Origin of the sequence: Candidatus Acetatifactor stercoripullorum, from assembly GCF_944382095.1 — a bacterium.
Lineage (GTDB): Bacteria > Bacillota > Clostridia > Lachnospirales > Lachnospiraceae > Acetatifactor > Acetatifactor stercoripullorum.
Window position 1 is genome coordinate 1 of the sequence record NZ_CALWMU010000003.1, and the last position, 115,343, is coordinate 115,343.

Below are 115,343 nucleotides of genomic sequence, written 5' to 3' on the forward strand. Positions count from 1 at the left end.
GACACAATGCGCAAGTGCCGGATAGGAACGGCAAAATTTTTTACACTTCTATTACTTCTTTATCGCACATAAGCAAATTCAGCCCGCGTCCATTCTCAAAGCTGCGCCTGGGATTCAGCCATTGCAATAGCCTCTTCTATCCTTCTTTTCACCTCAGCCCCGATTTCTGTTGTTTTCATGCCTGCATATTCTTCATAATACAGGGGCGGCAGATAGATCAGCTTCACTGTCACCGGCCGGATGGAATTCTCGTCAAAGGGCTTGAAAGAATCAATTAAAGCGCACGGCACAATGGGACATTTTGCTTTTACCGCGCTCTTAAAGGTTCCTCCTTTGAATGGAAGAAGCCTGTTTCCCATTTTGCTTCTGGTTCCCTCTGCAAAAATCAGAAAATTTCTTCCTTTTTTCACCTCTTGTGTTACCTGGTTAATCACCTGCATGGACTGTCTTATATCTTCTCTGTCAATAGGGATTGCCCTTAACGCAGCCACCACCTGTTTTAGCAAAATCACATTGCTTGCTTCCTTCTTTATCACAAAGGAAAAAGGCACCGGGCAGGAATCCAAAAACACCAGCACATCAAACAGACCCTGATGGTTGGGAAAAAATACAAACCCGTTCTCCCTGGGAATATTTTCCAATCCATATGCCTCAATTTTTACCCTTCCCGCATGATTTGCTGCTTTTGTAACCTTTTTTACCCGTGCATAGGCTTCATCCAGGGTAATGCTCTCATCCTTTCCGCATTTCCAGATCAGGTAAAAATAATAGGGCACTTTCCAAAGAAGCCGCAGTACCATCAAAATAATACGTTTCATCTATGCTCTCCTGCTTTCAAGCAAATTATTCTCTGCAATACTCCTCTATTGCGGCCTCGTATAAATCATTTCCCTGAGAGTCAATCACTACAATCGCAGGAAAATCTTTGATCTCCAGCCGACGAATGGCCTCCGTACCCAAATCATCATACGCTACCACCTCTGATTTGGTGACAGCACGGGACAGCAGCGCTCCAGCCCCTCCCACAGCGGCAAAGTAAACGGCGCCATTTCTCACAATAGCCTCTTTCACCTCCGGCGTCCTCTTCCCCTTTCCTATCATTCCCTTTAGACCAAGGTCCAAAAGTGAGGGTGTATATCTATCCATCCTGCCTGCCGTCGTTGGACCTGCAGACCCTATAGGACGCCCCTCTCTCGCAGGCGAAGGCCCCATATAATAGATCACACTGTTCTTCAATTCTATGGGAAGCGCTTCTCCTCTCTGCAGCGCCTCATACATTCTTTTATGAGCTGCATCTCTTGCCGTATAAATGATCCCCGTTAAATACACATAGTCTCCAGCACGCAGCTTAGCCGCATCCGCATCACTTAACGGTACACTAATGTACTTGTTCATACTTTCCATTCCTTCCGTCCCCGTTCCCTCGTCAAAGTGCTCTTGTTACATGACGGTTTACATGACAGCAAATATTCACTGCCACAGGCAGCCCCGCAATATGAGTAGCATAGGTTTCCACGTTAACCGCCAATGCCGTTATGCTTCCTCCAAGTCCTCCAGGGCCGATTCCCAGGCTATTGATCTTCTCAAGTATTTCCTCCTCCAGCTCACGAACATAAGGTATCTCGGAACGCTTTTTTACGGAACGGGTAAGCGCCTTTTTTGCCAGCAGTGCGCACTTCTCAAAGGTGCCTCCAATTCCCACTCCCACCACCATGGGAGGACAGGCATTGGGCCCCGCTTCCTTCACCGCCGTCAGAACAGCCTGCTTGATTCCCTCTATTCCATCCGCCGGCTTCAGCATAAACACCCTGCTCATGTTTTCACTGCCGAATCCTTTTGGGGCCACTGTAATCTTTACCCCGTCTCCCCGCACAATTTCATAATGCACCACCGCCGGTGTGTTATCCTTTGTATTTTCCCGCAAAATGGGGTCACGCACTACAGATTTGCGCAGAAATCCTTCTGCGTAGCCCTGGCGCACTCCTTCATTGACGGCATCTTCCAGAAACCCTCCTTCAAAATGCACATCCTGGCCAATTTCCATAAAAATCACTGCCATTCCTGTATCCTGGCAGATGGGAATCCAATCTTCCCCCGCAATGTCCATGTTTTCCTGCAGCTGCCCTAATATTTTTCTTCCAAGAGGCGCTTTCTCGGTATCCGCCGCTCTTTTCATAGCTTCCTTCATGTCCTCTGAAAGGAAATAATTGGCCTCAATACACATTTCTTTGATGTTGCGGGTCACTTCACTTACGTCCACTGTTCTCATGGTATTCCATTACTCCAAAATCTGCTTTCTAACCGCTTCCAGTTCCTCCTGAGAAGGTTTCCCGGGCACCCAGTTAATATTCTGTCCGTCCCCTTTATACCGGGGAATTAAATGAATATGAAAATGTTCTACCGTCTGTCCTGCAGCCTCCCCATTGTTCTGTACCAGATTGATGCCGTCACAGTTTAACTTCTCAGTCAAAAGACTCGCCATCTTCTTTGCAAGGATCATCGCATCCCCCGCCAGCTTTTCGGGAAGTTCATATAAATTTGCAGCATGATCTTTGGGCAGAATGAGGGAATGCCCCTTGGCTGCCGGTCCAAGATCAAGAATCACTCGAAACTTTTCGTCCTCATACAAAGACTTTGATGGAATCTCCCCATTTGCAATTTTACAAAAAATACAATCTTCTTTTCTCATCTTTTCCTCCTTTTCCAGGAAACGTCCTTACACTGTCTGTTTATACACTCTTTCTCTCCTCAAAGGGAAACAGCACATCCAGCATCCGAAGGGTTCTGAAATCGCCCTTTACCTTCATCGCCCCTGACATAAATGCCCTCTGAAAGGTCATTCTTCCGTTCACAATATCCTCCAACGTGATTTTGTCGGTCTGAATTTCCACCTCCGGCTGCTTAGGTGCTCCGTAAACACACTCCATATGAGGCCCCTTTACAGTCAGAATCAATTTGTCCTTTTTATCGTCTATGCCGATGGCATATTCCGCTTCAAAGCCAGCCTGAGGCCGAAAGCATTTTTCAAAGTTCTGCCGGTATTCCTCCTCCTTTTCCGTTCCTTCATTAAAGAGCATATCCCGAAACAAACTCGTCAGTTCCTGAATATCCTCCTTTTGTTTTTGTACATAACCATCATCAGAGACATATCGGGACAGCTGCTCCGTCTCCTGAGGCGTCAGGTCAATGGCCTGGGAAATGGATACCTTCTGCCGTACGGCCTGATTGCTCGCCGGGAAACTGGCCATTTTCTGGTTGATTGTCCGGTACATATTCTCTGCCTTTTTTTCTATAATGCGAACATACTCCTGATTCATTTCCAGTGTTACCGTATTATCAATATAACCACAGATACCGCTGCAGGGAAGACCTCCCAGGATTTCCCATGCAGTGGAAAGATTCAGCTTGGCTTCTCTTTCTCCGTATGTAGTTGACATCACAATAGGGCACATATATATTTGAGAAATTTTCTCTTTGTCCCCAAACAGCCAGCAGGCATCCAGAAACTGCTGCATATATCCGCCAATCCCATACCATTCCACCGTAGTCGCAAGGATAATGCCGTCAGCATCTTTTAATGTCTGCGGCAGGGTAGGTATGGTATTTTTGCATTCATACAGATTGTAGCGTGTTACATTCACACGCAGTTCCTCTAAAATTTCCTGCATCTTATTGATTACAAACAGGGTAGGATCATCAATAATGCCTCTCCCCCCATAGTAAATATTAATGTTCAAAGCTGCACCTCTCTAACCACGCGTTCTTTTTGTTCTCCGTTCAATCAGGCACATAAGCGTTCCTCCCAAAAAGCCGGTCAAAAGGCCACCTATATGCGCGGCATTGTCAACGTTATACCCGGTAAACCCACTGTACAGGGAATAAGCAATCATAAGTATCACTCTTGCGGGCGTCACATTTTTCATAGGCCTTGGCGAAAACAAAACCATCGCCAGCAGCACTCCATCCAATCCGAATACCGCCCCGCTTGCACCGATAGACCCGGAAAAATCATTTGTCCTTAGTTTGCCAAACAGCGACAGCAGATTTCCTCCGATCCCTGAGAGAAAATAGAGAATGCCATAGCGCACATGTCCTGTTTCTCTTTCGATCATTGCTCCTAGGAAGAAAAGAATAAACATATTATTGAAAATATGGCTCACTGAGCTGTGCAGAAACATTGACCAGATAATCCTGCCGTATTCTCTCTCCACCATCACGCCCCATATGTTCAGGCTCCCTCTTTCATATAACAGGCTGCCAGTAAAAGTACATATCACATATACAATTACATTCACCGCCACCAAAGCCCCGCTGACAATGGGCCAGTTTCTCCATCTCTGTAACACAGCATACTTCCTCTCAAAGATATCTCTTTACAATGTACCACTGTTTGCCCCTGTCCGTCAACCAAAGCATTTTCTGATTTCTTTTTTCTATCGATATATCATTACGGTTCTCCCAATTTTTATTTCATCCTCTTCCTCCAGCTTCTTCTTTTCATAAGGCTGCATTCTCAGTCCATTTTTAAAGGTACCGTTGGTGGAATTCATGTCCTCCAGATACATCCCCTCCTTTTCTTTACATATTCTGGCATGAACCCTGCTGACGGCCACATCCTCCAGCACCAGGTCGGACTCGCTTTTCTTTTTGCCAATTGAAAACACGGTTTTGTCAAGCCTTGCCAGGAGCCGCCCTTCCCGCGTGTAAAGTCCATGCGTTCTCTCCCGCTCCTCCTGTTTCGTCTCTATATAAATGGTTTTTCCCAGCTCCGGTTCCTCATAAGCCGTATCCTCCGCAACTGCGTAACCGCTCATAGCCTGCCGCATTTCCTGTTCATACAGATTCCGTATTTCTCTGTTTTTTCTTTTTTTCCCATCCCAAAAATGCAAAAATCCCTTTTTATCCTTTATTTCCTCCTGCAGCATGCTTTCCATCTTCTGCATTGTCTCCGGCTCTTTGTCTTTTTTCAGCTCTTCCTCCTGAGGCTGATTTTCTTCCCAGACGTTTTTATCCTCCCGTTGTTCCAGCGCCTTTGCATCTTCAAATATTTGAGCCTGCAGATACGCCTCGCCGCTGTGTGTAAATCGATCATACATTTTATAGACACATTCCACGAGTGCCTCGTCCTCGTAATCAATGCGCTCCACCCAAAAGTCCAAAAGTTCCAGAAACCCGCCTTCTCCTTCATAGTATGGAACATAGACAAAAGAAAACATATTATTTTCCAAATCCTGAAAAATCTGACCGGGCTGCCAGAGAATATTGCGGTAATCCAGCAGAAACCTTTCCAGCTCCCCCATGATCTGCCCAAGCCCCCACATAAAATCCTTCATCCACTGCCTTGTCAGGAAACGGCTGCTGTAAAGCTGCGCAATGCTCTGGCGCGAGGTAATATCATAATATAAATAGGCCGATCCGTTGATATAGCGCAGGCTGCAGGAAAGTAGTCCCCTGATTCCCCCTCTGCTTAAAATGCAGTACTGATATTTTCTTTCTTCCGGCTTTTGGTCCAGCAATATTCTCTCGTAATTGTGATTTAGGCTCCGTACAAATTCTGTCTCCAACATTTATTCTCCCTCCACTATCCTGCGGTAATTTCTCACAAACAAAGCAGGGTCAATCCTATGATTTTCATACCGGGCCTGAGCCCTCCAAACTGCATTCCCCCAAAAATCCATGCCTGCAAAGGGAAATTCCAGCTCTCCGCTTCCTCTCACGGCAATGGTATCCTTTTCCAGCTTGATTTCCACCTCTTTTTGATTCCACAAAACAAATTTGTCCCTGGAAATGCGGCTCTGCCAGTCTTTCATCTGCTCTGCCGCCTCTGTCTTGTCCTCAGCATTCACAGCGCTCCCCTTAAGCGCCAGGGCCCCCATATCCTGTTCTAACAGGCAGCGGTCATATTGAAAAAACCAAAGGCCGATTATAAACAGAATAACGCTGATAACCACCGGGATGATCATAGCGGCTTCCACGGTAAAATATGCCTGTACTTTTCTTTTCATATTTTCTCTCATTCTGCCGCGTGAGCGGCTTTGTAATCAGAAGGAACTTTGTGCGGCAGCACAAATTCCGGATTGAAAATTTTAATTTTCAATCTTTTCTCCTCTTGCTTGTTTCATAATATAAAGCAAGAAGCCAGCAAAAAGGGCAGATACGGTACTCTGCTGTTTTTATGTACTCTGCGGAACAAAAACATGACCACGCAAAATGCAAACACAAGCAGTATACTCACCCAAAATAAGAGTACGCACGCCGGATACTCCATAAGCATACTCAGCTGCAGTAAAACCATTCCATCCGCGCTTCCCACCTTTCCGGTTATCCTTGCTGCTATCAGCAGAATGAATCCGGGCAAAAGTGCAGGCAGCAGCCGGAATGCTTCTCCGGGCCAGCTCCATGTATTCCAGGGTTTTTTTGTGACCACACTATAAAGCACAATTCCCCAGCCCGCTAAAAGAATCAACAAGGGTACCTTTTTTTCTTTGATGTCCCATACGCTTAAGACACCCAGATAAGACAATAGAAAAATCTTCCGTATCATAACAATCTCCATTCCGACACTAATCCGCTTCTTTATTTTGTGCAACGGCTGCAGGGGGCAAATTCCTTTTGCGCCTCCGTCTTAATCAAGGAAAATATGGTTCTTTTAAGTCCCGGGCAGTCCTGCCTGCAATGATAGCGGCTGCCCTCACTTGTAATAAACACCGCATCACCTCCTTTGTCCGTGCCACACCTTTCGCAGAGGCTGTATCTGCCGCCATTTTCGTTTCTTAATTTCAGCACCTCTGCCGGCGAAGTCTCTGTCACTGACAGGGTCAGATGACTGCATCCAATGCTTTCATGATACACTCTGCCGTTTTCCGCTACATATACCGTCTGCGCTTTTTCTTCTCCGGAAGCACCCGGTATTTCATACCCCGTCCAAAAATGCCCGTAATATCTATTTCCCATCCGAAATGGGAGAAATCCCGCCAAGTCCGACCACGGCGATACCAAATAAGTGACATTGATTTCGAATTCCCCATCGTCTCCAAGCGCTTTGCTCTCCCAAAACTGCAGTCCCTCTGCGCCATATGCCAAGGGAGAAGCATCCAGATAATCCTCTCCTGCATACTTTGTCATTTCTTCCTTTACATATCCATAGGACAGCACAATCCCCGCCACGTTTTCCTGCAGGTCTGCCTCCTTAAAAGCATATCCGTACACAGAAAGCCTGTTTCCCACGTCCTGCAGCGCAAGCTGCAGGTTGCCATGCAGGCGGATCATTTCCATCGCGCAGCTCAAGTTTAAAAAGAATAACAGAAAAATGGGCAAGACTACTGCTGCCTCCACTGTCATGCCGGCCTGCCTTTTTCTTTCAAAAAAGGTGGACAGCGATATCCCCTTTATGGAGTGCTTTATCAGTAAAAAGGGGGTTAAGGAGTATAAGCCTCGGGCAAGGCTTTGAAATTTTGTTGTCTGCTTCGGAGAAGGTCTCTTGAAAATTAGTTTACTTTGTTCTGTTTTTTCTTTTCTCCATAAAGGGGACATCGCCATTCACCTTCCTTCTCTTTAGTAGCTTTTTTGTCTTGTCAATTCAAATTGATAGCCATAAGCGCTTTCCACACAAATATACGCTTCTATTCTGTCAAAGCATCCGTCCAGACGAAAATCCGCGTTTCCGGCGGTCAGCCGGATATCTGCCTCCACCAGGTTCATTGCCCGGCCTGTAAGCTTGTCTGTGTCCGTAAGCATTAAAAAAATTCTCAGATAATCCTCGTAGCTAAGTCCTGTCTCTTCCCTAAAATTTTCATTGGAAATATTTGCCTCAAGGGCCCCCTGCAGGCCAAAATGCCATGTGGCATCATCCTTGATCAGCGGGATTTTTCCTCCTTCCAGCAACGTCTTTACATCATAAAGACTTTCTGCGTATGCCCAGCCAAGCAATAAGGATACCTTCAAAAGCTCTGTGATTTCCGGTACTGCCAGCAATGTGGCAATCACCCCGGCCACCAGCTCCGCCTCCATGCTTTTTTCACTGTCAGAAAAAAGATACAGTGCATTTGCGGCCTCACGCAGCGCCAAAAGGCGATTGGCCACACCTCTTAGATTTTCCGTGTCATTCTCCTTTCCTGCAATCAAATATTCCAGCTGGTACAATAAAGCGCCTTCCGCATTCTCAGCCCCATAGTTTCCCATATAACGCATCAGATATTCTCGAAAAAGAAATTGATCCGCCAGGGATTCCTCCTCGGGAATATGGATATCCATATTCCCACTGTTGACCTCTCCCTTCTTAATCCTGTCCATTATCAACGCTTCCTGCGCAATGCTTCTTTGGGATATTTGTTCCTGATCCTCTATTACCAGTTTTAAAATACCCTTTCTTTTGTTCTCTTCCAATTTCCAGGTGGGATTTTCAATCTCCACAACCTTCCATTGCCCATCCGGAAGCTGAATCTCTTTCCCGTTGTATTCCTGTATCTGCCTGTCGATCTCTGCTTTTTTCTGCTCCACACTTCCGTCCTCAAGACTGTTGATTTCCACTGTTTTCAACCATTCCGAAAGCTCTTTCAGCACAGTCAGTCCCACATCAGCCTCTATAGCCTCCACAGCCCGCCTTCGAAACACACCTCCTTCCTGATCCGTGAGGATGGAAATCCCAGTCAGGGAAGCCTCTTTCAAAGTCAGGGCAAAGAAGTCCCTGTACCAGTAATCGGAAAGAAACAGGTCCTCTAAAGAAAAATTTCGCTGCAGATAGTGACACAAATGCCTTTCCGTATTTGCAGGAGACGGATAATTGGTACCATAAGAGGCATCCAGCGCAAAAAGATTATACTGCTCGAAGAGCTCTTTGTGGTATTCTGCCAGAATGCTGTTTAAGCTCATCTCCGCCATGCACTCCGCCTCCAGGGCCGCCCCATTTCTCCTGGCACCCTCCAGCAGCACAAGGCACAGGGCTAGAAGCACTGCCATGGACAGCGCCAGATAGACCGTCAGATACGCGTCCTTTTTTCCCCTTATGGTTTCCATTTTCCGCCTCCTCTCCAATCCAGGCTTTCTCAAATCTTGTTTGTCTGTTTTGTAATTTTGGAAAAAATAGAATTCACAATATCCGTAATTTGTTCCTTAAATATTATGACCAGACCCACAAGTACAACGATAATCAGAATGACCTCCACCGTTCCCATGCCATCCTCCTCCGTTATCAGCTGCTTTAAATTTTTTAATTTCTGCATTCTTGCTCCCTTCTGCATGCTATTCCATCAGATAGCTGCCAATTTACAATTTTTGTTTTTATACCACACCCATGGAAGAAAACGCCGGCAGCATTACCATAATCATTACCACAAAAAGCAGCATCACCATGGGCAGCAGCAGCTTTGTCCCCGCCTCCTCCCCCAGCTGCCTTACACTCTGCAGCTGCTCCTCCCCAGCCTTATCCGCTTCTTCTGCCAGTCTCTCAAGAAGCGTGCTGTTTCCCTTTTTCAGGTTCTGCATCAGCAGCGTACTGAGCCGCATATACTCCTGAATGCCCGTTCTTTTTCCAAAACTGGCATAGGCAGCCCCTTCGGACACTCCCGCCTGCATTTCCCTGCAGGCATGGAGCATTTCCTCGTAAGCAGGTCCAACGGCTTCCTTTGCTCCCCTTCCCCTCTCCGCTTCCTTTGCCACTTTCTGAAAAGCGCCTCTCACAGTCATTCCTGCGCCCAGATATAATGCCAGCTTATGTACAATATCAGGATATTCTCTTTTCATCCGCCTCTTTCTTTTTTCAATTCTTTCGTGCAGATCTCTATCCTTTAAAAAGTAAACTGCGCCTGCTGCCGCCAACGCCATAATCCACAAAATAATTCCCTTATTCTCCGCAGCCTGTTCCCATTTCACCTCCTTTCCCTCAACAGCGGCGGGAAGGGCCCACTCCTTCTCCATACGGCTGTCCTGCTCTGCGGCCGACAAAAGTGCTTCCAGTTCCTCATAGATGCGCTCCTGTGCTGTAAGAACCGGCGGCGTCACACAAACTGTCACATTTTCCTGCCATTTCCTCTCCCCATATGAAATCTCCGCCGCAAGCAAAACCTCTCCTGTTTTCTGGTTGTCATAGATCCGGCCCGAAGCTCCCAATACTTCCGGCTTGTCCGTAGACCATTCCAGAGAAAAGGGAAAACCCTCATATTCCTGAAGCAATTCCAAGTCCCGCCACACCTGATCCAGAGAGGGATTGTCTCCCAGAATCAGCTCCGGCAGTTTTTCAACAAATTCCTCATAGCAGGAAGCAAGCTCCTCTTCCGTAAGCCTTTGGGGCGCCACCTGTAATGTAAAGGCATTTTTATAAGCCTCCTCCTCTTCAGAGTCAATGACAGCTGTGAGATAAAGTGTCCGCTCCTCTTTGGTTCTTTCCACTATTCCCGTTTTGGTCAGGGCCAGACTGCTTTTTTCCCTGCAATCTATTAAAAAGGCAAAAGCAGTTCCCACAAAGACCAAAGCAAGGGACAAAGACAGCTTTTCCACATAATACCAGGTCTGAGATTGCTGCCCGCATTCCCCCGGATACAATCTGCGCACATCTGCCTCCACCTGGTCAGAGCGAAACAAAGGAAGCCTCCGGATGCAGGCATTTTTGTAGAGATAAACAGCCATGCGGGCAAAAGGTTTCAAGACAACAGATTCTACGCCACAGCAATCCTCCTTTCGAGATAAAAACGCCAGAACAGCATAAATCACAAATATCACAGCCACCGCCCCAATCATTTGCCACCTCCCCTAAACAAAACCATCCGTTAAAACCTTTTTCATCACAAGCTCTCCCGCAGCGCATGCCCCCAGATAAACCGCCAGACACAGAGTCATCACAGCAATTCCCTGCAGATTGTGATAAAGCACATCGAAATATCCTGGACTGCTCACACTGATATAAAAGGAAACCACAAAAGGCATAAGCTTCATTATATTTTGTTCCATCTGTCTGCCGCTTAGAAGGGTTTTCATCTCCTGTTTGACCGCGATTCTGCGGCCAATCAGCTCCGAGGATGTCCGGATCATTTTCGGCAGGTCCCCGCCGTTTTTCTTTGCGATGGATAAAACGCTGGAAAATTGGGCGATTTCAGAGCTGCCGCTTCTGTCTGCCAAATCAGAAAGCTGTTCCTCTAAGGGAATATTCATTACAAGTCCCTTACGGATTATCTCAAGCTCCTGACAGATCATAGAGCCCTCCCCATATAAAACCAGCATATCCGCTCTGCTTTCCAAAAAAGCATTCTCCAGAGAATATCCTGCCCTGAGGGCTGCGGACACGGACAAAATGCACTCCTTAAACTGCACCGTCAGCTCCTCCCTGGCCCGTTTTGCCTTTTTTTGTCCAAGGCTGCGGAAAAACAGCATACCTGCCGCAGACAGAGGAATCGCCGCCCAAAAGCTGCGGTAAAAAAAGACTGCAAGAAATCCTGTCACTGCCGCCGATTGTAAAGCAGCAGCCAAAAGCTCTCCCTTTTTCCAGCAATATTTATGATAATCCCGCCGCTTTGAGCTTGTCCTCATGAAGCAATGCTCCTTTCCTGTGCAGGCAGCCTGCTACGCTCCCTTTTTCATCCTCCCCCGTCTCTTCAAACCGAAACAGCGGATTGAGCCGTATTTCGCCGCCTTCAAAGCCTGCAATTTCTGTAATCTCCAATACTCTCCTGGATTTGTCCCTAAGCCTTCCCAGATGCACAATGATATCTAATCCGGAAGCAATCTGTTTCTTTATGGCCGCAAGAGGAATGTCCATTCCCATGAGAATCATATTTTCCAGTCTCGCCACCATGTCCGCTCCACTGTTTGCGTGGCCCGTGGACATACTGCCATCGTGGCCTGTGTTCAGACACTGCATCATATCAATGGCCTCTGCTCCCCGCACCTCTCCTACAATGATCCGATCCGGCCGCATCCGCAAGGAGGACCGGATGAGATCACGTATGGTAATCTCCAGGCAGCCCTCCACATTGCTGTTTCTCGTTTCCAGCCGCACAAGATTAGGGAGCTTTTGCAGCTGCAGCTCCGCACTGTCTTCTATGGTGATCACCCGTTCATCCGAGGGAATGAAAGCGGAAAGCGCATTCAGAAAGGTAGTTTTTCCGCTTCCCGTGCCGCCGCTGATAAATATATTGTATTTTGCGCGGACAAGCTTTTTCAAAAAATCTGCGGCCTCTTTGGAGACAGATTGATTTTCAATGAGATACTCCATTGTAATCGGTTTGTCCGGGAAGCGCCTTATTGTCACAATGGGGCCGTTTAGCGCCACAGGGTTCATGACAATATTCACTCTGGAGCCGTTTTCCAGCCTTGCATCCACAATGGGAGAAGCTTCATTTACCACACGGTTGCAGCCCGCCACAATCTGCTGAATCACATCCTGCAGCTTTTCCATGGATTCAAACCCCGTGTCAAGCTCCCTGAGACGTCCCTCTTTTTCAATAAATATGTGATCCTTTCCATTGATCATGATTTCAGTGACCGCTTTGTCCTCCACAAAAATCTGCAGGATATCCAGTCTGCGTAAAGAGTCAAAAAGCTCTTTTTTCAACCTTTTTCGCATTTCCACCGGGTACAGCATCAGCCTTTTTTGCTCAAGCAAAACCTCGTCTATGGCCTCCTCCACGTCCTCATCGGAAACATCTGCAATATAATCCATCCGTTCCTGCACCTCCCGGCGCAGATTTCTTTTCCATTCTCCATACTCTATAGCCTCCATATCACAGCCTCCTTTTCATAATTCCTTGAGGATTTCCTTTACATATTCCGCCAGCTCCCCTTTGGTATACTGCTCCGGCTCCTCGGGAAGCCTTCCGAAGCGGGGCGGACAGAGTCTGCTTGTTTTCTGCAGAATTTCCTCCGCCTGGTACAGGGCCAGAAGCTGCTCATACTGCAGAAGCTTCCCTTCGGCTGCTTTGTCACTCTGCGTCAGGGTAAAAATCTTATAACATCTGCTCATAATTTCAAAAAGCCCCTGAATGCTCTCGCTTAAATCCAGAATAATATATTCATACTTTCCCATTTCCTCGATTTTGGTCAAAAGCCGTCTCCATTCCTGAGGCGTTACCGTAAGAAGATTTTGTCCCGCCTTCATGGGCGGAATATAGTCCAGACTGCCCTTCTTTTGTATCAAGGTCTCCATCCGCAGGGAAAACTTGTCCCCCTCTCCATTGAGAAAATAGAGCAGATCTCCCAGGTCTTTCACCTGCATATCCGGCAGAATTCCGCCGATTCCCGCATAGTGCTCAAAATTCAAATACAGTGTCGGACTATCTCTCGCCAGCATTTGGCTCAGAGTCAGGGCAAAGGAGGTCTGCAGGCATCTTCTCACCGGCGAATAAATTCCCACAAGCTTGGCGCTGCCGCCCTGTGCCAGTCCTGGCAGCGGATTTTCTGCCACTTCCGCATAGGCTTCGACCAGCTCCTTGACCACATTTTCCGCACACTGGTATTTGTCCACGTTCTTAAGGTCTGGATATCTTATCACCCCGCTTTCATTTAAGATTACGGTACAGCCTGCCTTTAGTCCTTTCCATTCCGGTCCGAAAACCGATTCCGCCATTATCAGCACAGAAATAAAATTATTCTCTTCCCCGCGCATCAGTTCCTCCAGGTCTGTGTAAACATGCAGTTCCCAGGGCAGATTCTTGTATCTTTTCACATATTCTGCAAATGACTGTATATATTCCTCCTCCCTGTCACACAGTGCCAGGATATCCAATTTTCTATACTTCAATAGGCACCTCCCAGATAAAAAAGCACACTTAAAAATATAGGCCCCGAAAGACAGATTCCTGCCGCTTTTCGTTCCTTTTCATTTTCCAGATAAAGGCTCCATTTTCCGGTCTGCGCTGTCACTGTCAGATATCTCCATAGATAGACAAGCCTTTCCTTTGCATTGTGCTCCTTATGTATTTTGATCAGGGAAAAAACTGCCGCTGAAAGCAGAGAAAAAAATAAGAAAGACGGAATTTTACAGACGGGCAGACAGCCCCCACAGATTCCCAAAAGCTTTACGTCTCCTGCGCCGATACATCCAATTTTGAAGAGAGGATAGGCCAGAAGCATTACTCCCGCCATCTTTACCAGGCAGAAGAAAAACAGAGAAATACAGGCTCCAAACAGATGCCTTCCAATGCAGGTAAAGAACAGCAGAAGCAGCAGACTGTTTGGGATTCTGTGCTGCAGATAGTCATAGCCGCAGGCAATGACCAGCAATACACATACACATAATGCCGCCAAAGCATCATCTCCTTTTATGCTATTTTATTTTTACGGGTAATGCCGGGACGATATTGTCCCACTGATTCTTTAGAAAATCTTTTTGATCTGTTTTGTAAAATGTATTATAGACGCTGTCCTTTTGCTTTGCAATAGAAAACAAGGAAAAATATAAATTTTGGTAAATTTTTACATAAGCTGATAAATTCCGATTCCGTAAAGCGCTAAAAGCCCAGGTATTCCAAGAATTCCGGCTGTCAAAACGGTCACCGCATTAATGCCCACCCCCAGGGAAATTCCCAGCGCGGCCAGAAGAGAATTGATAAAATAGATTGCAATCGTGCCAAGCACGCTCCGCATAACAACGTTTAAAAGCCATTCCAGCTTTCTTCGCATGGCGCCTATCAGCAGTGCCGCAGCGCAGGCCAGCACAATCAGCATGGTTCCCATTTGATTTTCCATTGTCCTGTCCCTCTTACGTTCTTTTGCTACAATCTATGAGCCTTTTTTGTTTTTTATGCCCGAACCTTCATTTTCCTGGCATTCTTTCTAAGAATTGGTATATTTTCCATTTAAGGGGGCTATACTTTTAACAACAAAATTGAAAGGCTTGGGTAACAGCATGAAAATATTCTTCAGTCGAAACTACGATTCCTCGCGTGTAGAGGAACCGGATTTTACTCCAGTCAGTCTGCAGGAAGCCATGGAAAAAACCCGCACAGCACTGGACATTGCATATGCGGGTTTTGATAACGCTGTTGACACAGATTTGATTGACAGCTATATTTATGAGATTAATTCTCTGCAGAAAAGATACAAGCACCTGACGGATCTGGCCGCCCTGGAGCCTGCCGCCGGGACTGCAAAATCATACCAGCATTCCCCGATTCGCGCCCTGGTCAGCCATGTTTTCGGTTAAGGTGTTTCTGCCATAGGTCAGTCCGGCATAAACTGCCTGGGAATTATTCATCACAGGGCCATTTTCGTTTTGCGGCGCAATTTTTTCATAAGCATCATGGAGGGGACGTATCACTTTTTCTATTTCTTCCAACACCTTCGGATCATTCCTGACCTCGCCATAGGCCAGTCTCCTGATGCAGAACAAATAAAGCCGCAATAGAGCGGGCGCCGGCTCATAGTTCGGATTTAAGGATGCAAGAAGCTCATTGAGACATCCCCTTGCCTTGCGAATAGCTTCCCGAAAGGCATCTCTGTCTCCGGATGCGTGAGCCTGCGCTCCCTCTTCCAGATACAGTAAAAGCATCTCATATAAAATAACAATCAGCTGCGTGGAATTTGCCTGTGTAATTCTCCTGGTAAATTCCTGTTTTTGTTCCTTGGTCATTCTGCCTCCCTGTAAAAAAGACACATATCACTGCTAATACGCTTCTGCCCGCTGTCACTGCAAAAGCTGCAGCACCTGAGAGGGTCTTTCGTTGGCCTGGGCCAGCATTGAGGTTCCCGCCTGGGTCATCACCTGATAGGTGGTATAGTAAGTCATCTCCTCAGCCATATCCACATCCATAATACGGGAATAAGCAGCCGTCATATTCTCAGAGGTGACATCCAGACTGTTTACGGAGGACTCTAAACGATTCTGATAAGCGCCCAGACGCCCCCTCACCTTGGAGACATATTTGATGGCCCCGTCCAGTCTGTATATAGCGTCCCCGGCTCCTTCCTGAGTGGATACATCAATCTCCTCGATCCCCATATTTTGTAAAGAAATCGTAGGAATATCCACCGCCAGAATCTGGGTTTCGTTTGCTCCAATCTGCAGGCGCATAGCTCCGATTCCCGTAGCATCAATCACCAGTCCATTTCCGCCTGCTGCGCTGAAGGTCACTGTATTGGCGCCTCCGAAGTTTACCTCCGACACATCCAGCACCATCTCAAATCCGCCTTCTCCTTCCAGCGTAATCAGATTATCCTTAGCAGTAGCCGTGGTTCCGTCCGGGAAATCGGTTCCCAGGTTTAAACTGTCCAGGTCCACCAGATAATTGCCCGTCTCCACGCCGTCCACAATTTCCTTTTCCAGCGTGATGCTGTCAATGCTGTAGGTTTTCGCCGTTACCTCCTTGGAGTAGGAGTTTACCTTTACCTCCAGATTGTTGGTATATCCCTTGAAATCAAACTCGCCGTTCAGGAGCTTTTGTCCGTTGAATTCCGTGGTATCCGCTATACGGGTGATCTCCTCCTTCAGCTGCGCGATCTCGTCCTGCACAGTAGCCCGGTCCTCGTCCGTCATGACTCCGTTTGCCGCCTTCACCGAGAGCTCGTTCATACGCTGCAGCATTTCGCTGACCTCTGTCAGCGCCCCGTCTGCAATCTCAATAATGGATATTCCATCGCTTGCATTTTGATTTGCCACAGATAATCCTTCGATCTGCGCATTCATTCTTTTTCCCATGGCAAGCCCCGCCGGGTTGTCCTTTGCATGGTTGATTTTTAAGCCCGACGACAATCTCTCCAGCGATTTTGCCAACAGATCTTCGCTGTTGGACAGCGCATTATTGGACAACATTGCCGATACATTGTAATTAATTCTCATACGCTACCTCTTTCCTGCTGTCTGACTGCTTCTAAAAATGTCTTGGCGATCCGGTACAGCTGCCCGTTATCGGCAGACACCCCCTCGCCAGATATCTCCTGTTCTTCTGTCATGTCCGGCCCCTTGCCGGCATCCTGCACAACAGACACCTTCTCCATGATCCAGTGTCCGGAGGCCTCTTCTGTGAATGTATCGGCAATTTTCTGCAGTTTCGTAACCTCTGTTTTTTCATTTCCCGCAACATATGCCGTAATTTTTTCATTTGCCAGCCAAAAATCTGCGTGCAGGGTCTCTTCCTCCGAAAACCGGCAGGTAACGGAAACCTTCCCTTTTTCCGGCCCATTTCTTTCCACCGTCAGGCGTATTCCCGTCAGTTCTTCTCCCACATACATGGAGAAAAAGTATTCCTCCTGCCTTGCAAGCTTCTCCGCCAGGGCAAGCTGTCTGTGTGCCAGCCTGAGCTCTCTGACATCCACACTGCTTACCGCCTCCTGCAAGGCTTCCTCCACTTCTTTGCCGGTCTCTTTTACGAGCTTTTGGTATTCCCCGGAGAATTCATCCTTATCCTCCAAGGTTTCCCAAAGTCCGTCCGCCAAAGACTTCATTTCCGCCATTTCCTCGCCATTTCCAGTCCCCTTTCTGCGGGCGCTGTAAAAAAGCTCTCTATTTTGTAAAAGCGCCTGGGCCGCCAGCAGATTGTGTACACTGGGCGTGGTCTGCCCCTTCTGCAAAAGCGCCACACACTCATTCTCCGTCACCGCAAAGCTCCGAAGCTGTTCCAGCTTCTGCCTCCTGTACTCCTGCGCGTTGTCCGTCTCCTGTGACACTTCTGTCACAATATCTCTCACATCCCCCGCAAAGGCCCTGGCGATCTGCTCTGAGATACTCTCACCCTTTTGAATCACCTGTTCCAGCCGATCCTGGGCCTTCACGTCCAGATGTCTGAATTTTCCGCTTCTGACTGCAGAAAGGAGATTTTTCAGGTGAAGCTGGGCCTGGCTGTTTACCAGCGCTCCAACCACGGCGCCGTCGGATTTTTCAATCTGACGCAGCAGCCGGTAAATACCGATATAGGTCTCTCTTTCGTCTTCGGTAACGGCTTTGTTTTTTTCCAATCCGTATAGAAAGCGGCTGTAGCTTTCCGCAGTCTCCTCAAAATCCTCCGGAAGCCCGGAAAAATATTCTTCCAGCTCCGGCAATGTCTTTTCCAGCGGATTGATTCCATCCCGGATCATCTGAAGCACTGCCGCAGGCTTCATCTTCTCAATCACAGACTGCACCTGTTCATCGGCCGCCTTCACAAGCTCTATGTTCTTTCCCGTAATTTCCATGCGGTTATAGCCCAAGATGCGCACCGCTCTTCTGTTTTCGTCCGTAAGCTCATAAGAAAGCTCCAAGAGCAGCTCATCCACATTGGCAAACGCCTTCTGAATGCTGTCCCCCATATCCCCCCTGGGTGAAGTCATCAGGGCTTCATAGCTCTCCCCGGCTTTTTCATAGACCGCTTTGGCCGCCTTTCCCTGTTCATAAATCTCCGTCAGAGACGTCTGGCTCTCTTGAATACTTAAGGGGCCCAGAATCCGTGCCGGCATGGCGGGCAGCTGCGCTATGACTTCATTGGTATCCCGATACAGACGATATTTTGTAAGGGGTTCCTCCTCCCCCGGAAAATACGTCCCGGCCAGCTTTGCCTCGGCCTCCCTGAGAGCCTCCACCAGCTCCTCCATGGGCGCCGTATCAATGGAAAATCCGCTTTTTAACAGCTTCACATTCACCTCCGCCGTCATGCGAAGGCGTATCTCCTCCAGCTGTCTTCTGGCTGTGACGCTGTCGCCAAGCTGCTTCGGCGACAGATTTTCATAATAGGACAAAACCTCCGCCGCTCTGTGATAGATATCCTCGCTCCGGCCAAGATTTCCAAATACAGGCTCCTTTCCCCCGGATACCGCTTCCGCTGCCGCTGCTGCAAAGGCCTCCTCTGTGACTGGCACAGGGACTGTCTCCAGCATTTGCACTCTCTGGAGATTTTCCGCCGTAAGAGGGAGCGATCTGTCCAAAAGCCATCCCGCCATTTCACGGCTGTGCTCATTTACAGAAAATCCGGCTTTCTCAATCACCTTGTCCGCCTGGGCCTGCAGTTCCTCCATATGGGGAGTCTGTGCGCTCTGAGCATAATAGCCCTTGATTTCTTCTGCGTAATATTTCGGTCCTATCCTTTTGGGCCCTTGCTGCAGGGAGCTTTCCTTTCCCTTTGCGCCGCTGCTTTGTGCCAGATACACATTCCATATCTCCGGCTCCATGGCATTTTCCACCAGGTAGCTCCGGGTGCCTGCATCCAGGTCCGTAAGGTTAGAGGCCATGTTCCACGCCTCTTTCACGCCTTCTATATTTTCAGCCGTCAAGGGCAGATCCGCCTCCCTAAAGCTGTGGGAAACGGCCCTTGCCAGTGTATCGCTGCCCAGCGCCGCCGCCAGCGTGTCCATGTCGATATCATCCGTATAGCCAATGATATTTTGTCCCGAGCGGGCCAGCTGCGCCTTGATCTTGTCCAAAATGGTCACTGCTTCCTCAGGGTCAAGGCTTTCAAAATGAAAGCCCTCCTCCTCCAGCCGGGCATAGTCCTCCTGAGACATGGTGTGTGACAAAAGGGTTCTATAGTCCTGCTGTACGGAAACATCCTTGACCTGAGCCTCCTGTCTGAATTCTGCCCAGGACTTTTTTTCCCCGCTTCCCAGAAGCCTGTTTTCTCCCGGCAGAAGAACAGCCCCGTAAACGCTGTCTGCTTTTTTTGCCGCGTCGGCGGTCCTTACTTGAGTCTGCTGCTTAACACTCTGTTCTGCCTCAGCTGTTTGAAAGGTAATCTTCATATAGGTGCACTCCCCATTCTATGTTCAAAACATTATATGCTTAACAAAAAGGCAAGCGTTTCTTTACGCTTACCTTTTATTTCGGTGCATATAACCGGATTCTTAACCCCGGGGCTTTTTCTTTCCTCTCCCTCAGAATAGAAACACTGCCGCTCCATAAGGCGGAAGATCAAAGCTGATGGAATAATTTTGATAGTGAAAGGGCTTTTTCTGAGCTGTGAGTTCCCTGGGAATTTCATTCCCCCATCCGCCGAACCGCTCCTCATCACTGTTTAGCAGCAGACGATACTTTTTCTTTTTGGGAACCCCAACCACGTAATTCTCACGCTTTACAGGGGTCATATTCAGCACAAACAGAAGATTCTGGGTGCCTGTGGAGGACCGTCGCACAAAGGCGTAGGTGCTCTGCTCTGCATCGTCGGCGTTCATCCACTCAAAGCCCGCCCAGCTGTTGTCCAGCTCGTGAAGCGCCGGGTACTTCCGATACAGCAAAAGAAGCTCCTTCATAAAATCATGGACGCCTTTATTGTATTTTTCTCCCAGAAGGAACCAGTCAAGCTCCCTCTCTTCGCTCCACTCTCTTTCCTGTCCAAAATCCTGTCCCATAAACAGCAGCTTTTTGCCGCTGTGGCCGAACATGTAGGCATACCCGACTCTGAGATTTGCGTATTTGTCCGCCGTATAGCCAGGCATTTTGTTTACCATGGAGCATTTTAAATGAACCACCTCATCGTGGGACAGAGGGAGGATATAATTCTCGCTTTCATTGTAGCTCATGGCAAAGGTCATGGCATGGTGACAGCCCTTCCTGTAAATGGGGTCCAGCTTCATATATTCGCAGAAATCGTGCATCCATCCCATATTCCACTTAAAGGAAAAGCCAAGTCCCTCTCCTCCGATGTCGCCCGTCACATTAGGCCAGGCTGTGGACTCCTCGGCTATGGTGAGAAATCCCGGATAGGTTCCCCGGACCACTGAATTCAAATGTCTGAAAAATTCAATGGCTTCCAGGTTTTTATTGCCGCCATACTTATTAGGCACCCACTGCCCCTCCTGTTTGCCGTAATCCAAATACAGCATGGAGGCCACTGCGTCCACACGGATACCATCCACATGAAACTCACGAAGCCAGAATAAAACGTTGGCAATCAGGAAATTTTTTACCTCGGGCTTCCCGTAATTGAAAATCTTGGTTCCCCAGTCAGGGTGCTCTCCCAGCCTGGGATCGGGATGCTCATAGATACACTGCCCGTCAAATTCAGCCAGGCCATGGGCGTCTTTGGCAAAATGGGCCGGCACCCAGTCAAGGATTACTCCCACTCCCGCTTTATGGAGCTCATTCACAAGATACATGAAGTCCTTGGGCGTCCCGTACCGGGAGGTGGGCGCATAGTAGCCTGTCACCTGATATCCCCAGGAACCGTCAAAGGGATGCTCCGCAATGCCCATCAGCTCCACATGGGTATACTTCATCTCCTTCAGATATTCCACAATCCGCGTTGCAAATTCCCGGTAATTGTAAAAGCCCTCAGTTCCGTCGGGATGCTTCATAAAGGAACCGATATGACATTCATAAATGGCCATTGGCTCCTTGTTCATGTCCTTTTCATCCCGCTTGCTCATCCACTTTTCGTCCTTCCAGGCAAAGCCGGAAAGGTCCGTGATCACCGAAGCGGTGCCCGGGCGGTATTCCGCCTGATTTGCAAATGGATCCGCCTTATACAGCTTCCTTCCGTCTGCGGCTGTAATCAGAAACTTATACATTTCCCCTTCTGCCACGCCGGGAATAAACAAGGCCCAGATGCCTCCCTCTCCCAGCTTTTCCATGGAATGGGCTTCCTCATTCCAGCCATTGAAGGAGCCGATCACATGAACCGCCTGGGCATTTGGCGCCCACACCCCAAAGTAAACGCCCTCCACCCCGTCCTCACAGGACAGATGGGCTCCCAGCTTCTTGTAAATGTCATAATGGGTTCCCTGGGCAAACAAGTACTGATCTGCCTCGGAAATAAAAACTTTGCCCTCTGCTTTTGTCATTCCCCCACCTCCATCAAACAAAATCTTTTTCAGTCAAGATAATCATATCCTCGTCATCGTAGCGCCTTGCAAAAAGAATATCAAGAAAATGTCCCAAAGTTTTCCTGTTGGCATGACGAATGGCTTCATCCACAATGTCCTTGACCTCCATGGCCGTCACCACATGGTCTATAGTCTGCATATCCTCAATGCGTGTGTGCAGCGCAAGAATCCCCAGCTCATCAATGGAATATTCCATTTCCCGGGCGTACTTCCTTCCAAAGGCCACCAGCGTATCATTGCTCAAGGCCTCCACATCCATCCGGCAGGGGAAGCACTCGGAAAGCTCCTTCTGTCCCTCCAAAAGCTTATCCACAGCCTTTTTCGTGTCCTCCAGGATCACAATAATGCCTCTGGCTTCCTTCTGCAGCGCCTTGTGCAGTGCTTTTGCGGTTTCCCCGCTCATGCCTGCGGCCTTCTGGATAATCAGCGCGCCGTTTTTCAAATGATCCAGCGTTTCCTCTACATTTTTCCGATTCAGGGCCTGGCCGGATATCTTCGCAACCTTTCCGGAAAAATTGCTGTCCGTCATCTGTACTTCCCGGATCATATTCTTTGCCAGAGTCAGCGTGTCCATGCCCTCTTCCCCTGTAATGATCACATTGCCCGTATAGGGGGCCATACTGATGCCGTCAATGGCCTTCACCAGCTGTTCTCTTGCGGATTTGCTCTGGATAAAGGACGCATACAGCTCCTTTTCCTCCCTTGTAAGATTTCTTATCTTTGCCCGATCTCTCTCCACCTCAGGTCTGGAGGGCTTCTCCTCCTCTTCCTGAACGGCTTCCAAAATCTCCTCGGGCTCCCGGGGCTCTTCCAAAGGCTCCTCTGCGTCCTCTTCGGGTGCCTCCTCATAAAGCTCCTCCGAAACCTCTTCGGGTGCTTCCTCATAAGGCTCCTCCGAAACCTCTTCAGGCGCCTCCTCATAAGCCTCCTCTGAAACCTCCTCGGGTGCCTCCTCATGAAGCTCCTCTGAAACCTCCTCGGGTGCTTCCTCATAAAGCTCCTCTGAAACCTCTTCGGGCGCCTCCTCATAAGGCTCCTCCGAAACCTCTTCGGGCGCTTCCTCATAAGCCTCCTCCGAAACCTCTTCGGGCGCTTCCTCATAAGCTTCCTCTATGACCTCCGGCTCCTCTGTATCCGCCTTTTCTCTTTCCAGCTTTTCCAGCAATCCGTCCCTCACCGAAGCCTCAAACTCCGTAAACATGTTTCCGGTTTGCTGCAGCACATGCCGGCGGACTTCCTCCTTGCGCTTTTCCTGGTTTTCCTTTTTCATGCGCTCCCATTCCGCAAGGACATCCTCAATGTTCATCTGGCCCGTTATCTGCTTTTCCACCTGCTCGCTTTCGGGCAGCACAAAGCTGATCTGTCCGTCCGTCTCCTGGGAAAGCACCTCCGCCATTTCTTTGGGCGGCTCCGCCTGCATAACCTGCTGTACAGGTTCTCTTTCCGAGCGCATCTGCTCCATCACCATCTGACCAGTGACGTCCGGCTCCCCATCTACGGGCGGCTCCTGCTCAGGCTCCGTGGCTGTATTCTGCTCAGATGCCGTGACTGTATTCTGCTCAGCCGCCGTCACGGTCTTGAATGAAGCCGCAGGCTCAGACTCCGGCTCTGTCTGCGCCTGTGCCTGGTTTTCCAAGTCTGCAATTTCCCCGGTTTCTCCGAAAAACACTTCCGAGGATTCCATCTGCTCTTCCTCTGGCTCCAAGGCAGCCTCCGCCTGTACGTGGACCCGCTCTTCCCCCAGCACCTCTCTTAGGCCGGCTGCCAGCTCCTCCTGCAGATTGATCGTGTTATACTGTCCCACATCCATGGTCTTTACATGAATGTCCATATCCTCCGGCTGCCTGTTTTCTTCCTGAACCTTTTGGTTCTGAACCTCCTGGTCCTGGGCCTCCTGGGGTTCTCCCTCTAAAATACCTTCCTGTACCGCAGGATACTCCCGGGTATTCCCATAGTCCTGGACTGCTTCATAGTCTTGGACAGTTTCATAGTCCTGAACAGTTTCATATCCCTGGGTGCCTCCATAGCTTTGAAGGTTTTCGTCGCCCTGCTCCCCAGGGTATTCCTCCTGCTCCTCTTCGGCATTTGGGATCTGTATCTCCGGTGCCTGCCCATCAAACCGATGGTCGTATTTCTCCTGCTGCTCAGGGCTCAGAGGCTGATGAAGCATTTTAAGCTCCATGGCCTTAATCACATATTTTCCCTCTCCAAACCAGAGAATCAGCTCATCACATTCTTCCACGCACCGGGTAGCAAGCCCTACCCGGTGATATAGGTAGGCCAGTTCATAAGCCCACTTTTCCCGGTAATCTCTTTTTTTCAGCTCCTCCAAAACCTCAATGCGTTCTTCCAGACTCACATCCTGCGCCTCATACAGCTTGTACTGCAGAATGTAGCGCCCCGGATCCTTGGGCGCTATCTGCACAAATTCCTTATAATACTCTATGGCCTGCAGATATTCCTCCATTTTGATGGAAAGCTCACACAGAGAATAGCAGATGGTCCTCCCACCCGGACGGCGCTCATATGCCAAAAGAAGCATATCCCTGGCATCCTCATATCTGCGGTTTATTTTATATAAGTCGCTGATGGTGCACAGCATCATCACACTTTTGACTCTCCGCCAGTCAATGGTGTCAGCAATCTCTGCCGCCTGGGCATAATCCCCCTGTGCTATCAGCTCCTTGATTTCATCTGACCTTACTTTATATTCATACTTATCCAAGGTATTCCGCTCCCTTTTTGGTCTTTGGTTCGTTGTTTTCAGACTTTCCCGCTTTTCTCCCTAAGTTTATCATAGTACCCTCTGATATGTCAAAATAAACGAAGGAAAAATTGCCTTTGCAGCGTAACAATTCACCCCACGCCCTACAGCAGATTATTCAGTCTGGCAAATTGTTCCAGAGAAAGAGACTCGCCCCGGATCGTGGGGGAAAGTCCCATCTGCGCAAGCGCCTCAAAAACCTGTTCCTTGGAAATATGTAGCTCCCCCGCATTTCCCAGACTGTTTACCAGGGTCTTTCGCCTCTGGTTAAAGGATGCTCGAATCAAGGCAAACATTCTGGCCTCGTCCTTTGTCTGTACAGGAGGCCTCTCATGACGCAAAAGCCGCACCACCGCGCTGCCCACACTGGGTCTGGGAATAAAGCAGTTTGGCGGCACATTGGCCACCACCTCCGCCTTCGCATAATACTGCACTGCAAGGGACAGGGCCCCGTAGTCCTTGGTTCCGGGCTGCGCCTGCATACGCTCTGCCACCTCCCTCTGCACCATGACAGTGATGCTTTTTAACGGCACCTGCTTTTCAAACAATCCCATGATAATGGGGGTGGTAATATAATAGGGAAGATTGGCCACTACCTTTATGGGCCTGCCTCCATTTTTTTCCTGCACCAGCTGATTGATATCAAATTTCAGGATGTCCCCGTGAATCACAGTTACATTGGAATAATCACAAAGGGTCTCCTCCAGAATGGGAATCAGCGCTCTGTCAATCTCCACTGCGGTCACTGTCCCGGCTCTCTCCGCCAAGTACTGGGTCATGGTGCCAATCCCCGGGCCAATTTCCAGCACACAGTCCTCTTTTGTAATCTCAGAAGCGGATATAATCCTGTCAAGCACCCTTTCGTCGATCAGGAAATTCTGCCCGAATTTTTTCTGAAAATGAAAATTATATTTTTGCAGCACTGCTATGGTATTCTGCGGTATTCCTAAATCTGCCATTGTAATCCTCATTTCTGAGCGACTCGTCGCGAAGAGGCGACGCAAATATCAAATTTGCGTCTGCCATCACAACTATTTGTTTTCGCTCAGAAACAAATAGCTGTGTGAAAAATCAGCACATCAGTGTGATTTTTCACACTAATATCTCCTGATATTGCACGTTTATCGATTAAAGTATCCCATAACCTGGGTCAGGTTTTCACAGATCAAAAAGCAAAGTCCTCTGATTTCCTCATCGGGCTCTATCAGATCCGGCACCATGATAGGCCTTAAGCCCGCTGCTGCGGCAGCGCGGATTCCGTTGGGGGAATCCTCAATGGCATAGGTCTCCTCAGGCCTGGCTCCCAGCTTTCTGCAGGCCAGCAGGTAAATGTCGGGCCTGGGCTTGGAATGCTGCACCATATCGCCCGATACGATCACAGAAAAATAGTCAATCAGCCGGGCCTGCTTTAAATGGCTGACCACAGAATCATACCTGGAGGAGGACGCCAGTCCCAAGCTGTATCCTGACTGCTGCAGATAGGGCAGAAGTCTTTTTGCTCCTTCCTTTATGGGCAGGCCGTTTTTTTCGATCTCCTCCCAAAACCACTCAGAGACCTGTCTGCGGAATTCCTCATAGGGAAAGGATTTGTCCGGATAATCCCGCTCATACGCGTTTAACACAAGCTCTCTGGTATCACTGCCGTTTAAGCCGATACACTGTCTGGATATCTCCTCTATTCCACGAATGCCTGCCTTTTCCCCGACCCTGCTCCATCCCTCCATGCACAGTCTTTCCGTGTCAAACAATACGCCGTCCATATCAAAAATCACTGTTTTACTCATAGTATTGAAAATCCTCCAGAAAATGAATGCAGTTATACACCACCAGCACATCCATTCCCCCCTCCGGCTCATATGTGTGCATAAACTCATAGAGACTGCCGTTTAAATAACGCAGGTCCACCACATAGATGGTCTGGTAATGGGGGGTCAAAAGGGGAATCAGGCTGTTGGCGTAGGAGTCTTTTATGACAAAAAGCGTTTTTCCGTTGCGATAGCTGGTGTGTATCTCCGTAAAGGCATGGTTATCATCCAGGAAAAATCCATATTTATTTTTCGTCTCCAGATAGCTCTCCTGATAATAGGTATCCATAGTCTCCTCAAAATCGTAGGTGACTGTCACCGGACGCTTGATGGTCTCGGGGAAATAGGTAATTTCGTCCCCCTTCATGGGAAGATTCAGACGGGAATGGAGGGTTCCCAAAAAATCCTCCGAAGCCGTGCGCATACGGGAAACACTGTAGTCATAGGGCCTTACTCCCAAAGCCTGTGCCCAGGCAGAGTATCCATAATAGGCCCCCAGACTGGTCCAGTGATGATCTGTGCGATAATAGATTTCCTCCCGGGAATGCTCCTTCAGCACAGAAAAAACGTCAATATAATGGCTTTCCCCGATCTGCTCCTCCACATAAGCCAAAAGCGCCTCCTGGTCATAATAGGCAGCATTTGCGGGAAGCTTGTCTGTGAGCACGTTATCTGCAGTGGGTACAAGCATCACCTTGGCATTCCAGTCATGTACCAGTTTTTCCAAGAGCGCCGTCCTTTTGGTGACCTGCACGCTCTCATACGCCGAGGGGAGATGCTGCTCAATCAGATAACCATCCTGCCCGAGATAGACACCATTGATGTCCTTCTTCTGCATGAGAATGTCCGAGGCAGTCTTGATACCGATCCACTTATCCCTGCCTACAAACTGATCCGTAATGTATTCCTCATAAGCCGCGCCGAATTCTCCGCTTTTTACGCTCTCCTGGGAAAACTCCGGTCTGGAAGCCAAAACACGGTTTTCTGTCTCAGAATAGATTCTATCGCCGTTGAAAAGATCCGCCGCCGTAAACACGAGCAGCATGGCGCAGATAATGGCAACTGTCAAAATGGCATTTCTCTTCTCGTCCATAGCCTCCTCCTTTCGCTAAAACCGAAAATACAAAAAAGGATTGTAGCTTGCATCTACAATGTACGCCACCGACAAAAGAAGCAGCAGGGGAGGAATTACCTTTTCCCCCAGACGGTACAAGGCTATGGCATAGCCTGTGCGGTTTTTTTCCAGTTTTTTGAGAATCGCCCCAATAAAGGGGGTTGCGCCAATGGCCGCAATAGCGAATAAAAGCAGATATTCTCTTCCCAGATATAGCCCTTGTCCATCAAACAGCACGCCGCTTCCGGCTCCAAACAGAGCCTTGAAAAATCCTCCCGCCTGTGAGAGAGAATCCAGCCCGAACAAAACCCAGCCAAGCAGCACCGCCAGACAGGTATAAATCCTTCCGAAGGCCTTTGGAAGCTTTGAAAGCACTTTGCCAAGAAACAGCTTTTCCAAAATCAAAAGAAGCGCAAACCAAAGTCCCCAGGCAAGAAAGCTGATATCCGCACCGTGCCAGATGCCGGTAAGGGCCCACACAATCAGGATATTCACAAGCTGTCTGGAAAGTCCCTTTCTGTTGCCTCCCAGCGGGATGTACACATACTCCCGAAACCAGCTGCTTAAGGTGATATGCCATCTGCGCCAGAATTCCGAAACGGAGGCGGATATATAAGGATAATTAAAATTTTCCGGGAAGGTAAATCCCAGACAGGCCCCCAGCCCTATCGCCATATCGGAATATCCCGAAAAATCAAAATAAATCTGAAAGGCAAAGGCAAAAATTCCCAGCCATGCCGTGAGTACGCTGATTTCCCCGTAATTCATAGCGGAAACTTCCGTCCACAGCACCCCCAGATTGTTGGCAATCAGCACCTTTTTAGCAAGACCCGCCACAAAGCGCTTAACCCCTGCGCTTATCTGATACAAATCGCTTTTATGCCGGTGCAGCTGCGCCTCCACCTGACGGTATTTCACAATGGGTCCTGCAATGAGCTGCGGGAACATGGTCACAAAGACGCTGAAGTCCAGAAGGTTTTTCTGCACTTTAGCCTCCCCGCGGTAAACGTCGATGGTATAGGACATGGTCTGAAAGGTGTAGAAGGAAATCCCGATGGGAAGCGGAAGCTCAAGCAAGGCAAAGCTTGTACCCGCCAGCGCATTCACCGTGCCGATAAGAAAGTCCGCATATTTAAAAAATCCCAGCATCAAAAGATTTATCACAATGGAGGAAATCAGCAGAAAGACTGACACCCTCCTGTTTCTGTACTTGTCGATCAAAATGCCGTGAATATAGTCTGACAAAATGGAAAACAGCATCAGCACAATGTACACCGGCTCGCCCCAGGCATAAAAAATCAGGCTCCCCAAGAGGAGGATGAAATTTTTCATCCTCTGGGGAACCAGAAAGTAACAAATAAAAAATGCGGGCAAAAACCGAAATAGAAACAAAATGCTGCTGAATACCATTTGAATGCTCCATTAACGCTCTACGTTTTGGCCGATTATCTCAATCACCAGCTCATTCTGCTCCTGGCAGTGAGTAATCACAGCCTCCTCGCCGCTTTCTGAAACGGCAGTGGTATCTGCGCCAAGCTGGACAAAGCAGACGTAGCTGCCGATCCTCTCAATTCTGGACGCCTGAATCTTTCCCAGATTCATGGGGTACTGCATTGTATCGTTCACCAGATGATCCCGGTATGTGTTCAATGCTTCCTCCACTTCATCTACCTTATCACTTTTTGCCTTGATAATCAATAAAGTATCCACATTTGTGCTGATCATTGGCATTTCACCCATGTAATCATCATACAAATCCGAGGCAATGCCAAAGGTATCCTCCAGCATTTGGGGAGTGATTGCCGTATTGGGCCAATAATTTTCCCCCAATGCGTCCACTATGGCATCCCGGACAGCAGTCATTTCCTGGCTCCAGCCTTCCACCGTGTCCAGATTGTTTTCTTCCGTCTCCTGAAATTCCTGAGTGGAGGACAGTCCCGTCTCCTGAGTTGGGGCAGTTTCCGAAGCAGACTGTGTGGCGCTTTCCGTATTCTGCTGGGAGGTCTCCCCCGTCTCCGCATTTTTGTCGCCGCAGGCTGTCATGGCAAATGCCAGCACGCAGGCAGTCAGCAAAAAACGCAATTTTTTCATAATGAAACTCCTTCCTTATGTTGGTGGTCTTAGTATACCCCATTCTCTCAGAAAATTCCAAAGAACCTTTCTTAAAAAAAGTTTATATCCTCCCCGTATTTTTCCAAAGTTTTCCCTGCAATAAACCGTGAGAGGTTAAAGGTTCTGAGGGAGCCTTCCGAAAGCCTCTCGGAAAGTCCGTCCACATATGCGTCACGGCCCGTGGCTTTCATATAAGGAACCAGCACCGGGGCGGCGTCCGCGCTCAGGGAGGACAGATAGCCGAAATCTATCTGCTCCGTCTTCTGGGACGCCTCCTTCAGATTTACTTTTGCGATGATATAATCCGGATGACTGAAGGATAAAAGTACATAGCATATGGTCACCACAACCACGCTGTAGCGAAACAGCCCGAAGCGCTCCCGGAAAATACCCACAATCACACCTGCAAACAAAAGAAACAATACTGCCAAGGTCCAAAGCACAAGGATACGCAGAAAGGTCAGGTCATAGGACTGAATGTACAGGAGCATCCGCATTGCGCTGGAGGCGATCATCACAAAGGTGCAGAGGGACATGACTGTCAATATAACTCGAAGCAGAGCGCTTTCCCGAAAGAAACTCAAGGTGAACAGCACAATCACCAGGTTTAAAATACTCACTACAAGCAGCTGAAAAAATCCCTCTCTGGCATATTCCGCATAGGTGTATCCTTCGGGAAGCTGCATTTTCCCAAGAAACAGGCCAAAAATCTGGACCCCGCAGAACAAAAGGTAAATCAACGATAAAAGTCCCGTAACGGTAATGGCCAAAACCGGCTCTCCCTTTCTCTTGTCCTTTACCTCCTCGCTTATGGTGTGCCTGCAAAGATAAGCAAGCAGAAGATAGCTTGCAAAGAACAAAAAGAGAATGCGAAAGGTCACGTTGAACACATTTGCCGGCTGTATCCAGTCTGTGAGGCTTTTCATCATCTGGCCAAACACTGCGTCCGCGCTGCTTAGAAGAGCTGTTATAAGCAAAAGCAGGGGCACGGCGGCGGCTGCCCCAAGAAGGACAAACCATATCTTATTGTTTTTCCCCTTTTTGCGCAGATACTCCGCCCCGTCCCGGAAGGGGCGGTCAAGCTCTCCAATGCTGCAAAAAATAAGCTGCAGGATGCTTCCTAAATATTTTCCAAGCTTCCAGCCCGAGGTATCATAAAACTGCTTCAGAAGAAGGCTCATCATCAGCAGAAAAATCCCCGTCTTATTCAGAGAAATGATCCTGGAATCGTCGGTGCAGAAGGTGGACACGGAAAGGAGCGCCATCCCCGCCATATAAAAGACGCTGCCTTTTTTTAAGGAAATCTCCAGTTTTGATAAGCATAAGCAAAAATACAAGAGACTTCCTGCCACGAAAAAAGGGAAGGTGATCCCCGACCCGTTACGAAACATGCAAAAGGCGTAAAAGACCGCATAGACAAAGGTTGCCGGACCAAAAAAGCCAAAATTCCTTTTCAGATTTCCTGTGTGTCTGGCCGCAGCGCTTTGCGCCGCCGCATTCTGCGCCATGCCGTTTTGTGCTTCCTGATTTTGTACAGAAACGTTTTTATCATTCATATCCATGTCTATCCCTCCTGATCAGGCACATACTCCAGAATATCTCCCGGCTGACAATCCAGCGCTCTGCAGATAGCCTCCAGAGTAGAAAACCGTATCGCCTTTGCTTTGTTATTTTTCAATATAGATAAATTGGCCAGCGTAATATCCACCTCTCCGGAGAGCTCCGTGAGATTCTTTTTACGCTTTGCCATCATTACGTCCAGATTTACAATAATCGCCATATCCGCCAGCCTCCGCCTTTTTCATAGCACATGTTATCAACCCTTTATTATATGGTGAGGTCATTTTCCTCCTTGTAGCGCACAGCCTCCTCAAACACCATGGCCAGGACCTTGCTGAACAGCCCCGCTATCACAAAGACAAAAACCACCACCGCCATGGCAATGGTCAGATAGACAATACTGCGCACCACGGACATTCCCGCGATAAAAAAGCTCCAGTTACCCATTTTTCTAAGGCTCGCCACATTTTCCATGACAAAGCAGTTTTCCTCCAAAACTGTGGAAAAAATCTTGCGCAGCTCACCGATGAGCACAATGGCGGACACTCCCAGCACAAAATAGATGATCACATTCTCTTCATAGTAATCCATAAGTCTGGGAAGATATTTCCCCGCCAGCCTGATACTGAAGGGCAGGGACGCCGTCACCACCATGCCGCCAAAAAACATAATATCCAGCAGAAGCTTCGTCCACCTGGTCAAAAGCTGTTTTTGCCGTTTCAGGTTTTCTTGTTTCGTCAAATTTTTTTGCTGTTTCATACAGATACCCCCATCTGTTTTCCTGATTTCCAGTTCAATATAGCACCTTGGAAAACGATTGTCAATATATTTTTATTGATATTCGATATATTTTTATTAAAAAACGAGCAGGCATTGTTGTCTGCCTGCTCGTTTTTTCCGCTTCCTTTCTTATGCCTATTTTTGATTCTTCACCCAATATCCGGCTCGTCTGCCAGCGTGATGGTTTCTGCCGCCTTTCCATCCGTTTCAAAAATCACAATGCGGTTTTCACCGGTTTTAAGCAATGGCCCGGGCAGATACAGCCTTTTCTGGGGGCCGATCTCCCAGAATCTTCCGATGTTGAAGCCGTTTACGAAAGCACAGCCCTTCCCCCAGCCGGAAAAATCCAGAAAGGTATCTCCCGGCTCCTCCACCGAAAAGGTAAACTCATAAAAGGCCGGGGTGTTTTCCAGATAATCCCCCTCAAAATCAACGTGCTCCACATTGTCAAGGGGCAAGGGATACTGCTCCCAGCCGTTGTGCATATGTTCGTTGATCTGCACACACTGATCAATGCCCTTGCGCTGTTTCTCCATGCGGGGGCCAAAATTCACACGGCCCATATTTTCCACCAGAATGTCCAGCACTGCATTTTCTCTGATGGAAAGCTTTAATTCCCTCTCCTCTAAAAGCTCCCTGTCATAGAGCACTGCTGCGGGAACATTGTCCACCAGAATATTGGCCCTGTCGTTTGCTCCCCATAATCTGATCTTGTTCAGATTTTCCTCTGTATGCAGTATGCTCCGGTAAAGAATATATCCATAATTTTGTCCCAGGCGCTCCATGGACTGGGGGAACGGACTTTTCACCGGACTGCTGATAGCGGCCAGTGTGGAGGTCAGGCTCACTTTCCTTCCCACCTTCAGGGTTCCATAATTTTTTCTCTCTATCCTTGTGGAAAATTCCACCTTGGGAATGGGTGCATACTTCCCTATCACCTCTTTGTAACGGCGGTACTTTTCAGTGATCTGTCCGTCCTCGGTGAGCACCCCGTCATAGTCATAGGAGGTCACATCCGGGGTCAGCTCCTCGTAATAATTGGAACCGTTCATAAAGCCAAAATTGGTGCCGCCCTCAAACATATAGATATTTACGTGCCCCATCTGCAGCATCGTATCCAAATCCTTCACGCTTTCCTCCAGATTACCCGTCTTATGCCCGCCGTTTCCCCAGTAGTCAAACCAGCCCACCCAAAATTCCGTGCACATCAGAGGGCCTGTCTTTGCGTACTGCTTCAGCACATCGAAACGCTCCTTTGTACGGGAGCCGAAATTGCCTGTGGGCAGAGCGCCCGAAACCACACCTCCGTTCAGATTTTCGGCAAAGGGGCCGTCAGAGGTCACAAGGGGCACTGTGACTCCGTTTTTGCGCATCAGATCTCGCATTGTCTCCAAATAGCTCTTATCGTTGGCAAAATAACCGTACTCATTTTCCACCTGCATAAGAATCACAGGGCCTCCCCGGTCGATCTGCAGGTGAACCAGATGGGGCATCAGCTCTTTATAATATTCCTCCACATGCTTCAAAAAGGGCTCATAGCTCACCCGGAGGCGCATTCCATCCTCCTTGAGAAGCCAGGCGGGAAGCCCGCCAAATTCCCATTCCGCACAGATATATGGAGAGGGACGCAGAATCACATACAGCTCCAGCTCCTTTGCAATGCTTACAAAGCGCTCCACATCCAAAATTCCTTCAAAGCAGAATTTTCCCTTTTCCGGCTCGTGCATGTTCCATGGAATGTAGGTTTCCACCGTATTGCAGCCCATGGCCTTCAGCTTTTCCATGCGGTCCCTCCAATAGGCAGGCACCGTTCTGAAATAATGGAAAGCTCCTGAAATAATTTGAAAAGGCTTTCCGTCCAAATAGAAATTATCTCTGATCTCAAATGTTCTCTCCAAGGCGTTCCTCTCCTTTCTGTTTCTCAGGCTCTGTCTGCAGCTTCCTTCCCTTCACCAGGCACAAGGCCTCTTTTCTCTGACGTTCCTCCTCTTTGTCCCAGGCTGCATCCAGGATAACCTTATGAGCCTTCTTGCGTCCGGTGTCCTCCTCCACTGTCACAAAGGTAATATAGCCCGCAATGGCCCTTTCCCCTGTAATAGCCTGGACTGCCTCTATGCCCACCACCAGACTGGTGGTTCCCGCATATACTACACGACTTGTAAAGCGCACTACCTCCCCCTTTTTCACAGGTCTGGAAAAAGACATGGAATGCACATTTCTAAGCACGATCTCCTCTGTATTTCCGTGTTCACAGGCAGCGGCCGCAAAACCGGCCTCCACAAACCAGGCTGCAGCTCTGGCCGCGAAAAGTGTGCCGTGATGGTTCAAATCCTCTCCCTTCACCAGATGCAGCGTTTCATATTTCCGCATTTTTCTCTTCTCCTGTCTTAACCATGCCCCAAGGCCATTTTCTTCCACCTTCCGGTCAAATATCTTCCCACAAACAAAATCACTCGAAATACCCAGTCAAGCAGCATGGCGATCCACACCCCCACTGCCCCATAGCCCATGTTTACACCGATAATATAGCTGAATCCGATGCGGAAGGTAAACATGGAAAAAATAGACACTGCCATGGTATAGCGCACGTCGTTGCAGGCCCGGAGCATATTGGGCAGCACAAAGGACAGCGGCCACAAAAATATAGCCATACCGTTATGGATCATCACCAGGGTATACGCCAGGGCAGTGGTTTCCTCCGAAAGGCCGTAAAGCTTTAAAATCCAGGGGAGACTTAAAAGAATGATGCTGTTTATGAGGACATGCGGTACAGGCGAAGCCCATTCTCCCACACAGCCCTTCTTACCTCTTCCTCTGTCAGTCCCTTCAGGGCGGCCAGCGCTTCCACCACATAGGGAAGATAAAGAGAGCTGTTTCTTCTCCCCCTGTTGGGCTCCGGAGCAAGATAGGGGCAGTCCGTCTCCACCACAATGCGGTCTATGGGAATATACTGGGCCGCCTCCTTCAGCTTCCTTGCGTTTTTAAAGGTGATAACGCCCCCGATGCCAATATAAAAGCCCATGTCCAGAAAAACCCCCGCAGTCTCCCTGGTATAGGAATAGCAGTGGATTACGCCTCCCAAATCTCTGGCGTTTTCCGCAGTCATAATATCTATGGTATCCCTGGCCGCATCCCTGGAGTGGATCACCACCGGCAGGGAAAGCTCTCTGGCAAGGGCAAGCTGCATGGCGAACCATTCCTTTTGTATTTCTCTTTCCGGCTCCTCCCAGTGATAGTCCAGTCCAATCTCTCCCACCGCCACACATTTTTCATGGCGGCATTGTTTTCTTAACGTTTCTATGGCTGTTTTTTCCAAGCCTGCCGTCTCACTGGGATGCACTCCCAGGGCGGCGTAAATATAATCATAGCTTTCTGCCAGTGCGAGAGTCTTTTCGCAGGAAGCCAGGCTGGCTCCTATATTCACCACCCGGCTGATGCCCCGGGCGGGAAGCTCTTTTAAAAGCGCATCCCTGTCCTGGTCAAAAGCTTCGTCATCGTAATGGGCATGCGTGTCAAAAATACCCGTCACAGCACACTTCTCCTTTCTCACCGCTTAAAAATAGCAAAAAATCAGCAGGGACCTTATCTGGAGTCCCCACTGATTGTAAGTGTATCATTTCTTGTGCCTTTCGGCAATAGGCTCATTTCCTATACTTCAAAAATCTGCATGCTTCTATGCAGCTGCTCCACGCTTTCCTTCTGTTTGCGCACAATTTCCTCCACGCCCCGGATTACCTCCGACACCTGGGTCACCGAAGCAGCCGATTCCTGAGTGCTGGCCGCATTTTCCTGAGCCACAGCCGTCAGGTTCTGCACGGTATCCGTAACGTTGGCCTTTGCCTGGTTGAGCTTTTCCGTCTTATCCGCCACTCTTCCAAGGGCCTCTATCGCCTGCCCGACCTGGCCAAGCACCTGCTTTACCTGCTGATCCGTCTTTTCCACATTTGCATTCTGCTGTCCCATGATGGTCTTTACCTCATCCATGGTTTTTACAGCTCTCTCGGAATCCCCCAAAAGGGAATTGATAATCTCCTCGATCTGTCTTGCGGATTCGTTGGACGGCTCGGCCAGCTTTTGAATCTGGGCCGCCACCACTGCAAAGCCTCTTCCCTGCTCCCCGGCCCTTGCAGCCTCAATGGAAGCGTTCAAGGAAAGAAGGTTCGTTTCCTCGGCGATCTCTGTGATCAATACAGTGGCCTCCTTGATTTTCTGTGCAGAAATGTTGGTGGTGTTAGTCTGCTCATAAATCACATCAATGGAATCCTTTGTCTTTACATTGATGCTCTGCAGATCCTGCAGGGTAGACACTGCGGTTTGTCCCATATCCTGAATGCGCTTTGCGCTTTCGCTCATGGCTTCGATCTCCTCCGCCGTCTCCTCGATCATATTACCCATAATGATAATATTCTCCGTAGCCTTCTGGGTTTCTTCAGCCTGTCCTGTTGCTCCCTGGGCGATCTCCTCCACGGCCCGCTCCACCTGCTCAATATGTTCAGAGGTGATGCCTGCCTTTTCCATCAGATGGTCCGAAGCCTCATTCAGCACTCTGCTCTGTTCCTGGATACTGGAAATAATCTCCTTGAGTTCCTCCCTCAGCTGCATAATGCCGCGGCTGATATTTCCAACCTCATCCTTTCTGCTTTGCGTGGTTTTGTGCATCTCTATATTCAGCTTTCCCTTCGCCAGCTGATCCAGGGCATTGGTACCCTCGTGCAGCGTTTTCACCATTCTTCTGACCACTGCAAACAGCAAAAGGGCGCAGATCACAAAAAGGCCAATAATGACTCCGGCCATAATAGATATAATTCCGGTGATCTGGCTTTGGGCATGTTCCTGGGGCATACCTGCGAAGATCATGCCCACTGCCGTTTCCCCACTGTTATACACCGGCAGATAGTATCCAAAAAAATTCTGTCCCTCCACATTTACGCTGGTGGAGAAATACTCCTCCCCATTGCCCAGCACTCTGTCAATGACGGTCTGCCTCGCCTGTGTCCCTATCACCCGGTTCCCCTGTGCATCCACAACCGAGGTCATATATCTGGTATCTCCAAAAAATACGGTAATGTCGATATCCGCTGCATCCTTGATATTATCAGCGATCTCCACTGCCTGGCTCACATTAAAATCTCCCTTATATAAAGCATCCCCTTCTACTCGAAAATCTCCCTCATCCACATGTTCCAGGGTATCCCTCACCGATACCGCAGAGGCCCGCAGGCCATTTTCAATACTCCCCGTCATTGCACTTCCGATTCTTACATTGCCAATGAGAATCACTACGATTCCCAGGCAGAAAATAGGCAGCAGCGCCATGGTAAGAATTTTAGACTGCATCTTCATAATATTTATCCCTTTCTTACAATAATAATATAAAAAATTGATAAATATATTATAGCATTTTCGTTGAAGATGTCCATATTTTTGTAACAAGTGAAAAAAATAACGATTTCATTTTTGTAAAAATTGCCAGAAATTGCAAAAATATACAAATAATATTTTTGAATATCCAGATTTTTCCAGCAAAAAACCGCAGATGTCTATCTGCGGTTTTTGCTTCTTCTCAGCCCTCGCCGTTCATCTCTGCCAAAGCCTGATCCAGATTTAAGGCTTCGGCAGCAGCCGCATAATTGGCAAGTCCTTCTTCTACAGAAATATTACCTGTTACGATCTCCGCCACGCAGCTGTCCCTGGCAACGATCAAATCTGCCGAAATCAGGGTGTAGGTGGGAGATGCCGGCTGGAAATTCTGGGATTTGGCATTTTCCGTGGCCTTTAAGGAATCCACATAAGCATCCACATAATTCATGTTTTTGTTGTCCTCATTTAAGGGAGTGAGGCGGGAGGAAGGCAGTATATAAGCCTTGTTTAAAATGGTATTGGGGTCTGAAAGGCTGGGCAGCATCTTCACATTTTCCCCATCCTGCTCCCAGTGCACGCCTTCCACGCCAAACTCGAAAAACACCTGCCCTTCCCCGCCGTCGTGCTGGTATGCAATAAAGTATTTGAATACCTGGGCCGCCTCTTCCTCAGAAAGATTGCCGTTAATCACATGCACCGAGGGGGTGGAATAAAGATAAGCACTTCCTTCAATGGGTGGAATGCACACTACCTCTGCGTCAGGGACATTTCTCTGCAGGTTTTCCGTAAGCTGCTGTCCCCAGTTGCCCGTCCAGTAGCAGAAGGCGCCTGTAGTTCCCGACTCCCAGCCGTCTCTGCAGGTTGCGGTGGTGTTCGTGATGACCTCCATATCCAAAAGCCCCTCCGCATAAGCATCCTGCGTTCTCTGAAGGGCCGTCTTCATATTTTCCTGCTGCATGCCGTCTACCCAGACGCCGTCCACCTGGGTGATGCCGGGAACCGCCCCCTGATAGAAATCCGGAATATACTGGGCGCTCATAAGGCCAGGTGCAGTATAAGGCACAAGACACTCGTCAATTTCATCTCTGAACCTTGTGAGCATTGTAATAAATTCCTCGTAGGTGGCAGGTATCTCCATGCCCAGTCTGTCCAGCCAGTCCTTTCTCACATAGGTTCCGCAAGCCTGGGGAAACTCTCTTGGCACACCGTAAATTCTTCCATTGTAGGAGCACTGCTCCCACATGCTCTCATCCACCAGGTCATATAAGCCCGATTCCTTCACCAAATCCGTCAGATCTGCCAGAGCGCCCTCCGCCACATATTTGGGAAAGTGCTCCTCAGACAGGTCAAATACATCTGGCGCCGTGCCTGCTGCATAATCCAGCTCTATTTTTTCAATGTACTCATTGCCCGTCACATAGGTGTGCTCCAATTTAATTCCCGTAAGGCGTTCAAATTCCGCATCCCACTCCTCCTGGCCATTTTCCGGAAGCAGTCCATCATGGGAACACCAGGAAATAGATTCCGGCTTTTCAATACTGTCATAATCCAGCCCGCTGCCAGACCCTTCTGCAGATGTGCCTTCCTGGGATGTTGTGCTCTGTGTCTGTTTACTGTCCGCTGTGCTGCCGCCTGCTGTGCCGCTGTCTGTTCCACCGCAGCCCGCCAAAGTTCCCATCACAGAAAGGGCAAGGGCCGCCGCGCCGATTCTTTTCATCAGTTCTTTTTTCGATTTTTGAAGCATCTTAATCCTCCTCGTGTTGTAATGTTTTTTGTTCTATCCCCAATTCATCCCTTTACCGCTCCCAGCGTAACTCCCTTTACAAAGTACTTCTGCAGGAAGGGATACACAAACAGAAACGGCAGTATCACCACAATCACTGTGGCAGATTTGAGCATTTCCGTCCCCAGCGTGATGCTGGAGCTTCCCACCGCAAGGGTTTCCTCCAAAATCAGCGCCCTGATTTTTACCTGGAAATTTACCCAGTCCTGATCTGTAATATACAGTATAAAGTGCATATAATCATTCCACATGGCAACGGCGATAAACAGTCCCACCGACGCCAGCGCCGGCTTTGACAGGGGAAGCGCAATTCTGAAAAAGCAGCCAAAGGGACTGCAGCCGTCGATGGACGCCGAATCAAACAGCGCGTCGGGAAGTCCGTCGAAAAAGCTCCGCATCAGTATGGTATTGTAGGCCGTCACACAAACCGGCACAATCACTGCCATCAGATTATTCATCAAGCCCAGATTTTTGTAAGTCAGATAAGTGGCGATCATACCGCCGTTAAACATCATGGTGACCAAAACCGCCCGGCTGAAGAAGGCATGGCCCGGCAGCTCCTTCTGCTTAAGCCCATACGCTCCCAGGGTGGTAACGGCAAGTCCCACGATGGTTCCTGCCACAGTAGTCAGCACGGAAACCAGAAAGGGCCGGTACATTCCCGCGTTGTTCAATATGACCTTATAGGCGTCAAGGCTGAATTCCTTCGGCCAAAACCTGGTTCCCACACTGGAAGGGTCCACAGAATCCACAAACAGCTTCCACAGGGGAATCAGCATAGCCACAATCAAGAACAGCAGAAACAAGTAATCACAGATCAAAAAAACCGCTCTGGCCCGGTGACCCTTTCGAAAGGAAAATCGTTCCCGCATCAAATCACCTCCTCGCCAGTTATTTTTTTGCTCAGCTTATTACCCAAAATTACAAATCCCACAGATATCACCGATTTAAACAGCCCCGCCGCCGTGGAAATTCCGTACTGGGAGCTGGTGATACCCAGCCTGTACACATAGGTTTCAATTACATCAGATTCGTTGATCACCATAGCGTTCTGCAGCACCCACACTGGATCAAACAGATTCAGAATCTTAGCCAGATTCAGGATAAATACCACCATGATAGTGCCCGAGATGGCCGGCAGCGTAATATGCCTTACTCTCTGAATGCGGTTTGCTCCGTCCATGATGGCAGCCTCGTGCTGCTCCATATCCACTCCCGCCAAAGCAGATACATAAATAATTGCCCCCCAGCCCACTTCCTTCCACATAGAGATCAGATACAGACACGGCCTCCACCATTCCTTGTCCGCCAGAAAATAAATGGACTCCAGCCCAAGGGCTTGCAGGATACCGTTTACCATTCCTGTTTTCGGCGACAGGAACATGGTAAAAACCGAGGCCACTACCACCCAGGACATAAAGTGGGGAATGTAAACCACCGTCTGGGTCAGCTTCTTAAACCAGACACTTCGGATTTCATCTAAAAGAAGCGCAAGTCCGATACTGCCGAAGGTCACTAAAAGAAGCCTCACGCTGCTGATCACCAGCGTATTGCGGAAAGCCTGCCAAAAGCCTGCCGACGCAAACAGGTTTTCAAAATTTGTAAATCCCACAAGATTGAAATCCTGGCGAAAAGGGCTGTAATCCGTAAAGGCATAAAAGATTCCCACCATAGGGAAATAACAAAATACCAAAAGACAGCACATCAGCGGCGCCAGCATCACATAATAGGCAGCATTTTTCCGAATTCTCTTGGAAAGCGGTTTTTGAGGCATTCCTTTCAACGCCGCTTTCCCCTTCAAAGGTTTTGCCATTTTTCTCTCCTTTCCTGCGTTTTTTCTTGCTGACTGCATTATAGATGCCAAAGCCGGACGAAGAAAAGATACATTATCCCAGATACGCATTTTTGTTCCAGGGCGGTTCATTTCCCCTGAAAAATGGTTCCCTGAAACGGAAAAAAGGTTGAAAAATGGTTCCCCGTCATCCCCTGTACTCGCTGGGGCTGACCCCCATCACTCTCTTAAAAGCCCTTCGGAAGGACTGTACACTGTTATATCCCGTTTTTTCAGCAATATTGGCAACCAGCTCCCCTTCCTTTAACAGTCTGCAGGCCTGGCCTATACGCAGGTTTTCCAGATAATCCCCAAAATTTACCTGCAGTTCTTCCTTGAAAAATGCAGAGAGATACCCTTCCGAGAGCTTAAACTGCTGGCTCACCAGCCCAAGCCCCATACCCGGGTTCTGGTAATTCTCCTCCACAAACCGCAGTATTTCCTTGATTTTTTCATTTCTCTTCCTGCTTTTTCTGCTGGCCACACTGCTGCAGATATCCCTGCACAGGCTGCCAAGGCCGCTGAAATACTCCTCAATTTTCCCTTCCTCCATCAAAAGAACATTCAGACGGATAAATCGCTCCTCGCTGTCCGAAAGGCCCTTGGCCTGCTGCGCAATTATCTCACAGAGGGCATGATTCAGCTTTAAAAGCTGTCTGCGGCCCAGGCTGCGATACACGAAGTTTTCTGTTTGTATCAGGTGCAGCACACTTTCCGCCGTTTTAAAATCCCCGGCCCGCAGGGACTGCACCAAACGCTCCTCTATAGAATAAGGAAGATAATAGGAATCATCCTGCCTGTGAATTTCAGAGTACAGACGTATCACCCTGCCCGGACTGTCCTCCTGCGCATCCAGCGCTGCATCCGCCTCCTCCGTGCTTTTCCAGAAATACATCAGATCATTACAGGGTGAGCCTATCCCCCAGTATCCATCGGCATTCCAGACGCTTCTAAGCCACAGAATAATCTGTGTCAGCGTCTCCCACAGGGTCTCCTGATTTTTTGCTTCTATAATATATAGTGTCACCAACGTATTTTTCTTATAAGACCAGCTGGCCCAGGGATATTCCTGCTTAAGCCTGTCGGAAACCAGAGCCTGCAGCACCCTTGCTTCCTCCACCGTTCTTCCGTCGATGCTGTCGGCGTCAATTTCCGGAAACAACCGGATAGCCGCCGCACAATAAACCGTGCCCGTCAGCTGCAGTCCTGCCCGGTCTGCCATATATTCCAGTTCAGCCCGGGAAAGAAAATCTGCCTTCAGGAGATTGTGAAAAAAGGTCTGGCGCAGGGCAGCCTGATCCTCCTTCTGTTCCTGAATCATCTGATCAATAGATTGGCTGATGCTGTTCAAATCCGTGCTGTAATTTTCTTCCTTCTGCCAAAGCTTACGGGCGATCGAGTTGATGGGCTTCCCGCTGCGGGCTGCAAAAAAGAATGCAAAGGCGGTCCCCGCCACCGCAGCCAGAACCAGTAAAAGGCAAATATACCTCTGCAGCTCCCACAGCCTGGCCATAGCCTCCTGTGTGGATAAAATCAGGGTATAGACACAGCCCTCCCCCATCTGGGAATCCATGGCAATTACAATTTCCTCCCCGAAAAAGTATACTCCCGGCTGTGTGACCATCTCCTGCACCAGCCTGTCCCCAAGGCCCAGTCCATCCATTCCAAACAGCATTTCACCATTTTCATGAATGAACAGACTGTACCCGCTGTAATTTTCCAGAAAATTCATATGGCCGACCAGCTCTTTCGTATCAATACGGAAAATGACCGTTCCCAGCCTGCTTTCATCAATGGGAGAGCGGATACAGGGAAACAGATAGAGCAGCTCCCCGCTTTCCGTCACATAAAAGGAGGGGGTGGAAGCTGTATCCTGGCACAAAGCCATCCATTCCTCCATGGCAATGCCCCAGCTGTCAGGATATCTCTGGAACACTTCCCTGTGATAGACCGCATTGTCATAGATCACCCGATCCAGACTGTCCACGTAAATAAAGATGTCCGCCAGAGAATAGGTGTCATAATATTTGATGGTATCCGCATATTCCTGAAGCACATTTTGAGCTGCTTCATAATATTCCATATCCCGCTGGTCCGTAAAACGGCCCAGCTGCTTTAAGGAAGCGGAGGTGGCCAAATTTAGACCGCCGATGCGGAAACGGCCGAATTTGTTGTCCGCCTCGCCGATCCCCTGGCGGAGCAGATTTTGATTTTCTTCAATCACATTGTCCCTTACAATATGAAGCGCCTCTCGAAAGCCTGCCAGACACACAAAAAAGAACAGCGCCAGTACAAACATATAGGAAAGCCAGAACCGTAAAACCGCATTTTTCTTAAAAACCTGAATCATTGTACCCATACCCTTTCCTCCCGCTTCCAAAATCATTCCTTGCATGATATCATTATAGCATGAGCCTCTTTTGCATAGAAACGGTACAAATTTATAGATGAAAATTTGTTTCTTGCGCCATCCCCCCATGAAACCTATAATAACAATCAAAAAAGACAGGAGGCTCTCATGAAGCATTTGAAAAATCAAACAAAGGATTTGCGTCAGGTAGATTTGTTTTTATTCATGGGGCAGTCCAATATGGGCGGCCGGGGCGTCTCTTCCCCCCGCTTCCCCCAAAAGGCCCCTTCCTGTCTGCCCCATGCCGGATACGAATTTCGTGCCGTCACCGACCCCTCCAGACTCTATCCCCTCTCCGAGCCCTTCGGTCAGTGGGAGAACCGGCCGGACGGCATTTATGAGCCGGGCCGCAAAACGGGCTCTCTGGTAACGGCCTTTGTAAACGCTTATTATAAAAAAGCCTGCGTTCCCGTAGTAGCTGTCTCTGCCGCCAAGGGAGGCTCCCTCATATCCCAATGGCTTCCGGGAACCCCTTTTTTCCGGGACGCTGCTTTGCGCCTGCAGGATGCAGCCTCCTTTCTGGAAAAATCTCAGATTCCCATAAGGCATAAATTTATGGTATGGTGCCAGGGCGAGTCAGACGGGAAAAACAAGACCCCTCCTGAAGAGTACAAAAGGGACTTTCGCACTCTCCTAAGGGCCCTGACGGCTCTTGGCATAGAGCATTGCTTTTTGATCCGGATCGGACATTACAATCCGGCGGCTGCAGAACCGGGAGCGCCCCTGCAGGATTATACTCCCATTCTTACGGCCCAGGACCAGCTGGCAGCCGAAGAGCCCTTTGTCACCATGGTATCCACAAAATTTGCCAAAATGCTGGAGCGGGGCCTTATGCAGGATACCTACCACTACTACCAGCAGGCCTACAACGAGGTGGGGGACGATGCAGGCGGCCGCACGGCAGATTTTGTAAAAGAATCAGACAGGAGGATTTTTCAATGACCACAGATGCAAGAAGCTACTTAGAAGAAGGACAGTCCGCCATACAGGCGGCAGTGGACGCCTGCGCTCAGGCAGGAGGCGGAACCGTTTTGATTCCTGCGGGAGAATGGCCCACCGGCCCCATTCATTTAAAAAGCAACATCCACCTGAAGCTGGAGGAAGGGGCCACCCTTCGTTTCAGCCAGCGCTTTGCAGATTACCTTCCCGTGGTATTTACCCGCTGGGAGGGCATGGAATGCTATAACTACTCTCCCCTGATCTATGCCAGGGACTGCACTGACATCAGCATTACCGGGAAGGGCACTCTCATAGGCGGCGGCCAGGCTTGGTGGCACTGGAAGAAGCTGCAGCAGGCGGCGGCAGACGAGCTGTGCTACGCACAAAGCCGGGGGATTCCCGTAGAGGAGCGCATCTACGGCACTGAAAAAGCGGCCCTTCGCCCCTCCTTTATTCAGCCCATAAATTGCAGGAATGTGCTTTTGGAGGGCTTTACCATAATGGACGGCCCCCAGTGGACCATCCACCCTGTCTACTGTGAGGATGTGACTGTGCGCAATGTAACCGTCTCCACCCACGGCCCCAATACGGACGGTCTGAATCCTGATTCCTGCAGAAATGTACTCATAGAGGGCTGCCGTTTTGAGACCGGAGACGACTGTATCGCTGTCAACTCCGGCATGAACGAGGACGGCTGGCGGGTGAACCGCCCTTGCGAGAATATCTCCATCCGGGACTGTGTCATGACCGGAGGCCACGGCGCCATTGTCATCGGCAGCGGTATGTCGGGGGGCGTAAAAAATGTGACTGCCGATCATTGTAAAATAAGGAACACCATGCAGGGCATCCGCCTGAAATCCATGCGGGGAAGAGGCGGCTATGTGGAAAACGTGGATTTTCATGACATAGAAATCAACCATGTCTCCCACCAGGCTATCCAGATCAATATGTTCTACGGTTCCAGCACGGTGGTGCCAAAGAGCGCCGTTCCTCCCATTTTCCGCACCGTTCACATAAAAAATGTACACGGTGCGGGAGCGGATACAGGCATTGAGATTATAGGACTTCCCGAACAGCCCTTAAAGGACATTTCCCTGGAGCAGATCAGCCTTACCGCAAAGCACTCCATGGTGTGCACCGATGTGGAGGGCATTTCCTTTCAGGATGTACAGGTTTCGGTGGAAGCCTGACCAGAATAAAAAAGGTCTGCCAAGGGCAGCCCAAAAATATAAGTCCGCACCCATCAGGTGCGGAGGCAGGAGGAATTATGATAAGATTATTTGAACAGCACCAAGTCAGACAGGTCAAAGAACTGGACGGCATGTGGGAGGTGACCGTGGAGGAATCCTTGGGGAGACAAATCCCCGGGCAGCAAAATCTGGAGGGCAGAAAATACTCCATGCCCGTTCCCGGCTGTCTGGAACAGCACCCGGATTTTTTTGAATTTCCGGGGAAGGGTATCCTATTCCAGAAAATTTTATTTGGCCCATTCCGGCTCTGTCCGCCTGGAATTCAAGGGGGTCAGCCACACCGGCGACGTCTGGCTGGATGGAAAGAAAATTGCCCATCATTACAACGCCTTTACACCCTTTTCCACCACAGTAACGCATTTGGAGCAGGGCGAGCACGAAATCAAGGTTTTGGTGGACAATTCCTTCGGAGAGCATTCCGCCCTGCACATCCCCAATGACTACTATACCTACGGGGGAATTACCAGACCCGTCCTGCTGGAAAACATTTACGATGTGTATATCAAGGGGATTCATTTCACCCCCTATAAGGCAGGACAGCTTTGGAAAGCCCGGGTGGAGATTTCAGTGCGCAATCTCTCCTCCCAATGTGCGTCCTTTGATCTGACCGCATCCCTTGACAGTGTGCAGATGACCAGGGAAGCTGTTTCCCTGGAGGCGGACAGCGAAACCACCCTTGTTTTTGACCAGGAGTTTCCAAACGTCCTTCCCTGGTCCCACAAGAGCCCACAGCTTTATTTCCTGAACGCCGTGCTTTCCATAAACGGCGTCCCTGTAGACGATCTGATAGAGCGGGTAGGCTTCCGCACCGTGGAGACAGTGGACGGAAAGCTTCTTTTAAACGGAGAGCCTGTATTTTTGAAGGGCTTTAACCGCCATGAGGACTACGCGGATTTTGGCTGCGCCATCCCCCTGCAGCTGATGGTTAAGGATATGGACCTGATGCAGGATATGGGCGTAAATGCTGTGCGTACCTGCCATTATCCCAACGATGAGCGCTTTTTGGATTTGTGCGATGAACGGGGCATCCTTGTGTGGGAGGAAAACCATGCCAGAGGCTTCACCCTGAAAGAAATGCTCAATCCCCATTTTGAGGCACAGTGCCGCGACTGTATCCAGGAGATGATAGAGAACCACTACAACCATCCCGGCATTGTCATCTGGGGTATTTTAAACGAGTGCGCCAGCGAGACAGAGGAAGGGCGCAAAATGTATGCAGAGCAATATGCCCAGATCAAAGGCCTGGATCAATCCCGTCCCACCACCTCCGCCACCTGCAGACATTTCACAGATATCTGTCTGGATCTGCCGGATATCGTATCCTTTAACATGTATTCCGGCTGGTACGAGGACGTAGATCCCAAAAAGCGCAATGAGCAGGAAATTGACTGGATTCAAAAAGCCGGCGGGGCCGGAAAGCCCATTATCGTCAGCGAGATGGGCGCTGCAGCCATCTATGGGTGCAGAGACCGGTCCCACTGCAAATGGAGCGAGGAGCGCCAGGCGGATATTATCCGGGAAAACCTGGAGGTCTATATGAACCACCAGGCCATCACCGGCGTATTCATCTGGCAGTTTGCAGACTGCCGTGTAACGGAAGAGGGGGGCTGGTTTTCCACCAGAGCCCGCTGCCATAACAATAAGGGCGTGGTGGACGAGTACCGCAGGCCAAAGCTTGCTTACGACACCGTAAAGGAAATGTTTCTTTCTGCTCCCCAATAAGGTGAAAAATACGGATATCCCTGATGGATTGAGGGCGCAGGCGGTTTGTCCGCCCGTGCCCTCTTGACTGTATCAGAAATGCACGCCTTATCGTTTTATCGCTTTTGTTGCAATATAGGTTTTAATATTCAATTCATGGAGTCTGCCCTCTCCATTGGTATCTTCATACAAATCCAGCAGCGTAAAACCGGCCTTTAGCTGTCCGCCGATCTGTTCCTCAAGGCTATGGGAAAATTGCATGCCGCAGTCCAATTTTATCATGTATTGTTTCGCTCTGTCATCTACGGAAGGGTCAAAGGGCATTTTCCATATGATTTCTTTTTCCTCTTCGTCTACCATGTAATTTATTTCATTGCACAAACCGGCCAAGAAAATTCCGCCCTTCTTCAGAACCCTGTACGCTTCGTTAAAAACATGCTGTACGTCTTTTATGTAACAATTTGAAACAGGATGAAAAATAATATCGAAGGTTTCCTCTTCAAAGGGAAGCGTTTTTGTCATATCCCCTTCAATCGCATGAATTTGATATCTTTCCCTTTCAGCTACATATAATTCTGATTCAATCTGCTTTGGGGAATAATCCAACACAGTGCATTCCGCACCTAAGGCACTAAAAACAGGCATTTGCTGCCCACCGCCCGAAGCAAGTCCAAGAATTTTTTTACCCTTCAATTCACCCAGCCACTCATGGGGGACATTACGGGTTGGCGTCAGCAGCACACCCCACTTGCCCTTTCTTGCATCCTCATATACTTCATGTGAAATCGGCGTCCCCCATTCCCATCCCTCCTCAATCCATCTATCTATTGTTTTTTTATTGATCTCCTGATAGCTGTCCATGGTTTTAGTGTTCCTCTCTTTCTCGACCACCCATTTGTCAAACCACTTCGATGGTCTTTCCCTGCTCACTGGAGCGTATGGAGGCAAAAACCGCCTTCATAGCCCAAAGCACACTGTTTCCATCAATGACAGGGGTTGTATCAGTCTCAATGGCCTCCAAAAAGGCGTCGATTACACCGGATGACGTCTGGCGGTCATTGGTCTGTATTTTTTCAATGTCATAGCAAATGCGTTCCCCATTTGGCTTTGCCACCACGATGGCATATGCCGGGTCTTCATAAATCTTCATGATTCCTTCCGTACCATAGAGAACCGTGTGGTTTTCCTCTTCCCCGTAACAGGTCCAGGACGCCCGCATGGTTCCCATCACTCCGTCAGACATCTTGTAAATACAGAAGGCATTGTCATCCACGTCGATCAGGCTTCCATCCTCATAGCACTTGTCCAAGGTAGCCAGCCTTGCGGTGGTCTCTGCCACCCGGCTTCCCAAAAGATACTGAATCAGATCCGTCTTGTGCACGCCCAAATCCGCCATAACCCCCATAGCAGCGCTTTTTTTATCAAAAAACCAGCTGTTCTTTCCGGGGGCGATGCTCCATTTCTCAGGTCCCCCATGGGCAAAGGCCGTCCGAAAGGAAATCACCTTTCCGATCATTCCCTGTGCCAGCAGCTCCTTTGCCCTCACATGGGCCTTTGCCAGACGCTGATTCTGCCCGATCATCAGCTTTTTTGCGCTTTTTTGTGCCCAGGCCGTCATTTCCTCACATTCCTCCAGGGTTGTGGCCATAGGTTTCTCGCACAGCACATGTCTGCCCGCCTTAAGGGCCTGAATGGAAATAGAGGCATGGGTATGATTGGCGGTACATACGCTCACAGCCTCCACACCGTCATCTGAAAGAAGCTCTTCCACAGAGGCATAAGCCTTTCCTCCATACCTTTGAGCCAGCTGTTTTGCCCGTTCCCTGTTCAAATCGTAAAACCCTTTAATTTCCGCCTTGAGATTCGCCGCATATTCAGGTATATGTCTGGTCTGTGCGATTTTCCCACAGCCAATCACTGCTACTCCTGTCATTTGTCTCCTCCTGTGGTTCAAAAAATTTTTACATATAAAAAAAGTCCCAAAACCTGCATTCTGGCAAGTCTTAGAACCTTTAGTGCGCCGCCAGGGGCTCGAACCCTGGACACCCTGATTAAGAGTTATCAGCATTTGTCTGCTTTCGTCATAAAAACAGTCTTGCCATGTGTCTTTTTCTCTGCTATATTGTTCCTATGGTGTTGCCATACACGGTAGGCGGTTAGCCCTCTTTTTCGGAGGGTGCAAGCCCTCCAGACGCAAGAAAGGAGGGTGATAGTTATGATTACATATTCGGATTTATTCGATTTTGTGATAATGCTCGCAGCTATTGTTACTCTTGTTTACAAGATAACAAAAAAATAACCGCCCCTCTGGCCAAGGTCTGCGGTTATTTTTTTATAACTCTTACTTAGGCTGACCGTCTATCGGCAGCACCTTCTTTGTATGTTTATCATAGCAATTTCCTTTTATCCTGTCAATTACTTTTTTCAACACTGTGAAATTGTGCGGAGATTTCAATAATTGTATAATGAGAAAAACTGATTTTTTATGCTGTTGTCCTTTTTGCAAATAAAAAAGTCCCAAAACCTGCATTCTGGCAAGTCTTAGAACCTTTAGTGCGCCGCCAGGGGCTCGAACCCTGGACACCCTGATTAAGAGTCAGGTGCTCTACCAACTGAGCTAGCAGCGCATCTGTGATAATTGTTTCACAACGCAAGAATTATTATATTATATTGTTTTCCCAAATGCAAGCATTTTTTTCAATTTTTTTCTATTGTTCTAAATTTTAAACATTTTTCTTCTCCCGGGCCTTTTGGCACTGGCTGCAGTAGCCGTACAGCTCAAGCTTGTGCCCGGTAACCGTGAAATCTCCTGTCTCCTGTTCTAACTGTACATGGGCAAAGGGACAGCTTGGCAGCTGTATCCTTTTATGGCAGTCAAGGCACACCGCATAATGGGTGTGTTCTCCACGGTTCAGCTCATACACCAGGGTACCGTCCCCCATCCAGTTTGTCTTGTTTACCATTCCCTTTTCCTCAAAGGCAGCCAGAATACGGTAAATGGTAGACACTGCAAAGGATCCGTCCGACTCGTCCTTTTCCACACGGTTATAAATCTGAACGGCGCTTAAAGGCTCCTTTGCCTCAAGGAGAACCTGATACACGCACCTGCGCTGCTTTGTCCATTTAATTCCCGGGGGATAGACAATGCTCCCACACTCCTGTGATTGAGGCCCTTTCCTGCTCATACTCTTCCCTTCCTTCAAATGTGAAATCCTCTATATCACACATTCTATCACAATTCCCGCCAAAACGCCAATAGCATATAAAAGACCGAGAATTTTCAAATTCTCCTTTTTGTCATGGTTGACCCGAAACAGTACCAAAAGCCCGGTTCCCGCTCCGGACAAGAGGCCCGCCATCATGGCTCCCGCGCTCATGGCGCCGCTTAGATAAAGCTGTGTGATGGCCACAGAGGCCGCGCAGTTGGGAATCAAGCCCACAGCTCCCGCCAGCACAGGCCCCAGAATGGGACGGTTTAAAATCAGATTTGCCAGGGCGTCCTCTCCCACAAAATGAAGAATCAGATTCAGGGCAAAGGTAATCAGCAAAATGAAAAAGGTGATCTGCAGCGTATGGCTTACCGCCGAGCGAAGGATGCCCTTCTCACAGTGGCAGTGCTCATGCTCACAGATCTCATGGATATGGTGGTGCTCCTCCCCCTTTTTCCGAGAAAGGAAAAGGTCGATCAGAAATCCTGCTGCCGCACCGATTGCGATTTTGGCAAGCAAAATGGTAAGAATGAGACTTAAAGGCTGTTTCTCCGAAATCAAAATAGGAAGCATTTCATCGGAGGTGGAAAGGTAAATGGCCAAAAGAGTCCCCAGGGAGATCACTCTTCCCGCGTAAAGTCCCGAAGCCGCTGCGGAAAAGCCGCATTGGGGCACCGCCCCCAGAAGCCCTCCGATCAGGGGGCCGAATTTTCCGGCCTTTCCCACCAGCTTCTCGGTCTTGGCACCGGCTCTATGCTCCAGGTATTCCATGGCCAGGTAGGTTAAAAATAAAAACGGCACCAGCTTGAGGCTGTCTAACACAGTGTGCTCTATAATATGCAGCATATACTCCGTCCTTTCATCTAAATGCAGTTGCAATTCATTCGCATTTAGACTATATCATAAACGAAGAGATTGTCAAGCGCTATTTTCGCAGCAGTTCCACAAGTGTAACAGAGTTATTGGTCATGGTAAATGTAATTTTTGTATCTTCCGGCGAAATTATCCCCCAATCCTCGGGCCTGCAGCGGGCGGCTTCCTGGATTTCCTCCTGCTGCCGCCGGGTGGGATGGCTGGGCTTTCCAAGCAGGCAGTATCGGTAGTACGCGTTGGAATGCTTTCCGTCAATCCTGTACAGCTTTACATCATATGAGCCTGCAATATCATCCATCACAAGCGTCAGCTTTATTTCCGCAAGCTCCCGTTCAAATTTATCGTCTGCATACCCCAATAAAATGCTTATATGGCCATCCTCATGCAGCGTGGGCATTACAGACACGTGCTCCGGCTTCTCTCCCTCACAGCACAGCTTATACTCTCCCAGCCTTGCGCTGAGCACATGGGCATTGTATATGGGCTTTGGGTAAAAATGCAGCGTAAAAAAATTGCGGAAACCGGAAAAATCCTCTGTCATTTCGTGCTGTCCCGACAGGCAGATCATCATTTTTTCCAGGGGCAGCTTCAGCTCATCATATAAGGTAAGCAGCTTTACAAAGTATGCGGAAAACACTTCCGTTTCCCGAAACCAGAGCGCCGGGCACTCCTCCATGTTATAAAATCCCGCAGAGGCCGCCCCCCATTCATCGCAGATGACAGGCAGATGGCCAAAGCCCTCCTGCCTGACAGCCTCCATTATATTGTTTATGGTCTCCAGAGAGTTGCGTATATTCAGCGGTTTTGAGCCGTCATTCAGCTCCTCGGGTGTTGTCCCATAGGTGTGAAAGCTTATAAAATCCAGCTTTTTATTTTCTTCTGCCGCATACCTTAAAAACTGCTTCAAAAACTGGCAATATGCCTCCTCCTCCGCCAGGGCCGGTCCGCCGATTTTCAGCTTAGAGCTCACCGCCGTCACTCCCGCTTCAAATCCATCATATAGTCTGCAGTATTCCTGGCACCGCCTTTTTACGTCCTTTTCCCCATTCATAAAAAACCATTCCAGATTCGGTTCGTTATAGCATTGCAGCCTCCACCCGGCGACAATCTCCTCCCCATAGCGCTCTACAATATGCTCTGTATAGTTACGGCATATTTCTTCCCACCTGTCATAATCTCCTGGATAGGATGCGACGATTACCTTACCCTTATAGCGGGTCTTTCCCTTTGCCACCGAGCTGGTCTTATGGGTGTCCGCTGCAAGCCAGGGCGGAATAAAGGCATATGACAGCATAATGTCAAAGCCCTTCGACAAAAGATAATCCAGCCTCAGGTCATTGAGCGTAAAATCGTACCGCAGCTTCCCATCCTGGCCTACTGTTACAATATCCTCCAGCATGGCATAAATCCGCACGCATCTGACAGCTTTGTCAACGCTGATTCTGTCCAGAATACGCTGTCCCCAGTCATCCTCTATGGCGTCTGTGGGATGAAACACCATTCCGCTCCAGAAATGTGTCAGATTTTTTTCCTTTTTACTGCTGTAAATATGAATTTCCTTATTCATGTCCTCCTCCCATATATACATCCACCACATATGCGCGGCCCTTCTCATAGGGCAGCAGCACGCCCGCAATCTCCCTTCCATCCACCAGAATCCGCCGGATACCACAGTCCGCATCCTTCTCTTGGTGATACCGGATGGTATACCGGCACTCCCGAAATTGTTTTTTGATCTCACATTCCCTCCAGTCCGGCGGCAGACAGGGGTCCAGGGCAAGTCCTTCCAGCCGGGGCTGCAATCCGAAGCAGCTGTGAATCAGCGCTTTCACCACCCATTGCGTCGAGCCCGTCCTCCAGCTCTGCCCCGGCGTTCCCTCCCGGTATCCAGTTTCCGGTCCATGATAAAAATTGTACAAAATATAAGGTTCTCCATAAGTGACGGCATAATGATGATTCCAGGGGAGTATTTTTTCCAGAGTCATCTGCAGCCTTTGGGGCCGCTTCATAATTCCCTCAACCGCCAGCTTCCATGCCATGGGATGCAGATAAACCCCTGCATTAATCAGGGTACCCACAGGCTGAGAGGTCAGATTGCCGATATTGGGATCATATTTTGTATAGCCCGGCCTGTTGGTCAAGGTTCCCAGAGGTGTCTCCAGATAATCATCCACCTCCTGCATGAGTTCCGCGAGCTTTTCCCTGGGAGCGATTCCGGCCAGCACAGCCCAAAGCTGGGGAAGCAGATACATCTTTCCCTCCTCACAGTCCTTAGAACCAATTTTCTCCCCTTTGTCATTGATGGCTGCAATATAATATTTTCCGTCGTAGCCGTACTCCTCAATGCGCCGCCGCATGGTCTCCCCCATTTCCCCATGCTTTTCTGCAAGGTCAGTCCTCCCGCACAGCCTGGCAAGCTCCATAAACATCTTGTTGGCCCGGTACCAGGCGATGGACAGCCAGACGCTGACGCCCTTTCCCTCCAGCCCGGCCCGGTTCATTCCATCCTGCCAGTCGCCGCCCCAGATTTTAATAAGTCCATGAAGGCCCTGAAAATCATACAGATACTGCACGGCCCGATGTATATGCTCAAATACCGAGGAGACGGTTTTGTCATTAAATCTTACCGATTCCGCCAGGAGAGAAACCTCTCCCAGCTCCATGATTAAAGCATAGCCCGTAAAAACAATCCACACTGCGTTGTCCGCAAACTGATTGGGCCTGATGCTGCCGTCCAGAAAGGTGCGTGGGGCATAACCGTCGGAATACTGGTAGGAGAGTATGCGCTTATACCTTTCCCAGGCAAGCTTTGGATTCACAGCGCCCAGGCATTCCGTGTCACTGCATATGTCCCGGTATCCGTTATGCCTCACCCGGGCCCACCGGGAGCCCATATCTGCGGCGTATTTATAAAACCCATTGAACGCATTATTCAGCATTTCATCGGGCGTTTTGACGGCCACTTGATCTATTTCCGAAAGCCGCTGTCTCTTTACCTCCTCCAGCAGCTTTTGCGGCATGCCCCAAGCCAGACAGGCCCGGGCCTGCCATATCTCCTCCTTGTTGTCGGCATAACCTATCTGAAAGCAGATGGTTTTACTTTCGCCCGGCTCCAGGCTGCAGGATACCTCCAGCGCAAAACAGCATTTTTCCGCACAATTTGCAGCATTTGTACATCCCCTTCCATTTACCAGGGCCTCCGGCTGCAGCTTGCTTCCATACATGCCGATAAAAGCGTTATGGCGGGCGTCAAAGCCGCTGACACTGCTGTCGGTTATCATATAACCATAAGAAATATGAGGATTTTGAGAATGAAACTGTGTCAGCGTCTGGGCGCATAGGGCCTGCAGCCCTTCGTCATAGCCGGCGGACAGGCTGTTATAGCCCTGAGGACTGTAATTTCCGTCCAGGGCGTTTGCCGCATATGCGATGACGCCAAGGGATGCCCTCTCCCGGTTTTTGTTTGTAAGCTTTACGATCCACTGCTCAAAATTGCCCTCCTTCGGCACAAAAATCGTGTACTCGCTGGCAATACCGGCCTTTTCACAGCAGATTTGTGAATATCCCAGACCATGATGACAGACATAGCTGTCATATTCCTTCTGCACTGGCAGGCCGTTGGCGGTATGAAAGGCGCCCGTCTCCTGATTTACCAGATACAGGCATCTGTCCGTGATAAGCCTGATGCGGTTTCCAAGCTCATCCTGACAAAACCCTTCTCCAAACCCGACCTGTGAGGCAAAGGAAATGTAAGTATCGTTAAAGTAATAATTGTACCAATGACGCGGCGTTTTCCTTTCTGTAATTACATATTCCCTGCCGTCATGGGCAAAATATCCGTATTCTTTATAGCTCATATCCCTTTCCTTCCTGTTTCCCTCATTCCCCATATCCTGCTCCTTCCATAAGCCCCCTTAAGTAGCCGATGGCATAAAGCCTCCCAACAGCCGTATAACCGGTGTTTTCAGCTTCCCCCTCCATAGCGGGCACATGGTCCACCCGTATGGGCACATTCCCGGGACAGCTTCCATACAGCCGGATCATTTCCGCCATATCAATATCTCCGTTGTCGTGAAAGGTCTCATGGAAATCATATTTATTCCCTGTAACATTTCTAAAATGTATAAAAAAGATTTTATCCCTCATTTCAGAGACCACCTTCCCCAGGTCCTCTCCCATCAGCCGGTAGCATGCCTGGCACATGGTAATTCCCAGATAATCGCTGTTTTCTATGGCAACGGCCTTTTTTATATTTTCATAGCTGATCATGATTCTGGATACATTGCCCAGCCTGGGAATGGGAGGATCATCGGGATGCAGTGCAAACCGAATCCCATACCGCCTGGCATAGGGCATTACCGCCTTGATAAAATAAGTATAATTCTCCCACAGCTGTGCTTCCGTAATGGAGCCTTTATCCTCCTGATACTCATCCAGACGAAAGCCCGTCACCAAAGCGCCGCCTCTTTCCCTGATCCCGGCGTCTGTTCTGCACCAGCCCACATACGCCATAAAATTAAAGCATATGGTGCGGATATCCAGACTGTCCATGATAGGCAGCATCCTTATTACCTTTTCAATACATTCATCTCTCTTTTCGTCCCCTGCCTTAATATGGTCATGGAGCTGGTTTGGCAGGGGCTCTACAACAATGGGCCGAATGCCGTAATCCATAAATTTTTTATGGATGGCCTGCCAGTGTGACCGGCTGCATACATCAAACTCCTTTTCCTCCGGCAGCCGGATCACTCCATGCTTTATTCCGCACTGCTTTGCAAACGCCCAGGTAATATCCTGCTCACTTTTAAGGTAATCCGTCAGTATCACCTGCTCCTCCTTTGCTAAATACCGCTGTGCGCCAGAAATCCGCCGTCCACAGGCACTGTAATGCCAGTTACAAAGGATGCCTTTTCATCGTCCAACAGCCATAAAATACTTCCAAGCAGCTCCTGCGCCTGTCCGAAGCGTCCCATGGGGGTGTGGTTTATGATATTTTCCCCTCTCCTGCTCAACGTCCCCTCCGGTGTATAAAGGAGCTTTTGGCTTCTATCATTTACAAAAAAGCCCGGCGCCACCGCATTCACCCTGATCCCTGCCGGTGCAAAATACACTGCAAGCCACTGTGTGAAATTTACCACCGCCGCTTTGCTCATTGCGTAAGCAGGCACACGGGTGAGGGGACGGACGCTGTTCATAGACGCAAAATTTAAAATACTGCCTTTTCCCTCCGCCGCCATCTGCCTTGCAAAAGCCCTCACCGGAATTACCGTTCCCATGGTATTTGTCTTAAGCACGCTTTCAAACACCTTAAGGTCTAAGTCAAAAAAGCCCATCCTGTCCTCCGGCCTTTTCTCCTCCAATTCCTCCGGTTCATATGTAAAATTGGTGGTGATGGCGCCCTTTTGATTGCCTCCCGCCCCATTGATCAGATACCGGCAGGGCCCGTACACTTTCGCCACCTCCCGCGCAATGGCATCCATGGCAGCTTCGTCTGTGACGTCCGCAGCTCTCACCATACACTCTCCCCCTGCGGAACGAATTTGATCGGCCACCTTCTGTAATTTTTCTTCCGTTCTTCCAACCAGAACTGTCTTTGCTCCCTCCGCCGCAAGCTTTACTGCCACCTGCGAGCACAGCGTCCCTCCTGCTCCTGTGACGACCGCCGTCTGATTCTGAAATATTTCGCTCATCTGCAAACCTCCTGCCCTCTTTTAAGGGAATATTCATCTCCTACAACGCCGACTGCATATGATCTGCGTTCTCCTGTCTTGCCAGACTGTACTCCTGCGACCAGTCCATATCCCTGAATTCCGCCGCGGCCTCATTTTTTTCGATATACTCCATCAGCAGATCCAGCATTTCCACCGTCCACACATTTTTATCAATCTGCGCTGTGGTAAATTTATTTTGGCTGATCATCTCAAACCCGAACATATCCTTTACCTTTGTTTTCACAGCGCCCTCAACCACCTCCTCTACCAGGTGGGCCGGAATAAACAATACCCCGGCGTCCGTCCCAAACACAATATCCCCTGGAAGGCATACCGCATTTCCGATTCTCACCGGCACATTAAAGCCCGTCATGACAAATTCTCTGATCGGTGTGGGATCGATTCCTCTGTAATAGACCTGTACCTCCTTGATCCGCTTCATCTGCTCCAGATCCCGGATTCCTCCCCAGATCACTCCGCCTCCCGTCTTGGTTTTCTTTGCAATGGCAGTGGTAAGGTTTCCTCCCAGGAAGGTACCCTTATAAATTTTGTCGTACATATCCGCCACGCACACATCTCCCTCCACCAGGCTGTCCACCACCCATTGATTGTAGGTCCCGTTTCTCCCCTCGCTTCTTCCAATCTCCATAGCCATAGCATGCAAATCCGGCCTTGTGGGACAAAAGACGGACGTCACCGCCCTGCCGATCAGCTTCCGCCCATCATTATGGAGCAGCCTTAAGCGCCCTTCAAACTGATTTTCATAGCCCTTGACAAAAATGGGCTTCCATACCTCCTCCAGGGTCAATGACTCAAGAGCCTTAAGATATTTATCCGCCACCCTGGGTCTCCCATCCGGAAAACGCTCCCCCTTCCACAGGGATGTCATTTGAATGATATCTTCCCTCACATTAAAATTCATTGTCCCGCCTCTTTTCCTCTATGATTCTTTTTGCATTGTAATAGCACACGTCCTCCGCCAGCCTTTTAAGATTTTCCCAGGAAGCCAGAAGCTCGCCCTTCTCTGCCTTGCTTCCCAGCCAGCCGCATAGCACCCTTCTGAAATACTCATGCCGCACAAAGGAAAGGATGCTTCTGGAATCAGTGGTCATTCCGATAAACACGGAAAGAACGCCGAAGGAGCTGATATTTTCAAGAACCTGGCGCATCCCGTACAAGTGGTCGCACCACCACCAGGCCGGCCCCAGCTGCACCTTTCCGGCCGCGCCGTCCTGGCTGTAAGAGCCGCTTAAGACGGCCATCGGCGCATGGTCCGCTGGATTCATTGTAAACAAAATCACACGGGGCATGCCCCATTGTCCTTTCTCAAAGTCATCCAGCATCCGGGTCAGCGCTTTCACATTACAGCAGCTGCCGATTCCCGCAATGCCGCCCTCCGGCCCGGCCAGAGCCCTGAGCCGGGAGCTTGTGTACCTTTGGGCGCCCATATGCAGCTGCAGCACCCATCCCCGCCTGGCATACTCCCCGGCCAGAAATCGCAGAATCTCCGATGAAAGCCTTTCTCTCTCCCGCCCGGTCAGCAAATCCCCTCTCCTTCGCCTGACAAAAAGCGCTTTTTCGGTTCCGTCCTCCTGAAAATAGGAAAAGCCGTTATCCAGCGCATGATCCGCAAATTTACATCCAGCCCTGGAAAACGCATCCAGTCTCAGGGAAATGGCCCTGTAGTAATCCTCAAGCGTCCCAATGGACACTTGGGTCAGCTGCTCTAAGCTCTCCAGCGTTTCTGCGGACGCCTCCACTATATTGTCTCCTCTCAGGGAGGGCGCAAAATGGTCAAGCTGGGAGAAATCTGAGATATCCTCCGTCAGCAGCGCGCAGGGCGCGGCATATTCCACCCCAAAGCCTGAAAGCAGCTTTAAGGGATCGTGATCCTGCTTTGAAAGCAGGTCCTCTGCCTGTTCCCAAAGCCCTTGGGCATCTGTGACCCCCGGTTCCAGGGAGATTCCGAAAACTCTTTTCATTTCAAGAATCGACCAGTCATACAAAGGATTTCCCACCAATCTTGGCAAAACGGACATCCACGCCTGAAACTTGTCCCAATCCTCTGCCTGTCCGGTGATATATTTTTCATCAATCCCGCAGATGCGCATGGCTCTGTGCTTGTAGGGATCGCAGCACACCCAGAGCTGCGCAAGGTTCTCACAGCCTTTGCCGGATAAGAGCGCCCTTCTGCTTAAATGATTATGGTAATCAATAATGGGCAGCTTCCCTACACATTCGTGATAAAGCCATTGCGAAACAGGCGTATTCAGCAAAAAATTCTCTTCCACTCTGATTCCTCCTTATGGACTGCGGCCCTTTCCGCCTCCTGCAGAGCCGTCATGGCCAGCAGAACGATTCCCGTGCCATGGTCGTCGTCATCCACAGCTCCCAGCGTTCTGTAATAGCTTCTCTCCATGGAACAGCCGGACCCTCTGCACACCCCTTTTACCACTCCTTCCTCCGTGATGGCCTTCCGGCGCAGCGCCTCCATTCCCTTTCTGGCATAATAGATATAGGAAGGCTCCAAAAAGCCGCAGGATACGCCATAGGAAATTCCTGTCACAAACATTCCGGTACAGGAGGTTTCCTGATAGGAGGTCTCCTCATCCAGTATCTGATGCCACATTCCCTCCTGATCCTGGTATCGGACCACCCCCGCTGCAAATTCCCTGAAAAAAGCAAGAATCTCCCGGGCCTTTTCCCAAAGTCCGTTTCCCTTTTCATGCTCCCAGAGCTTTTTCAAAAAATCCGCCGCAGACAAAAAGACCCAGCCATTGCCTCTTCCCCAGGGAATCCCGTTGGCCCTTTCCTTGTCCAGAAAATATATATGTGAAAAAATCCCTTTTTCTCTGATATACAGCCTCTTTTGAAAGCCCCGAAACTGGCAGATACATTCCGACAGATACTCCTCTTTGCCCGTTATCTCCCACATTCGCGCAAAAAAGGGAACGCTCATAAAAACATCGTCCGCCCACATGGTGTCTTTTCTGTGGAAGGAGCCGTCCTGAAACCTGGGCACATTGCGCCTGGCCGCTTGGGCCAGCTCAAGCACAACGGACAATGTTCTGCCGTCCAGGGTACGTTGGTAACTCTCCGCCAGACACATTCCCACCGCTCCTATGGAATCAAGGTTGTCGAGAAATACGCTTCTTTGCAGAAAGGGCGGCTCCCCGAAAAGCATTCCATCATATTTTGCATACTCAAAAAAATCCGAAAGAAGCTCCATGTTTTTCAAAAAGTAATCTGTCAGCTCCCTTCGCCCGAGAAATTCCGAGGCGCAAAGCAGACCGTAATTTCCCACCATCAGGGCGTAAAACCATTGTCCGAAAAAGCTGGTATTCACATAAGGCCGCAGATACAGCCTTTCCGCGTTAAAGCGCCAGAAACAGCGCTCTCCTGCCGCGTTGAAATAAGGCGTTTTCCACTGCAGACGCCGCTCCGGCCCAAACAGGGTATTTACGCTGTCCTCCGCCCCGAACGCTCCCACCAGTAAAAATTTCCCCAAAATTCCCTCCTTTTTCTTCACCAGGGGAAGCTCCAGCACCTTCTCCTGATCCTGACAGCAAAATCCCCATCCGGAGGATGTTTTCGAGGCCTTGATTAAGAGCACGTCTCCCTTTTTCAAATGAATGCTTTCTGGCGGCCCTTTCGTTTCCACTGCCCCTTCCCGGGAGGAGTCCTCTTTAGCTAATTGACCGTTTACCAGTATTCTGCACTCGGAAAAGGGTTCAATGCTTACCCTGCCATCTCTTTTGCAGCAGCTTACGGCATAAGCAATTATGCCCTTTTCCCGCCCGTACCATCTGCCAAAATCCACCCTTAAAGGGTCTTCCCCAGAGGCTTTCCCAAAAGGCGCAAAGAATTCCTCCTGATCTTTCGTCCGGGCGGAATAGGGTTTTGCCGTCACCCCTTCCATTTCCAGCCCATGAACGGAAATTACGGTGCTGATATGATTCAGATAGTCCTTCGCCTCCATTCCCCGGTAATAAACAGTGGATATTGCCATTTCCAGAATCTGGGGGCTTTCTTCCAGCGTACACTGCACAATAAGCTCCCGCCGTCTGGGGGATACCTCTATTGCATAGCATTTTCCCTTGTCGTCCTCCCACTTGGGCTGCACTTTCTCTCCATCATAATATACCGCGCTGCAGCTCCCCTTGAGATTCAGCAAGGCATTGTCTTTCTTTTCTCCCAAAACGTATGTCTTAATCCATATCTGCTGTCCTTTTTTCCCCTCCGGACAGAGCCTGCCCAAATCTATCTCCCAGCCCTTGAGCACGGGCCTTTTCCGAATTCCTTCCGCCGCATAATAGGGCATATATTCTACCTCTGCCTGCGGCCTGGTTTCCAGCATATGCTTTAATATTTTCTCCATGCCATCCTCCGTCCAAAGCTTTTTCACACATCCTCTGTAAAATCCAGCGTCACGTCCCCTGCCTGTATCCTTCCGCTCCCCCAGTCGGACCGCAGCATGGGGGAAGCATATGTAGGGTAGGGAAATGCTTCCTGTTTTCCCTGGTAAAAGCGGTGTTTTTTACTCATGGCCAGTTTCCCGAATGCAAGGATCATCCTGTCACTATCAAAGCTTATTTTCTGTGGGCGGACTGCTTCTTGAAACGCCTCCAGGGACGGATAATGCTCTTTTGTATCCACAGTGCACACTATGGCATGCCTCCTTCCCACGCTCTTCCATTCTATGTCATGGTACTTTTGGCTTCCCTCCTGAAAGCCGCAGAAGCTCCAGAGCATTCCGTATACCTCATCCCCCTTTTGAAACCACAGATATCTGCCCTCCACTTGAATTTTTAATTTTTTCAATGGTATATGGGTGTGTATCATGGGAATTTCCTTTTCCGGTATATCGTAAAGAGCCATCGCCACATTTTTGTGGCAGTAAAAACTTCCGCAGCCGCAGCCCAGGTCACCGGTCCAGTATCCATGCTCCCTTCCCTCCGCTCCAAAGCTTCCCGGATGATGGGTAAAAATCCGCAGGTCGGTGTCTCCGCAAAGAGTAAGCTCCCACTCATGCTGCTGGTGATGGGCATACCAGGCCGCTTCACTTCCCTTGGGATAGTCATCCTGCCAGTTTACCGCCCCGATCACATAATAAGGCGTCACATAAGTATATTTGTTGATGCTGCCCGGAACCTGGGGCAGCTGCCTCTGAGGAGTCTTGCAGGTAATAGAGTGCAGATGCTTGCTCTCATAGTTCTCCCAGCTTTCGGGTCTGCTAAGAACCATCTCATATATATAGTCCGGGGGACGGTAGCCGGAGGAGAGAAGCTCTATTGCTTCATAGCCATAGATTTCTTCTCCGAAATAATACTGGTAGACTCCGCACATGGGCGCATTTTTAAAATCCAATACCATTTTTTCATACACTCTCCCATGGGCTCCTCCGTAAAGCCCTTCCCTGGAGCAGTCCGCGATCATGTCCATAAGCAGCACGTCAACGCTCATAGCGGCATAACGGCTTGTGCCCTCTTCCCCAAAATCAATCAGATTCAGCAAAGCTCCCAGGGATTCCGCGCCATATCCCAGCGAATCAAATTCCGCCCATCCTCTCCGGGCACGGAACCTGATAAAATCCCGGATGTATTTTCTGTCCTCAGAAAGGATTTCCTTTGCCGTTTTTTGGTATTGTTTAAAAAAGGCATCCTGATATCTAAAGGCATACAAATATCTGGCGGTTCGAAACAGCAGCATATGGTTTTCTGATTTGTATTTGCTTTCAAAATCTCTCTCCGTGAAAAAAGCATGGATAGCCTTTAGGGTCTTTTCACTGAGGCTCTCCCGTGCCAGGCACAGCGCCCGAATCAGCTTGCCCGCCGCAAAATCCGGCTCTCCCTGTGGGTCTCTCCCGCTGGGATGGGGAAGCTCAAACCACTTTGCCACCCGGCAAAGCTGTTTATCTGCCTCCGATACCTTCTCTTTACAGTACAGGATTTTGGCAATGCTGCTTCCTCCGTAAACATCATTTTCCGGCTCCATTTCCACCAGCCGCCTGATCATTTCGTCACGATATTTTCTATTCATACTCCCGGCCCTCTTATGAAGCATATTTTCCCGGTATGGAAAGGGGATGCCGCAGCATCCCCCTCTTCCTGCTTTCCTTTAACGGAAACGCGTTTATTGATTTGCCAGAAATTCATCCAGCTGCCTTTGGAACTCTGCAATTACCTCATCCATACCGGCCACTTTTAATTTTTCTATATATTCATTGTAGCAGGCTTCCCAGCCGGCTTCTCCCAGCACGCCCTGCAGCAAGGTATCTCTGTACTCGCTGGTCACCGCCTTGATCTGGTCTAATTGTACGGAAACGCTGTCCGTATCCGCCACAAATCCCACCAGGTCGGAGGTAATGGTATTGTCGCCCTCGTTTACCTCCAGGGCAATGGCGCTGTTCTCATCAGATACAGCCTGATTCTTATAGGCGTAAAAGGTATTTCCAATGATCCATTTCATCGCGGCATAGGAGGTATCGATTCCGCCCTGGGCTCCGCTGTATTCAAGGGTCTCTATTCTGTCCGGATCATTTTCATCCCTTGTATAATGCACTCCTTCTATGCCAAATACCATCGTGTTATAGATTTCTTTGCCTTTTTCGGTGCCTGTAGTAAGGGCTTCAATAAATTTGATTGCCTCCTCAGGATGCTCGCAGGTGGAAGAAATGCCATTGCCGCCTGCCGCCCAGCTGTTCTGAATGTAATACTGCTGCTGTGTGGGAATTGCCACTACCTCGAAGCCCCAATCGTTTTTATAGGTTTCCGCCACCGTCTCAGGATCTCCGATGGCGCCATTGTAGCTGAGAATCCAAGAGGTGGGATTCAGCATATTTTCATATCGAAGCTCAGAGGCCTCAACAGTCAGCACATCCGGATGAATGATACCAGCGTCATACCACTGGGCGCTGAGCGCGCAAAGCTGCCTTGCCATATCGGTGGCATATTTATAGGTCACCTCACCGCTGCCGGCTTCCACGATAAAGTCTCCTGAGACAACATCAAAATAGTCTCTGAAGTAAAAGCCCTGTGTTCCTGTTTCCGACAGCACTCTGCTTGGCAGAGAAGGAAGATATTTGCCATCGCCCTCTCCTTCCCGGACCGCCATGAGATATTCCTCCATCACCGCCATCTTATCCTCATAGCTGCTGTCAGGATCCGTCAGCACGGAAACGATCTTGTCATAATCCCCATATTTATCCATATACTCCTTCGGAGTAAACAGATAACCCATATTACATGCCTGCTGATAATTGGGAACCATGTAGATTTTGCCGTCCACGCTGCCCATCTTCCACAGCCATTCCGGCAGCTCCGCTCTCAGCTCATCGCTGATGAGATCATCCAGGGGCATATAGCTTCCGTTTTCCACCTGCTCATAAAAGTCCAGGGAAACCGAATTCAAAATGTCGATCTGCTGGCCTGCGGACTGTGCCAGGGTCACATGCTCCTGATACTCCGACGAAGTGGAGCAATTCAGGTTGATTGTCACATGCTCCAGGCCCGGATATGTTTTGAGCAGCTCATTTACCCTCTGCTCCACCATTTCCGTGTCCTCCTGCTGCCCGTTTCCACGGTAATACCACTCCAGCGTAACCGGCTCCTTTGGTTCTGCCGCCTCCTCTGACGAAACAGGCAGCGCATCGCTTTCCTGGGCCTGACTGCTTTCTGTGGTCTCCTGGCTGCCGCAGCCCGCCAGACCAAGGAGCATCACTGCCGCCATTAAGCCCGCCGCCCTTTTCATGGTTTTCTCTCTCATATTTCTTCCTCCTTTAATGTGATAAAAAATAATACCTTACCCCTTCACTCCTCCCAGCGTCATTCCTTTCGCAAAATATTTCTGGAAGAAAGGGAAAATAAGCAAAACCGGTCCCGCTACCACCAGCGCCATGGCATAGCGGAAGCTCTCTGTGGGGAATACCTCTCCGCCCATCAGCGATCCTGCGTCCGCCAGCTGCCGCAGGTATTCCGCCTCATTTAAAATTCTCTGCAGAAGATATTGCAGGGAATAAAGATTGGGATCACGAATATACAGCATGGACGTCATCCAGTCGTTCCATTTATCTACCAGGAACAAAAATCCGATGGATGCAAGCACCGGCTTGCTCAGAGGCATTACGATGCGGAAACAGATAAACAATTCCGTGGCTCCGTCCACCTTTGCCGCTTCTATCAGCTCATAGGGAATGGAACGATAATTGGTCCGTATGATCATCACACTGTACGCAGATACCAGTCCCGGCAATATATATACCAGCAGATTGTCGTTTAGGTGCAGATAGCGGACGATCAATAAATAGGACGGCACCATTCCTCCCGAAAACAGCATGGTAAAAAAAACAAAGAAGCTTAAAATACTTTTGAACCGGTAATTAGGTCTGGCCAGGGGGTATGCCAAAAGCCCCATCACAAGCACGGCCAGGGCCGTGGAAATCGTTGTAAAGATAATGTTCACCTCATAGGACCTGAGAATCTGGCTGGGATTCCGGAATACCAGCTCATAGGACTCCAGGGAAAAAACTCTGGGTATCAGAGAATATCCTCCCATGGCAAGGGATTTTTCATCCGAAAAAGATATAGAAATACACAACAGGAAGGGAACAATATAGCATATGGCAAAAATGATAAATATAGCGTTTAGTATAACCTGACCCCAGGCTATTTTCTTTTTTCTCATGCTGCTACCTCCGTCAAAACAGGCTGTTTTCCGGGCTTATTTTTCTGACTATCGTATTGGTGAGTATTACCATAATAAATCCGGCAACGGACTGAAACAGACCTACGGCAGTGGACTTTGCCATGGACCCGGCTTTCAGTGCCCGGTAAACATAGGTGTTGATAATATCCGTAGCAGGATACAAAAGCCCCTGATCCTTGGGCACCTGGTAAAACAATCCAAAATCCCCCGAAAACATATGGCCGATATTCAAAATCGTGGAAATCACCATTGTGGGAATCAAATGGGGTATCATAATATGGATGATCTGCTGGAGCTTGTTTGCCCCGTCTAAGGTGGAGGCCTCTAAAAGTCCCTCATCCAGCCCCATCAGCGCCGAATAATAGATGACGCTGCTCATCCCTACCGTCCTCCATACCTGCACCAGCAGGAGAATTACAGGCCAGTATTCCGGAACCGAATACCACTGCACCTTCTCTCCGCCGAATGCCTGAATAATGGTATTTGCAATACCATAGGAGGGGTTCAAAATTGTGTAGGTCAAAAAGGATATGATTACCACGGACAGAAATTTCGGCAGGATCATCACTGTGTTGTAAAATTTCAGCGCCTTTCTGGAACGCAGACTGTAAAACATCAGCGCAAGACCCACGCTGGCAAAAAGTCCTACTACGATAAAAAGAATACTGTACCCCAGCGTATTTCTGATAACTCTGGCCGCGTCCTGGGAGGTAAAGAAAAATTTGAAATTTTCCAGCCCGCACCATTCACTTCCCAGAATTCCCTTTAACGGCTTATAATCCTTAAAAGCGATTATGATTCCCGCCATGGGCAGATAATTAAAGATAAACAAAAGTACAATTCCGGGAAGCGCCAGCATTGTCAGACTTATGCTTTCTTTGTATGTAACCTTGCTGATTTTACTTCGTTTCAATCTGACTCCTTTCCGAAGCTCTCCATGACTTCTTTCCTGATAAATTTATTATAAAAAGGGAAAAAAGCAATTTAAAGTATCGTTTTCTGATATAAGCACCGTTTTCGCTCGCATTGTTTGTTTTTGGATAAATCGTATGATATACTATAACTCAGCAAGGGGAATTGTTGGATAAAATGGAACAACTTGAAATGGAGATTTTTATGAATAAAATCATGATCGTGGATGATGAACCTATGACCCGGTCCCACATCCAGCAGTTTTTACAGATGAAGTTTCCCTCCTATGAGATCACCGGAGTCTATGGGAATGGCGCGGAGGCTTTTGATGCTTTTAGGAAAAATCCGGCCGACATTGTCATAACAGATATCCGCATGCCTGTCATGGACGGCCTGGAGCTGATTCAAAAGCTCCAGGAGCTTTCTACGTTTTTTGTTCCTATCATTATCAGCGGATACAGTGAATTTACCTATGCCAAAACAGCCATGCATCTGGGCGTTATCCATTATCTGCTGAAGCCCTTGGATTTTGTGGAACTCACACAAAGCCTGGAGGCGGCTTCCTCCAAGCTTCATCAAAATCAGATGCTTCACGATCACACCTCCTCTCTGCTGGAAGATCAGGAGCTGTTTTTTGCGGATTTGATCAGCGGGCTTTTTGCCGATCCCCAAAAGCTGGCCGCCGCCTTTCATAGGCTTGACTTTTCCTTTTCTCTCTCCGAGAGCTGCGGCGTGTATCTGAGGCTTTCTCTGATAAATCCTTCCGAGCCTTACTGTTATGAACGGGAAACCCTGGAGACCGCATTTACCAATCTGATCCATATGCTTCTGCGTCCCAAATGCGTCAGCACGATTTTCCGCACCAGAAAATCCTATGATATTCTGATCATTCATCCTGACGCCGCCGTGACAGACAATTCCCTGCAGGAGCTGTGTGCTGAAGCAAAGTCTCTTTTAAAGCTGGATATTTCGGTTTCGCTTCTATTCTCCTTTCAGCATTTGGAGCAGCTGACCTCCTCCTTAAAGGAGTCTCTCCCCCGTTCCGGGCAGGCATTTAAGCCCCATGAAGCCCATACCCTGCCCAGCGGGGAAAACGCCCCCTATACAAGGCCTGAGCCTTCAAGCGCTCAGGAAAGCATACGCCTTGCCATTTCCTATATCAAGGAGCATTACAGCGAGGATTTCACCTGCCAGGAGCTTGCCTCCAAGGTGTATATGTCCAGTGCACATTTCAGCCGCTGCTTTAAGCAGGAAACCGGCGTTAGCTTTCTGGATTATCTCACGGAGGTACGCATGCAGAAAGCGCTTCTTTTGCTGAACACCAATATCAAGGTTCAGGATATCGGCAAAATGGTAGGGTATCCCAGCAAAAACCGGTTTTTTATCAATTTCAGAAACTATACCTCCTATACGCCCACCGAGTACCGGAGAAAAGTATTAAAAATCATGAATTAGAGGAATGAACATGAATACCATCCGAAAATACGCCCTCCACAAATCCTTCTTTAAATATTTTTTTATTCTGCTTTCCTTTATCACCATTTTGTTCCTGGCCTTCGCTTTCTATACCTATGGCAGCTCCAGGAAAGCCTTGCAGCATGAATTTCTTACCTACAGCCAGCAGCAGACAGTCCGGGTGGCCAGGGACGTGGACGACTATATGCTGAGCATGCGCTACATTATGGCTACCCTTTACAATAATTCCATCGTCCGGACCTTCTTTACCATGGAAAGCCCTGATCTTTTGATTGACAGCGGCTCTCAGCGCATTTTGCAGCAGCTCAATACCTATAAAAACAGTTATACCTCGCTGGATTCTATTTACCTTTATTCCCATGCTTTCCAGAAGATCGCCACCAGCGAGCTTTCCGTATATAACGCGTCCATGTACAGCGATGTTAATTGGATGGAGCAGATTGCTCCTACCGAAAAGCCTTATCTGCTTTTTCCCCGCAGAAAAAACGGGCATTACCCTTATCTGGTCTGTCTGGCAAAGCCTATGGAAAGCGGTTCCGGCCTTGATTATATTATACTGAATCTGGATTTTTCCAAGCTTTCTACCCTCTCCTCCTTTGCGGAACTGGAATCACAGCATATTTACATTGTCACCGACGATGGAAGCATCCTTTTCCGCAATGGGCAAAAGGACGTTTATGAGCCTCTCTCCACCATACCGGAGCTTTCTCACTTTGCCGCTGAGGAAACGCAAAAGCAGGAATTCGTCAATGCCAGTATGCCCTATATTTATACTCAGTATCATTCTGAAGAATATCCATGGAGCTATGTTCTGATTACCGACATGAGCGACTACACCTCAAGGCTTACGGGAACCAGGTCTCTGCTCCTTACCTTTTCCTTCTGCCTTTTTATCCTTTCCCTGGTGCTGATTTTCTTTTTCGTGTTCCGCTCCACCAAGCCCATCCGCTCCATTATGCAGTTTTTGGAGGACCCGGGAACTGTCTCCCTCAATGAAATCGGCAATGCGGAAAGCAAGGAAATCATCCGTAAGATCATGGCTTATATCCAGAAAAGCCAGTCCCTCTCCCAAGAACTCCAAAAGCAGTTAAAGCTCTTAAACGATGCAAAATTTCTGGCGCTGCAGTCCCAGATCAACCCTCACTTCCTGTTCAACACGCTGAATATGATCCATATGACTGAGATCGACTCTCTGGGCTATGAACATGAAGTGCCCCAGATTACCTTAAGCCTCAGCAAGCTTTTGCAATATGCTCTGGAATCTACGGATCTGGTGTCCTTAAGCACAGAATTTTACTACGCCCAGCTTTTCGTAGATATCCTGTCCAAACGCTATCAGGACAGAATTCAGTTTAAGCTTACGCTGCGCCCGGAAGCAGAGGAGGTTCTTGTTCCAAAGCTGATTATCCAACCCCTGATTGAAAACGCTGTTTTTCATGGTCTTTCAGGACGCTGTGACGGGGAAAGCTGCGTAAAAGTCACGGCTGTTATAAAACAGGGACAATGCCTTCTGACCGTAGAGGATAACGGCATCGGCATGTCGGAAGAAAAGCTGAAAGAACTAAGAGAAAAGATTGCTGACACGGAAAATACTTCCACGCATTCCATCGGTCTGCATAATGTGAACCTCCGTATGTATCTGCTGTATGGGGATGCCTTTCATCTGGCCATTTGCAGCGCACCCATGGAGGGAACCATTATCCAGCTGGATTTCCCCGCTTCGGAGTAACAGCCTTTTAGCTGTTACTCCGCTTTTAGTATGTCAGCCTTCGTTTACCACCTGAAAAATATAGAATTTCAAGTAATAGGACTGGTCCGCCGCCCACAGGATGGGGTGATCGCAGGCCTGGGTGCGGAATTCCACCTGGCGCAGTCTTTTTCTTGCGCCTGCTGCAGCCTCTTTAATGGTCTTGGCAAACAGCTCCGGCTCCATAAAGTGAGAACAGGAGCAGGTCGCCAGAAAGCCGCCGTCCCTCACCAGCTTAAGCCCCCGGAGATTGATTTCACGATATCCCTTCACCGCATTTTTGACGGAATTGCGGGATTTGGTAAAGGCAGGCGGGTCCAGGATCACCACGTCAAAGCGCTCTCCCTGTTCCTCCAGCTTGGGAAGCAGCTCAAACACATCTGCGCAGACAAACTGCACCTTGTCCTCCAGATGGTTCAGCCTGGCATTTTCCCGGGCCTGCTCCACCGCAAGAAGGGACGCATCTACTCCCAGCACACTTTCCGCCCCCGCTATTCCGGCGTTTAAGGCGAAGGAACCCGTATGGGTAAAGCAGTCCAGCACCTTTTTCCCCCTGCTCAGACGCTGTATGGCCGCCCGGTTATTCTTCTGATCCAGGAAAAATCCGGTTTTTTGTCCTTCCTCTACGTCCACTATATATTTGACACCGTTTTCACAGATTTCCACCTTGGTGTCAAAGGGCTCTCCTATAAAGCCTTTGTAACGCTCCATTCCCTCCTGAAGCCTCACCTTTGCGTCGCTGCGCTCATATACGCCCCGGATACAAATGCCATCCTCGGCCAATATTTTTTTGAGAGCCTCCACGATCACAGGCTTCCATCTGTCAATCCCCAGCGCCAGAGATTCCACCACCAGCACATTTGAAAACTTGTCCACCACAATCCCCGGCAGGAAATCCGCCTCCCCGAAAATCAGGCGGCAGCTTCCCGTATCGATGGTCTGCTTCCGGTACTCCCAGGCATTTCGAACCCGTTTCTCCATAAAAGCTTCATCGATCACAGCCTCCTTCTTTCGGGATAACAGCCGGACTGCGATCTTTGATTTCGTGTTCAAAAATCCCCAGCCCAAAAAGAAGCCGTCAAAATCATGCACCGCCACAACGTCTCCATTTTCAAAGCTTCCCAGGATGGTGTCGATCTCGTTGTCGTACACCCACATTCCCCCGGCCTTCAGCGTGCGCCCCTGGCCCTTTTTCAAAGTCACTATGGTCTGATTCATCCTTTTCTCCCCATTCGTATTTCTCTTTTTCATTTTTTCAAGCCCTTTTATTATATTATTCGTTTTTTACTTGACAATCAATGGCTTTTTATTTATTATTTTAATGTTGAAATAACGATGCGTGGCTCAGCTTGGTAGAGCGCTGCGTTCGGGACGCAGAGGTCGCAGGTTCAAATCCTGTCGCATCGACGAAAACCCTGACCGGAAAGGACAGGGTTTCTTTTTTATTTCTCTTTTTCGTTTTCCATCCGCCCTGAAATATGCTATTATGAGGAAAAGCCCTTCTCAGGAAAGGATGGTATGTCAATGTATAATCCCCAGCTGGAAACTTTTCTTTGTGTGGCAGAATCCGGAAGCTTCAATAAGGCTGCGGAAAAGCTGTATATCTCCCCGCCCGCTGTCATCAAGCAGGTCAACCTTTTGGAGGAAAGTCTGGATTTACAGCTTTTTGTCCGTACGCACAGAGGACTGATGCTGACGGAAGCCGGAAGGTCCCTTTTTCAGGATACAAAATACATCATTCAATACTGCAAGGATTCGGTGACCCGGGCAAAAAACGCCATGCAAAACAGCACAAATGTGATCCGTATCGGCACCTCGCCCATGACGCCAGCCCAGGTGCTGGTGGACCTTTGGCCCAAGCTGCAGGAGAACTGTCCCAACACAAAATTTCAGCTTGTGCCCTTTGATAATACTCCGGAGAACGCCCGGGAAATTTTGGCCAACCTGGGACAAAATATTGATGTAGTGGCAGGCATCTTTGATGAAACCATGCTGAGCCTGCGCCAGTGCGCCGGTCTTGAAATTTCACGGGAGCCCATCTGCTGTGCAGTTTCCATCCACCACAGGCTTGCCCAGAAGGATACATTAACCGTAACGGACCTGTACGGGGAAAATCTAATGCTTATGCGCAGAGGCTGGAGCCATTACGTGGATATGCTGCGGGATGATCTGTGGAAAAATCATCCGCAGATTCACATTGTAGATTTTGACTTTTATGATGTTGCAGCCTTCAACCAGTGTGAAAACAACAACTGCGTCTTGATGGCAGTAGAAAACTGGAGGTATGTGCACCCTCTGTTGAAAATCCTTCCGGTGGACTGGGGATATACCATTCCCTTTGGTCTGCTCCATTCTCCCAATCCCTCCCCGTCGGTGAAGCAGTTCCTCCGGGCAGTGGAGAAAACAGCAAAATTATAAACGATTTTTACTATTAACTTTTAAGTAAATACTGATTAACCAATCGAGACTTCTGCGGAGGTCTCGATTTTTTTATAATAAGATCAGAGAAAGGCGGGTGAAAAAATATGAGAAAAGAAGCTTCCTTTGCTCTTGGGCTTTGCCTTATGCTCTGCCTGTCCGGATGCGGCAGTGCAGAGCGGCAAAGGGATCAGGAGTCCACAAAGTCTGCAGAGGCCGCACAGTCCTCACAGGTCACGCAAGCCCCACAGACCGCGCAGGACTCGCAGGCAGATGGCGCATCCTTTACAACAGATACCAAAATAGAGGACGTCATAAACGATCCTGCCTTCGAAGAATACGGGCGGCTGATTTTTCCGGTAAACAGCAGCTATTACAGCGGCAGCACACTGGGAGGTCTGCGCCTTACCTGGTACAACAATATAGACCCCAGTGAAACAGTTGAAATCGTTAATTATTTGAAGGAGCATGCGCTGGCAGGGGATACCGTGTTTTACGACATCTACACAGAGGAAGAAAAAGCGGCTGACCCCCAAAAGGAGGATACCGGGCTGTTTTTCTTCCGGGGTGAGCCTGGGGCAAAATTTGCCGTATGCAATGCCGGCGGCGGATTCGCCTATGTGGGCGCCATGCAGGACAGTTTTCCTCATGCCTTAGAGCTGTCCAAACAAGGCTACAATGCCTTCGCACTGATCTACCGTCCAGGGGCACAGACCGCCTGCGAGGATTTGGCCCGGGCCATCAGCTTTATTTTTGAAAACGCTGAAGAGCTTCAGATAGACACCGACTGTTACTCTCTTTGGGGCGGCTCTGCAGGCGCCAGGATGGCGGCCTGGCTGGGCTCCTATGGACCGGCTGCTTTCGGCGGAGAGAATCTGCCCCAGCCTGGCGCGGTGATTATGCAGTACACGGGCCATTCTGATTATACGGAAAATGACCCTCCCACCTTTGCCTGTGTGGGTGAAAATGACGGCATTGCAAGCTGGCGCACCATGGAAAGACGCCTCCAGGCCTTAAGCAGCTTAGGCATCCCCACTGAGTTTCATCATTATCCGGGCTTAGGCCATGGTTTTGGTCTGGGCACAGGCACCGCAGCGGAGGGCTGGCTGGATGAGGCTGTGACCTTTTGGGAAGCGCAAATGTAGAAGCAAGATCAAGCAGAAAGGAATGATTTTATGAATAACTTTATTTTTCAAAATTCCACGTATGTCTATTTTGGAAAGGGCTGTGTGAAGGAATATCTGTCCTGTCTGACCAGGGACGCCTCCACCCTGCTGCTGGCCTATGGCGGCGGCTCCATCAAGAAAAACGGCGTCTATGATGAGGTAGCAGGCATCTTAAAGGAAGCTGGAAAGACCATCGTGGAATTTTCTGGAATTATGGCAAACCCCACCTATGCCAAGGTTAAGGAGGGGGCAAGGCTTGCCCGGGAAAGCAATGTGGATATGATTCTGGGCATCGGAGGCGGTTCCGTTATGGACTGCTGTAAAGCGGTATCCCTTGCCGCCCGGTATGAGGGAGATATTTGGGATGACTTTTGGGCAAGGCCTGGCGTAATTGAGACAGAGCCCCTGCCCCTGGGCGTGATTGTCACCGTAGCCGGCACCGGCAGCGAGTGCAACGGCGGCGCCGTCATCACCAATGAGGAGAAAAAGGTCAAAACCGGACGGGATTATCCGAAATTAAATCCCCGTTTTGCCCTGATGGACCCTTCCTATACCTACAGTGTGCCCCAAGGGCAGATGGTATCCGGCAGCTTTGACATTTTGAGCCATATCATGGAGACCTATTTCAGCGAGCCCAATGAGGACAATGTCTCCGATGATATTATGGAGGCGCTGATGAGAAGCGTCATCCGCAACCTGCGTTGCGCCATCCAAAATCCGGAGGATTATAACGCCCGCAGCAATCTGATGTGGGATTCCACCATGGCGGAAAACCGTATTATCAAGATGGGTAAAAAATGCGACTTCCAGTGCCACAACATGGAGCATCAGCTGGGAGCCTACACCGACTGTAACCACGGCTGCGGTCTGGCGGTTCTGCACCCTGTTTATTACCGGCATATTTACAGGGAAGGGCTTTCCAAGTTTGTCCGTTTTGCACAAAACGTCTGGGGCATTGCCCGGAACGGGAAAACTGACGAGGAGCTTGCCCTGGCCGGTATCGACGCCCTGGCTGATTTTATAAAAGAGATCGGCCTGCCCACCTCACTGCAGGAGCTTGGCGTTTCCGATCAGTCTATGCTGAAGGAGATTGCTGATTCCTGCGCTATCTCGCCGGGCAGCTACAAAAAAATGACTCCGGAGGAGATTCTTGAAATATTGAATGAATGCTTTTAAATGAAAGGAGATTTTCGATGATGGAAATGGAATATGTAACACTCAACAACGGAGTGCAGATGCCAAAGCTGGGCTACGGGGTATATCAGGTGTCCAACCAGGAATGTGAACGCTGTGTGCTGGACGCCGTTTCTGCAGGCTACCGCTCCATCGATACCGCTCAATCCTATGGAAACGAAGAAGCCGTGGGCAGCGCCGTTGAAAAATGCGGCGTCCCCAGACAACAGCTTTTCCTCACCACTAAAATATGGATTTCAAATGCAGGCTATGAGAATGCAAAGGCGTCTATTGAGCGTTCCCTGAAAAAGCTGAAAACCGATTATATCGACCTGCTTTTGATCCACCAGCCCTTCGGCGATTACTACGGCGCTTACAGAGCCATGGAGGAAGCCTATAAGGACGGGAAGCTCCGCGCCATCGGCGTCAGCAATTTTTATCCCGACAGGCTTATCGACCTGTGTCAGTTTGCCGAGGTAACGCCTGCCGTGAATCAGGTGGAGACCCATGTGTTCCACCAGCAGAAAACGGCTCATGAATACATGAAGAAATATGGTGTGCAGCACGAGTCCTGGGGACCCTTTGCCGAAGGACGAAAGGATTTCTTCTCAAATCCCGTGCTCACTGAAATCGGCGCCAAGTACGGCAAGTCCTCCGCTCAGACGGCCCTTCGCTTCCTTCTGCAGAGCGACGTGGTGGTGATTCCCAAATCCACTCACAAAGAGCGCATGGAGCAGAATCTGGATGTATTCGACTTTTCCTTAGAGGAAGAGGACATGGAGGCAATCCGGGCGCTGGATGAGGGCGAGAGCCTGTTCTTTAACCACTATGACCCCGCAACTGTAGAAATGCTGACCAATATGGGCAAAACCAGAAAGGTGTGACCACAAATGAAATCCTATCAGAAAAAAACGCTTGGCATCCTGCTTAGCGCCGCATTATCCCTTTCCCTTGCGGCCTGCGGAAATTCCGCTCCCGGGGACAGCTCTTCTGCCGATACCTCTGCGCCTGCATCTGAATCTGCCGCCGGGGCTGCACCTGAGTCTGCTTCCGAGCCGGCATCCGGCTCATCAGCTGCCGACTCCGGCTCTGCCTCAACTGTAGAGGACAGCTCTATATTGATCGCCTATTTTACTGCGGCGGAAAACAGCGGTGTGGACGCCGTTGCCTCCGCCAGCTACTCCACCATAGACGGAGGAGAGCTCATAGACTACGCCGCCATCGAACAGGATGAAAACGCCCGCCCGGAGCTTACCACCCACATTGAAAATCTGGAACAGTATGACACTGTTTTTATCGGCTATCCTAACTGGTGGGCAGACCTTCCCATGGCAGTTTACAGCTTTTTTGACGAATACGACTTCTCGGGAAAGACCATCATTCCCTTTAATGTCCATAACGGCAGCCGGTTCTCCCGCACCATTCAGACTATTGAGGAGTTAGAGCCAGACGCTGCTGTGATTGAGGACGGCTTTACCGTAAACGAGCGTGATGTGCCCGACGCCGCAGAGGATGTGGCGGCCTGGCTGGAGGAATTAGGTTATGGACTTCAGACCGGACTCGTCACAAATCAGATTCTGGACGGGGCCGAGGGCGAAATTCATTACAGCTATTACCTTCCCGATGGCTATAGCGAAAGCCGGGAATACCCTCTTATGATGGCAATGCCCGGCTATGACATGATGTGGTTTGGCGAGGACTCCGCCGGCTCCAATGTGGGCTGGCGGGGCTTCCTTTGTTGGACCGAACTGGATGAGGACATGATCGTGGTGTCCGCCCAGCTCACAGACTGGGGTGAAAAATCTGCAAGACAGGCCCTGGAGCTGACGGAATATTTTGTGGAAAACTTTTCTGTAGATTCCAGCCGGGTTTATGCCGCCGGTTATTCCGCCGGAGGAGAGACCATGTCCCAGGCGGTATCCATGCGGCCCGACCTATATGCCGCCTATCTCCATGGGGCTTCCCAATGGGACGGAGATTTTGTCTCTGTTCCCGAAGAAGGAACCGCCGTCTACATCTTTATGGCAGAAAACGACGAATACTACGGCTCCGAAAGGGCCAGGGACGCCTATGAGGGGCTGTATGAGGCTTATGAAAGCCTGGGATGGACCCCAGAGGAAATCGACGGCGTATTACAGGTTGAGATTCCTGACAATGCCTATTTTAATCAGAGAGGCATCACCGGCAATTACCACGGCGGCGGCAACGTGCTGTTCGAAGACTCCTCCATTCTAAGCTGGATTGTCTCCCACCATAAATAACCAGACAGCCCTTTACCTTCCTTCGTCCGCCTGCCCGGAAAGCACACGGACGGTTTCCGCCTTGCCCTGATTCAAGGTAAAGGACGATGCAATTCCTTCCGTTAAGAGGATTTCATTCTCATCGGTGATAAGCAGCATCTCAAAACCGCCATTCTTCCGCCAGTATTCCTCCGCTTTTTCCGGCCCCATCACAAACAGAGCCGTAGAGAGCGCATCGCACATTCTCCCCTGAGCCCCAATAATGGTGACGGACTGTAATCCGCTGTCCGCCGGATACCCTGTTGCCGGGTCTAAGATATGCCAGTAAATATTCCCCTCATCATCCGTAAAATAATTCTCATACCCCCCGGAGGTCACTACCGCTGCATCGGTTACCTCCAGCACGCCTAAGGTGCCCTCCTCCCAGGGCGCACGGATTCCGATTCTCCAGGAGCTTCCGTCGGGCCTTGTGCCAATGGCCTGCACGTTTCCACCCAGACTGATCACTGCGGATTCCACCCCATGACGATTAAGCGCTTCCGCCACCAGATCTGCAGTATAACCCTTTGCCACAGCCCCCATATCCAGACACATTCCCTCGGGAACCGTCAGCTCCTCTCCCTCCAGCAAAATCCGGTCATAGCCAACTCTTCCAAGCAGCTCTTCTATCTCCTCCTTGGACGGAACCTGCTTGCTGTCCGTGGTAAAGCCCCAGGCGGTAAGCACCGGATAAATGGTGGGCTCCAGGGCCCCGTCTGTTTTTTGTGCCATCTCCAGGGCAAAGGAAATCAGGTCCGCCGTCTGGGGGCTTACCGTTACAGTGCGTCCTTCGCTGTGGTTTGCCTGATAAATCTCACTTCCCTCATCGGTGACGGACCAGAGCGACTCTGCATTTAAAACAACCGCTTCCGCCTCCTCCAGGGCCGCCTGGGCATTCCCCCCATAGACAGTAAAGGTCATATAGGTATTCATGGCAAACAAAGAGCCCTCCGCCTCCGTAAGCTGCGGTCTGAGGCTGCAGCCGCACAAAAGGGCGGACAGCAGTACTCCAGCTAAAACAAGGTTCCCTGGTCTTAAAAAGTTATGCTTCAAGAAAGTTTCTCCCTTCCAGCAAAGACCGCCCAAAAGAAATTCTTCCAAAAAGGCAGTCTTTGCATGCAGCATTTTGTCAATAGAATACTACATCTCGGGATTTCTGTCTAATATTTTTCCAATCACAGCAGACAAAGTGTCTTTATATCAACCTCTTTATTTCCACGGTACACCAGATATAATTCCTTTTCTTCCTTTGAAAAACACACCGACTCCTCCTGATAGCTCCATTCCTCAGCCGGTTCTATGAGAATTTCTGCCTTCCCCGGACCATTTATGTCAGACCGCACTTCTATACAGCCTCTCCCATTTCCCCTATACCAAAGGCCAATCCTTTTGGTTTCTCCCAGGTCTATATACTTATACCCTATCAAAACACCATTTTGGATATTTGATACAAATCTCTCTTCCCCATCATTTGTAATATAAGGAAAACCCGTCTCCTGGCCGCTTCTTCCCACAGAAAGCAGGACTCCCATATGGCCGTTCGTCAGGTTGCAGCAAATCACAGCTGGATACTCCCCCTTGCCCGAAAGCGGACCGGGATTCATCCCGCTGGTAGTAATCGTTACCTGTTTTATGCTTCCATCTGCTTCAATGCTCACCGGCTCTGCGCAGCCCTGTCTGCTGTACTGATTTGTGTGCGTGTGTCTGTGATAGAAAATGTACCACTGGCCGTTTACTTCCACCAAGCCCCCATGGTTATTGCCCACAGACATCAGCTTGTCCTTTTCTGTTCTTCCCTGATATCCCACATCTCCATTGCTTATTATGACACCTCCATAGGCAAAACCCTTCATAGGGCTGCCGCTGACTGCATAACATAGTTGATGCGTGTTGACAGAGGAGTAAACCAGATAGTACAGCCTGCCGATTTTTCTTATTGAGGGCGCCTCAAAATAAGCATTGCCTTCAAAAGAAGTGCCTGCAGCGTAAAGCTGGCTGGGCAGAATCACACAAGGCCCCTCTTTTACTGTAAGCATATCCTCTTCCAGTTCAACCACACTGCAGCCCTTTAAATCAAGCCCTTTATACCGTTCCAGGTTCAAAAAAGTAGGGGCAAATCCAAAGTAGAGAAAGGTGCGTCCGTCTTCACAAAGAACAGCCGGGTCGTAGGGTTGATTTTCCGTCATAACCCGGCCGTCTCCATAGGAAACCCGGCCAAGATATTCGTATTGTCCCGCAGGTGTATCACAGACAGCTACACTGATGTGCCCCGAAGACTTGACACTATAATATAGATAATATCTGCCATCTGCTCCTTTGCACACATCCGGTGCATACAGGGGACTGAGGGCTTTGTTTTCAGGGTCCTGCTCTTTTCTGTAGATAATTCCCTCATTGGTCCAGTCCGACAAATCCTTCAAAGGAGCTGACCAGACTGTATAATCAAGCTCGCAGAATTCCTTCCCATTTTCTTTGTCATGGCTTCCAAACACATATAGCCTGTCCCCAAACACATGGGGCTCTCCGTCTGGAATATACTCGTCAAGCGGAAGGTACGGATTCCATATCTGTTTTTTCATTCTTTCTCCTTTCCCCGAAGCACTGTCGGCATTTCCAGAAAGCTTTCCCCACCCACAAATATTGTCTGTACCGCCGTTTTCGTCTTTTCCTGAAGCGCCCACAAGCCAGCATAATTACTATGGATATTATACTGGGGAAAATCCGAGGAAGAAATATCGATCCGGATTCGGGAACCCTTTTGAAGCTGCCAGGCGATCTCCCACATTACAATTTCAACCTTCTCCTTACTGCCGCTGCGATAGCTTAAGCAGCTTCCAGCTCCGTTTCTGTATCCCAGTGTTGTAATTCCTGTGCGCAGATTATAGGCTTTTCCATCAGGCATTACCTCCATCACCTTCACTGTAAAAGCCGTATCCTCTGCACTGGTTGCTACAGACAAGTGCACACGTATCTGTCCCGAAATTTCAAGAGGCTCCTCTAATTCGTCCGATAAAAAGCTGAGAACATCACTGCGATAATCTGGCTTAGGCTGCAGGCGGCTGCCCTGCACCTGCGCACTCCGCAAAAGGGCCTCCCCCCCTGCGGACTTCACCGGCTCCTCTGGATTGTAAACAAAGGATACCTCTCTCTGCTTTTTCAAATCCGAATTTCTTTCTAATTTTTTCTGGCCGTTACTGTAAGAAAGATAATAGCGGCTGGGCACAGTTCTTTCTTTTTCTCCATATGTCATGCTTTTCCAGCAATCTGCGCCGATAACATATTTCAAAATTTTTCCCTGGGGCTCTTCTTCCTTTTTTAAAATATGATAAAACCATTGAAAAGCCCTTCTGTCATCATCCGCATCAAAATGAAAGCAGGTCTGGCCTTCCAGACGATTTTCAAAGCTGTGGCTCCATCCTCCTATGCACAATGTGCTTTTTTTCTTGCACTCCTCGCTCAGCATATCCCAGGTTTCCAGGGCCGAGGCAAGATGATGATCAAACCAGCCCTCTCCCACAAACAGAGGAATTGAAATCCTTTTTGGAATTTCTCTCAGCAGCCTCCAGAATCCCTTCTGCCAGTAAGCATCCTCCCTTCCTGGATTTAAAATCCACTGCCTATACCAGTCAAGCTCCCTGCCCCAAAGCTTTACATCCACACTGATTTGAGGTCGAAATTTACAGGATGTTTCATAATCCGCACTGATGGGAATTCCTGCATTTCCCATGGTCCAGGCCGTCAATACATCCTGGCGGAATGCGCCATTCATATAGGCGGACGCATGCCGTACTGTACCGTAGTGAGTTAGATACATTGTTTTCACCTTTTCCGGTACGATATCCGCAATCACCCATCCTGTCAAAGCAAGATAAGAAGAACCAAAAAATCCCACACTTTTTACCCATTCCTGGTCACATACCCAGTCGAGCAACGCTTTTCCATCCCTTCGCTCATTTATGTTTGGCTCCCAGGTTCCTTCTGAGCCTCCTGTGCCGCGGCAGCATTGATAAATATACCCAAATCCTCTTTTGGCGTATTCCTCGGCTTTTGCTCGCTGGATAAACTCCATTTCAGCATAGGGTGAACGTACTACAATTACCGGAACCGCTGAATCGGTCTCCGGTCTGTAAATCACCGTCCGGAGACCGGCCTCTTTGTCTATTTCCAGCATAAATTCCTCCGGTTCTCTGAGACGAAATGATGGCTCCACTCCGCACTGCGCAAAGGATTCTTTCACTGCTGCTGTTTTCTTCTGCTGCTCCTGCGATAAACTGCTTTCTCTCATCCCTGTCATCCTTCCTGTGGCATAGTTTTTACTCATATAAAATGCATGCGGCAAAATGACCCGGCTCCACTTCCTTTAACGGAATATTTTCCTTCTTGCAACGCTCCTTTGCATAAGGACAGCGGCTTGCAAAACGGCACCCTGGCTTTGGCTCTATAGGACTTGTCAGCTCACCGCGCATCACCTGGGCCGAAAGCTTTCGTCCCTCCAGACTGGGCACCGGCACCGCATTCAAAAGTCCCTGAGTATAGGGATGAAAGGGGTTTTCAAAAAGCTCCCTTTTTTTTGCATACTCCACGCACTGCCCCAGATACATCACCATAATTTCATGGCTGATATGCTTCACTACGCTTAGATCATGGGTGATAAATATATAGGTCAGCCCCTTTTGCTCCTGCAGATCCATTAACAGATTCAATATCTGTGCCTGAATTGAAACATCCAGTGCAGAAACAGGTTCATCACAGACGATAAACTCCGGATTCAGTGCAAGCGCCCGGCCAATACCAATTCTCTGCCTGCGCCCTCCATCCAATTCATGGGAAAAGCTTTCTGCATAGCGTGCGCTCAGACCCACGATATCCATAATTTCCCTTACACGTTCCTCATATTCTCTTCTGTTTCTGCAGCTTCTATGCACTTTTAGCGATTCTCCTATCAAATCCCTCACACATTTTCTGGGATCCAGAGAGCCGGAAGGGTCTTGAAAAATCATCTGTACCCTTGTGCGAAACTGCTTCAAATCTTTCCCCTTTAAATTGGTAATATCAGCTCCGTCATACAAAATCTCCCCTTCCGTAGCTTCATGGAGACGTAAGAGCAGACGTCCCAGCGTAGATTTCCCGCAGCCCGATTCTCCTACAACTCCTAATGTATTTCCTCTTTCAATGGCAAAATTAACATCATCTACCGCATGCAGCATTCCCTTTGATGTCTTAAAATATTTTTTCAGTCCCTTTACTTCAATGAATACCTGATTTTCCATAGCATTTATTCCTCTCTGACGACAAAACTACTTGCTTTTTGCCGCACACGCACGACAGCATCTGATAAAGTGTCCCGGAGTCACTTCCTTCATTTCCTGCTTTTTTTTACATTCCTCGGCGGCCATTTTGCAGCGGTCAGCAAATCGGCAGCCTTCAATCTTTTTCGTAGGATCTGCCATCATTCCGTCAATGGCCTCCAATCTGCGGGTCTCCTCCGTAAGCTTAGGAATGGCGTTGAACAGTCCCTTTGTGTACGGATGCAGATATTTTCCTTCAAAAATATCTCTTACCGTTCCATATTCAATAGCCTCTCCGGCATACATTACCATAACCTTTTCACAGGTCTGGGCCACCACCCCAAGATCGTGGGTAATCAGAATCATAGCCGTATTCAGCCTTTTTTGAAGAGCATTGATTAAGCCCAGCATCTGTGCCTGAATGGTCACGTCCAATGCTGTTGTAGGTTCGTCTGCAAGAATCAGCTTTGGCTCGCAGGCCAGAGCCATTGCTATGACAATCCTCTGCTTCATTCCACCGGAAAATTCATGTGGATATTCATTTTTGCGGTTAGCCGGAATGCCTACAAGCTCCATCATTTCATCCACCCGCTCATTCAGCGTAGCGTGATCCGTAGAAACATTGTGCATCCTCAAAACCTCCATGATCTGATCCCCCACTGTCATCACAGGATTTAGAGCAGACATGGGATCCTGGAAAATCATAGACACTGTGCTTCCCCGCAGGTTCCTCAGCTTCTCCTCTCCAAGGTTTCGCATATCATTGCCGTCCAGTAAAATGCTGCCGGACGTAATGGTTCCAATTCCCTCCGGCAAAAGAGAAATGATGCTGAGCGCTGTCGTGGTTTTTCCCGCGCCTGTTTCTCCTACAATGCCAAGTGTTTCTCCATACCCTAAGGATAAGTCTAATCCGTCCACAGCATATACCGTTGCAATTTCTGTATTATATTCTACGCTCAGGTTCTTAATTTCCAATAATTTTTTCTCTGCCATGATACTTTCCTTTCCATATTTCTCTGCCTTATCTTCTCTTGATTCTCTTTTTGCCCCCGAGCGTACCCCTCAGCTTAGGATCCATGGCATCCCGCAATGCGTCTCCCACCATATTAAAGCACAGCACCAGAATCATTATGTAAACACCCGGGGCAATGGCAATGATAGGATTCATGGACAGGTACCTGTAGCCGTCGCTGACCATGCCTCCCAGACTGGGAGTTGGCGGGTTAATGCCCATCCCAAGAAAGCTCAAAGAGGCCTCGCTTAGAATGGCCACACCTAGATTAGAGGTCATCAGCACTATATTTGCAGAAAGGCAGTTTGGCAGAACATGCACTATCGTGTTGCGGACAGCGGATGCCCCGCTTAAAATTCCAGCTGTCACATAATCCGCCTTCCGTATACTCAGCACCTGTCCCCGTGTTACCCGGGCATAATTTGGGATCAGCACGATTCCAATTGCCAGACAAATATTTCCCAGCCCCTGTCCAAAAATAGCGCCCAGAAACATAGACATAATAATCATGGGAATTGCCATCATGGCATCCATCACCCGCATGATAATCGTATCCACAATGCCGCCTGTCATCCCTGCAATCAGTCCCAGTGCCATGCCAAGCATACTGGCAATCAGCACCGCCACAATTCCTACAATAAAGGATACTCTGCTGCCAAAAATCATTCTGCTTAAAACATCTCTGCCATTTCCATCCGTTCCCAGCGGATGAGCAGCTGATGATCCTTGCAGAACGCTCCTTAAATTGTCCTCATTTGGTTCATAAGGTGCAATCAGAGGAGCAAAAACTGCCGCCAGAATCATCAACGCCAAAACAATCATGCAAAGGACAATTGTCCTTCGGGAAAAAAGCACCTTTAGGATTCTTGAATTCTTCCACCTGCTGCTTCTCTTCATTTTTGACATATGCGTTCCTCCTACCTCGTTCTGGGATCAATGATTCCATATAGAATATCAACAATCAAATTGCATAATGCCACAAAAACTGCAATGACAAGCACACCATTTGCCACTACCATATAATCTCTGCTGTTGATAGAGGTAATCATCAGATTACCCAGACCGGGAATCACAAATAAGCTCTCAATCAATACCGTTCCTCCGACCATTCCTCCAAGGCGGTTTCCCATCACTGTCACAATGGGAATCAGGGCGTTTCTCAGCTGATGCTTCGCAATAATAGTCTTCTTATCCACGCCCTTTGCCTTTGCAGTTGTAACATAATCCTGCCGGATCACCTCCAGCATGGAGGATCTGGTCTGACGCATAAACTGTGCCACAACTCCTGCACTCAGCGTCAGTACAGGTAATATCAGATGCTGTATCCACTCGCCTGCGCCATTGCTTATCCCCGTGTATCCAGACGTAGGCAGAATCCCAAGCTGAAGACCAAACACCAGCATCAGCACAATGCCCAGCCAGAAAACAGGCATAGATACACCGATATTGGCAAAGAAAGAAACGATCGTATCAATCCATTTTCCCCGGTTCTGGGCTGCTGCAATTCCAAGCAGAATTCCCGCTACCACCGCTATGATAAAGGCCGGTATCACAACAGAAAGGGTTGTCAGAAAACGAGGGAATATAACCTCTGAAATTTCCCGCTGGTAGCTGATGGAAAGCCCCATTGTCCCGTGGAATAATCCGCTGATCCATTTGAAATATTGGACGATCACCGGCTGATCATACCCATAAAGCTGCGTATAATACGCAATCTGCTCCTCCGTTGCGGACGCTCCCAAAAAATTGGTGACAGCGTCTCCTGGAACCATCTGTATCAGCATAAATACAATCAATGTAACTAAAAAAATGGTAATACAGGACTGTACAATACGCCGGCCTATCATTTTCAATATCTTATTTCTCATCTTCTTCTCCTTTAACAAGCAATCCGGTATATCCAAATGGGGTCAGCCAATTCAGATACACCGGATACCGTCAGTTACTGATCCAGCCAGCAGTCCCACACATTCCAGGCGGACACAAATGCCATAGCAGCCTTATCATCTTTCACATAATCATATTTAAAATACACGCTTCCTCCAATATATAAGGGTCTTCCGAAAAGCGCCAATCCGTTCTCCGCATCATAAATCAGCTCCTGCATATCCTTTGACAAAGCAATCTTTGTCTCTACATCCGTTTCTCCGCGGATCTGCGCCAGCAGATCCATTGCTTCCTGGGGATGCTGGATTCCCTTCGCATAAAACGCTCCGTCCTCATCCAGATGACGGCCCATATAAAGCCCCAGATCAGGAGAAATAGAAGCGAAGTGCAGCATCAATCCTTCCCATGTCCCTGTGCTGTAAAGCTCTGTCTGGGTAGCCACGTCAACCTGGATAATTTCACAGTTAATCCCCACCTCACCCAGCATATTTGCCGCCGATGTCAGGATATCTTTTGAAGACGTTGTACAATAAAGCTTTGTGTCAAATCCATCCGGGTATCCTGCCTCTGCCAGCAGCTCCCGCGCCCTGTCCGGATCATAGGTATAATGATTAATGTCATCATTATACAAAAGAGAACCCTTTGCAGCCCATTGATCTGTGGTTTCCGTAGTGTTAAACATAAAGGCCTCTACCAGCAGATCCACATCGAGAGCATAGCACAGCGCCCTTCTGACCCTTTCATCCGCCCAGGGGGAATCGGGATCCGCACTGTTGGGGATCAGGCCGGTGGCAACAAGGCCCTGACCAGATGTATTTCTCTCCGCCACCACACCGGATAAGGCATTCAATTCCGTTATAAGGGTGGGGTTATTCTGAATCAGCATCATATCGTACTCGCTCGCCTTAAAGGCTGTGGCCATGGTTGTGGGCTCTGCTACAATAGTGATTTCCACCGCGTCCAGATAGGGTTTTCCCTCCTGCCAGTAGTTTTCATTTTTCTCGTATCTATAGAATACATTGTTCTCAAACTCTGTCAGCTGAAACGCACCGGTTCCACAGGTGCTGGATTCCAAAACACTGGGATCCTCCAATGCCGCAGGCGACATATAATAAACGAAGAAGCCGATTGACTCCACGCTGGATGAATTCATTTCGTTGAGCACCATCTTGATATGGGTATCGTCTATAATTTCACAGCTCTTAATATTGCTGGTCTCTGTTCTTGCCGCTTCCTGGTATTCGGCTATGTTTACCGCCACTGCCTCTGCATTAAATTCCATTCCGTCGGCAAATGTTACGCCCTCTCTCAATGTCCAGGTAATGCTGGGTTCCTCCGCATCCACCACCCATTCGGTGGCAAGCCTCGGAATAATGTTCCCCTCTTCGTCAAAATACGTCAGAGATTCATAGGCAGTGTTCAAATACAGCAGCGAGCTATTATCCGTTGCCGTAGGGGTATACCCTGGTGACGCACAGCTATTTGGCGTTGCAAAGCGAAGGGTTCCTCCGTATACAGGCTCACCCTCCTGTACCGTTTCCCCGGCTTCTCCTCCGGCTCCCGCCGTCTCATCGCTTGTGGTTCCCGATGCCTGAGTGTCTTCGCCATTATCGGCGCTTCCGCACCCGGCTGTCACTCCCGCAAGCATGGTTACTGCCAAAACAATCGCTAACAATTTCTTCTTCATCTTTGTCCTCCTTCTCAGTCATCTTATCTGCATCATTCACAGCACTGATTTCATTTTAACCCCAATAAAGCCTGTATCAAATGACATCTTTTTCCTTCAGCTGCTGTATTTCCTGCTCGCTCATCCCAAGACAGCCCTTGAATACAAAAAGATTATCCTCGCCCAGCGTAGGGGAAGGTTTTCTGACAACATTTACTTTTGTTTCTTCCAATTTCACCGGATTCCCGTTTAAAACAATGGGACCCATCACAGGATGTGTGGTATGCACAATCATTTCCCTGTCCTGTGCGATATGTTTATTGTGGAAAATATCCTCCAGGTCAAAAATGGGACCTGCAGGAATCCCTGCCGCCAAAACAATGTCTGTTACCTCCTCCACCGTTTTGGTGCTTGTCCATTCTTCAAAATATTCTTTGATCTCCTCATTGTGCTCCACCCGCAAAGGAACCGTCAGAAATCGTTCATCTGTAATCAGCTCCGGCCTTTGAATGATATCTCTGCAAAATTTTTCATACAGCCTTTGGTTGCCGCAGCCGATCACCACATATCCGTCCTTGGCCTGATACGTATCGTAAGGGGCGATCGCCTCATATGTATTTCCCCGACGCTTTGGCACCTTTCCCGATACAAAATATCTCTGAACCGCCTGTTCCAGGCTCGCCACAACGCAGTCCGTTAAAGCCACATCCACACGCTGTCCTCTTCCGGTAATGTTTCTTGCATTTACTGCAGCCAATACGCCCACCGTCAAATTCAGCCCACCCAGGATATCTCCCATGGCATTGCCCGAACGGGTAGGCGGATCTCCTTTCTGTCCAGTGATACTCATAAGCCCCCCCATTGCCTGAGCGATAATATCATATCCAGGGCGATCCTTATAGCATCCGTAGGAGCCAAATCCGCTGACCGCACCATAAATCAGTCTTGGGTTGATTTTCTTTAAAGCATCATATCCCAATCCCAGCCTGTCCATGACGCCCGGCCTGAAATTTTCAATTAGAATGTCCGCCTTTTCTGCCAGCTTTTTTAAAATTTTTTTACCTTCCTCTGTTTTCATGTTCAGAGTAATCCCGTATTTGTTTCTGTTCAGATTTGAATAGTACAGGCTTTCCCCATTGATATGCGGCGCATATGCCCTTGCATCATCCCCCTTTCCCGGAATTTCCACCTTGATCACCGTAGCTCCCATATCAGCAAGCATTGCTCCGCAGAAGGGTCCGGCGATCACCCTGCACAAATCCAGTACAATCAGATTTTCCAATGCTCCATGCTCTGTCATTTTCCACCTCAAAGTTCCTCTTCATCTACATTGATTTTCATCCGTAAAAAAGCGCTTCCCATAGACTTTCCAAGACTGTCCAGCCTGAGGGAATGGGTGGCGCCTCCGCCAAGGGCATGCTTCATTACAAAGTTGAATCCATCAAGGGAAGGCACCTCATACCTTGTTACCGTCCCCTTTACCATATCCCCAAAATACTTTTTTACCTTCTCCGGCGTCACCTCACGTTCTATAATTTTGTAATACTCTGGTTTTCTGGCAAACACGCATACATTGCTGGTGTCTCCCTTATCTCCGCTTCTTCCATGAGCGATCTGGTTCAAATAAATCTGCATTTTCGTCCTCATTTCTGCGCTGTCTTTCACGCTATTGCTCCTGCCCAACCCTGAGAATATGGCTCTCCAGCTTGACTGCATCTCTTGGAACCAGCGCCGGCCACAGCCCGATTACCTCTTGAACCTTCGGCCTTCCGCCAAAAAAGCTGGCGCCTGGCGGTCCGTTCAGCTGCAGGGGGGCAATCTCCGGCACAAGCTTATACGCCTCTTCCTTTTTCACTGTCCGGACTGCAATTCTTAAAACCACTTCATTTACATCCTTCAGCTTTTTCTCGTCCATATCGGCTACTCCCAGATGCAGGGCGTTTACTCCTATGTAATCGACTCTGACTTCCTCTGCCTGCAGTCCTTTTCTTTTCATTTTCTTTTTGATGATATCTGCTGCATACTGTGCTTTTTCATATGCGTCAGGCCATGCAAAGCTGAGCATTCCCACCACCTTATATCCCGCGTGGTAGCCCATAGATACCTTCAACATCTCAGGCCGCTTCTTTCCCCTGATATTTTTTACCCTCACACGGTTTTCCCCAATCTGTGTTAAGGAAGCCTGACTGATATCCACCGTCACATCCGGCGTAATATAATTTGCCGGATCGTGCACCTCATACAAAAACTGTTCCTTGCAGGATTGCTCGCAGATGATTCCTCCACAGTCCGGCGCCTTGGTAATCACAAAATCGTCCTTCGTTACCTCTGCAATAGGAAATCCAAGCTCATCCATCCTCGGAACGTCCCGCCATCCATAGTCATAATTTCCGCCAGCTCCCTGGCCTCCGCATTCCAACAAATGTCCGGCCATAATGCCTCTTGCCAAATTATTCCAATCATCTGGCTCCCAGCCTAATTCATACATGCAAGGGGCCAGAAACAGTGCGGAATCTGTGGAGCGTCCCGTAATAACCATGTCAGCCCCCTGCTTTAGGCAATCCAAAATGGGTTCATGCCCAAAATAGACATTGGCATTATAAATTTTATCCTTTACCTCCTCAAAGCTGCCTGTATCGTCCATATTGTCAAACGTAACCCCTTGCCGCAGCAGCTCCGGAATCTGTGCTGAAATTTCATCGCCTGTCACATATCCGATTTTCATGTCATAAAGCTTCTGCTCCCTTGCCTGAGCCGCCAGCACGTCCACCATCCCTTTAATGTTCATTCCTCCGGCATTGGTGAGAACCTTAATGTTTTTTTCATATGCCTCCTGGCCACATTCCTTCATCATGCCAATAAAGTCTCCGGCATAACCGGCCTGGGGATTTTTCAGCTTTTGCCTTGCCATAATAGAAAGCGTAAGCTCTGCAAGGTAGTCGCACGCCATATAATTGATATTACTGTGCCTTACCATATGTACGGCGGCATCATTGCTGTCTCCCCAAAAGCCTTGGCCGCCGCCAATTATTACTTTTTCCATTTTTCCTCCTTGTCTCTTTAATTTCACGCATAGACTAGTCAATCGTTTTACTATATCGTTGTACTAATGATATAGCAACATTCAGTTTCTGTCAATTATGCTTTTTTGACATTATTTTTTGTGCTTTTTTGGTCAAAAATCCCATTGCATTTTTAAGTAAAACGTTGTACAATGCTTGGAAATATAATTTTTTTGCATTCATTATTTTATTATTAAAGGGGAAATTATGGTTACCATAAAGACAATTGCAGAAAAGGCCAAGGTCTCTCCCAGCACAGTCTCCATTATTTTAAATGGGAAAGAAAGGGAAAGAAAAATATCGCCTGAAACAGTAAAAAGAGTCCGCCAGATTATAGCGGACTGCGGCTACAAGCCAAACGTGCAGGCCGTAAATCTGCGGACTGCAAGAAACAGCTTTGACTATCGTATTCTGATTTTTTGGATTGCAGATTCCCGGGCGGATTCCATGATCCGTTTCTTTAAAAGTATAGAAGCAGAGATTCTCCATCAGGACTATTCCTGTGAAATCCTGCTTAGTCCCTATAAAGGCGGACACTTAAAAGAAGCAATGGCCGAGGATTTAATCGTATCCTGCCACGGTATCATTATCTGCAATGCCACCGAAGAGGATTTGGAATTTCTGGACAACTCTTCCTTTCCAAGGCCCATTGTTCTTTATAACCGTTATTCTAAAAAATACTCTGCAGTTACGATGGACGACAGAACCATAGGCACTATACCAGCCGATATTCTCGCTTCACACGGCGCCAGGAAACCAGCCATTATCTCAAGTCCCATCACCTTCAACGGTATGCTGCTGCGCATTAATCTTTTCTCCTATATCTGCATGGAGCACGGTATGCGGGAGCCTTGGATTTATTATAACGAAAATTCTAAGCGCGGCGGCTATGAAGCCACGCAACGGCTTTTACGGGAGCATCCTGATGTGGATTCTATCTTCTTTCTGGGCGATACACTGGCGTTAGGGTCTCTTCGGGCATTTTATGAAAGCAAAATACAAATACCTTCGCAATTAAAGTTTATTGCCGTTGGCAACAGCGTACTGGATCAATGTGAAGTGAGCTATCCTTCTGTTTCCATTGTCTACCTCCCCATTGAAGACGTAGCTGTGGAGTGTCTCCATTGCCTATACCGGCTGATGAACCATCAGGAAACAGAGAGGCAGTCCATCAGCCTTCCTGTGACCTACATTCCACGGGAAAGCTGTCCTGGGCTGAAGCCTACATAAGAAAGAGATGAAGCAGCTAAAGGAAAGCTGGAATATGACAGCATGCTTATCCTTTTTCCCTTACCAGCTCAATACACTCCTTCCCCGTGATATGCTCCACTGTCATTTCCAGCATACACAAGGGCTTCCAGTCCTTTTCAATGTAAGCCTCCCTGTTCTGCCGTGTATCCTTCGGCGCATACTTAAGGGCCAGCTTTTCAATGGCCCTTCGCTTCTCATCGTCCTCCTCCAAGATGCGGATGGTTCCAAAGACGATCACACTGCGGAACAATGTGGTGTATTTCTCGGGAAGCACCTGATCCTGCCCGATCACACAAAAGGACGCCTTGGGATTTCTCCTGACCGCATCCAGCTTATGTCCGCTTTTGGCACAGTGAAAATAAAGCCTGTCCCCGTCGTAAACATAGCTGATGGGCACGGCATAAGGGTAATCCTCATCGCCGGACAGGGCAAGCACGCCGGAGGTTCCCTCATCTAAAATCCGGCGGCTTTCCTCCATGGATAACTGCTGTTTTTTTCTTCTCATTTCACGAAACATTTTCTTTCCTCCTCTGATAAGCCTCCCCTATCCCAAAAATTACAAACATAGTGGATACGTTCATAGCCTGCTGGAAGCTGAACATATTGTTTACGGTGTAGGCCAGCAGGCAGAAGCCCGCTGCGGCTGTTATGTAGTTTCTATCCCTTTGTCTGATATATCTGACTATGGCGCTGACAATCATGCCCACATAGGCTGTAGCTCCCGTCACGCCCGTGTTTACCAGAACCGTAAGCCATTCGTTATGGGCGTTTGTAAGTCTGGCCTCCCCAAACCGTTCCCTCACCAAGGAAAGCAGCTCTTCGCTCCCGTTTCCATACAGGTAGGCCGCCATACAGTCCGGTCCCACTCCAATCAGCCTGTGCAGAAAATCCTGTTCCAAAAAGCACATAAGTCCCGCTTTCCAGGTGGCTCCCCTGTTGCTGCCCCAGGCGGGGGAGAAGGTAAAAGCGCTGGTCTGAGACAGCGGCCCGATGCAGCCGGGATAAAGAGTATTCACACAAATCAATGCACCGATGACCGCCGCCAAAAGAAGAATCCCGATGCACAGCCCCCGGGCCAGTCCCACTGCCAGTCTCTCCGGATAATCCTTCTTCTTTCTTATCCAGACAATGCCCAGATAGCCAAGCGCCGACACTGCTGTCATAACTATGGGCAGAGGGCTTCCTGTCAAAAGCTCCGAAACTGTGTCGGAATAGGTCATGCTCTCAGGAAATATCCGGCGTATACAAAAAATGATAAGACAGACGGCAGAAAAAAGCAGCAAAATCAGCCAAAGCTGCTGCATTCTCTCCCCCTTTGGCGCGGAAAGCCACAAAAGCACAAGCACCACTGCTGCCAGCGACACGATACCGCTGCTGCTGCCCTGGGTGGCCAGGGTTGCAAACCCTGCCGCCACATATGCGCCAAACAAAGCCCTCTGCCAGGGCTTTTGGGCCGCCTGCTGCCACAGCAGGAACACGCCTCCGAAGAACACTGAGACCAGATACCCGCAGTACCAGTTGATATTTCCTATGGTAGAGATAAACTGAACGTTTTTCACCTGCATATCCAGTGGATAAATGCCGAAGCGGTTTAGAAAGCCCAAAAGAAATACCACCCCGGACACCGGGAAAACCAGAAAAAACAACTCCTTTCTGGGGTTCCACAGTCTGGACAGGAAAAAATAAATGCAAAGCAGCGCAAGCTGGGGATACAATCCCATAAACCACCAATCCTCACCCCACAGGGCAGTGTCCCGATACCGGGAGCAGGCGTAGGAGACAAGCAGGACAATCCCGTATAAAAGAGCGAATCCATCTGTCAGGGACAGGCTCTTTTTCAGGCCTTTCCAAAGACCTTCCCCCTCTTGCTCTGTCTCGTTCTTTTTTGCTCTGCCCCTTTGGAGGCATTCTATCAGCGAAGCTGCCAGATAACACAAAAGAAGGGGAAAAAGCAGCCTTCCGGCCATAACGCTGACCTGATTAAAAAAGGTGGATTTGTCCGTTCCGATATGAGAATAGCCCTCCTCCTGATAAAAGGGCAGCACACCCAGTATCAAAAGGATATAAAGGCAGAGAATATAATGAATTACCTGCTGGAAAAATTTCTTTACGGAAAGGGCTGCTGACTCTGTTTCCCTGGACTTACGGATAAGACGGCTCATAATTTCCTCCGTTGTTGTTTTATCGTCCTGGAAGCTGTTTTTCCCGGACGCTTCTATCATAGCCCATTCCCCTTCTTTCGTCAAATTTTGCAGGTGTGTTTCTACTCCCGGGTAAGTACGCCCTCCTTTGCCTCCATTCTCCTTCGAATGCTCAGATAAGTCTGGTAAATCAAAATAAATCCAAGAGGGCCCTTGATGATTCCCCAAATGCCAAAGAGACCGATTCCAGCATACAGGGAGATCAGCACCGCAATGGGCGTTACCCCGATACGCTTTCCAATCAGCCGGGGTTCCAGAAATTCCCTTAAAAATATGCAGACCACATAAAGCGCGATGCAAAGAGCCGCCCTGCCAAAGCTTCCGTAAAAAAGCTGGAGCAGCGCCAGGGGAATCAGCACAATTCCCGTTCCCACAAAGGGGAGCGCGTCCAGAATGCCCGCCAAAAGCCCCCAGAGCACTCCATGGCGGACGCCCCCGATTCCAAGACCCAGAGCGCACACCGCCCCGATCACGCTCATGATAATCACCTGGGCTTTCACAAAGGTGGCAATATACCGGATAATGCCGCAGATCACCTCCAACAGCACATGGCATTCCTCCCTGTCCAGCAGCCGGTTCATGATGTCATCATAATCCTTGGCCAACAGCACCGCCGCAATGAGAAAGGTCATCAAAAATCCACCCACAGCCCCCGCAGCCTTCACATACTCCCAGGACTGGGACAGCATTCCCGGCACAGTTTCCAGCTGAAAATAGTCGATTCCCTCCTGGATGCGGCTTAAAATCGTGTCCTCCAGATAAACGCTGTCCACACCGATCATACCGCCCACCGTCTCGCAAATTCTGTGCACAATCACCTGAAGCTCTCCATACAAAGCGTCCAGCCCGTCAATCCAGCCCGGCAGGCTCCCCACAATCCAGGAAAACAAAATCCAGATTAATGACACTAAAATTGCACCTGCCACCAGCAGAAGAATAATTGCGCCAATTTGTCTGTGGATATGCAGTTTTTCCTGCATTTTTTTCATAGTGGGCCCAAAAATTGTGACAAAAAGCATGGCTGTCAGAACCGGAGCCACCAAGGGGGTGATATACTCCAGAAAAAAATATACGGCTCCCGTCAAAAGAAGCAGCAGCACCACTTTATTGTTCTTCCATCTGCTTAACATACCATATTGCCCCTTCACCTTTTTCTAAGGATTAGTATGGTATTTTTCCCCGGAATTATAAGCTGCCCTTGGGATCCGTTTCTATTTCAAAAAAAGAAAAGGCCTTGGCGCCAGGCCTGATCTGAAAGTGCATAGGTCTTTTGGTCACCGGATGGCGCAGGCTGATATCAAAGGCGCAGAGGGCAGCGCTTCCAATGCCCAGTTTCTCCGCCGCCTGAAACGACTCTTCATTTCCATATTTCACATCTCCCAAAAGGGGCATCCCGGCATGGGCCATCTGGGCCCGTATCTGATGAAAGCGTCCTGTTTCAATGGAAATTTCCGCCAGAGAAAGCCGGCAATCTCCAAATGCTATTTTCTGGCAAATACGATAATGCAAAACCGCCCGCCTGGCCTCTTTAAAATGGGAATCTGCAGGAGACAAAATCTGCGCCCTTTGATTTTTGTCCTTATACAAATAATCCACCAATTCCCCCTGGTCATTAGGCGGTTGTCCACAGACCACGGCATAATAACGCTTTTTCAGCTCTCCCCTGGCAAGCTGGCTTGTAAGGGCCGCCGCAGCCTCCTTGGTTTTGGCAAAAACCAAAAGCCCCTCCACAGGCTGATCCAGCCGGTGGATGATTCCCAGATAGGGCTCATCCTTCCCTTTCCTTCCTCTGTCCGCCAAAGCATTTTTCAGCTCGCTTACCACGTCCGGCTTTCCGATGGCGGCAGTCTGAACTGCAAGCCCTGAGGGCTTTCTCACAATCAGCAATGCCTGGTCCTGATAAAGAATCTCTGTTTTCATTTTCTAAGCCCCTTGGGATAATGATTTTTCATAATGCCTCCTGCAAGCTTTCCCCAGCCCATGCTGCAGCCGTCCACACAGATCAGATACCAGCCCTTTTCCCCCGACGCCGGAAAGGTCTGTCCGCTTAAATAAGCCCTTGCCTGAGGATCCTCTGCATCCAGGTTCCACACATGAACGGCCTCCCCGGGGAGCAGGGCCAGAGCCAGGGCATGGGAGGGCTCAAAGCGGTTCTTTTTTAAGGTTCCCAGATGCAGTCCGGGCCTGAGAACCTTAAGCCCCTTAAGGCTTGGCAGCTCCCCGGGCGCAAGATAAAGCTGATCTCCGAATTTCAAATACTTCCCGGAAAAAGACCATTTCAAAAATTCTCTCTGAAAGGCCGTCCACTCCCCAAGCTCCCTCTCCGGCAAGCCCTTTTCCAGACCGTTTCTCCCCTCCGGGCGCAGTCCTTCCTCCAGTTCTCCCGCCTTTTTTAGAAGGGCGGCAAAATGCCCCTCTCCTTTCACATGATGGGGCCACAGGCGCAAAGTGCCCTCCAGTCCCGGAACCGGGTTTTCAATCCACTGGGGCCTCCCCTGGCAGGCCGTCGCCTTTTGGGCCCCCTGGCAAAACCGTTCCTGATCCACCGGCACAATGGAAAATTCCGGATGCCTCTTTAAAAATCGGCTCACACTTCCCTCGTTTTCCAGGGGTGCAAAGGTGCAGGTGGAATAGACCATCCTGCCCCCAGGCCGAAGCATTTCAGCGGCCTGTTCCAGAATCTCATCCTGACGGTGGGCACAGCGCTCCACGTTCTCCGGGCTCCACTCCGCGCAGGCCTCCTCATTTTTTCGAAACATACCTTCCCCCGAACAGGGAGCGTCCACCAAAATGGCGTCAAAATATCCGGGGAATAGCTTTGAGAGCGTCTCCGGGGCTTCGTTGGTGACACAAGCATTCTTCACGCCCATTCTTTCTATATTTTCCGACAAAATTCTGGCTCTGGCAGGATGAATCTCATTGCACACCAAAAGGCCCTTTCCTTTAAGACAGGCAGCCAGCTGTGTGCTTTTTCCTCCGGGAGCAGCGCACAAATCAAGCACCCTCTCCCCCGGCTGCAGTGCAAGAAGGGGTGCAGGCGCCATGGCGCTGGGCTCCTGAATGTAATAGGCCCCGGCCTCATGGAGGGGATGCTTCCCCGGCTGATCCTCTTTTTCATAATAATAGCCTCCCTCTGCCCAGGGGACAGGCGTTAAGTGAAAGGGAAGACTCTCCCCCTTCACCTTTCCCAGGTTCACACGCAGAGCCTGACAGCTTTCCTGTGTAAGGTTTTTTACAAACACCTCATATTCCTCTCCAAGCAAACCCTTCATTCTATCCAAAAAAGGCTGGGGCAGCATAGCTTCATCCTCCCTATTACTTTGTCTGGCTAAAAGCTGACAGCATCTTTATAGGGATTATACCACATTCATTTTCTGTCTGCACCAGAATATAGTTGCGAAGCGCTCCATCCTTCCTTATACTATAATTACAAAAGTAACATGGTCCGTTTACGGCGGATTGGAGGATTAAGATTTCTGATTACAAAGCCGCTCACGCGGCAGAATGAGAGGAAATATGAAAAAAAGACTTTTAGGCAGCTGTCTTTTCCTTTTGCTTTTCTGTCTCACCGGCTGTGGCCAAAAGGGGGAGGATAGCTCCCCTTCGGACAACGCCCCAGCAAAGCCCTCCGGCATTCTGGTTCCCACTGCAGAATTTGTACAGGTGAAAGCACCCTTTGACCCCATCAATGCTTATTGCTGGGTGGAGGATACTTTAATATACCGGGAATACCTTACTCCAGAAGGGTCGGAAAATATGCAGTCTTTTCTGCAGCAAGCCCCAATAGACGCGGGCACACAGCCTGCGGTTTTGAAGCAGACAGACGCGTCAGAGGAATATCTCTATCTGTTTTTCACCGACAGGGATGATAATTTGTACCTGTTTGGCATGCGTCTGTCCGATGAAAGCCTTTATCTGCAGAAGCAAAGCGCTGCTGGGAAAATTCTTTACTGTAATTATTTTCCCACCTCAACCCTACAGGTTCCCTCTCCGGCCTATCTGACCAAGGGCTTTGCGGATTCTGGCGGAAATGTCCTTTTGCTGGACCAAAGCAATGGCATGGGTTATTTTTTCAACACTGCCGGGGAGTATATAGGCGCCTCCCCCACAGAGCTTTCCCAGGGGGAGCTTGTCACAGGGCAGGACGGAGCATCCTATCTGTGGCAGCAGGATTACCAAAGCGTAGATGATATCATGCTTTTGCAGAGGGCTGACATGGAAAGAGGCTATTTCGGTGCAGTAGAAACCAGGAAAATGACGGATTTTCTGGATGCTCCCCTCGGCGCTTATGCCCTTTTCAGCGGCTACGAGCAAGGAATTCTGCTCTCCACCAGCCGCAGTCTTTGGCGTTACGACCCCGAAAGCAGCCAGGGGGAGCTGCTCCTTGACTGGCAGGACGCCAATATCAATATAGACGGCTCCTGTGTGGAGGGTATCCGTTTTGCAGACTGGCAGAGTTCTGATCTTGCAGATCTTGAAGTGCTTTTGTATGATTGGCGCTCCTCTGTGGCGGAAAGTGCCAGAATTGTTTATGTGGATCAGGCTTACCTTCCGCAGAAGCAGACTGTGCTTCTCGGCGTTTCGCCCTATGCGGACATGGATCGCTTAGTGCTTGGCTTTAACAGAAACAGCAAGGAATACAGTGTGGAGCTTATCACCTATGACATCGGCATGTTGGAGGAAGCCATGATGTACGGCAGCGGGCAGATTCCGGATCTTTTAGATATTCAATGGATTACCCCCGAGCTTTTGGCGGGAAAGGGGCTTTTGGAGGATTTGGAGCCTTATTTCCAGGACAGTGATACGGTGTCAAAGGAGGATCTGCTGCCCGCTGTCTGGGAGGCGGGCTTTGTGGGGGATCGTTTCTGCGGCGCTGTGGTCAGCTTCAGTATTCATACTCTGGACTGCCGGGCGGAAAATCTCTCTGCACAGGGCTGGACAGCGGAGGATTTTTTTGCCCTGGAAGAGGACTATCCGGAAAGCCGTCCATTGGAATACTATCAATATTCCAATGTATTCCGGATTCTCACCACAGCCTGCCTGGACGACTTTATTGATTGGGAGGAGAAAACCTGCAGCTTTGACAGTGAGGAATTTATCCGTCTGCTGGAGCAGATGGGAACCCTGCACCTGCAGGATTCTGATCAAATCAACTACCCAGAAGTCACTTACCTGGACGATGAAATAAACGCCTTTACCTCCGGGGAATTTTTGATACGGTTTGCCTACTATTCCTCCCCCTACGACTACCACACCACCGCCGCAAAATATCAAGGTCAGGCAAAAAGTGTAGGCTATCCCACCACCGACGGCAGTCCCTTTCATGTGCTGAACCCCAGACAGCAGCTCGCCATTTACAGCAATTCCCAGTGCAAGGACGGCGCCTGGGCTTTTATAGAATACCTCTTATCAGAAGCGGAGCAGAGCTGGTACGGGGAAAGCGGCCGTGGCTTCCCGGTGAGAAAGGACTGCTTTGAGGCGTATCTGGACAAGCCCTTTGTCCAGAGGGCCCAATATATGGGGGATGCTGTCACCCAACAGGAAAAGGACGCTCTTGGGTTTATGACAGAGCATATGTATGTAAGTCAGAGCATAAACAATAGGGTGATCAGCGAGGTTTTGTTTGAAGAAATAGACGCCTTTCTTTCCGGAGACAAAACAGCCCCAGAGGCTGCAGAAATCATCCAGAACCGGGTACAGCTCTATTTCAATGAAATGTAAAAAGGACTGAAAAACACAGCGAAAAGAAGGCCGCGCAGCTTTCCCATTCTGCGCGGCACAAAGCATTTACACCTTAAAGCGGTAGCCCACCCCCCAGATGGTTTCAATATACTGGGGCTTTGCGGTGTCCTTCTCAATTTTTTCCCGGATTTTTTTGATATGGACGGTGACGGTGGCAATGTCTCCGATAGAATCCATATCCCAGATTTCCCGAAACAGCTCTTCCTTGGTAAACACATGATTGGGATTTTCCGCAAGGAAGGTCAAAAGGTCGAATTCCTTGGTGGTAAAGGTTTTTTCCACCCCGTCCACGTAAACCCGTCTCGCTGTCTTGTCGATGCGGATTCCCCTGATCTCCACAATATCATTCTGGGGCTTTTGGTTGGCCCCCACCAGGCGCTCATACCGGGCCAGATGCGCCTTCACCCGGGCCACCAGCTCACTTGGGCTGAAGGGCTTTGTCATATAGTCGTCTGCTCCCAGTCCCAGTCCCCTGATCTTATCAATATCATCCTTCTTGGCAGACACCATGAGAATAGGAATATTTTTTTCTTCTCTGATTTTCTTGCACACCTCAAAGCCATCTATTCCGGGAAGCATCAGATCCAGAACCACCAGATCATAGTCACCGCTTAATGCGGTCTTAAGGCCCTCGTCCCCTGTGTTGCAGATGTCCACCTGAAAATCGCTAAGCTCCAGATAGTCCTTTTCCAAATCTGCAATTGCTACTTCATCCTCGATAATTAAAATTTTGCTCATACTTTACCTCATTTCTGCGCTGCTTTGCGCCTTATGCCACTGTTTCCTGGGGCTGCAGCTCAATGTACTTTCGCAGCACAAAGTGCATACAGGTCCCCTCCCCCTCCTTACTGGTCGCCCAGATATATCCGCCGTGATCCTCAATGATTTTCTTTACAATGGAAAGCCCAATGCCGCTTCCCCCCTGAGCGGAATTACGGGAAGCATCCGTCCGGTAAAAGCGTTCAAAAATTTTCTGCAGGTCCTTCTGGGCAATCCCCTTGCCATTGTCCTCAATTTCCACCCGGATGGAATCCACCTCATCCAGAATGCGGATATCTATTTCACCGTGACGCTTATCCATATATTTCACACTGTTGCTGATAATATTATTGATTACCTTTTTCATCTGCTCCGGATCTGCAATGACCATGGTGGAGGGATCCGCCATATTGGAATAATTCAGCTCAATATTTTTGGACTCCAAATCCAGTCCGATCTCCTCCACACAATCCCCAAAATAATCCGCCACGTTGATACGGCGAAAATTATAGGGAATGCGGTTGTTGTCAATTCCAGAATAAAGGGTCAGCTCATTGATCAGCTTATCCATATCGTTGGCCTTGTTGTAAATGGTTTTAATATACTTATCCATTTTCTCCGGGGTATCCGCAACGCCGTCCATAATGCCCTCCACATAGCCCTTGATAGCCGTGATGGGTGTTTTCAGATCATGGGAAATATTGCTGACCAGCTCTTTGTTCTGCTCCTCATGCTGGTGGTTTTCCTCCGTGGACTCCTTCAGGCGCAGCCGCATATCCTCATAATTGCGGTAAAGGTCCCCGATCTCTCCCTTGGCGTCCGTCTGAAGGGCATAATCAAAATTGCCCTCCTTGATTTTGCGCATAGCAATATTCAACTCGTCAATGGGATTAAATACCCCCTTTTGTATCCACTGCGTGAGCATCATGCTGGTGAACACCAAAATCAGCAGTATGGCGATAAACATATCAATCAGCAGCTGTCTTGAGATCAGAGCATTCACCTTGGTCACCACAAAAACGCTGCCCTCTGTTCCATCGGAAAAGGTAAAATCAATCTGCTTTACATATTTTTCCAGTTCATTATAGTAAACTCCGGAATCCTCGCTCAGCTCTCCCTCACCGTAATCCGGCAGCTTCTGAAAAATGAGCCTTGCGGCGGCTTCATTGCCCGTATAATAAATCTCATCTCCCTTTCTCACCAGAAGATAAGTGGATTTTCGGGAAACCTCCGAATTTATCATCTCCAGATACTCTTTGTCCTCAAACTTGGAAGGATCCTCTTCGGCCTGCTCCAAAAGCACATAGTAAGCTTCATCCGTGGTATTGACAAAGGCCTCCATGCCTTCTGACATCATGGAATAGTCAAAGGCCTCCAGGGAAAAGCCCTGGTTCATGTTCATAAGATAAATCCCGATGGTAATAAAAGCAATGGCTGTCAGCACCAGCGGAAGCATTATAATTGTGATAAAGGTTACCCGCAGACGAGTTTTAAATTTCATGTGATCTTCCTTTCCAGGCACCCTACGGCAAAACAAATTTCTCCAAAGCAAATTTATTATATCACATTCTTTTCTTCAATGTGTAAAAACAGGGGAATTTTATCATAAAAAAAATCTTAAAAAATGAAGGCTTGAAACAGGATTTTGTGGACAGACGGAGCGTGAGGGGTTATGCTTAAAATAAAGGAAAATGTACTTTATAAGCAGAGGACAGGAGGGGGAACAATGCAGGTCAGCAACATTTATAGTGCAGAGCACAGATATCAGGCAGCCGGAAATTCACGGGCATCTGAAGAGACGGTATATGTAGGCGCAGTGACAGAAGCAGCATCAGAGGACGAAGGCATATTTCTTGGCTTAACTATGATTCCCGAAGAAGGCAGCTCCGTGGTTTATGGAATGAGGGCAATGCTTTCAGAGGAGTCAACTCCGGATAAACCCATTGTTCAGATTATTTCTAATCTGGACGGCAAAAAAGAGGTTTATAACATTGATATCAGTCGGGTTGATCCTCAAAATGCCACAAGAATGGAAATGTTTGCGCTATGCTCTTATGAAGATAAATACGGAACGGGAACCGGCAGCACATTTGGCTCCTTTAAAACCTTGCAGATTTATGAAGAAACCGCAAAGCAGAATGGCTGCACGAAGCAGATTGATGTAAGCATTTCCGCCTGGGAATAATTCAGGACAGAAAAAGTGGATTGGGTTGAGCAGACAGAAATGGTGTGCAATATTCTGAAAGAATGTGCCGATGCGAAAGCGTTGGATCTTTTTTCAAAGGGCAAAAAGCTTCTAACTATGTATGAGCGGTATTCTGACACGGCAGCGCAAACAGAAATCAGCTCACAATATCTAAATGTAACGGAATGCTCTGTGTGCTCTTTTCCTGATTCCGGAATTTCTTTTTATTACAATCACTCTACCGGTGTGTTGGAATGTGTTGATGATACCAATAATCAGCCGGGACGGCAAATTTTGTGGAGCAAACAGCTTTCCGAGGAGGCTTATGACAGCTGTGAGCCATTGTTTGAAAGACAAAAAGGTGAGCGGAATTGGATTTATAAGTATGAAGCATATCTGGCACACGAGGACTTCTGGGATATGTATTTAAACCACGAATTTGACATAGAAGCATTCAGAAATGCAGATATGCTTTTAACTGATAACAGTCTGTTTGATCAGCTTTTTGAGAACAGTCCCAAATCCGTGAGGACAGCATGGGAAAATGCGCTTATGACAGTTGGCAGTGTATTTTCAAAGAACACAGACGGCAATGTTACTTATTTTTCTGAACTTTATAAGCAGATATTTCTTAACACAATAGCAGGAAAGGACTTTGCCGTACTGGGAACCACAGTAGAAAGCGCAGTTGAATATGCGCAAAAAGCCATTGAGAATCTGAGCAGTCCAATGGGACATAACAATGCTGTAAATCGTATGCGCGATAAAGAGAGGCAGTTTTATAACGAATTTCTTAACAACTTGTTGTAAGCTGTACCTTTCATATTTAAAATCAGAAGCCGGAGCGTTACACTCTATGAAACATTTTTCCTTACTTATCTTAATGACAGCACTTTTTCTTGGCATAACAGGCTGTACAAAACAAGAGGAAGAAGCCCCTTCTCCGTATCTGGTTCCCACCGGGGTCATGGTTCCCACGGCTCAAGTGGAAGCGGTGCATCTAAATCTTCCCAATATCCTGTCTGAATGTATCCTTGAGGAGTCCTATTTTTTTTTATGTGAGCAAGGACTTGGAGACGGATGGTGCTGGGGATAAAACCACCGTAGTCTCCTTCTGCAGGAGAGACTTGGATAGCTTTGAAGAGGAAACACTTCTTTTAAAGCAGACGGATGGCTCTTGTGTAAAGCAGGCAGTGCTGGATGCAGGCGCAAACCTGTATGAGCTGCTTTTTTCCGAAGAGGAGCAGGCTTATTATGTGGGTAAATGGGACTGCAAGGGGCAGCAGCTTTATATGCTTCCTGTAACAGAGCTTCCCCAGGATACGCTGGCGGATGCAGCGGGCTGTACTGTGGACGCAGCGGGACGGCTGTGCCTGTATACCTGGGAGGGCAGCATTTTTGTCTTTGACAGAGAGGGACAACTGACGGGGCAGTGGGAATCCGGTATGCCTCTGGCCGAAAACGGTTTCTTTGTCTCTGGAATGGATGGGTTTTATTGGTATCAAGACATGGGCGGAGAACTGCTTTTTTACTATTTAAACGAAGAAAACGGCCAGTTTACAGCACAGATCTCCTTTCCTTACGACGGCGATGAAGCAGGAATTCTGCAGGTCTTTGGTGCCTTGGACTGCATTTGGATTGCCACGGGACAAAGCCTATACTGTTATGATTTGCAGGAAAATACCCCGGAAAAAATACTTTCCTGGCAGAATCCCTATATCAATCTGGACGGCGGCGATCTGCGCCTGCTTGGCGAAAACAGCCTCGGAGAGCTTGTGCTGCTCTTTCAAAAAATAGACGCTTCTGGCTTTACGCTTTACGAAAAGGCTGTGATCTCCTGGGCCGACGAGGGACTTCTCCCTCAAAAGGAAACCATAACCCTTGGAACTATGCTGATAAACGGACAGCCTACTGCAGATGTTGAGGAAACGGTGAGACAGTTTAACAGATACTCCCAGAAATACTTTGTAGAGCTGGTTCACTACTTTCCAAGAGATGAGACCGGAGAAATTATGGAAAATGTATACCTGGATATTCTGCAGGGCCAAGCGCCGGATTTGATCGATGTAAGCGCATTGGATGTGGCATCTCTGGCTGACAAGGAAGTTTTTGAGAATCTGGAACCCTATCTAAAAGACAGCCAAGTTATACAAAAGGAAAATATTCTGGAAAATGTATGGGAGGAGGGGCAGATTGGAGGAAAATTCCGGCTGGTGATTCCCTTTTTTCAGGTGAATACTTATGTGAGCCATGCTCCTGCCCCCGGACAGGGCTGGACCTTTGAAGAGTTTACCCAGTATGCAGCTGCGCACCCTGACACTCCCCTGGTGGTCTATATGTCCTATCGGCAGGCCCTTGGCATTGCACTCTTTGCGGGCATGGATTCCTTTGTGGATTATGAGCAAGGAAAATGTAATTTTACTGACGCTTCTTTTTCGGCGCTTCTTACGGAAATCAGGGATATGTGCATGATACAGACAGGGCCTATGGAGGATTCTGTGACTGTGGAGGAATTTCAGGCTCTTTTTGAGGAGGGAGCAATCCTTTTGCAGGAAATTTCCTTTGGAAGCACGGAAGAATTTCTGCTGCTGCAGCAACAATATGGTTCAGCTTCCAGCTGGAAGGGCTATCCTTCCCTAAGCGGGGAGCCCTATCACAAAATGTCTTCCCAGCTGCGGCTTTCCATGAACAGCGCTTCTAAAAATAAGGAAGGAGCATGGGCTTTCTTAGAATTCCTGCTGTCCAGGGAAAATCAGGAAAGGAGCCGTCTTTTAGCCTCTTTCCCTGTGCGCAAAGACAGTTTTGAGCAATATATAAGGACGCCATCGCAGACAGCCGAGCCTGAAAAAATAGATGCTTCTGCGCAGGATATCGCTCTTTTGGTGGAAACAATACAAGCTTCCCATATGGACAACAGAAGCATTGATGATGATGTTTTCAGAATTGTGTGCGAAGAAAGCGAAGCCTTTTTTGCCGGAGACAAAACGGTGGAAGAGGTTACAGGACTGATCCAAAACAGAGTGCAGCTTTACCTTTCGGAAAGATACCGCTGAAAAATTTTTTAAATCCTATTGACAATCTGGAATTATCCTTTATAATAAAAACAGTAATGATTACTGATTTTTGAAAAGGAGGATGCAATGGCACTAAAATACAGCAGACAGCGCGAGATGATAAAAGACTTTCTCAAGACAAGACACGACCATCCCACCGCTGACGTTGTTTATATGAATGTCCGCAGGCAGAATCCGAATATCAGTCTCGGCACCGTTTACCGCAACCTTTCCCTTCTGGCTGACATCGGGGAAATACAGCGTCTGCGCCTGGGGGACGGTACAGATCATTTCGATGCCGACACCTCGCCTCATTACCATTTTATCTGTACAAAATGCGGCAGTGTAATAGACCTGAAAATGGAAAGCATTGAAGGCATTAAGGAGATTGCCGGCGCCAATTTCAACGGAACCATCGACGGTCATGTAACTTATTTTTACGGTACCTGCGGCAACTGTGCAAAAACGGAAGCTCTTTCAATTTAAAATACTATTTATAAGGAAAAGGAGATTAAGAGTATGAAATTTGTATGTCAAGTATGTGGTTATGTTTATGAAGGAGATGCAGCTCCCGCTGAGTGCCCGATCTGCCATGCTCCCGCTGAGAAGTTTACTGTTCAGTCCGGTGAGAAAACATGGGCTGCAGAGCATGTGGTAGGCGTTGCCCAGGGCGCTCCTGAGGATATTATCGCTGACCTTCGCGCAAACTTTGAGGGCGAGTGCTCTGAGGTTGGTATGTATCTTGCAATGGCTCGCGTTGCTCACAGAGAGGGATATCCCGAGATCGGTCTGTACTGGGAAAAGGCTGCTTACGAGGAGGCTGAGCACGCAGCAAAGTTTGCTGAGCTTTTGGGCGAGGTTGTTACCGATTCCACCAAGAAGAATCTGGAGATGAGAGTTGACGCTGAGAACGGCGCTACCGCAGGCAAGTTTGATCTTGCTAAGCGTGCAAAGGCTCTGAATCTTGACGCTATTCATGACACCGTGCATGAGATGGCAAGAGACGAGGCTCGCCACGGCAAGGCATTCGAGGGTCTGTTAAAGAGATATTTCGGCTAAGAAAAGGCTTCTATAAAGTAAGACTTTTAAGAGGACGCTGCCAGGTCATCAAATCAGATGACAAAGCAGCGTCCTCTTTTTCATTTTGGGGCAGATACTCCAGAAATCATTCTGCCCAGTGTAAGTGTGGGTCTTTTCGCTGGTAAGGTTACGGGAACGGAGCTTTATCTTACCCACAGTGTTCTTATAAATGTGTTGTCCCCGTCGTATCCCACATATTTCAGTCCATCATCAGATGCCCATATTCGTGATTTTTTATTTTCCAGCCACTGATTATCAAATACAAAAATCTCATTTGCTTTTGTATTCCAATAATATGCGGCATCAACAGTAGTAAAATAATATCCCTCCCCGGTATAACGGGCATCCCTGATCAGATTGGAAGCTGAAATAAGCGGAACCTTTGCAGTCTCCACATAGGCTCCATCTTCGATATATCCAAGAGAACCTGCTTCTTCCAAATACTTTGAATCGTCCGTTTCCGACAACAGCAGCCCGCCTTCCCCTCCGTACGCTGCATAGCATACACGTGTCCGCAGCGGAATCTCCTCAACAATTTTTTCTTTTTCGATATCGTATAAAAACAGAACATGTTCGCTTTTCTTATCCTTATATTCTTTATTTAGAGTAAAGCAAACGGTCTCGTTGTTTATGGAGACGCAGCCCAGATCCTCCCCTATCCCGTTCTCATTATCCCATAGCGTGCTGTAGATTACCTTTTCTTCCTTCTTCTCCATATCCTCCAGGATAAGAATATTTTCATACATATGAGAATCTTCCACAAAATGATTACGGATACTCACCATGTACTGTTCACAGGTCTGGTTGAAAGGAAACTGCGGTGCATTTTGGTGAAACAGGGGCTGAATATTTCCATCAGGTGAAAGCTGGATGATTTCCATGCCGTCTTCCGTTACATTGCACAAAAGCATATTATCGCCGACGCTCTTCGTATTATACATGTGCATATCCTTTTTTGTAAAAGCATTCGGTCATTACCGGAACTGTCCAGAAAATGAAATTCATTTTCCGTTGTTGGCTCTTCTTTAGAATAATCAATACCAGTCTGAATTTGATAATAAATTCCATTTGATGCAATAGCACGTATTGATGCGTCCTCGGGTATGTCGGAAATGATTACGTCACTATAATCCCACGCCTCTTTTTCCTGAACAATGATCTGCTGATCGGATTCCCGGGCAGAGGTCTCCTCTCCCTTTTCCACATAATCGATCTCTATGCCGTCCTGCAGCGTCTCGCAGCGGAAATCGCAGCTCATGTAGGCTGCGGGGACGCCCTCCTTACACGCCATAAAAACAGCTCCGATACAGGGTATATCATCCGCCTCTGACACTGCCGCCGAATAGACAATCACATCATCCTGCTCCAAAACGGTTCTGAAAAAGAATGGCGCATACTCCTTTTCAAACTTGCTCTTTGCATACCTGCTTAAATTCTGCCATTCATCCTTACAGTCATAGAACTCCTTGCTTTTCAAATCGATTGCGCCCAGGTGCTGCATTTCTCCGTCGCTTCCCATTATTCTGCTGCTTGCAATGTATATCTTATCATTCAGCCGGTAGCACTGATCCACCCAGCAAAATTCTTTGGGCGGCTCCACCGTATAAGGAGTCACATGATAATCCTTTGGATCATCGGTTGCATAATCCAGGAGAAGGATTTGCGGACTTGGCTCTTTCCCCTCTTCCAGCGCAAGGTTGAAATCGATCAATGCAATATAGGTTCTTTCTTCCTCTTTGGTCTGAAAAGCGCCTGCAGTAGTCCATTCCCAGACATCAGATTCTGTCAATACCTTGCTGAGATCAAATTCCTCAGTGACGCCGTCAAAATAGCTTGTGTATATTTTGCTCTCATTGTCATAGATTCCTGTCTGCACACCCTTTGACCACCATTTTTTCATTACAAAAAAACTCGCGTCCGCATATTTTTCCGGATAGTTTTCCATCTCCTCAATAATTGGCGCAAAATACGCCGGATACGAACCGGATACTGTTCGTCATAAAATCATTCATTCAAGTACAGCATAACTCTGTTCTGCAGAATCTGTGCCGCTTCCTCCACAGTTTTTTCTCCTTCCCACACCGGAGCCATCTCCTCCGATATCATAACCGATATCTCCAGAGCGCGTGAAGCCTTCAGCCAGTACCCATTGTCCACCATAAATCTCAAAAATTCTCTGTCCTCTTCCGAAAAGGCCATGTCAGAATGCCGGTATTGCTCCAGCGCAAGCTGTCTTTCAAAGGAATCCTCTCTGACAGGAAAGCTCATCACCCTGTCCTGATACTCCTTAGACAGTAAATATTCCAGAAAGGCCCACGCTCCCTCTTTGTTCCCCGAGGCGCTGTTTATGCCAAAGGACACAGGCGGTATGATTTCAAAAACCGGCTTTCCCTCCTGATTCGGATATCCTGCGACCTCGTAGGATTCCCCCTGAGCAAGCCCTCCGTTTCTCTCTATCACATCGCTGCAGTAAATACCGCTCATATAAAAGGTTTTTGTCAGCACGAGATTTTCATAAAATTTCTCGCTGTCCATATCATATTCCCAGGTGTCTGCATTTTGCGGCGGCGGAAGAGCCTTCACCTTCCTGACCAGATCAATAAACTCCTCCTTTTCAAAGCTACAGCTTTTTTCCTCCCAATTTACATAGCTGTCCATATCTGCCTGCATAAGCAACCTCAGCACATCGCTGTAATAGTACTTGGGATTTCCATCCATCAAAACTGCCCAGGGAGCGCTTTCCCCAAAGGCCAGATATTCTTCTGTAGTCCAGCTGCCATCCTGGACAGTGCCTTTTTCTACCCAAAATCCATTGATCTGGAAATGGGGAAACACACATACCAGACTTTGGGAAATGGTTCCCGCTCTCACCACGCAAGGCAAAAGCTCCTCCTCACTCACCTGATCGCTTGTCTGAAAATAAGGCTCCAGGTCCTCCAGTACTTTTTTATGATCAAGGACTATAATATCCATATCTTCTGCAATTTCAGTCACCACCCCATAGCTTTCAATCAGCCCCAGGGTGACCGTCTGTTTTTGGGGAATGTATTCTTCGTCCTGATAAACCACCCTTGCTGAAATCACATCATCGTAAGAAGTATGGGCCAAAAGATACAATTCCTCTTCTTCCGTTATGCCGATTGCGTCAATGATATAACCCTTCAGATTTACCGTGCCTGCACCCCAGTCCAGCGCCTTCTCCAGACTGTCCTGAGAAATATCATATTTCCACAAGGCGTCGCTGTCGGAAATCAATATTCCCATTTCATATCCATCATAGATTTCAACTGCGCCTTGTTCCATACCAAGCACACCTAAGTCTATTTTTTTGATTTCCTGCAGTCTGCCCCCGGCAGTATCCATTTTCTGAAAGAGGATTTCCCTTTCCTCGATGGAGTAGGTATAAATGCCCTCGCTGCCTGCATTGACAAGCCCCTTCCGCGCGCTGTGATAGGACTGCGCATCCCACCCGGCACTGCCGCTGTGCAAAAGCTTTCCGTCTGCGTCAAAAAGATAAAGTCCGCCGTCTGCGTTTGCCAGACACACTTCTCCCTCTTTGCTTATCTCCCCCATGGAAGCATCTGCAATGCCTTGGAAAAGCTGCGTATTCTGGCTGTCGTCTTCTTTTACAATAAGACGTTCATAGACCAGCTTACCCTCATTGTCCTGCTTTTGAAGAAAAAATCCGGTGCTTTCCTTTTCTGTCCCGTAAAGGCTGTACACCGCCCCCTCCTCATCCAAGAGAAAAAGAAGCAGTCCCTTACCCCCAAAATCTGCAATTTTCTGTTCCTCCCCGGCATTCAGCTCTTTTTTGTAAATGCAGGCGTTGTCTATCCAGCCTTTTTCCGGATTCCAATCTCCTTTTACATAATACAAGGTATCGCCTATGATTTCAGAGGCCATCTGCATATCTGCTGTCTCCCAGCAGGCAACAGGTATCCTGTCTGTTTCTGCTGCAGAATAGGTCTCTGGATTTTCTTCCCCGTTTTCCTGTGTTCTGCAGCATGCGCCAAGCAGCATAGCTGTCAGAACCAGGATGCTTATCCACCTTTTCATCCACCCATCCTCAATTTTTAGAAATTCCTCTTTTATATCCTATATTTGTATTTTAAATTTAGCATAAATTCTGATTATTTTCAACTATTGCTTGCACAAGGAAATCTCCCTGTCGTATAATGAAAATGACAGCGTCAAAAGCAAGACGCTGTCACTGTAAGAAAAAACAAATTAAAAGAAAAAAGCGCAGAAATGGGGAAAACATGAAGAAAAAATTTAAAAAGCTGTCAATAAAGCATCTGCTTCTGATTTATCTTTGCATCTGGGCGTTGTCTGCAGCCGCCTTCTGGCTGGGAGCCCGTAGGGACGCAATGGGATACTCCCTTGTTTTCCTCCATTTTGTTCTGCCCTTCAGCACCTTTGTCCTCTCCATTTTTGCAGGAAAGGACAGGTCGTTTGGAAATAAAAAGGGACTTGTGCTGCTTTATTTCGGCGTTCTGTACATGCTTGCCCCTTACGTCACCTTTTCCCTTGCCAATATGCTCTCCACCTGCAGCCTCAGGGCTCCTGCCCCAAGCGATATGATGCCGGGGCTCTTTTTCTCCGCTGCGGGAATGATCATCGGCATTTTAATCAGCCTCTTTAAGCGTACGCCTTAAAAAAGCAGAAGATAAGTCTCTTATGCCACTTCAGGGAAGAAAGCATTCCCTGCGCCGCCTTGCAGTATACCTGATATACAAAGGTCTCCTGCTCTTCTTGGGGCTGAGAAGGCCCGAAGGCCGCCTGGCTTACAATATCCTGCATCTTACAGATCTCTTCCTCCTTCATCCAGCTAAGCTGCTTTGCCGTCTCCTTTGCAAAGTCTGGTTCTGTGCCGTCCCATCCCTTCATGCAGCCGCAGAAATGAAGCATCTGCAAAAATCTTGCATAAACTTTCCGGCAGCCCTCCCCTTTCATTTTTTTCAGCCTCCGCAGCCTGCGGTAATCTAACAGGAAGGGCAGCAGGCATACAAGCAGGTGCTTTCTGAGAATAAACTCCAGTAAAAACAAAAAAAGAGCAAGCAGCGGCATTATTGTCATCACAAGCAGCGTCACTGTCATCTGGGACAGATTGGTTTCCCCCGCAAGGCTGGCAGCGATCTGCGTCCCCTGCTCCCACAGCCTGTCCCACATCAGAAAGGCAGTGACGCCCTCCCCCAGAAGAATCAGGACAAGGAGCAGATAAAACAGCGGCCGCCTGTAACAAAAGGAAGCCCATAAAAGCGTACACAAAAGAATTGCTGCCGGATACACCATATAGGGGCTGCTGTCCACCCCGTTAAGGGCTGGAATCAGTGAAAGCAGTCCGCATACTCCCGCTGCAAAATACACAAGGGCAGCCCCAAAGCCATATTTATTTTCCCCGAAATTCCCCGTTCCTTCCTGCTCCCGTTCCTCTTTTTGTGCTTCCAGCCGGTAGAGGGACAAAAAAAGCTCCTGACACTGTTCTCCTTCGGACACTCTCATGGTTTGAATCCCATTTCCCCCCTCTTCCCTCCAAAAGGCCTGCACAGCCATGTCCCTTTTCAGCATTCCCACAAGAAAGCTCCACAAAAGCTCATAAAATGCGTCCAGCTGCCTTCTTGCAGCCTTTCTTTGTCCGGAAAGGTCAATCCATAGGCACACCTGGGCGTTTGTCTCCCGTTCATACTCCTTGACCCAATACTGTCCCGTTCTGGCGCTTTGATTCCAGTGAATATGGCGCACAAAATCTCCCTGACGGTATTCTCTGATCTGACGGACCTCGTCCCCGTCCTCCCTGGCGCCCTTTGCCGCCTGTGCAGACAGGATGGACCCTTGGCTTTCCAAAAATGCCCAAAGCTGTGTCTCTATGCTGCTCTCTGTGGGAAACACCGCAATCGTCATCTCCTGTTCAATGCTTTTCCCGGCATGGAATAATGACAGATAATCATAAACCTTCAGCTTGTCTACCTTAAGCTGCACCAGACCGCAGTACCGGGCCAGTATGCCAAACTGCAGCAGATTTTCTCCGCATCCGCTCTCTCCGTATATCCTTTTGGTCCTGCAGGTACGCTGTCCGGGGTAGCGCACTTTAAGTCTCACCCGGAAACGGCTCACCGGCAGTTTCCCCTTGTTTCTTGCCGTCAGCGCACACCAGATGGTCTGCTCCTTTCTTGCAACGCCGCTTTTTTGGGGAATCTCCAGAGATAAATTCCGTTTCATATAATGACAGGCAAGAAACATCACAACCGTTAAAGCTATTTCTGCAAAAAACAGAACCATCAGACCGGGATGCCGGTACATTCCCGCAATATAAAAGGTGAATGCCAAAATAATTGCAAAAACCAGCTTTCTCATTTCAATCCCTTCCCAGGCTAATCCTTTCCCATGGAAGGCTGCCTGACCTGCTTTAGAATCTGCTGGATAATCTGTTCCTTTCCCATTCCCTCCATCCGGGCTGCCCTGTTTTCCTGAATCCTGTGAGCCGCCACATAGGGAAACTGCTCCCTGACATCTGCAGGGGTCACGTAATTGCGCCCCTCCAGAAAGGCTGCGGCTCTTGCCATCTCCACCAGGGCAATGGTGGCTCTGGGACTTGCGCCGCGTTCCAGATAAGGATGCTTTCTTGTAGCAGTGACAAACTCCAAAAGGTAACGGTATATCTCATCCTTGATAAACACCCTTTGGACTTCTCTCTGCATTTCCAAAAGCCTCTCTTTGTTCAAAACCGGCCGCAGCAAATCCACGCCTCTGCTTTCCCCCACAGCCTTTGCCATGGAAAGCTCGCTTTCGAAATCCGGATATCCCATGGTCATGGTAATCATAAACCTGTCCATCTGGGCCTCCGGAAGATACTGAGTGCCGGCGCTTCCCACAGGGTTCTGGGTGGCAATCACCAAAAACGGAGCCGGCACCTTTCTGGTAACACCCTCCACCGTTACTCTGCGTTCCTCCATCGCCTCAAGAAGCGCCGACTGGGTTTTGGGGGAGGTTCTGTTGATTTCATCCGCCAGCAGCAGATTGCAGAATACGCTTCCCTGCTGATACACAAATTTCTCCTCTTCACGGCGGTAAATGGAAAAGCCCGTCAAATCCGAGGGCATTACATCCGGCGTAAACTGCACTCTTTTATAATCCAGCTCCATCACCCTGGAAAAGCATAACGCCAGCGTAGTTTTTCCCACTCCGGGTATATCCTCCAATAAAATATGTCCGTTGGCCAAAAAGGCCAGCATGACCTCCTTTACCGCCTTTTCCTTTCCAAGAATCACCTGATTCACCTGCCGCAGCGTTTCCCTTGCGCTTTCCAGATTGTCCTGCAAGCCCTTCACCTCCTCTTGGGCATTCTCTCCTAAACATCCTGCTTTTTCCTATACCGAAACCAGAAGACCGTCATTTTGTCCTCATAATCCACTCCGTAATCCATCCCATGAGCCTTTAAAATGGTGCTCACAATGGAAAGGCCAAGGCCCGTTCCCTCATTTCGCCCGCCCTGGTGCTGGCTTCTGTGGTAACGCTCCCAGATCAACGACCTCTCCTCTTCCGGAATGGGGTCCCCCACATTTTTTACTGCCACATAGAACCCTTCCTGTTCCTCTTTCAGCTCTGCCACAATGGACTCCCCATCCTGGGTGTGATTGATGGCATTGTACAGAAGATTTCTGATGACCTGACTGATTTTCAGGGCATCCACATATGCCATAGCTTCCCCCTGGGGCAGAGAGAGGGTGATCTTTATGTGATTTTTTGCCACACTCTGCTCGCACAGCATTACCTCCGACTCCAGGATTTCACAGAGATTGTACCAATCCTTGCGCAGCTGCAGATAACCTGCCTGCAGCTGTGAATAATCCAGGATATCACTTACCATCTCGCTCATGCGGTTGGCCTCTTTTATGATCAGGTTCAAATCCTCCTGCCGTTTCTCCTCATCCTTCCAGTGAATGTCCCGGACCATTTCCGCATACCCTCCAATCAGGGAAAGGGGGGACCGCAGCTCATGGGACACATTGGCGATCAGCTCCTTGCGCAAAGCGTCCACCCGCTGCAGAGCCTGCCCCAGCTCTCTAACCGACTCTGCCAGCTGCCCCACCTCGTCATGTAACGCAATATCCGGCTCCGCCTGCAGATTGCCTCTTGCCAGCTCGTCTACCGTGTCCTTTATGATGCGTACCGGCTTGATAAATCTTCTGGACAAAACAGCCGCTATGACAGCTGACACTAATGTCAGAAGAATACTGAAGGCAATGAGCTGTCTGCGGTTCATGCCAAGCACCTGATTCAGCTCCGAAAAGGATTGCCGCAGAATTAGATACACCTCCTCGCCATTGTATACAGCCGGAAGGCCGATCTCATAGGATTCCAGATGAGAGTTTTCCCGCACCTCTCTGCTGTAGGTCTGCCTGGCAAGCACATTCTCATACACATCACTGTTTTCAATATCCTCCCAAACCGAAACGTTGGACATGTCTTCTTCCATGTTCAGAGTATGTCCATAGCTGTAAATTTCTATGAGGCTGCCGTTTTTGTCCACAAGCATCAGCTTGCCGTTTATGATTTTGCTCAAATAGGAAAGCAGCTCCCCATTGTCCGCCAAATCACCTGTTGTAAGCTCCTCCCTGACAGTTTCCAGCTGGTTTTTGATTTCACCCACAGCCATGTCCGCATAATTGCTCTCCAGGACAAAGACCTGTACAATCCACATGAGCACAATGGTAAATAATACCACCGCCATCATAATAAACCACAGCCGCACCGACATTTTGGAGAAAAAATGGTTTTTGCTTTTATTGCTTGTACTCAAATTTATACCCCACTCCCCATACGGTCTGAATCAGCCTTCTGTAGTCTCCAAGGTGCTCTCTCAGAGACTTCACATGGGTATCCACCGTTCTGGTGTCACCATAATACTCATAGCCCCAGACAGAGGAAAGAAGCTGATCTCTGGTCATCACAATATGCTCGTTCTGGGCCAGCTTCACCAAAAGATCAAACTCCTTTGGCGGAAGATTGATTCTGTTTTCCCCGGCCATAACGATCCGTGTGTCTGTCTCTATGCAGAAATCTCCGAATTTCAGGGCTCCGGCGGTTTCTCCCCCGGCCCTTTTTAAAACGGCGTTCACCCTTGCCATCAGCTCCTTTGGGCTAAAGGGCTTGGAAACATAATCGTCGGCTCCCAGCCGGAAGCCTAACAGCTTATCGTATTCCTCGCTGCGGGCCGTCAGCATGATAACCGGCAGCTGCCTGATTTGCATTCTCCGCTTCGCTGCACTGAAAGCCCTCCAGCTGTGCATAGACCATCACCAGATTTCTGATATGCGCATCATCGTCTACAATGAGCATTTTTCTCATCCGCTTACCTCCTCCTGCCCT

The 115,343-nt window shown here is 48.8% G+C and carries 101 protein-coding genes and 2 tRNA genes; 20 read left to right on the forward strand and 83 right to left on the reverse strand.

Annotation, left to right across the window (positions count from 1 at the left end; genetic code table 11):
* Positions 1 to 95: 95 nt before the first annotated feature.
* The 18 genes from SHK35_RS01370 to SHK35_RS01455 form a co-directional block, all read right to left on the reverse strand.
* Entirely contained in the window at positions 96 to 818 is a 723-nt protein-coding gene (locus SHK35_RS01370) for a lysophospholipid acyltransferase family protein (RefSeq protein WP_318708191.1), read from the reverse strand.
* A gap of 25 nt (positions 819 to 843) precedes the next feature.
* Complete coding sequence (locus SHK35_RS01375; protein WP_318704865.1) at positions 844 to 1,395, reverse strand: Fe-S-containing hydro-lyase; 552 nt, start codon at positions 1,393 to 1,395, stop codon at positions 844 to 846.
* A gap of 31 nt (positions 1,396 to 1,426) precedes the next feature.
* Entirely contained in the window at positions 1,427 to 2,269 is an 843-nt protein-coding gene (locus tag SHK35_RS01380) for a fumarate hydratase (RefSeq protein ID WP_318708192.1), read from the reverse strand.
* Positions 2,270 to 2,278: 9 nt separating this feature from the next.
* The gene (locus tag SHK35_RS01385) at positions 2,279 to 2,689 is read right to left on the reverse strand and encodes an HIT family protein (protein ID WP_318704867.1); all 411 of its coding nucleotides are present in this window, start codon (positions 2,687 to 2,689) and stop codon (positions 2,279 to 2,281) included.
* A gap of 40 nt (positions 2,690 to 2,729) precedes the next feature.
* Positions 2,730 to 3,737: an SCP2 sterol-binding domain-containing protein gene (locus tag SHK35_RS01390; protein WP_318704868.1), complete on the reverse strand. Its 1,008-nt coding sequence runs from the start codon at positions 3,735 to 3,737 to the stop codon at positions 2,730 to 2,732.
* Positions 3,738 to 3,749: 12 nt separating this feature from the next.
* Positions 3,750 to 4,346 (reverse strand): rhomboid family intramembrane serine protease, encoded by a 597-nt coding sequence (locus tag SHK35_RS01395; RefSeq protein ID WP_318704869.1) that lies wholly within the window; start codon positions 4,344 to 4,346, stop codon positions 3,750 to 3,752.
* An 87-nt stretch (positions 4,347 to 4,433) separates the two neighbouring features.
* Entirely contained in the window at positions 4,434 to 5,567 is a 1,134-nt protein-coding gene (locus SHK35_RS01400) for a DUF6382 domain-containing protein (protein WP_318708194.1), read from the reverse strand.
* Positions 5,568 to 6,005 carry a hypothetical protein gene (locus SHK35_RS01405; RefSeq protein ID WP_318708195.1) on the reverse strand — a complete coding sequence of 146 codons (438 nt, stop codon included), beginning with the start codon at positions 6,003 to 6,005 and terminating at the stop codon, positions 5,568 to 5,570. It lies immediately after the preceding gene.
* A gap of 113 nt (positions 6,006 to 6,118) precedes the next feature.
* On the reverse strand, positions 6,119 to 6,544 hold the full coding sequence (locus SHK35_RS01410) for a hypothetical protein (RefSeq protein WP_318708196.1): 426 nt from the start codon (positions 6,542 to 6,544) through the stop codon (positions 6,119 to 6,121).
* Between the two features lie 32 nt (positions 6,545 to 6,576).
* Positions 6,577 to 7,341, reverse strand: a complete 765-nt coding sequence (locus SHK35_RS01415; protein ID WP_318708197.1) for a hypothetical protein — start codon at positions 7,339 to 7,341, stop codon at positions 6,577 to 6,579.
* Between the two features lie 213 nt (positions 7,342 to 7,554).
* Positions 7,555 to 9,015, reverse strand: coding sequence for a DUF5702 domain-containing protein (locus tag SHK35_RS01420; protein ID WP_318708198.1), 1,461 nt, complete (start codon positions 9,013 to 9,015; stop codon positions 7,555 to 7,557).
* Positions 9,016 to 9,044: 29 nt separating this feature from the next.
* Positions 9,045 to 9,221, reverse strand: a complete 177-nt coding sequence (locus tag SHK35_RS01425; RefSeq protein WP_318704875.1) for a Flp1 family type IVb pilin — start codon at positions 9,219 to 9,221, stop codon at positions 9,045 to 9,047.
* Between the two features lie 58 nt (positions 9,222 to 9,279).
* Positions 9,280 to 10,734 (reverse strand): type II secretion system F family protein, encoded by a 1,455-nt coding sequence (locus SHK35_RS01430; protein WP_318708199.1) that lies wholly within the window; start codon positions 10,732 to 10,734, stop codon positions 9,280 to 9,282.
* Between the two features lie 12 nt (positions 10,735 to 10,746).
* Positions 10,747 to 11,520, reverse strand: coding sequence for a type II secretion system F family protein (locus tag SHK35_RS01435; RefSeq protein ID WP_318708200.1), 774 nt, complete (start codon positions 11,518 to 11,520; stop codon positions 10,747 to 10,749).
* Positions 11,486 to 12,712: a CpaF family protein gene (locus SHK35_RS01440; RefSeq protein ID WP_318708201.1), complete on the reverse strand. Its 1,227-nt coding sequence runs from the start codon at positions 12,710 to 12,712 to the stop codon at positions 11,486 to 11,488. Before SHK35_RS01440 ends, SHK35_RS01435 begins: the two co-directional genes overlap by 35 nt.
* A 15-nt stretch (positions 12,713 to 12,727) precedes the next feature.
* A complete protein-coding gene (locus SHK35_RS01445; RefSeq protein ID WP_318708202.1) occupies positions 12,728 to 13,729 on the reverse strand; it encodes a hypothetical protein in 1,002 nt (333 codons plus the stop codon).
* A complete protein-coding gene (locus SHK35_RS01450) occupies positions 13,726 to 14,235 on the reverse strand; it encodes an A24 family peptidase (protein ID WP_318704880.1) in 510 nt (169 codons plus the stop codon). The genes SHK35_RS01445 and SHK35_RS01450 overlap by 4 nt, the downstream gene beginning before the upstream one ends.
* A 168-nt stretch (positions 14,236 to 14,403) precedes the next feature.
* Positions 14,404 to 14,676, reverse strand: coding sequence for a pro-sigmaK processing inhibitor BofA family protein (locus tag SHK35_RS01455; protein ID WP_318704881.1), 273 nt, complete (start codon positions 14,674 to 14,676; stop codon positions 14,404 to 14,406).
* A gap of 241 nt (positions 14,677 to 14,917) precedes the next feature.
* Between SHK35_RS01455 and SHK35_RS01460 the strand changes: the two genes are divergently transcribed.
* Complete coding sequence (locus tag SHK35_RS01460; protein WP_318708204.1) at positions 14,918 to 15,133, forward strand: DUF2508 family protein; 216 nt, start codon at positions 14,918 to 14,920, stop codon at positions 15,131 to 15,133.
* Here the strand turns inward: SHK35_RS01460 and SHK35_RS01465 are convergent.
* From SHK35_RS01465 to SHK35_RS01570, 22 genes are all read right to left on the reverse strand, one after another.
* Positions 15,083 to 15,559, reverse strand: a complete 477-nt coding sequence (locus SHK35_RS01465; RefSeq protein WP_318708205.1) for a flagellar export chaperone FliS — start codon at positions 15,557 to 15,559, stop codon at positions 15,083 to 15,085. The genes SHK35_RS01460 and SHK35_RS01465 overlap by 51 nt on opposite strands.
* A gap of 54 nt (positions 15,560 to 15,613) precedes the next feature.
* Positions 15,614 to 16,765 carry a flagellin N-terminal helical domain-containing protein gene (locus tag SHK35_RS01470; protein ID WP_318708206.1) on the reverse strand — a complete coding sequence of 384 codons (1,152 nt, stop codon included), beginning with the start codon at positions 16,763 to 16,765 and terminating at the stop codon, positions 15,614 to 15,616.
* Positions 16,762 to 19,632, reverse strand: a complete 2,871-nt coding sequence (locus tag SHK35_RS01475) for a DUF6240 domain-containing protein (protein ID WP_318708208.1) — start codon at positions 19,630 to 19,632, stop codon at positions 16,762 to 16,764. Before SHK35_RS01475 ends, SHK35_RS01470 begins: the two co-directional genes overlap by 4 nt.
* A 132-nt stretch (positions 19,633 to 19,764) precedes the next feature.
* Positions 19,765 to 21,669 carry a 1,4-alpha-glucan branching protein GlgB gene (gene glgB, locus SHK35_RS01480; protein WP_318704886.1) on the reverse strand — a complete coding sequence of 635 codons (1,905 nt, stop codon included), beginning with the start codon at positions 21,667 to 21,669 and terminating at the stop codon, positions 19,765 to 19,767.
* A gap of 13 nt (positions 21,670 to 21,682) precedes the next feature.
* Positions 21,683 to 24,436 carry a hypothetical protein gene (locus SHK35_RS01485; protein ID WP_318708209.1) on the reverse strand — a complete coding sequence of 918 codons (2,754 nt, stop codon included), beginning with the start codon at positions 24,434 to 24,436 and terminating at the stop codon, positions 21,683 to 21,685.
* Positions 24,437 to 24,579: 143 nt separating this feature from the next.
* Complete coding sequence (rsmA, locus tag SHK35_RS01490; protein ID WP_318708210.1) at positions 24,580 to 25,434, reverse strand: 16S rRNA (adenine(1518)-N(6)/adenine(1519)-N(6))-dimethyltransferase RsmA; 855 nt, start codon at positions 25,432 to 25,434, stop codon at positions 24,580 to 24,582.
* Between the two features lie 162 nt (positions 25,435 to 25,596).
* On the reverse strand, positions 25,597 to 26,259 hold the full coding sequence (locus SHK35_RS01495; protein ID WP_318708212.1) for an HAD family hydrolase: 663 nt from the start codon (positions 26,257 to 26,259) through the stop codon (positions 25,597 to 25,599).
* Positions 26,252 to 27,373, reverse strand: coding sequence for a DHHW family protein (locus tag SHK35_RS01500; protein WP_318708213.1), 1,122 nt, complete (start codon positions 27,371 to 27,373; stop codon positions 26,252 to 26,254). Before SHK35_RS01500 ends, SHK35_RS01495 begins: the two co-directional genes overlap by 8 nt.
* A 15-nt stretch (positions 27,374 to 27,388) precedes the next feature.
* Positions 27,389 to 28,804, reverse strand: coding sequence for an MBOAT family O-acyltransferase (locus SHK35_RS01505; protein ID WP_318704891.1), 1,416 nt, complete (start codon positions 28,802 to 28,804; stop codon positions 27,389 to 27,391).
* Between the two features lie 12 nt (positions 28,805 to 28,816).
* On the reverse strand, positions 28,817 to 29,485 hold the full coding sequence (locus SHK35_RS01510; RefSeq protein WP_318704892.1) for a DUF4358 domain-containing protein: 669 nt from the start codon (positions 29,483 to 29,485) through the stop codon (positions 28,817 to 28,819).
* Positions 29,486 to 29,556: 71 nt separating this feature from the next.
* Positions 29,557 to 31,068, reverse strand: a complete 1,512-nt coding sequence (locus tag SHK35_RS01515) for a DUF4153 domain-containing protein (RefSeq protein WP_318708214.1) — start codon at positions 31,066 to 31,068, stop codon at positions 29,557 to 29,559.
* Between the two features lie 2 nt (positions 31,069 to 31,070).
* Positions 31,071 to 31,286 carry a helix-turn-helix domain-containing protein gene (locus SHK35_RS01520; RefSeq protein WP_318704894.1) on the reverse strand — a complete coding sequence of 72 codons (216 nt, stop codon included), beginning with the start codon at positions 31,284 to 31,286 and terminating at the stop codon, positions 31,071 to 31,073.
* A gap of 47 nt (positions 31,287 to 31,333) precedes the next feature.
* Positions 31,334 to 31,825, reverse strand: coding sequence for a DUF2975 domain-containing protein (locus SHK35_RS01525; protein WP_318704895.1), 492 nt, complete (start codon positions 31,823 to 31,825; stop codon positions 31,334 to 31,336).
* A gap of 170 nt (positions 31,826 to 31,995) precedes the next feature.
* A complete protein-coding gene (locus SHK35_RS01530) occupies positions 31,996 to 33,744 on the reverse strand; it encodes a glycoside hydrolase family 35 protein (RefSeq protein ID WP_318708215.1) in 1,749 nt (582 codons plus the stop codon).
* A complete protein-coding gene (locus tag SHK35_RS01535) occupies positions 33,728 to 34,216 on the reverse strand; it encodes an acyl-CoA thioesterase (protein ID WP_318704897.1) in 489 nt (162 codons plus the stop codon). Before SHK35_RS01535 ends, SHK35_RS01530 begins: the two co-directional genes overlap by 17 nt.
* 17 nt (positions 34,217 to 34,233) lie before the next feature.
* On the reverse strand, positions 34,234 to 34,638 hold the full coding sequence (locus SHK35_RS01540) for an MATE family efflux transporter (protein ID WP_318708216.1): 405 nt from the start codon (positions 34,636 to 34,638) through the stop codon (positions 34,234 to 34,236).
* Positions 34,599 to 35,375, reverse strand: coding sequence for a TatD family hydrolase (locus SHK35_RS01545; RefSeq protein WP_318704899.1), 777 nt, complete (start codon positions 35,373 to 35,375; stop codon positions 34,599 to 34,601). The genes SHK35_RS01540 and SHK35_RS01545 overlap by 40 nt, the downstream gene beginning before the upstream one ends.
* 119 nt (positions 35,376 to 35,494) lie before the next feature.
* Positions 35,495 to 37,189: a methyl-accepting chemotaxis protein gene (locus SHK35_RS01550; protein ID WP_318708217.1), complete on the reverse strand. Its 1,695-nt coding sequence runs from the start codon at positions 37,187 to 37,189 to the stop codon at positions 35,495 to 35,497.
* A gap of 220 nt (positions 37,190 to 37,409) precedes the next feature.
* Positions 37,410 to 38,951: an extracellular solute-binding protein gene (locus SHK35_RS01555; RefSeq protein ID WP_318708218.1), complete on the reverse strand. Its 1,542-nt coding sequence runs from the start codon at positions 38,949 to 38,951 to the stop codon at positions 37,410 to 37,412.
* A gap of 44 nt (positions 38,952 to 38,995) precedes the next feature.
* Positions 38,996 to 39,862, reverse strand: coding sequence for a carbohydrate ABC transporter permease (locus SHK35_RS01560; protein ID WP_318704902.1), 867 nt, complete (start codon positions 39,860 to 39,862; stop codon positions 38,996 to 38,998).
* Positions 39,862 to 40,803 carry an ABC transporter permease gene (locus tag SHK35_RS01565; RefSeq protein ID WP_318708219.1) on the reverse strand — a complete coding sequence of 314 codons (942 nt, stop codon included), beginning with the start codon at positions 40,801 to 40,803 and terminating at the stop codon, positions 39,862 to 39,864. Before SHK35_RS01565 ends, SHK35_RS01560 begins: the two co-directional genes overlap by 1 nt.
* 166 nt (positions 40,804 to 40,969) lie before the next feature.
* Complete coding sequence (locus SHK35_RS01570) at positions 40,970 to 43,180, reverse strand: helix-turn-helix domain-containing protein (protein WP_318708220.1); 2,211 nt, start codon at positions 43,178 to 43,180, stop codon at positions 40,970 to 40,972.
* Positions 43,181 to 43,339: 159 nt separating this feature from the next.
* On the opposite strand from SHK35_RS01570, the gene SHK35_RS01575 reads away from it, so the two are divergent.
* The 3 genes from SHK35_RS01575 to SHK35_RS01585 all read left to right on the forward strand — a co-directional run bounded on the left by SHK35_RS01575 (position 43,340) and on the right by SHK35_RS01585 (position 47,142).
* Entirely contained in the window at positions 43,340 to 44,173 is an 834-nt protein-coding gene (locus SHK35_RS01575) for a sialate O-acetylesterase (protein ID WP_318708221.1), read from the forward strand.
* Positions 44,170 to 45,360 (forward strand): glycoside hydrolase family 28 protein, encoded by a 1,191-nt coding sequence (locus SHK35_RS01580; protein ID WP_318708222.1) that lies wholly within the window; start codon positions 44,170 to 44,172, stop codon positions 45,358 to 45,360. Before SHK35_RS01575 ends, SHK35_RS01580 begins: the two co-directional genes overlap by 4 nt.
* Positions 45,361 to 45,609: 249 nt before the next feature.
* Complete coding sequence (locus SHK35_RS01585; RefSeq protein ID WP_442867426.1) at positions 45,610 to 47,142, forward strand: glycoside hydrolase family 2 protein; 1,533 nt, start codon at positions 45,610 to 45,612, stop codon at positions 47,140 to 47,142.
* 87 nt (positions 47,143 to 47,229) lie between these two features.
* On the opposite strand, the gene SHK35_RS01590 is transcribed toward SHK35_RS01585, so the two are convergent.
* The 16 genes from SHK35_RS01590 to SHK35_RS01665 form a co-directional block, all read right to left on the reverse strand.
* Positions 47,230 to 47,982, reverse strand: coding sequence for a class I SAM-dependent methyltransferase (locus SHK35_RS01590; protein ID WP_318708223.1), 753 nt, complete (start codon positions 47,980 to 47,982; stop codon positions 47,230 to 47,232).
* A 37-nt stretch (positions 47,983 to 48,019) separates the two neighbouring features.
* Positions 48,020 to 49,054: a Gfo/Idh/MocA family protein gene (locus SHK35_RS01595; protein WP_318708224.1), complete on the reverse strand. Its 1,035-nt coding sequence runs from the start codon at positions 49,052 to 49,054 to the stop codon at positions 48,020 to 48,022.
* 621 nt (positions 49,055 to 49,675) lie between these two features.
* Positions 49,676 to 49,748: transfer RNA gene (locus SHK35_RS01600), tRNA-Lys, on the reverse strand.
* Between the two features lie 96 nt (positions 49,749 to 49,844).
* The gene (locus SHK35_RS01605) at positions 49,845 to 50,306 is read right to left on the reverse strand and encodes a Fur family transcriptional regulator (RefSeq protein WP_318708225.1); all 462 of its coding nucleotides are present in this window, start codon (positions 50,304 to 50,306) and stop codon (positions 49,845 to 49,847) included.
* Positions 50,307 to 50,336: 30 nt separating this feature from the next.
* Positions 50,337 to 51,176, reverse strand: coding sequence for a putative manganese transporter (locus SHK35_RS01610; RefSeq protein WP_318708226.1), 840 nt, complete (start codon positions 51,174 to 51,176; stop codon positions 50,337 to 50,339).
* Positions 51,177 to 51,255: 79 nt separating this feature from the next.
* Positions 51,256 to 52,770 carry a GH39 family glycosyl hydrolase gene (locus tag SHK35_RS01615; RefSeq protein ID WP_318708228.1) on the reverse strand — a complete coding sequence of 505 codons (1,515 nt, stop codon included), beginning with the start codon at positions 52,768 to 52,770 and terminating at the stop codon, positions 51,256 to 51,258.
* Positions 52,763 to 55,060, reverse strand: a complete 2,298-nt coding sequence (locus SHK35_RS01620; protein ID WP_318708229.1) for a GH36-type glycosyl hydrolase domain-containing protein — start codon at positions 55,058 to 55,060, stop codon at positions 52,763 to 52,765. The genes SHK35_RS01615 and SHK35_RS01620 overlap by 8 nt, the downstream gene beginning before the upstream one ends.
* Before the next feature lie 22 nt (positions 55,061 to 55,082).
* Complete coding sequence (locus SHK35_RS01625; RefSeq protein ID WP_318708231.1) at positions 55,083 to 56,030, reverse strand: mannonate dehydratase; 948 nt, start codon at positions 56,028 to 56,030, stop codon at positions 55,083 to 55,085.
* A gap of 14 nt (positions 56,031 to 56,044) precedes the next feature.
* Complete coding sequence (locus SHK35_RS01630) at positions 56,045 to 56,893, reverse strand: SDR family NAD(P)-dependent oxidoreductase (protein ID WP_318708232.1); 849 nt, start codon at positions 56,891 to 56,893, stop codon at positions 56,045 to 56,047.
* 40 nt (positions 56,894 to 56,933) lie between these two features.
* Positions 56,934 to 57,836 (reverse strand): RraA family protein, encoded by a 903-nt coding sequence (locus SHK35_RS01635; RefSeq protein ID WP_318708233.1) that lies wholly within the window; start codon positions 57,834 to 57,836, stop codon positions 56,934 to 56,936.
* Entirely contained in the window at positions 57,826 to 59,205 is a 1,380-nt protein-coding gene (locus SHK35_RS01640) for a glucuronate isomerase (protein ID WP_318708234.1), read from the reverse strand. The genes SHK35_RS01635 and SHK35_RS01640 overlap by 11 nt, the downstream gene beginning before the upstream one ends.
* Positions 59,184 to 61,292, reverse strand: coding sequence for a glycoside hydrolase family 88/105 protein (locus SHK35_RS01645; RefSeq protein WP_318708235.1), 2,109 nt, complete (start codon positions 61,290 to 61,292; stop codon positions 59,184 to 59,186). Before SHK35_RS01645 ends, SHK35_RS01640 begins: the two co-directional genes overlap by 22 nt.
* Positions 61,293 to 61,315: 23 nt before the next feature.
* A complete protein-coding gene (locus SHK35_RS01650) occupies positions 61,316 to 62,953 on the reverse strand; it encodes a hypothetical protein (protein WP_318708236.1) in 1,638 nt (545 codons plus the stop codon).
* 93 nt (positions 62,954 to 63,046) lie between these two features.
* The gene (locus tag SHK35_RS01655) at positions 63,047 to 64,678 is read right to left on the reverse strand and encodes an ABC transporter substrate-binding protein (protein ID WP_318708237.1); all 1,632 of its coding nucleotides are present in this window, start codon (positions 64,676 to 64,678) and stop codon (positions 63,047 to 63,049) included.
* Positions 64,679 to 64,714: 36 nt separating this feature from the next.
* Positions 64,715 to 65,596: a carbohydrate ABC transporter permease gene (locus tag SHK35_RS01660; RefSeq protein ID WP_318708238.1), complete on the reverse strand. Its 882-nt coding sequence runs from the start codon at positions 65,594 to 65,596 to the stop codon at positions 64,715 to 64,717.
* Between the two features lie 13 nt (positions 65,597 to 65,609).
* A complete protein-coding gene (locus SHK35_RS01665; RefSeq protein ID WP_318708239.1) occupies positions 65,610 to 66,530 on the reverse strand; it encodes an ABC transporter permease in 921 nt (306 codons plus the stop codon).
* A gap of 203 nt (positions 66,531 to 66,733) precedes the next feature.
* Here SHK35_RS01665 and SHK35_RS01670 point away from each other — a divergent pair, with 203 nt between their 5' ends.
* Both SHK35_RS01670 and SHK35_RS01675 read left to right on the forward strand, forming a co-directional pair.
* Complete coding sequence (locus tag SHK35_RS01670; RefSeq protein ID WP_318708240.1) at positions 66,734 to 67,984, forward strand: response regulator transcription factor; 1,251 nt, start codon at positions 66,734 to 66,736, stop codon at positions 67,982 to 67,984.
* A 10-nt stretch (positions 67,985 to 67,994) separates the two neighbouring features.
* Positions 67,995 to 69,734: a cache domain-containing sensor histidine kinase gene (locus SHK35_RS01675; RefSeq protein ID WP_318708241.1), complete on the forward strand. Its 1,740-nt coding sequence runs from the start codon at positions 67,995 to 67,997 to the stop codon at positions 69,732 to 69,734.
* A 33-nt stretch (positions 69,735 to 69,767) separates the two neighbouring features.
* Here the strand turns inward: SHK35_RS01675 and SHK35_RS01680 are convergent, their stop codons facing one another.
* Complete coding sequence (locus tag SHK35_RS01680; RefSeq protein WP_318708243.1) at positions 69,768 to 70,970, reverse strand: class I SAM-dependent rRNA methyltransferase; 1,203 nt, start codon at positions 70,968 to 70,970, stop codon at positions 69,768 to 69,770.
* A 115-nt stretch (positions 70,971 to 71,085) separates the two neighbouring features.
* Here SHK35_RS01680 and SHK35_RS01685 point away from each other — a divergent pair.
* The 6 genes from SHK35_RS01685 (at position 71,086) to SHK35_RS01710 (ending at position 76,770) form a co-directional block, all read left to right on the forward strand.
* Positions 71,086 to 71,159 (forward strand) — tRNA-Pro (locus SHK35_RS01685).
* Between the two features lie 111 nt (positions 71,160 to 71,270).
* Positions 71,271 to 72,170: a LysR family transcriptional regulator gene (locus tag SHK35_RS01690; protein ID WP_330638146.1), complete on the forward strand. Its 900-nt coding sequence runs from the start codon at positions 71,271 to 71,273 to the stop codon at positions 72,168 to 72,170.
* 107 nt (positions 72,171 to 72,277) lie between these two features.
* A complete protein-coding gene (locus SHK35_RS01695; protein ID WP_318708244.1) occupies positions 72,278 to 73,315 on the forward strand; it encodes an alpha/beta hydrolase in 1,038 nt (345 codons plus the stop codon).
* A 30-nt stretch (positions 73,316 to 73,345) separates the two neighbouring features.
* Positions 73,346 to 74,512: an iron-containing alcohol dehydrogenase gene (locus SHK35_RS01700; protein WP_318708245.1), complete on the forward strand. Its 1,167-nt coding sequence runs from the start codon at positions 73,346 to 73,348 to the stop codon at positions 74,510 to 74,512.
* A gap of 26 nt (positions 74,513 to 74,538) precedes the next feature.
* Positions 74,539 to 75,393 carry an aldo/keto reductase gene (locus SHK35_RS01705; RefSeq protein WP_318708304.1) on the forward strand — a complete coding sequence of 285 codons (855 nt, stop codon included), beginning with the start codon at positions 74,539 to 74,541 and terminating at the stop codon, positions 75,391 to 75,393.
* 6 nt (positions 75,394 to 75,399) lie between these two features.
* Positions 75,400 to 76,770, forward strand: a complete 1,371-nt coding sequence (locus SHK35_RS01710) for a flavodoxin (protein WP_318708246.1) — start codon at positions 75,400 to 75,402, stop codon at positions 76,768 to 76,770.
* Between the two features lie 12 nt (positions 76,771 to 76,782).
* Here the strand turns inward: SHK35_RS01710 and SHK35_RS01715 are convergent, their stop codons facing one another.
* The 11 genes from SHK35_RS01715 to SHK35_RS01765 form a co-directional block, all read right to left on the reverse strand.
* Positions 76,783 to 77,841: an FAD:protein FMN transferase gene (locus tag SHK35_RS01715; RefSeq protein WP_318708247.1), complete on the reverse strand. Its 1,059-nt coding sequence runs from the start codon at positions 77,839 to 77,841 to the stop codon at positions 76,783 to 76,785.
* A gap of 122 nt (positions 77,842 to 77,963) precedes the next feature.
* Positions 77,964 to 79,367, reverse strand: coding sequence for a family 43 glycosylhydrolase (locus tag SHK35_RS01720; RefSeq protein WP_318708248.1), 1,404 nt, complete (start codon positions 79,365 to 79,367; stop codon positions 77,964 to 77,966).
* The gene (locus tag SHK35_RS01725) at positions 79,364 to 81,073 is read right to left on the reverse strand and encodes a CocE/NonD family hydrolase (RefSeq protein ID WP_318708249.1); all 1,710 of its coding nucleotides are present in this window, start codon (positions 81,071 to 81,073) and stop codon (positions 79,364 to 79,366) included. The genes SHK35_RS01720 and SHK35_RS01725 overlap by 4 nt, the downstream gene beginning before the upstream one ends.
* A 28-nt stretch (positions 81,074 to 81,101) precedes the next feature.
* Entirely contained in the window at positions 81,102 to 82,058 is a 957-nt protein-coding gene (locus SHK35_RS01730; RefSeq protein ID WP_318708250.1) for an ABC transporter ATP-binding protein, read from the reverse strand.
* A 27-nt stretch (positions 82,059 to 82,085) separates the two neighbouring features.
* Positions 82,086 to 83,069: an ABC transporter ATP-binding protein gene (locus SHK35_RS01735; protein ID WP_318708252.1), complete on the reverse strand. Its 984-nt coding sequence runs from the start codon at positions 83,067 to 83,069 to the stop codon at positions 82,086 to 82,088.
* Positions 83,070 to 83,097: 28 nt separating this feature from the next.
* Positions 83,098 to 83,994, reverse strand: a complete 897-nt coding sequence (locus tag SHK35_RS01740) for an ABC transporter permease (protein ID WP_318708254.1) — start codon at positions 83,992 to 83,994, stop codon at positions 83,098 to 83,100.
* An 11-nt stretch (positions 83,995 to 84,005) separates the two neighbouring features.
* Complete coding sequence (locus SHK35_RS01745) at positions 84,006 to 84,956, reverse strand: ABC transporter permease (RefSeq protein ID WP_318708255.1); 951 nt, start codon at positions 84,954 to 84,956, stop codon at positions 84,006 to 84,008.
* Positions 84,957 to 85,030: 74 nt separating this feature from the next.
* Positions 85,031 to 86,662 carry an ABC transporter substrate-binding protein gene (locus SHK35_RS01750; protein ID WP_318708256.1) on the reverse strand — a complete coding sequence of 544 codons (1,632 nt, stop codon included), beginning with the start codon at positions 86,660 to 86,662 and terminating at the stop codon, positions 85,031 to 85,033.
* Positions 86,663 to 86,738: 76 nt separating this feature from the next.
* Positions 86,739 to 87,953: a CaiB/BaiF CoA transferase family protein gene (locus tag SHK35_RS01755; protein ID WP_330638148.1), complete on the reverse strand. Its 1,215-nt coding sequence runs from the start codon at positions 87,951 to 87,953 to the stop codon at positions 86,739 to 86,741.
* Positions 87,950 to 88,276: an AtuA-related protein gene (locus SHK35_RS01760; protein WP_318708257.1), complete on the reverse strand. Its 327-nt coding sequence runs from the start codon at positions 88,274 to 88,276 to the stop codon at positions 87,950 to 87,952. The genes SHK35_RS01755 and SHK35_RS01760 overlap by 4 nt, the downstream gene beginning before the upstream one ends.
* A gap of 31 nt (positions 88,277 to 88,307) precedes the next feature.
* On the reverse strand, positions 88,308 to 89,684 hold the full coding sequence (locus tag SHK35_RS01765; protein WP_318708258.1) for an acyclic terpene utilization AtuA family protein: 1,377 nt from the start codon (positions 89,682 to 89,684) through the stop codon (positions 88,308 to 88,310).
* Between the two features lie 226 nt (positions 89,685 to 89,910).
* Between SHK35_RS01765 and SHK35_RS01770 the strand changes: the two genes are divergently transcribed.
* Complete coding sequence (locus SHK35_RS01770) at positions 89,911 to 90,933, forward strand: LacI family DNA-binding transcriptional regulator (protein ID WP_318708259.1); 1,023 nt, start codon at positions 89,911 to 89,913, stop codon at positions 90,931 to 90,933.
* Between the two features lie 46 nt (positions 90,934 to 90,979).
* Here the strand turns inward: SHK35_RS01770 and SHK35_RS01775 are convergent, their stop codons facing one another.
* Genes SHK35_RS01775 through SHK35_RS01795 form a run of 5 tightly spaced genes read right to left on the reverse strand, consistent with a single transcriptional unit; the run spans position 90,980 to position 96,454 of the window.
* Positions 90,980 to 91,471 carry a pyridoxamine 5'-phosphate oxidase family protein gene (locus SHK35_RS01775; RefSeq protein ID WP_318708260.1) on the reverse strand — a complete coding sequence of 164 codons (492 nt, stop codon included), beginning with the start codon at positions 91,469 to 91,471 and terminating at the stop codon, positions 90,980 to 90,982.
* Positions 91,461 to 93,176, reverse strand: coding sequence for an O-antigen ligase family protein (locus tag SHK35_RS01780; RefSeq protein WP_318708261.1), 1,716 nt, complete (start codon positions 93,174 to 93,176; stop codon positions 91,461 to 91,463). The genes SHK35_RS01775 and SHK35_RS01780 overlap by 11 nt, the downstream gene beginning before the upstream one ends.
* Before the next feature lie 41 nt (positions 93,177 to 93,217).
* Positions 93,218 to 94,285, reverse strand: a complete 1,068-nt coding sequence (locus SHK35_RS01785) for an AI-2E family transporter (protein WP_318703440.1) — start codon at positions 94,283 to 94,285, stop codon at positions 93,218 to 93,220.
* Between the two features lie 55 nt (positions 94,286 to 94,340).
* Entirely contained in the window at positions 94,341 to 95,075 is a 735-nt protein-coding gene (locus tag SHK35_RS01790) for an RluA family pseudouridine synthase (RefSeq protein ID WP_318708263.1), read from the reverse strand.
* Positions 95,072 to 96,454, reverse strand: coding sequence for an RsmF rRNA methyltransferase first C-terminal domain-containing protein (locus SHK35_RS01795; RefSeq protein ID WP_318708264.1), 1,383 nt, complete (start codon positions 96,452 to 96,454; stop codon positions 95,072 to 95,074). The genes SHK35_RS01790 and SHK35_RS01795 overlap by 4 nt, the downstream gene beginning before the upstream one ends.
* Before the next feature lie 217 nt (positions 96,455 to 96,671).
* Between SHK35_RS01795 and SHK35_RS01800 the strand changes: the two genes are divergently transcribed.
* Positions 96,672 to 98,876: an ABC transporter substrate-binding protein gene (locus tag SHK35_RS01800; protein ID WP_318708265.1), complete on the forward strand. Its 2,205-nt coding sequence runs from the start codon at positions 96,672 to 96,674 to the stop codon at positions 98,874 to 98,876.
* A gap of 66 nt (positions 98,877 to 98,942) precedes the next feature.
* On the opposite strand, the gene SHK35_RS01805 is transcribed toward SHK35_RS01800, so the two are convergent.
* Both SHK35_RS01805 and SHK35_RS01810 read right to left on the reverse strand, forming a co-directional pair.
* Positions 98,943 to 99,635 (reverse strand): response regulator transcription factor, encoded by a 693-nt coding sequence (locus SHK35_RS01805; RefSeq protein ID WP_318703435.1) that lies wholly within the window; start codon positions 99,633 to 99,635, stop codon positions 98,943 to 98,945.
* 31 nt (positions 99,636 to 99,666) lie between these two features.
* Positions 99,667 to 101,157 carry a sensor histidine kinase gene (locus tag SHK35_RS01810; RefSeq protein ID WP_318703434.1) on the reverse strand — a complete coding sequence of 497 codons (1,491 nt, stop codon included), beginning with the start codon at positions 101,155 to 101,157 and terminating at the stop codon, positions 99,667 to 99,669.
* 225 nt (positions 101,158 to 101,382) lie between these two features.
* On the opposite strand from SHK35_RS01810, the gene SHK35_RS01815 reads away from it, so the two are divergent.
* The 5 genes from SHK35_RS01815 to SHK35_RS01835 all read left to right on the forward strand — a co-directional run bounded on the left by SHK35_RS01815 (position 101,383) and on the right by SHK35_RS01835 (position 105,953).
* Positions 101,383 to 101,841 carry a hypothetical protein gene (locus SHK35_RS01815; protein WP_318708267.1) on the forward strand — a complete coding sequence of 153 codons (459 nt, stop codon included), beginning with the start codon at positions 101,383 to 101,385 and terminating at the stop codon, positions 101,839 to 101,841.
* A gap of 15 nt (positions 101,842 to 101,856) precedes the next feature.
* On the forward strand, positions 101,857 to 102,651 hold the full coding sequence (locus SHK35_RS01820; RefSeq protein WP_318708268.1) for a hypothetical protein: 795 nt from the start codon (positions 101,857 to 101,859) through the stop codon (positions 102,649 to 102,651).
* Positions 102,652 to 102,968: 317 nt separating this feature from the next.
* Positions 102,969 to 104,894 carry an ABC transporter substrate-binding protein gene (locus SHK35_RS01825; RefSeq protein ID WP_318708270.1) on the forward strand — a complete coding sequence of 642 codons (1,926 nt, stop codon included), beginning with the start codon at positions 102,969 to 102,971 and terminating at the stop codon, positions 104,892 to 104,894.
* Between the two features lie 87 nt (positions 104,895 to 104,981).
* Positions 104,982 to 105,380: a Fur family transcriptional regulator gene (locus SHK35_RS01830; protein ID WP_318703429.1), complete on the forward strand. Its 399-nt coding sequence runs from the start codon at positions 104,982 to 104,984 to the stop codon at positions 105,378 to 105,380.
* Positions 105,381 to 105,413: 33 nt separating this feature from the next.
* Positions 105,414 to 105,953: an NADH peroxidase gene (locus SHK35_RS01835; RefSeq protein ID WP_318703428.1), complete on the forward strand. Its 540-nt coding sequence runs from the start codon at positions 105,414 to 105,416 to the stop codon at positions 105,951 to 105,953.
* A 164-nt stretch (positions 105,954 to 106,117) separates the two neighbouring features.
* Here SHK35_RS01835 and SHK35_RS01840 read toward each other — a convergent pair whose 3' ends face one another.
* The 3 genes from SHK35_RS01840 to SHK35_RS01850 form a co-directional block, all read right to left on the reverse strand.
* Complete coding sequence (locus SHK35_RS01840) at positions 106,118 to 106,915, reverse strand: hypothetical protein (protein ID WP_318708272.1); 798 nt, start codon at positions 106,913 to 106,915, stop codon at positions 106,118 to 106,120.
* Positions 106,867 to 107,874 (reverse strand): hypothetical protein, encoded by a 1,008-nt coding sequence (locus SHK35_RS01845; protein WP_318703426.1) that lies wholly within the window; start codon positions 107,872 to 107,874, stop codon positions 106,867 to 106,869. The genes SHK35_RS01840 and SHK35_RS01845 overlap by 49 nt, the downstream gene beginning before the upstream one ends.
* Positions 107,875 to 107,978: 104 nt before the next feature.
* The gene (locus SHK35_RS01850) at positions 107,979 to 110,030 is read right to left on the reverse strand and encodes an extracellular solute-binding protein (protein WP_318708274.1); all 2,052 of its coding nucleotides are present in this window, start codon (positions 110,028 to 110,030) and stop codon (positions 107,979 to 107,981) included.
* Between the two features lie 203 nt (positions 110,031 to 110,233).
* Between SHK35_RS01850 and SHK35_RS01855 the strand changes: the two genes are divergently transcribed.
* Entirely contained in the window at positions 110,234 to 110,629 is a 396-nt protein-coding gene (locus SHK35_RS01855; protein ID WP_318708278.1) for a hypothetical protein, read from the forward strand.
* Here SHK35_RS01855 and SHK35_RS01860 read toward each other — a convergent pair.
* The 5 genes from SHK35_RS01860 to SHK35_RS01880 are packed head-to-tail and all read right to left on the reverse strand — an operon-like array spanning position 110,613 to position 115,322.
* Positions 110,613 to 112,328, reverse strand: coding sequence for a DUF58 domain-containing protein (locus SHK35_RS01860; protein ID WP_318708280.1), 1,716 nt, complete (start codon positions 112,326 to 112,328; stop codon positions 110,613 to 110,615). The genes SHK35_RS01855 and SHK35_RS01860 overlap by 17 nt on opposite strands.
* Positions 112,329 to 112,345: 17 nt before the next feature.
* A complete protein-coding gene (locus tag SHK35_RS01865) occupies positions 112,346 to 113,293 on the reverse strand; it encodes an AAA family ATPase (protein ID WP_318708282.1) in 948 nt (315 codons plus the stop codon).
* 29 nt (positions 113,294 to 113,322) lie between these two features.
* Positions 113,323 to 114,774: a sensor histidine kinase gene (locus tag SHK35_RS01870; protein WP_318708284.1), complete on the reverse strand. Its 1,452-nt coding sequence runs from the start codon at positions 114,772 to 114,774 to the stop codon at positions 113,323 to 113,325.
* Positions 114,758 to 115,225 (reverse strand): response regulator transcription factor, encoded by a 468-nt coding sequence (locus SHK35_RS01875; protein ID WP_318708287.1) that lies wholly within the window; start codon positions 115,223 to 115,225, stop codon positions 114,758 to 114,760. The genes SHK35_RS01870 and SHK35_RS01875 overlap by 17 nt, the downstream gene beginning before the upstream one ends.
* Positions 115,167 to 115,322 carry a hypothetical protein gene (locus SHK35_RS01880; protein ID WP_318708288.1) on the reverse strand — a complete coding sequence of 52 codons (156 nt, stop codon included), beginning with the start codon at positions 115,320 to 115,322 and terminating at the stop codon, positions 115,167 to 115,169. The genes SHK35_RS01875 and SHK35_RS01880 overlap by 59 nt, the downstream gene beginning before the upstream one ends.
* Positions 115,323 to 115,343 lie beyond the last annotated feature (21 nt).

Coding starts and splice junctions, on each gene's coding strand:
- SHK35_RS01415 (WP_318708197.1), bottom strand. CDS start 7,341: ATGACAGTGGAGGCAGCAGTAGTCTTGCCCATTTTTCTGTTATTCTTT.
- SHK35_RS01790 (WP_318708263.1), bottom strand. CDS start 95,075: ATGAAAACAGAGATTCTTTATCAGGACCAGGCATTGCTGATTGTGAGA.
- SHK35_RS01745 (WP_318708255.1), bottom strand. CDS start 84,956: ATGAGAAATAAGATATTGAAAATGATAGGCCGGCGTATTGTACAGTCC.
- SHK35_RS01720 (WP_318708248.1), bottom strand. CDS start 79,367: ATGAAAAAACAGATATGGAATCCGTACCTTCCGCTTGACGAGTATATT.
- SHK35_RS01555 (WP_318708218.1), bottom strand. CDS start 38,951: ATGCTTCAAAAATCGAAAAAAGAACTGATGAAAAGAATCGGCGCGGCG.
- SHK35_RS01565 (WP_318708219.1), bottom strand. CDS start 40,803: ATGGCAAAACCTTTGAAGGGGAAAGCGGCGTTGAAAGGAATGCCTCAA.
- SHK35_RS01775 (WP_318708260.1), bottom strand. CDS start 91,471: ATGTTTCGTGAAATGAGAAGAAAAAAACAGCAGTTATCCATGGAGGAA.
- SHK35_RS01725 (WP_318708249.1), bottom strand. CDS start 81,073: ATGAGAGAAAGCAGTTTATCGCAGGAGCAGCAGAAGAAAACAGCAGCA.
- SHK35_RS01500 (WP_318708213.1), bottom strand. CDS start 27,373: ATGGACGAGAAGAGAAATGCCATTTTGACAGTTGCCATTATCTGCGCC.
- SHK35_RS01700 (WP_318708245.1), top strand. CDS start 73,346: ATGAATAACTTTATTTTTCAAAATTCCACGTATGTCTATTTTGGAAAG.
- SHK35_RS01845 (WP_318703426.1), bottom strand. CDS start 107,874: ATGAAAAAATGGTGGTCAAAGGGTGTGCAGACAGGAATCTATGACAAT.
- SHK35_RS01690 (WP_330638146.1), top strand. CDS start 71,271: ATGTCAATGTATAATCCCCAGCTGGAAACTTTTCTTTGTGTGGCAGAA.
- SHK35_RS01400 (WP_318708194.1), bottom strand. CDS start 5,567: ATGTTGGAGACAGAATTTGTACGGAGCCTAAATCACAATTACGAGAGA.
- SHK35_RS01730 (WP_318708250.1), bottom strand. CDS start 82,058: ATGGAAAATCAGGTATTCATTGAAGTAAAGGGACTGAAAAAATATTTT.
- SHK35_RS01380 (WP_318708192.1), bottom strand. CDS start 2,269: ATGAGAACAGTGGACGTAAGTGAAGTGACCCGCAACATCAAAGAAATG.
- SHK35_RS01560 (WP_318704902.1), bottom strand. CDS start 39,862: ATGCGGGAACGATTTTCCTTTCGAAAGGGTCACCGGGCCAGAGCGGTT.
- SHK35_RS01455 (WP_318704881.1), bottom strand. CDS start 14,676: ATGGAAAATCAAATGGGAACCATGCTGATTGTGCTGGCCTGCGCTGCG.
- SHK35_RS01675 (WP_318708241.1), top strand. CDS start 67,995: ATGAATACCATCCGAAAATACGCCCTCCACAAATCCTTCTTTAAATAT.
- SHK35_RS01580 (WP_318708222.1), top strand. CDS start 44,170: ATGACCACAGATGCAAGAAGCTACTTAGAAGAAGGACAGTCCGCCATA.
- SHK35_RS01735 (WP_318708252.1), bottom strand. CDS start 83,069: ATGGCAGAGAAAAAATTATTGGAAATTAAGAACCTGAGCGTAGAATAT.
- SHK35_RS01705 (WP_318708304.1), top strand. CDS start 74,539: ATGGAATATGTAACACTCAACAACGGAGTGCAGATGCCAAAGCTGGGC.
- SHK35_RS01835 (WP_318703428.1), top strand. CDS start 105,414: ATGAAATTTGTATGTCAAGTATGTGGTTATGTTTATGAAGGAGATGCA.
- SHK35_RS01830 (WP_318703429.1), top strand. CDS start 104,982: ATGGCACTAAAATACAGCAGACAGCGCGAGATGATAAAAGACTTTCTC.
- SHK35_RS01610 (WP_318708226.1), bottom strand. CDS start 51,176: ATGCTGCATATTATAGAGCACACTGTGTTAGACAGCCTCAAGCTGGTG.
- SHK35_RS01860 (WP_318708280.1), bottom strand. CDS start 112,328: ATGAGAAAGCTGGTTTTTGCAATTATTTTGGCATTCACCTTTTATATT.
- SHK35_RS01525 (WP_318704895.1), bottom strand. CDS start 31,825: ATGAAACAGCAAAAAAATTTGACGAAACAAGAAAACCTGAAACGGCAA.
- SHK35_RS01460 (WP_318708204.1), top strand. CDS start 14,918: ATGGAAAAAACCCGCACAGCACTGGACATTGCATATGCGGGTTTTGAT.
- SHK35_RS01410 (WP_318708196.1), bottom strand. CDS start 6,544: ATGATACGGAAGATTTTTCTATTGTCTTATCTGGGTGTCTTAAGCGTA.
- SHK35_RS01680 (WP_318708243.1), bottom strand. CDS start 70,970: ATGAATCAGACCATAGTGACTTTGAAAAAGGGCCAGGGGCGCACGCTG.
- SHK35_RS01620 (WP_318708229.1), bottom strand. CDS start 55,060: ATGAGCTATAAAGAATACGGATATTTTGCCCATGACGGCAGGGAATAT.
- SHK35_RS01810 (WP_318703434.1), bottom strand. CDS start 101,157: ATGAAATTTAAAACTCGTCTGCGGGTAACCTTTATCACAATTATAATG.
- SHK35_RS01750 (WP_318708256.1), bottom strand. CDS start 86,662: ATGAAGAAGAAATTGTTAGCGATTGTTTTGGCAGTAACCATGCTTGCG.
- SHK35_RS01670 (WP_318708240.1), top strand. CDS start 66,734: ATGAATAAAATCATGATCGTGGATGATGAACCTATGACCCGGTCCCAC.
- SHK35_RS01605 (WP_318708225.1), bottom strand. CDS start 50,306: ATGAGCAGGAAAGGGCCTCAATCACAGGAGTGTGGGAGCATTGTCTAT.
- SHK35_RS01435 (WP_318708200.1), bottom strand. CDS start 11,520: ATGAGGACAAGCTCAAAGCGGCGGGATTATCATAAATATTGCTGGAAA.
- SHK35_RS01815 (WP_318708267.1), top strand. CDS start 101,383: ATGCAGGTCAGCAACATTTATAGTGCAGAGCACAGATATCAGGCAGCC.
- SHK35_RS01765 (WP_318708258.1), bottom strand. CDS start 89,684: ATGGAAAAAGTAATAATTGGCGGCGGCCAAGGCTTTTGGGGAGACAGC.
- SHK35_RS01710 (WP_318708246.1), top strand. CDS start 75,400: ATGAAATCCTATCAGAAAAAAACGCTTGGCATCCTGCTTAGCGCCGCA.
- SHK35_RS01875 (WP_318708287.1), bottom strand. CDS start 115,225: ATGCAAATCAGGCAGCTGCCGGTTATCATGCTGACGGCCCGCAGCGAG.
- SHK35_RS01510 (WP_318704892.1), bottom strand. CDS start 29,485: ATGAAAAAATTGCGTTTTTTGCTGACTGCCTGCGTGCTGGCATTTGCC.
- rsmA (WP_318708210.1), bottom strand. CDS start 25,434: ATGGCAGATTTAGGAATACCGCAGAATACCATAGCAGTGCTGCAAAAA.
- SHK35_RS01760 (WP_318708257.1), bottom strand. CDS start 88,276: ATGCAGATTTATTTGAACCAGATCGCTCATGGAAGAAGCGGAGATAAG.
- SHK35_RS01470 (WP_318708206.1), bottom strand. CDS start 16,765: ATGAGAATTAATTACAATGTATCGGCAATGTTGTCCAATAATGCGCTG.
- SHK35_RS01505 (WP_318704891.1), bottom strand. CDS start 28,804: ATGGTATTCAGCAGCATTTTGTTTCTATTTCGGTTTTTGCCCGCATTT.
- SHK35_RS01780 (WP_318708261.1), bottom strand. CDS start 93,176: ATGATAGAAGCGTCCGGGAAAAACAGCTTCCAGGACGATAAAACAACA.
- SHK35_RS01795 (WP_318708264.1), bottom strand. CDS start 96,454: ATGCTGCCCCAGCCTTTTTTGGATAGAATGAAGGGTTTGCTTGGAGAG.
- SHK35_RS01630 (WP_318708232.1), bottom strand. CDS start 56,893: ATGAGCGAAATATTTCAGAATCAGACGGCGGTCGTCACAGGAGCAGGA.
- SHK35_RS01465 (WP_318708205.1), bottom strand. CDS start 15,559: ATGACCAAGGAACAAAAACAGGAATTTACCAGGAGAATTACACAGGCA.
- SHK35_RS01880 (WP_318708288.1), bottom strand. CDS start 115,322: ATGAGAAAAATGCTCATTGTAGACGATGATGCGCATATCAGAAATCTG.
- SHK35_RS01515 (WP_318708214.1), bottom strand. CDS start 31,068: ATGGATATGAATGATAAAAACGTTTCTGTACAAAATCAGGAAGCACAA.
- SHK35_RS01385 (WP_318704867.1), bottom strand. CDS start 2,689: ATGAGAAAAGAAGATTGTATTTTTTGTAAAATTGCAAATGGGGAGATT.
- SHK35_RS01520 (WP_318704894.1), bottom strand. CDS start 31,286: ATGGCGATTATTGTAAATCTGGACGTAATGATGGCAAAGCGTAAAAAG.
- SHK35_RS01695 (WP_318708244.1), top strand. CDS start 72,278: ATGAGAAAAGAAGCTTCCTTTGCTCTTGGGCTTTGCCTTATGCTCTGC.
- SHK35_RS01405 (WP_318708195.1), bottom strand. CDS start 6,005: ATGAAAAGAAAAGTACAGGCATATTTTACCGTGGAAGCCGCTATGATC.
- SHK35_RS01850 (WP_318708274.1), bottom strand. CDS start 110,030: ATGAAAAGGTGGATAAGCATCCTGGTTCTGACAGCTATGCTGCTTGGC.
- SHK35_RS01660 (WP_318708238.1), bottom strand. CDS start 65,596: ATGAGAAAAAAGAAAATAGCCTGGGGTCAGGTTATACTAAACGCTATA.
- SHK35_RS01590 (WP_318708223.1), bottom strand. CDS start 47,982: ATGGACAGCTATCAGGAGATCAATAAAAAAACAATAGATAGATGGATT.
- SHK35_RS01430 (WP_318708199.1), bottom strand. CDS start 10,734: ATGATTGGGGCGGTGGCTGTGATATTTGTGATTTATGCTGTTCTGGCG.
- SHK35_RS01575 (WP_318708221.1), top strand. CDS start 43,340: ATGAAGCATTTGAAAAATCAAACAAAGGATTTGCGTCAGGTAGATTTG.
- glgB (WP_318704886.1), bottom strand. CDS start 21,669: ATGACAAAAGCAGAGGGCAAAGTTTTTATTTCCGAGGCAGATCAGTAC.
- SHK35_RS01650 (WP_318708236.1), bottom strand. CDS start 62,953: ATGAATAGAAAATATCGTGACGAAATGATCAGGCGGCTGGTGGAAATG.
- SHK35_RS01800 (WP_318708265.1), top strand. CDS start 96,672: ATGAAAAAAAGACTTTTAGGCAGCTGTCTTTTCCTTTTGCTTTTCTGT.
- SHK35_RS01550 (WP_318708217.1), bottom strand. CDS start 37,189: ATGAAGATGCAGTCTAAAATTCTTACCATGGCGCTGCTGCCTATTTTC.
- SHK35_RS01840 (WP_318708272.1), bottom strand. CDS start 106,915: ATGTATAATACGAAGAGCGTCGGCGATAATATGCTTTTGTGCAATGTA.
- SHK35_RS01570 (WP_318708220.1), bottom strand. CDS start 43,180: ATGGGTACAATGATTCAGGTTTTTAAGAAAAATGCGGTTTTACGGTTC.
- SHK35_RS01370 (WP_318708191.1), bottom strand. CDS start 818: ATGAAACGTATTATTTTGATGGTACTGCGGCTTCTTTGGAAAGTGCCC.
- SHK35_RS01805 (WP_318703435.1), bottom strand. CDS start 99,635: ATGAGCAAAATTTTAATTATCGAGGATGAAGTAGCAATTGCAGATTTG.
- SHK35_RS01440 (WP_318708201.1), bottom strand. CDS start 12,712: ATGGAGGCTATAGAGTATGGAGAATGGAAAAGAAATCTGCGCCGGGAG.
- SHK35_RS01645 (WP_318708235.1), bottom strand. CDS start 61,292: ATGGAGAAAATATTAAAGCATATGCTGGAAACCAGGCCGCAGGCAGAG.
- SHK35_RS01615 (WP_318708228.1), bottom strand. CDS start 52,770: ATGAATAAGGAAATTCATATTTACAGCAGTAAAAAGGAAAAAAATCTG.
- SHK35_RS01770 (WP_318708259.1), top strand. CDS start 89,911: ATGGTTACCATAAAGACAATTGCAGAAAAGGCCAAGGTCTCTCCCAGC.
- SHK35_RS01420 (WP_318708198.1), bottom strand. CDS start 9,015: ATGGAAACCATAAGGGGAAAAAAGGACGCGTATCTGACGGTCTATCTG.
- SHK35_RS01740 (WP_318708254.1), bottom strand. CDS start 83,994: ATGTCAAAAATGAAGAGAAGCAGCAGGTGGAAGAATTCAAGAATCCTA.
- SHK35_RS01495 (WP_318708212.1), bottom strand. CDS start 26,259: ATGAGTAAAACAGTGATTTTTGATATGGACGGCGTATTGTTTGACACG.
- SHK35_RS01595 (WP_318708224.1), bottom strand. CDS start 49,054: ATGACAGGAGTAGCAGTGATTGGCTGTGGGAAAATCGCACAGACCAGA.
- SHK35_RS01375 (WP_318704865.1), bottom strand. CDS start 1,395: ATGAACAAGTACATTAGTGTACCGTTAAGTGATGCGGATGCGGCTAAG.
- SHK35_RS01475 (WP_318708208.1), bottom strand. CDS start 19,632: ATGAAGATTACCTTTCAAACAGCTGAGGCAGAACAGAGTGTTAAGCAG.
- SHK35_RS01785 (WP_318703440.1), bottom strand. CDS start 94,285: ATGTTAAGCAGATGGAAGAACAATAAAGTGGTGCTGCTGCTTCTTTTG.
- SHK35_RS01425 (WP_318704875.1), bottom strand. CDS start 9,221: ATGCAGAAATTAAAAAATTTAAAGCAGCTGATAACGGAGGAGGATGGC.
- SHK35_RS01635 (WP_318708233.1), bottom strand. CDS start 57,836: ATGAATTTTAATGTGAGGGAAGATATCATTCAAATGACATCCCTGTGG.
- SHK35_RS01655 (WP_318708237.1), bottom strand. CDS start 64,678: ATGAGAGAGAAAACCATGAAAAGGGCGGCGGGCTTAATGGCGGCAGTG.
- SHK35_RS01855 (WP_318708278.1), top strand. CDS start 110,234: ATGAAGAAAAAATTTAAAAAGCTGTCAATAAAGCATCTGCTTCTGATT.
- SHK35_RS01535 (WP_318704897.1), bottom strand. CDS start 34,216: ATGCGGAAATATGAAACGCTGCATCTGGTGAAGGGAGAGGATTTGAAC.